Here is a 112,968-nt window from a genome sequence, read left to right as displayed (position 1 = left end):
GCAGGAGGAAGGTCGGCGCATGCGCCACCTCGCCGCCGCTGCGTCCGCCCTCGCCCTGGCCCTCGGGGTCACGACCGCGGCGAACGCGTCGCCGGGCGGTCCCCCTTCGCCGCCGGGTCCGAAGGGGTGGCAGACCCAGGTCGTCGACACCGACCAGAGCTTCCGCGGGCTCGACGCGGTCGACGGGCGGACCGCGTGGGTCACCGGCGGGAGCGTCAGCGCCGGGGGAGCCGGCTCGGTCTACCGGACCACCGACGCCGGCCGGACCTGGCAGGACGTGCGCCCTCCGGGGTCGGATGGGCTGGCCTTCCGCGACGTCGAGGCGCGCGACGCGCGGACCGCGTCGGTGCTCGCCATCGGCCCCGGCGAGGCGTCGCGCATCTACCGCACGACCGACGGCGGGCGGACCTGGCGCGAGACCTTCCGCAACCGCGAGGAGGCCGCCTTCTACAACTGCATCGCCTTCGCGCCGGGCGGGCGGGTCGGTCTCGGGGTGAGCGACCCGGTCGACGGGCGCTTCCGGATCATCCGCACGACGGACGGCGGGGCGAGCTGGCGGGTGCTGCCGTCACGGGGGATGCCGGACTCGACCGGCGAGGCGAACTTCGCCGCCAGCGGCGACTGCCTGACGATGTCGGGACGCACCGCCGTCTTCGGGTCCGGTGGAGAGCGCTCCCGGGTCTTCCGCTCCGACGACCTCGGCACGACGTGGCGGGCGAGCAGCTCCGGCATCCCCGCCGGCGAGGCCGCGGGGGTCTTCGCCCTCGCGCTGCGCACCCCGCGGCAGGGCGTCGCAGTCGGCGGCGACTTCTCCGACCCGGCGGACGGCTCGCGGGCGGGCTCGGCGACCCGTGACGGGCGCACGTGGCGCACGGCGGGCGACCTGCCCCACCTCGGCGAGGACGTCGAGTGGCTCTCGCGCCACCGCCTCATCGTCGTCGGTGAGGGCGGGGGCATCGGGGGCACCAGCGCGAGCGACGACGGCGGCCGCACCTGGCGTCTCGTCGACCCCACCGCCTGGCACACCCTCGACTGCGAGCGCGGCACGTGCTGGGCCGCCGGCGGAGGCGGTCGCGTCGGCCGCTGGTGACCCGCCGCTCCTCGCACCTCACGGGCGCTAGCTGGTCGAGGTGCGAGGGCCCCTGGGCCCGAGCCTCGAGACCACCGACCCGGGCCCAGGCGATGATGTCGCCATGCGCGTGACCGACATCCGTCTCTACCCGGTGAAGTCCCTCGCCGGGCAGGCCGTGACCTCGGCCGTCGTCGAGCCGTGGGGGCTGGCGGGGGACCGACGGTGGGGGCTCGTCGACGAGAGCGGCCACAAGGTCACCGCCCTCATGGACCCCCGCCTCCTCGCGCTCAGCTCCGAGCACCTCGCCGGCGGCGGCGTCCTCGTGCGTCATGCCGAGCAGAGCCGCCGGGTCCACCCACCCCACGGCGACACGGCCCGGCCGATCGGCGGCGCGGTCGGCGCGCACGCCGTCCCGGCCGACCCCGAGGTCGACGCCTGGCTCACCCGACGGGTGGGGCGCCCCCTTCGCCTCGTGTGGCAGCCCGACCCGGCCGACCGGGGCATCCCCGCAGAGCGGGGCGGGCAGCCGCAGGACTCGCTGAGCCTGGCCTGGTCCTCCCCGCTCGTGCTCACGACCCAGCGCTCGCTCGAGCGGCTGCAGGAGTGGGTCGACGAGACCGCCGACGAGCGCGGCGAGCGACGCGCCGAGCGCCTCGTGATGGAGCGCTTCCGGCCCAACGTCGTCGTCGACGGCGACGCCCCCTTCGCCGAGGACGGCTGGTCGCGGGTGCGCATCGGCGACGTGGACCACCGGGTGAGCGCGCTGTGCGACCGGTGCGTCGTCACGGGTGTCGACCCGCTCACCCTGCGCACCGGCGCGGAGCCGCTGCGCACCCTCGCCGCCCGTCGGCGGTGGGACGGAGCGCTGTGGTTCGGGGTGCGTCTCGTGCCGCTCGCGACGGGCGAGGTACGGGTGGGAGACCCCGTGCGTGCAGTGGCTGCACGACCGACGCCTACGCTGGATCAGGCCCCCACCACCGTCTGAAGAGGCACGCGCATGAGCACCGGTCCCGCCGACCTCGACCTGGGAGGCCCCGGCGGTCTGCGACCCTCACGACCTGCGGTCGTCTCGACCGCGGTCGTCCTCGTCGTCGTCGCCATCGGCCTCAGCTGGGCGAAGTGGTGGCCCTACGCGCACAAGATCGACGGTCTCGTCGGCACGGGCGCGTGGTCGGGCAGCAGCCCCCTCGACATCGCACGTGACGCGCCGTCGGTGTGGACGGGCGCGTGGGACTTCACCGTCGCCTACACCCAGGCGGTGTGGAAGGCGCTGCTCGTCGGTCTCGTCCTCGCCGCCGGGATCGACGCGCTGGTGCCCCGCCGCTGGGTGCAGCGTCTGCTCACCCGGCGCTCGACGACGTCGAGCGGTCTGCTCGCCGGAGCGCTGTCGCTGCCGAGCATGATGTGCACCTGCTGCGCCGCGCCGGTCGCGGTCTCCCTGCGCCGCAGCGGGGTGCCCGCCCCCTCCGTCGTCGCCTACTGGCTCGGCAACCCGGTGCTCAACCCGGCCGTCCTCGTCTTCCTCGCGCTCGTCGGCCCGTGGCAGTGGGTCGCGGCTCGGCTGCTCGTCGGGCTGGCCCTCGTCGTCGGCGCGGCGGTCCTCGCCGGTCGTCTGATGCCCGGCCGGGTCACGCCCCCTTCGGCTCTGGTCGAGGAGGCGAAGGGGGAGGACGACCGCCCTGGTGGTCCGGTCACCCGCTTCGCGCGCAGCCTCGGGCGGCTGTCGATCACGCTCGTGCCCGAGTACCTGCTGCTCGTGGCCCTCGTCGGCGCGGGCGCCCACCTCGCCCCGGCCGACCTCGACCTCGGCGCCGGTCCGCTCGCGCTCGTCGCGCTCGCCGTCGTCGCGCTGCTCGTCGTCATCCCGACGGCCGGCGAGATCCCCGTGCTCCTCGCCCTGGCCGCCGCCGGCGCCAGCCCGTGGGTCCTCGGGCTCGCGCTCCTGCTCCTGCCCTCGGTCAGCCTGCCCTCGCTCGCCATGGTCGGTCGCGCGCTCACCTGGCGGGTGACCGCCGCGGTGGCCGGGCTCACCGTCGCCTCGGGGGTCGCCGCCGGGGCTGTCATCGCGGTGCTGTGATGCCGATCTGGGCGCAGGCCGGGCTGTGGGGTCTCGTCGCCGGGGGTGCGCTCGTCGTCGGCGCGCTCGTCGCGTGGTTCGTCGACGTCCCCCGCCGGGTCGTCGCCTCGGTCATGGCCTTCGGTGCCGGGGTGCTCATCTCAGCGCTGTCCTTCGACCTCGTCGACGAGGCGGAGACGACCGGGGGCCTCGTGCCCACCGTCATCGGCTTCCTCGTCGGCGCCGTCCTCTACCTCCTGGCCAACATCGCGCTCGCCCGGCGCGGTGCGCGGCACCGCAAGCGCGCGGGCGACGAGCAGCCCGGCGAGGACGAGCAGGAGGGCAGCGGGTCGGCGATCGCCGTCGGCGCGCTCCTCGACGGCATCCCCGAGTCGGTCGTCCTCGGCCTGTCGCTGCTCGGCGGGGGAGGCGTCGGGGTGCCGGTGCTCGCCGCGATCTTCATCTCCAACCTGCCCGAGGGCCTGTCGAGCGCGGCGGGCATGAAGCGCAGCGGGCGCTCGGCGCGCTACGTCTTCGGGGTGTGGGGCGGGGTGGCCGTCGCGAGCGGCCTGGCCGGTCTGCTCGGCTGCCTGCTGCTCCAGGGTGCCTCGCCCGAGGTCGTCGCCGCGATCACGGCGCTCGCCGCCGGCGCGATCCTCACGATGGTCGCCGACACGATGATCCCCGAGGCCTTCGAGCGCACGCACATGTACGCAGGGCTCATCGCGACGCTCGGCTTCCTCACCGCCTTCGTCATCGGCCGGGCCGGCTGAGACGAGGGCGGTGAGGAGAGCCGGGTCTCGGCTCAGGCGCCGGCGCTCTTCTCCTGCGTTAGCAGCTCACGGACGCGGGGAGCGACGCTCGTGCCGAGGAGCTCGATCGAGCGCATCATGTGCTCGTGCGGCAGGCGGCCGTGCGAGTACTTGAGGTCGAAGCGCTGGACGCCGAGCAGGCGCACCGTCCGGGCGATCTTCTGGGCCACCGTCTCGGGGGAGCCGACGTAGAGGGCGCCGTGCTCGACCTCGCGCTCGAAGTCTCCCGGCTGGGCGGGCGGCCACCCGCGCTCGGCGCCGATCGTGTCGCGGTTCTTCGTCCAGTGCTCGCGCAGCTCGTCGCGCGCCTGCTCGTCGGTGTCGGCGACGTGGCCGGGGGAGTGCAGACCGACGGGCAGCGCCGGGTTGCCGAGCTGGGCGTTGGCCTGGTGGTAGAGCTGGACGAAGGGGGCGAAGCGCTCGGCGTCGCCGCCGATGACGGCGAGCATCAGGGGCAGGCGGTAGCGCGCGGCCCGCACGACCGACTCCAGCGAGCCGCCGACGGCGATCCACGCCGTGAGCCCGGCGGCGGTGCGGGGGAAGACCTCCTGGTCGACGAGCGGCGGTCGGGTCGAGCCCTGCCAGGTCACCGGGGTCTCCTCGAGCAGCCGGGTGAAGAGGTCGAGCTTGTCGCTGAAGAGCTCGTCGTACTGGCGCAGGTCGTGACCGAAGAGGGGGAAGGACTCGGTGAAGGAGCCACGCCCGAGGATCACCTCGGCCCGCCCGCTCGAGATGGCGTCGAGGGTGGCGAAGCGCTGGAAGACGCGGATCGGGTCGTCCGAGCTGAGCACGGTGACGGCGGTGCCGAGACGGATGCGCTGCGTGGCGGTGGCCAGACCGGCGAGCACGACGTCAGGGGCGGAGATGGCGTAGTCGGGCCGGTGGTGCTCGCCGACGCCGAAGAAGTGCAGCCCCACCCGGTCGGCGAGGACGCCCTGCTCGACGACGTGCCGGATCACGTCCGGGTAGGTCTCGGTGCGCCCCTGCGCGTCCTGCGTCACGTCACCGAAGGTGTCGATGCCGAGCTGCAGCCCGGCCCCCGTCTCGCTCGTCTCAGTCATGGCGGCCAGAACGGCGGCGGGGCGTCGCTCATTCCTCGGCAGACGGCTCCGCTGCGGCGGGGCCACCCCGGCCGGTCGTCCGCGGCCTCTCGTAGCCGCCCTCGGGCGGCACCATCTCGGCTCGCACGCCGAGGAGCCGGATGGGGCGGTCGTCGTCGAGCGCGCGGAGGAGCTCGGTCGCTGTCCGGGCGATGACGAAGGGGTCGTCCGTCGCCTCGGGCAGGGTGCGGATGCGCGTCGTCGTGAAGAAGGGGGCGAAGCGCACCTTAAGATGCACGCGCTGGCACGCCCGGCCCTCGGCGCGGATGTCCTCGACGACGTGCTCGGCGAGGGTGTGCAGGGCGGCCTCGACCTCGGCGGGGTCGGTGAGGTCGTGCTGGTAGGTCGTCTCGCGCCCGTGGGCGCGGGGGACCCACGGGGTGTCGTCGACGACGTCAGGTCCTTCGCCGCGACCGAGCCGCCCGTAGTGCGGGCCCATCCGGGGTCCGAACTCGCCGGCGAGCACCGCGTCGTCGGCTGCGGCGAGCTGGTCGACGGTCTCGTAGCCGTGGGTCGCCAGGCGAGAGCCGATCCGGCTGCCGACGCCCCACAGGGCGGTCGTGGGGCGGGCCCCCATGACCTGCGACCAGTTGCTGCGGGTGAGGAGGAAGACGCCGCGCGGTTTGCCGAGGTCGGTGGCGATCTTCGCGCGGACCGTCGTGTCGCCGACGCCGACCGAGCAGTGCAGCTGGGTGGCCTCGAGCACGGCGGCGCGGATCGCCTGGGCATAGGCGACCGCCTCTGCCTCGCCCTCCTCGACGTCCGCCCCCTTCGTCTCGATCCCGACGAAGGCCTCGTCCCATCCGAGGACCTGGACCGTCGCTCCCGGCTGGTCGCGCAGGATCTCCATGACGACGGCAGACGCGGCGTCGTAGGCGGGCGCGTCGACGGGGAGGAAGACGGCCTGCGGGCAGCGGCGGACGGCGATCTTCAGCGGTATGCCCGAGCGGATGCCGAACTCCCGTGCCTCGTACGACGCGGTCGAGACCACGGCCCGCTCGCTCGGGTCACCTCGCCCGCCGACGACGACCGGCAGCCCGGTGAGCTCCGGGCGCCGCAGCACCTCGACCGCCGCGATGAACTGGTCGAGGTCGACGTGGAGCACCCAGCGCGCCATGGGAGTCAGTGTGCCCCGAGCGCCCCGGCCCTACCCCCTCTCGCGAGGTATGGAGATCGGTCGTTAGATGGTCTGGATCTCGACCGATTGCCATACCTCGGCGAAGGGGGAGGGGCCGGAGCGCGGAGAAGGGCGGCGAAGGGGGGCGGGGGGCACGACGAAGGCCCGGCCCCTTGAACGGGGGCCGGGCCTTCGTCAGCACTGCTCAGACGCTCGACTCAGATGTCGAAGTACATCTCGAACTCGTGCGGGTGGGGACGCAGCTGGAGCGGAGCGACCTCGTTCTCCTTCTTCCAGGTGATCCAGGTCTCGATGAGGTCCTGGGTGAAGACGTCGCCCTCGAGCAGGAACTCGTGGTCCGCCTCGAGCGCGGCGAGGACGCCGGGGAGGGTCGTCGGGACCTGCTCGATGGCCTCGTGCTCCTCCGGGGGGAGCTCGTAGAGGTCCTTGTCGATCGGGTCCGGCGGCTCGATCCGGTTGCGGATCCCGTCCAGGCCGGCCATGAGCTGCGCGGCGAAGCACAGGTAGGGGTTGCTCGACGGGTCCGGCACGCGGAACTCGACGCGCTTGGCCTTGGGGTTGCTGCCCGTGATCGGGATGCGGATGCAGGCCGAGCGGTTGCGCGCGGAGTACACGAGGTTGACCGGGGCCTCGAAGCCGGGCACGAGGCGGTGGTAGGAGTTCGCCGTCGGGTTGGTGAAGGCGAGCAGCGCCGGGGCGTGCTTGAGCAGACCACCGATGTACCAGCGGGCGAGGTCGGACAGGCCGCCGTAGCCCTGCTCGTCGTAGAAGAGCGGCTCGCCGTCCTTCCACAGGGACTGGTGGGTGTGCATGCCCGAGCCGTTGTCGCCGAAGATCGGCTTCGGCATGAAGGTCACGGTCTTGCCGAGGTCCCAGGCGGTGTTCTTGATGACGTACTTGAACTTCATGACGTCGTCGCCCGCACGGAGCATCGTGTTGAAGCGGTAGTTGATCTCCTGCTGACCCGCGGTGCCGACCTCGTGGTGGCTGCGCTCGACCTCGATGCCGACCTTGGCGAGGTTGACGCACATCTTGTCGCGGATGTCGGCGAAGTGGTCGACCGGCGGGACGGGGAAGTAGCCGCCCTTGAAGCGGGTCTTGTACCCCTTGTTGCCGCCCTCCTCCTCACGACCGGAGTTCCACGCGGCCTCGATCGAGTCGAGGTGGTAGAAGCTGCTCTGCGCATCGGTCTTGAAGCGCACGTCGTCGAAGGCGTAGAACTCGGCCTCGGCGCCGAAGAAGGCGGTGTCGGCGATGCCGGTCGACTTCAGGTAGGCCTCGGCCTTGGCGGCGATGTTGCGCGGGTCGCGCGAGTACGGCTCACCGGTGAAGGGGTCGACGATGGAGAAGTTCATCACCAGCGTCTTCTCCTCGCGGAAGGGATCCACGAAGGCGGTCTTGACGTCGGGCACGAGCTTCATGTCGGACTCGTGGATCGCCTGGAAACCCCGGATGGAGCTGCCGTCGAACATCTGCCCCTCGGTGAAGAAGTCCTCGTCCACAGTCTCTGCCGGCACGTTGAAGTGCTGCATGATGCCCGGCAGGTCGCAGAAGCGGATGTCGACGAACTTGATGTCTTCGTCCTTGATGTACGACAGGACCTCGTCAGCGTTGCTGAACAATCCATCCTCCTGGTGATGTCGGCTGATCTGTCGGCCAGCCTCGCGTTGATGCGACCACCGTAGGTCGGGGCAGTTACCCGACCATGACTCGTGTGTTTCACAGGTGTTACGTGAGACGGCGGTCCCGATCCGTGAGACACACAGTACCGAGGAGGGGCCTGCGAAGGGGGAGCGGTCCCGTCATCCGGCACGGCTACCCTTCGTAGCCGTGACCTCCTCGACCTCCACGCCCCGGCCCGCGGGCCTCGGACGACGTCTCGTCGGCATCGTCATCGACTGGGCCGCATGCCTGGCCATCACCTTCGGGCTCATCGGGCAGGTCGTCGACATCACCCCGACCGGGCAGAGCTTCTACCCGCTGCTCGTACTCTTCGTCGAGCACGTGCTGCTCGTGACCTTCGCCGGTGGGTCGCTCGGGCACCGGGTGCTTGGCATGCAGGTCGTCCCGGTCGCCCGCCCCCGGATCTCGGTCGTCCAGGGGGTCGTGCGCGCCGCGCTGCTGTGCATCGTCATCCCCGCCGTCGTCACCGACCGCGACAACGTCGGCCTCCACGACCGCGCCGCCGGCACGAGGCTCGTCCGCGTCTGAGGGTTTGGTGGTCTCGAGGCTCGGGCCCTAGCGGGCCCGTCGCACCTCGACCAGCAGAAGGCCGCGCACCTCGACCGACGAACGACGAAGCCCCGAGACCAACGGTCTCGGGGCTTCGTCGACGTGCGGTGACGGTCAGCGGCCGCGGAGGGCCTTGCGGTTCATCCGGGCGGAGGTGGGGTCGACGCCGGCGGGGATGCCCTGGCGGATGCCGGGCAGCGACTTCAGACGCTTGTTGACGACGATGAGCTCCTGCTTGGACAGCGCCGGCTTGAGGCGGGTGAGGGTCCAGCGCATCTTCTGCACGGGGAGCTCACCCTCGCCGGTGCCCACGTGGTAGGTGTACACGGGCACGCCGGGGGCGACGCGCACGACCTTCTTGCGCTCCTTCTCGAGCAGCTTGGCCGCGCGCCCCTTCGGGCCCTCGGCGAGCAGGACGACGCCGGGACGACCGAGCGCCCGGAAGACGATGGCCGCGTTGTCGAGCTCCTGGGCGCGGGCCGCGTCGGCCGCGACCGGCTCCTGGTCGTAGTACCAGCCACGACGCAGCGCGGACAGGCCACCGAGCGCGGCGCCCTTCTGGCCCTCCATCTGGCGGAAGGCGGCACGCTCACCACGACGGGCGAGGACGATCATCGCCGCGAGCATCGCTGCCGGCACGGCGACGATCATCGTCAGCCACGGGTGGCCGAAGGCGAAGCCGATGAGCAGCCCGACCGCGATGACGAGGACGAAGGCCCCGAGCATCCACAGCGTGATCTTCGGGTCGATCGTGCGCACGGTGCGGTGCACCTGCGCGATGCGCTTGAAGGGGTTGCGGGTCTCGCTCGGAGCTGCCGGGGTGTCCTGTCGTGCCATAGTGCGCCCGATCCTACGCGGTGGCCGCGCCGGTCTTGCCCGCCGCGAGGAGAGACGAGGCCTCCTGGCGCGCGGACCCGGTGTCCTCGGCGAGGTGGCCGAGCTCGGCGGGGATCTCGCGACCCCAGCGACGCATGGCCCCCACGTAGAGACGGCCGGCGCGGTAGCTGCTGCGCACGAGCGGACCGGCCATGACGCCCTTGAAGCCGATCTCCTCGGCGAGCTCGCTCCAGTGGACGAACTCCTCGGGCTTGACCCACCGGTCGATCGGGTGGTGGGTCGGCGAGGGGCGCAGGTACTGCGTGATCGTGAGGATGTCGCAGCCGGCCTCGTGCAGGTCGCGGATCGCCTGCTCGATCTCGTGGTCCTCCTCGCCCATCCCGAGGATGAGGTTGGACTTCGTCACGAGCTCGGCCTCGCGGGCCATGGAGAGCACCTTGAGCGACTTGTCGTAGGTGAAGGCCGGCCGGATGCGCTTGAAGATGCGCGGCACGGTCTCGAGGTTGTGGGCGAAGACCTCGGGCCGGGCGTCGAAGACCTGGCCGACGAGCTCGGGCTTGGCGCCGAAGTCGGGCGGGAGGATCTCGACACCGGTGCCGGGGTTGAGCGCCTTGATCGCGCGGATCGTCTCGGCGTACAGGCGCGCGGCGCCGTCGGGCTGGTCGTCGCGGGCGACGCCGGTGACGGTGGAGTAGCGCAGACCCATCTGCTGGACGGACTCGGCGACGCGGCGCGGCTCGTCCATGTCGAGGCTCGTCGGGCGACCGGTCGCGATGTCGCAGAAGTCGCAACGTCGCGTGCACACGTCACCGCCGATGAGGAAGGTCGCCTCGCGGTCCTCCCAGCACTCGAAGATGTTGGGGCAGCCCGCCTCCTGGCAGACGGTGTGCAGGCCCTCGGACTTCACCATCGAGCTGAGCGCGGTGTACTCGGGGCCCATCTTCGCCGTCGTGCGGATCCAGCTCGGCTTGCGCTCGATCGGCGTCTCGGCGTTGCGCGCCTCGACGCGCAGCATGCGGCGGCCTTCGGGTGCGACGGTCAACGCAAACCCTCCTGGGTAGATCGGGTGTGGGCGGCGAAGGGGGTTCGTGGCCCAGATCACCAGGGTACGCCCGGTGGGGGACACCCCTTCGCCCCGCGGTCGCGGAGCAGCCCGACAGGTACAGCGTCGACGGGGTCGCAGATCTTCCCTCCTAGTACTACAGTACGTAGTACTAGGAGGGACCCAGTCGAGGAGGCACCTGAGATGACCGACGTCACCACGAGGCTGAGCAGCCAGGAGTGCTGGGGGCTGCTGCGCCGTCACGAGCTCGGCCGGCTCGCCTTCCACCTCGCCGGCGAGGTCCACATCACGCCTGTGAACTACGCCGTCGACGGCGAGACGATCCTCTTCCGCACCGCCGAGGGCAACAAGCTGCTCGGTGTCGTCATGGACAGCGACGTCGCCTTCGAGATCGACGGGATCGGCGCGCACGAGGCCTGGTCGGTCGTCGTGCGCGGCTCCGCCCGCGTCCTCGAGGGCCAGGAGGCCTACCGGGCGGAGTCGATCCCCCTTCGCCCGTGGGTCGGCAGCGACAAGCACACGGTCGTCGAGATCTCGGCCGACGAGGTCACCGGACGACGCTTCGCGCTCGACAAGCCGTGGGAGCACATCGGGCGCGGCTGACGGTGGTGCGGCATAGCGTGGCCGCGTGAGCGAGCCGATCCCGCTGAGCCGTGTCGTCGAGGTCTCCCGCGCCGTGGGGGCCACCCGGTCGCGCACCGCGAAGACCCAGCTCGTCGCTCAGGTGCTGCGCGAGACGCCGCCCGCCCAGGTGCGCACCGTCGCCTCCTGGCTCGCCGGTGCCCTCCCGCAGGGACGGGTCGGCGTCGGCTGGCGCAGCCTGGCCGACCTCCCCGCGCCCGCGGCCGCCCCCTCGCTCACGGTCGCCGAGGTCGACGACACCCTCTCCGCGCTCGCCGGCACGACGAGCCGCACCACGCGCACCCAGCTCCTCGCCGACCTCTTCGGCCGGGCGAGCGAGGACGAGCAGGACTACCTGCGCCGGCTGCTCCTCGGCGAGGTGCGGCAGGGCTCGCTCGAGGGGGTGCTCCTCGCCGCGGGTGCGCTCGCCGCCGACGTGCCCGAGCCGACGCTGCGCCGCGCGGCCATGCTCGCGGGCGACCTGCCGCACGCCGTCCAGCTCGCCCTGACGACCGGCGCGGAGGGGCTGGAGCAGGTGCGTCTCGAGCCCGGCCGGGCGATCCAGCCGATGCTCGCCGGGTCGGCCGCCGAGATCGAGGAGGTGCCCCAGCTCGTCGCCGGCACCCCCGTCGTCCTCGACACGAAGGTCGACGGCATCCGGGTGCAGGTGCACAAGGACCCCGCGGGCCGGGTGCGGGTCTACACGCGCAGCCTCGACGACATCACCGAGCGCGTCCCCGAGGTCGTCGAGGTCGCCGAGGCGCTCGACGCCACCACCCTCGTCCTCGACGGCGAGGCCATCGCGCTGCACCCCGACGGCCGGGCGCGTCCCTTCCAGGAGACCGGCGCACGGACCGCGTCGAGCCGCTCCGTCGAGGTGCTGCGCGAGGCGACCCCGCTGACGACCTTCGTCTTCGACGTCCTGCACGTCGACGGCCGCGACCTGCTCGACGAGCCGTACGCGACCCGGCGCGAGGTGCTGCTCGACCTCGTGCCGGAGTCGTCACGGGTGCCGGGGCTGCTCACCTCGGACCAGGGCGAGGCGCGGCGCTTCTTCGACGAGGCCGTCGCATCGGGCCACGAGGGCGTCGTCGTCAAGGACCTCGACGCCCCGTACGCCGCCGGGCGGCGCGGCAGCGCGTGGACGAAGGTCAAGCCCCGCCACACCCTCGACCTCGTCGTCCTCGCGGTCGAGTGGGGCAGCGGCCGTCGTCGTGGGCTGCTGTCGAACATCCACCTCGGGGCGAAGGGGGAGGACGGCGAGCTCGTCATGGTCGGCAAGACCTTCAAGGGGATGACCGACGAGACGCTGGCGTGGCAGACCGAGCGCTTCCTCGCGCTCGAGACCGGGCGCGAGGGCCACGTCGTGCACGTCGACCCGGTGCAGGTGGTCGAGATCGCCGTCGACGGGGTGCAGACCTCGCGGCGCTACCCGGGCGGGGTCGCGCTGCGCTTCGCGCGGGTGCTGCGATACCGCGAGGACAAGACCGCCGAGCAGGCGGACACGATCGAGACGGTCCGGGCGCTGGGGTAGCCCGTCGTCGAGGCGGGTGGTCTCGAGGCTCAGGCCTGGCGGCCCTCGCACCTCGACCAGCCAGGGCTGCGGGTGGTCTCGAGGCCCAGGCCTGGCGGCCCTCGCACCTCGACCAGCCAGGCCGCTCAGGACCGGCGGAGGACCGCGCAGGCGTCGGCGGGGACGACGAGGGTCGAGCCCTCGAGGCTCGCCTCCCACGCCGCGAGCAGCTCGACGTCACCGACCTCGAGACGCACTGCCTCGGTGCCGAGGTTGACGACGACGTCGCACGCACCGCGGTGCATCGTCACGACGTCCCCGTCGCGCTCGACCGACCCGCTCGTGAGGTCGGCGTCGGAGAGGTCCGGCACGCCGCGGCGCAGGCCGACGAGGGTGCGGTACCACTCGAGCACCCGGGCGTGCGGCTCCTGCGTCGTCTCCTCCCAGCGCAGCTGCGAGTCGCGGTAGGTCTGCGGCGACTGCGGGTCGGGCACGTCACCGCCCCAGCCGTGCGCGGAGAACTCGGCGGCCCGACCGCGCGACACGGCCTCGGCGAGCTCGGGCTCGGTGTGGTCGGTGAAGTACTGCCACGGGGTGGAGGCACCCCACTCCTCACCCATGAAGAGCATCGGCGTCCACGGCCCGGTGAGCAGCAGCGCGGCCCCGCAGGCCAGGCGACCGGTGCTCACGAGGTGGGTGAGGCGATCCCCCTTCGCGCGGTTGCCGACCTGGTCGTGGGTCTGCAGCGAGGCGACGAAGCGCCAGCCCGGCGTCCGCTCCGGGTCGACCGGGCGCCCGTGCGTGCGCCCGCGGAAGCTCGAGTAGGTCCCGGCGTGGAAGAAGGGGGTGGCGACGAGGGTGTCGAGAGCCTCGGGCGCGGCGAAGTCCTCGTAGTAGCCCTGGGTCTCGCCGGTGAGCAGGACGTGCAGGGTGTGGTGCACGTCGTCGGCCCACTGCCCGGCCAGGCCGAGCCCGCCGAAGCCCCCGGCCGACCGCGGCACGACCGTCGCGGGGTCGTTGCGGTCGGACTCGGCGACGAGCAGCAGCTCGCGCCCGAGCTCGTCGGCGAGGTCGTCGACGGCCTCGGCGAGCTGCTCGAGCACGTGCACCGCGCTCTCGTCGACGAGCGCATGGACGGCGTCGAGCCGCAGCGCGTCGACGTGGAAGTCGCGCAGCCACATGAGCGAGTGGTCGACGAGGTAGCGGCGGACCTCGTCGGCGCGGGGGCCGTCGAGGTTGAGCGCCGGCCCCCACGGGGTCATGTGGGTGTCGGTGAAGTACGGCCCGAAGCGGATGAGCGTGTTGCCGCTCGGCCCGAGGTGGTTGTGCACGACGTCGAGGCAGACGGCGAGCCCGCGCGCGTGCGCGGCGTCGACGAAGCGCGCCAGCGCCTGCGGACCGCCGAGGTCGGGGTGCACGGCCCAGATGTCGACGCCGTCGTAGCCCCAGCCGTGGTGGCCGGGGTAGGTCGCGACCGGCATGAGCTCGACGACGGTGACGCCGAGGTCGACGAGGTGGTCGAGCCGCTCCACCGCGGAGTCGAGCGTGCCCTCGGGCGTGAAGGTGCCGACGTGCAGCTCGTAGATCACCGCACCGCGAAGGGGGACCCCCTGCCAGTGCTCGTCGGTCCACGTGAAGGCGGAGGTGTCGACGACCTGGGACAGACCCATCGGCCCGTCCGGCTGGCCGAGCGAGCGCGGGTCGGGCGAGGTCTCGCCGCCGTCGAGCGAGAAGCCGTAGCGCTCGCCGTCGACCCGGTCGGCGTCGCTGCGCCACCAGCCGCCCTCCTCGCGGGCCATCGGCTCGCGGGTCTCGCCGTCGTCGCCCGCCCGCACGAGATCGACCTGCTCGGCGTCCGGCGCCCACACGCGGTGGGGGCCGAGGTCGGCCGGGGTCTGCTCCTGCGCGGCGGCGGTCTCGGTACCGGCGGCGGCGTCGTCCGCGTCGGTCTCCTCGAGCACCAGCAGCGCGACCGGTGCTTGCGCGAAGGCGTCGGCGCAGCGCACCGCGCCGCCGTGGTGCACGGCACCGCTCAGCACGTCGGTCCACCGACCGGGGGAGAGGTCGACCCCGTCGTCGCCCCACCCGCCGGCGTCCTGGAGCCGCCCGGGCGCCCGGGTCACGAGGACCGCGACGCGGCCCGAGCGCACGAAGCCGGTGACGTGCTCGGAGCCCGTCGTGACCGGCTCGTACGTCGCCTCGCCGCCGAAGAGCTCGGGGTGGTCGTGCCGCAGCCGCAGGGCGGTCGCGGTGAGGTGCAGCTTCTCGAGGTGCAGGCTCGCCTGCGGGTCGGTCTCGGAGGCGTCGAGGTCCGCGAGGTCGGCGAAGCGACCGGCGAAGTCGACGGGGCGACGGTTGTCGGGGTCGACGAGGGAGAGGTCGACACCGGCGCAGCCCTGGTAGACGTCGGGCATGCCCGGCAGGGTGAGCTGGAGGAGCTTGGCCGCGAGCACGTAGGCGCGCACGTCGTCGCTGAGCTGGTCCTCGGCCGCGTCGAGCGCCTCGCGCACCGGACCGCCGCGGTTGGCCCGGGTTGCGAAGTCGATGACCCGCGCCTCGTGCTCGGGGTCGCCGTCGACCCAGGCGGTGCGCTCCTTGCCCTCGCGCATCGCCTTCGTGAGGTACTCGCCGAGGCGCTCGTCGGTGAGACCGCGCGCGCCGAGGAGGGTCTGCCACACGAGGTGCGCGGTGGGCCGGTCGACGCCGGCCTCGTCGGCGGCGCTCGCCGCGACCTCGGAGAGCCGGCGCCACAGCTGCGGGCGCCCGGAGGCGGCGAGCACGCGGGCTCGCACGTCCTCGCTGCGCTTCGTGTCGTGGGTCGACAGCGTCGTCATCGTGCGCGGCCAGTGGGCCTGCGCGTGCCGGGCCCAGTCGTGCATGAGCTCGGGGGAGGCGTCGGCGACGACGTCGGGGTCGCTGCCCACCTCGTTGAGCGCGACGAGACGGTGCCAGCGGTAGAAGGTCGTGTCCTCGATCCCCTTCGCCATCACCGGGCCCCACGTCTGCTGCAGGCGCACGCCGAAGTCCGTCGCCGCGGCCTCGTCGTCGGAGAGCAGGGTGAGGGGGCGAAGGGAGTCGAGCTCGGCCGCGAGGTCGGGGCGGGCCGCGAGCGCCCGCTCGAAGGCCTCGTCGATGCGCTCCTGGTCGCTCGGCGCAGGGCGCTCGTCGGGCCGCACGTAGGCGCGGTAGACCTCGCCGGCGACGAGGATCTCGACGACGGCGGCGCGCAGCCGGTCCGGCGCGAGACCCGGCAGGGCCTCACGGGCGCGTCGGGTGAGCCGCTCGACCTCGGGGGCGAGCGAGCGGTCGACGACGTGCCGCTTCGCGGTCTCGACGGCGTCGTCGAGCGAGGCGGTGCCGCCGGTCGCGGCCCACGTCTCGTCGAGCGTCGGCGCCGAGGCGGGGTCGGTGAGCGCGGCCTGCACGACGCGCAGCGCGTCGTACCCGGTCGTGCCGGCGCAGCGCCAGTCGTCGGGGAGGCGCTCGGTGCCCTCGAGGATCTTCTCGACCCAGATGGGGGTGCCCGGGCGGCACGCGGCGGCGAGCTGGTCGAGGTACCCCGTGGGGTCGGCCAGGCCGTCCGGGTGGTCGACGCGGAAGCCGTCGATCGCCCCTTCGTGGTGGAGCTCGAGGAGCAGCGCGTGCGTCGCGTCGAAGACGTCGTCGAGCTCGACGCGCACGGCGATGAGCTGGTCGACCTCGAAGAAGCGGCGGTAGTTGAGCCACTCGTCCTTGTGCCGCCAGTGCTCGAGCCGGTAGTGCTGGCGCGAGAGCAGCTCGGGCAGGTCCTCGGTGTCCTCGCTGCCGAGCACGAGGGGCAGGACGTGGTCGCCGTAGCGGATGACGGGACGACCCTCGTGGACGTCGCGGGTGATCTGGCCGTCGGCGACGAGCTCCTCGAGCGGGGCGCCGAGGACGGGCAGGCCGAGACGACCGCCGCCGGCCTTCCAGTCGATGTCGAACCAGTGCGCGGTCGGGGCGTCGCGGCCCTCGGCGAGGACCTGCCACAGCGGCGCGTTGAGGTGCTCCGGCGAGGGCAGCGCCATGTGGTTGGGGACGACGTCGACGACGACACCGAGGTCGTGCTCGTGGGCGGTCGCGACGAGCGCGCGGAAGCCCTCGACGCCGCCGAGCTCGGCGCTGACCCGGGTGTGGTCGACGACGTCGTAGCCGTGGGCGCTGCCCGGTGCGGCCTGGAGGATCGGCGAGAGGTAGAGGTGGCTGACGCCGAGCGTCGCGAGCATCGGCACCTGGGTCGCCGCGTCGGCGAAGGTGAAGCCCGCGTGCAGCTGGAGTCGGTAGGTGCCGGTGACGGGCCGGCTCACGCGGCGCCCGTCGCGGAGGCGGTGGCGGTGGGGGCCGACGCGGTGGCGTCCGGCGCGGTGCTGATCTTGCTCGTCCAGTCGAGGACCTCGGCGAGGTGGCGCTCGACGAGCGGCAGCACCTCGGCGACGGTGATCTCGCGGCCGGCCTCGCGGGAGAGCGTGGAGACGTCGGCGTCGGGGATGCCGCACGGCACGATCGACTGCGCCCAGGACAGGTCGCAGTCGCAGTTGAGCGCGAAGCCGTGCATCGCGACGTCGCGGCTCACGCGGATGCCGATCTGCCCGACCTTGCGGTCACGGCCGCGCTCGTCGGCGAGCACCCAGATGCCCGAGCGACCCTCGACGCGGGTCGTCTCGACGCCCACGTCACGCGCGACGCGGATCATCATCTCCTCGAGCCGGCGCACGTAGGCGACGACGTCGACGGGGTCGGGCAGGTGGACGATCGGGTAGCCGACGACCTGGCCCGGCCCGTGCCAGGTGATCTTGCCGCCGCGGTCGACGTCGATGACCGGGGTCCCGTCGAGGGGACGCTCGTGCGAGACGGTCCGCTTGCCGGCGGTGTAGACCGCGGCGTGCTCGAGCAGGAGCACGGTGTCCTCGCGCTCGCCGGCGACGACCTGCGCGTGCACCTGCTTCTGACGCTCCCAGGCGTCCATGTAGTCGACGAGATCAGGGGCAAAACCGAGGTGCTCGAAGCGCATGCGTCGGAGCCTACGCCGCTACCGGGCGGTCATCTGCCGCCGTCTACCGGGCAAGCTCGACGGTCGGCAGCGCGACCTCGACGGCCGCGCCGTCGTCCCCCTTCGTCACGCGGTAGCAGCGCGCCCCGGGTCGCTCCGTGACGCACCCGACGAGCTCGGTGCCCTCGTAGTGCAGACCGGCGCCGTCGTCGGTGCAGTGAGTCTCGCCGAAGGTGCCGTCGGCGACGAGACGGTGGATCGTGGGGCGCCGGCGCGCCTCGGAGTCGTGGTGCACGCCGTTGTCGAAGGGGAGCAGGCCGAGACCGTCGCGCACGGCCCGCAGCTCGGGGCCGAAGGAGTCGGTCGTCCCGCCGCGGAACCAGCAGATCGAGCCCGCGCTCACCCCGGCGAGGACGACGCCCGCCTCCCACACCCGGCGGAAGGTCTGCTCGAGCCCGTGGACCCGCCACACCGCGAGGAGGTTGACGACCGACCCGCCGCCGACCCACACGACGTCCTGCGCGAGGAGGTGGGCCTCGACGTCGTCGAGTGTCGGCATGGGGAAGAGGTTGACGTGGGTGAGCTCGACACCCGCGCGGGAGGCGGCCTCGCCGAGCTGGGCGTTGAAGGAGCGCTGGTCCCCGCTCGCCGTGCCGAGGTGCGCGACCCGGGGGCGGCCCTGCGGGCGCGAGAGCCCGATGGCGTGGTGGACGAGCGGGCCGAGGGCGAGGTCACCGCGCTCGGGACGGGCGTAGCCGCCGGAGGTGGCGAGGATCGTCGGCTCGGCAGCGGTCATGCCCCTGTCCTACCAGGCCTGTGGATGACTCCGCGGCGAGGTCGGCCCCCTCGGGCAGCCTGGAGGCATGGACGAGTCGCCGCACCCCGTGAGCACGCTCGACCCCACCGCCGACCTGCCGCACGTGCCCGGCTACCGGGTCACCCGGCGGGTGGCGCGGGGCAGCACCTCGACCGTCTACCGCGCCCGGCGCGAGAGCGACGACTCCCTCGTCGCGCTCAAGGTGCTCGACGCGGACGCCGACGAGCGCGCCCTGCGCGAGCACGAGCTGCTCGCGCAGAGCGCCCTGGATCACTGCGTCGGGGTCCACGGGTGGGCGACGACGCAGGGCGAAGGGGGACCCCGCCCCGTCCTCGTCCTCGACTGGATGGCGGGCGGCAGCCTTCGAGACGTGGTCCGCGCCCGCGGCTTCCTCAGCGCGGGGGAGTGCGTGACCGTGCTCGTGCCGCTCGCGACCGCGCTGGGGCAGCTGCACCGGCTCGGCGTCGTGCACGGCGACGTCAGCCCCGGCAACGTCCTGCTCGACTCGACCGGGCGCCCGGTGTGGTCCGACCTCGGCTGGTCGCGGCTCGTCGGGGTCGACCCCGGCGAGGCCGACCTGTGGGGCACCGAGGGTCACGTCGCGCCCGAGGTGACCCTCGGCCGGCAGCCCTCGGCGGAGAGCGACGTCTTCGGGCTCGGCGCGATCGCCTGGGCCTGCCTCACCGGGGCGGCTCCGGGCCACCGGGCCACCCGACCGGTCCTCGCCGAGGTGGCGCCGCAGGCACCGCCGGAGCTGCGGGCCGTCGTCGAGGAGTGCCTCGAGCCCGACCCCGCCGCCCGGCCCGACGTCGACGACGTCGCCGCCCGGGTCTTCGCCGCCGCGGACGCGCAGCCGCTCGTCCTCGTCGTGCCCTGCGACGTCGACAGCTCGCTCACCCGGCGCATCCGCGAGGCGGCGGTGGCCGACACCCACCCCGACGACCTGCCCGTGTGGGAGCGCGACCTCACCCTCGAGGAGCCGCGCCGCTGGTGGCGGCCCTGGCGACGCGACGACGAGATCGATCTGCGCCGCGACGAGCCGGTGCCGACGTCGACGTCACGGACGGGTCGGCGGCCCGCTCCGGCCGGTCGGCGTCATGCCGCGCGGGAGCGGGGCGGGGGTGCGCACGCCGGTGCGGTGGACCGCTCGGCGGTGCGCTCGTGGGTGCTGCCCGGAGCGGCTCTCGCGCTCGCCGTCGTGCTCTCGGTGCTCGTGCCGTGGGAGCGGCTCGCCCAGGCCGAGCAGGCGCCGGGGGCGTCGACGTCGAGCACGTCGGGCTCCGGAGGCGGTGCCGCGGCGGGGGAGCCAGCAGAGGGCGAGGCCGCGCTCGACCCCCGTGCTGCGCGGGAGCGGCCGGCCCAGCTCATGGCGGAGCTGGCGAGGCTGCGTGCCCGGGTGCTCACCGAGCAGGACGGTGACCTGCTCGCCCGTCTCGTCGTGCCCGGCTCGCCGGCCGAGCGGGCCGACCGCGCAGTGCTGCGGCGGCTCGGCGAGGGCGGTCACCGCTACACCGGGCTGGCCCACCGCGTGAGCGGCGTGTCGCTCGTGCGCAGCTCGAGCAGCACCGACGTCGTGCTCCGCGCGAGCATCGCCACCTCGGCGTACTCCGTGAGCGGACCGGCGGCGCGACGACGCCCGGCGCAGCCGGCCGTCATCACCGACGTGCACCTGACCTACCGCGACGGGCGATGGCGGGTGGTCGACCTGCGCCAGCCCTGACCCGAGTGGTCATCAGCGGGTGGTCGTCAGCGGGTCGACGTCGCGTGGAGGAGGTTGACGACGAAGGCCGTGCCGGCGTCGTCGAGACTGGCACCGCCGTGCGCGAAGCCGGTCACCCAGCCGCGGGCGAGGAGGTCCTCGTCGGCAAGCCGGTGCAGGCCCGACGGGTCTGCGCGCCATGCCTCGTGGACGGCCGCTGCCCAGGTCCGGCTGACGGCCGAGGGCGCGCTGCGCCCGGCGAGGCGCTGGCGCGCCTTGCGGGCGACCCGACCGGCGAGCAGACGGGAGCGCTGCACCTGACGCGCCGGGCCCGTGCGCAGGTTGACGATCGGCGGCGGCCGTCCGTCGAGCGGCACGAGGGCGAGGTCGCGGTCGAGCTCGACGAGGACCCGGGTGAGGAAGGTCGAGGACGCCCGCTCGCGCGGTGGCAGGGCGAGAGCCTGCTCAGCGACAGCGGGGTGCATCATCGGGTTGACGACGAGCCGGCGGTCGAGCGTCGCCGAGCCGAGGACACCGGCCCACCGGCGCATCCGCTGGTGGAGGTAGAAGAGGTCCGTGGCCTGACGCCACCCCGGGTCCTCGTCGAGCACGAGCGGCGTGAGCCGGGCGATCGTGCTCTCCTCACGGCCGTCCAGACGGGGGCCGAGCACCTCGGGGGCGACGGACTCGTTGGGGAAGAGGCGCCACCGCGCGAGGCGCGCGACGGTGCGGGGGCCGGGGCGCGGCACCGGCTCCGCGTAGTAGAAGCCGCGCATCGTCTCCCCGCCCAGGCCGACGAGCCGCGGGCGCGAGGCCCACTCACCCTCCGTGGCGTGCAGGGAGGCCACGGAGACGGGGTCGGCCATCGCGTCGAGCCGGTGCGCTGCCGACATCACCTCGGGCATGACGTCGGGCCCGGGCGGTTGCGGCTCGAGGACCACGTGCCGCATCCCGTGGGCCGCGGCCAGCGAGGCAGCCATCGGTGCGTCCTGAGAGCCCGGCACGGCGATCGTCAGCGCGGTCACCTCGGGCCGGCGCGACGGCGGCACCGCCGCGAGCAGGATGCGGGAGTCGTGGCCGCCGGTGAGCTGGAGGGCGGCACCCGGCTCGGCGGTCAGGAAGGCGTCGACCTGCTCGCGGATGATGTCGGCGACCCGGACGGCAGCCTCACGCGGGTCGTCCGTCGGGGGAGGTGCGGGTGGGGCGTCCAGGGCGACGAGCTCGCTTCGTCCATCCCGCAGGCGCACCCCGTGCCCGTGGGGCGGCGTGCAGATGCCCTCCCACGGCGTGGCCTCTCCCGCCTGCCAGCCGAGCAGGCTCTGGGTCTGCAGAGCCCGGTCGTCGACGGGTGCTCGGGTGAGGTGGGCCAGTGCCGTCGCGGAGGTGGACACGGCCGCTGCACCCGATGTCGACGCGAGGTAGACCTGCCGGAAGCCGAGGACGTCCGTCGTCACGGTGAGGGTGCCGTCGGGATCGAGGCGGGCCTGCCCGAAGGGGGGGACCTCCGCCCCTGCGCCCGGCCAGGGCTGCGGGGAGAGGGGGACGACGAGGGTGTCGCCCTCGGTCCTCGGCTCGACGCCGGCGAGGAGGAGCGTCGTCGCGCCGCGGCGCACGACCTCGAGGCCTGGCCGGTGCGTGCGCAGACGGCTCAGGTCCCACCCGTCGTCGGGCCCGCGCTGCGTGAGACCGACGACGACGTGCGGACGGTCGGGCATGCCCATCGTCTCCCCCCAGGCCACGGCGACCGACGGTCGCCAGAAGTGTCTGGGCCCGAGGCTAGTGCGGGGTCAGCCCTGCTCGCGGAGCATCCAGCGAACCAGGGTGGGCAGATCAGGGTGCTCCCACGCGAAGCCGCCGTCGGACAGCCGGGTCGGTAGCACCCGGGTGGAGGAGAGGATCTCGCCGGCGAACTCGCCGAGGACGACCCGCAGGGCCGGCGAGGGGGCAGGAAGCAGGGCGGGGCGGTGCAGCTGGCGCCCGATCTCGCGCGCGACGTCACGCTGGCGGTAGGGCTGCGGCGGGGCGAGGTTGACCGGGCCCTCGACGTCGGAGTCGAGGAGCCACACGAGCGCCGCGACCTCGTCGTCGAGGGAGATGAGCGGCCACCACTGGCGGCCGCGGCCGAGCGGCCCGCCGAGACCGAGACGGCCCAGACGCAGCAGCGGTCCGGTCGCGCCGCCGTCGCGGGTGGCGACGAGCCCGGTGCGGGCGTGGGCGACCCGGACGCCGCCGTCACGCGCGGGGTCGGCGGCCTCCTCCCAGGCCCGGACGACCTCGGTGAGGAAGCCGTGGCCCGGTGCGGAGTCCTCGGTGAGCACCTCGTCGGCGCGGTCTCCGTAGATGCCGATGGCAGACCCGGCGACCATCCGGGGCACGCCGGCCGAGGCGGCGGCCCGGGCGAGGGTGCGGGTGGTCTCGACCCGCGAGGTGAGGATGAGCTGCTTGTACGACGGGGTCCACCGCTGGTCGCCGACCCCGGCGCCGGAGAGGCAGACGACCGCGTCGGCGCCCTCGAGCACGGCCGGGTCGAGCTCACCGCTCGAGGGGTCCCAGCGTCGCTCGTCGCCGGACCTCGGCTCGCGCCGCACGAGACGGACGACCTCGGTGCCGCGCTCGCGCAGAGACGCCGAGAGCGCGCTGCCGATCAGACCGGAGGACCCGGCGACGACGACGCGCTCTCGGACGTGCATGCTGCTCAGGCCTCGAAGCTGCCCTCCTCGAGACGCGCCTTGACGGTCCCGAGGAAACGAGCGGCGTCGGCGCCGTCGACGACACGGTGGTCGTACGACAGGGCCAGGTACATCATCGAGCGCACGGCGATCGTCTCGCCGCCGTCGGCGTCGGTGACGACGATCGGACGCTTGACGATCGCGCCGGTGCCGAGCATGGCCACCTGCGGCTGGTTGAGGATCGGGGTGTCGAAGAGCGCACCCCGGCTGCCGGTGTTGGTGATCGTGAAGGTGCCGCCGGACAGGTCGTCCGGGGTGATCTTGTTGGCGCGGGTGCGCTCGGCGACGTCGGCGATGGCGCGCGCCAGACCGGCGACGTTGAGGTCACCGGCGTTCTTCACGACCGGGGTGAGCAGACCGCGCTCGGTGTCCACGGCGATGGAGAGGTTCTCCGAGCCGTGGTAGACGATCTCCTCGCCCTCGACGCTGGAGTTGACGACCGGGTGCTGCTTGAGCGCCTCGGCCGTCGCGAGCGCGATGAAGGGCAGGAAGGACAGCTTCGTGCCCTCGCGGCGCTCGAAGTCGGCCTTGGTGCGGGCACGGACCCGGGCGATCTTGGTCATGTCGACCTCGACGACCGTCGTCAGCTGGGCCGAGACCTGCAGCGACTCGACCATCCGCTGGGCGATGACCTTGCGCAGGCGGGTCATCTTCTCGCGGGTGCCGCGCTTGCTCGGCGAGACGCTGCTCTCCATGCCGCGGGGCGGGGTGCTCGAGGACGCCGGGGCCTGCGCTGCCGGGGCCTGGGCCGCGGGAGCGCTCGGCTGCTCGGCGGGCGCGTTCTTCGCACGGGCCGCCTCGAGGACGTCCTCCTTGCGGATGCGGCCGCCGACGCCGGAGCCCTGGACGTCGGCGAGCTCGATGCCGTTGTCGGCCGCGAGCTTGCGCACGAGCGGGGTGACGTACTTCGACGCGTCCTGGGGGGCGCTGTCGCCGGAGGCGGGAGCCGAGGTGCTCGAGCCCGAGGCCGGGGCCTGCTGGGTCGCCGCGGACTCGCCACCGGTGGAGGGGGCGGACTGACCGGCCGGCTGGTCGGCGACGTCGCCGCCCTCGCCGTCCTCGGGGAGGGACTCGTCCTTCTGGGCGCTGTCGTCGGTGTCCTCGGAGGAGGCGCTCTCCTGCGCCGGCTGCTCCTTCGGGGCCTCCTGCTTCGGGGCCTCTTCCTTCGGGGCCTCCTGCTGGGGCTCCTCCGCGGAGGCGGAGCCGCCGCCGGACCCGCCGATGACCGCGAGGTCGGCGCCGACCTCGACCGTCTCGTCCTCCTGGACGAGGATCGAGGTGAGCGTGCCCGCGACGGGCGAGGGGATCTCGGTGTCGACCTTGTCGGTGGAGACCTCGAGGAGCGGCTCGTCGACCTCGACCTCGTCGCCCTCGGCCTTGAGCCAGCGGGTGACGGTGCCCTCGGTGACGGACTCGCCGAGCGCCGGCATCTGGACCTTCTGGCCCTCGTCGGTGCTCGCGGTCTCGGCCTGGGGCTTCTTGGCGGGCTCGTCCTCGGCGGTGCTCGGCGCGGTGGCCTCCTCCTCCGCCTCGGCCTGCTGCTCCTGCGTGTCGGCGGCGTCCTCGCTCGCGGCGGGGGACTCGGCCTGCTCGTCGGCGCTGTCGTCGGCGCCGCCCTCGTCGGAGCCGGAGCTCGCGGGGGCGTCGCCGTCACCGATGACGGCGAGGTCCGCGCCGACCTCGACGGTCTCGTCCTCCTCGACGAGGATCTCCTGCAGGGTGCCCGCGACGGGCGAGGGGATCTCGGTGTCGACCTTGTCGGTCGAGACCTCGAGGAGCGGCTCGTCCACCTCGACGCTGTCGCCGACGCTCTTGAGCCATCGAGTCACGGTGCCCTCGGTGACGGACTCCCCGAGGGCCGGCATGGTCACGCGCTCTGACATGGCGTTGTTTCTCCTTCGTCGACATCACGCTGGTCGCGGTCGTTGGGTCTCACACTCTCACGCGGACAGGCTCGATGGAGAGCCAGGTCACGTGCTGGCTGCCCATCTTGTCAGGGCGATCAGGCGTGGGCGTGGAGGGGTCGCCCGGCGGCGAGCATCGCCGCCTCGCCGAGGGCCTCGCCCTGCGTCGGGTGGGCGTGCACGAGCGAGGCGACCTCCTCGGGGTGGGCCTCCCAGCCGACCATGAGCTGGGCCTCGCCGACGAGCTCGCTGACCCCGGCGCCGATCATGTGGACGCCGAGCACCGGGCCGTCGACCTCGCGCACGACGGTGATCGACCCGCTCGTGCCGCGGATGATGCTGCGCCCGTTGCCGCCGAGCGGGTAGGTCGAGCTGGCCACCTCGTGACCGGCGGCCTGCGCCTGCGCCGAGGTGAGTCCGACCGAGGCGATCTCGGGGTCGCAGTACGTGACGCGCGGGATCTGCACGTCGACGACGGGCGCGGGCTCCAGGCCCGCGACGTCCTCGGCGACGAAGATGCCGTGCGCGAAGCCGCGGTGGGCCAGCTGCAGGCCGGGGACGAGGTCGCCGACGGCGCGCACGCCCTCGACGTCGGTGCGCAGCCGCTCGTCGGTCGGCACGAAGCCGCGCTCGGTGCGCACGCCGACCTCCTCCAGCCCGAGGTCCTGGGTGCGCGGACCGCGACCGACGGCGACGACGACGAGCTCGACCTCGAGCGGGTCGCCCTCCTCGAGACGCACGACGACGGTGTCCGCGCCGGCCTCGACCGAGGCCACGCGGGCTCCGGTGCGCGTCGTGATGCCGCGCTTCTTGAAGCTGCGCTCGAGCACCTTGCTGATCGCGGGCTCCTCGCCCGCGACGAGGCGGTCGAGCGCCTCGACGATCGTGACGCGCGACCCGAGGCCGGCGAAGACCGACGCGAGCTCGGACCCGATGACACCACCGCCGAGCACGGCGACGCGCTCGGGGATCTCCTCGATGCGCAGGACGCCGTCGCTCGTCATGACCCGCGGGCCGAGCTCGACGCCCGGGAGGGTGCGGGCCTGGCTCCCCGTGGCGAGGACGACGGTGCGGCCGGTGACCCGGCGGCCCTCGACCTCGACGGTCGTCGCGTCGACGAGCCGGCCGCGCCCGGGCACGACGTCGGTGCCCGACTGGGTGACGAGACCGACGAGACCCTTGTGCAGCTGCCCGACGACCTTGTCCTTGTACGCGTGCAGAGCCGGCACGTCGACCCCCTCGAAGGAGGTCCGCAGCCCCATCCCCGCCCCGTGGCGTGACGCCTCGGCGACCTCCGCCGCGTGGAGCATCGCCTTGGTCGGGATGCACCCGCGGTGCAGGCAGGTCCCGCCCACCTCGGCCTCCTCGACGAGGGCGACGGTGAGCCCGAGCTGGCGCGCGCGCAGCGCGCAGGCGTACCCGCCGCTGCCGGCTCCGAGGATCACGAGGTCGAAGGGGGTCGTGGGGTCTGCCACGGTGTGCTCCTTTGCATCAGTGGTGCCCGGGGTGACGGACGGGGCACAGCGTAGAGGCTGCGCCGAGAGCGCCCGACCACGGCCGGGACGCACGGAGCCGGACCACGGCCGGGACGCACGACGCCCCGCACCCGGAGCCGGGTGCGGGGCGTCGTGCTCGGCGGTGCCAGGTCAGGCGAGGTCCTCGAGGTAGCGCAGCATCGTCGCGACGCCGACACCGGTGCCGCCCTTGGGCAGGTGGTCGCGCGCACCGCCGTCGCGGAAGGACGGGCCGGCGATGTCGAGGTGCGCCCACGGGATGGTCTCGCCGTCCTTCGTGCGGGCGAACTCCTCGAGGAAGATGCCCGCCGTGAGGGCGCCGCCCATCCGGTCGGCCTTGTGCGCGATGTCGGCGACGAAGGAGTCCAGGCCCGGGCGCAGATCGCGCGGGAGCGGCAGCGGCCACGACGGCTCGTCGGTCGCGGCCGACGCGACGCCGACGGCGTCGCGCACGGACTCGTCGTTGCTCATGACGCCGTAGATGTCCGGTCCGAGGGCGACCATGCAGGCACCGGTGAGGGTCGCGATGTCGAGGATGACCTCCGCGCCCTGCTCGGCGGCCAGCGACATGCCGTCGGCGAGCACCATGCGGCCCTCGGCGTCGGTGTCGAGGATCTCGACGGTCATGCCGTTGCGCATCGTCACGACGTCGCCGGGCCGCTGGGCGTTGCCGCCCGGCATGTTCTCGGCGAGGCACAGGTAGCCCGAGACGGCGACGGGGACCTCGAGCTCGGCGGCGGCGACGACGGTCGCGGCGACGGCGGCGGCGCCGGCCATGTCGGACTTCATCGTCGCCATCGAGGCGGCCGGCTTGATGCAGACGCCGCCGGTGTCGAAGGTGATGCCCTTGCCGACGAGCCCGACGTGGGGGGCCTTGCGCGAGCGCGACGGGGTGTAGGTCATCTGCACGATGCGCGGCGGGCGAGAGGAGCCCTGGCCGACGCCGACGATGCCGCCGAAGCCCCCCTTCGCCAGGTCCTCGTCGTCGAGGACGGTGAGGCTGATCTTGCCCGGGCTGGCCTTGACGGTCTCCGCGACGCGGTCGGCGAAGGACTGGGGGTAGAGCAGGTTGGGCGCGGTGTTGACGAGGTCGCGCGCCCAGGCGACGGCGCGGCCGAGGACCTCGGCGCGGGCGAGGACGTCCTTGGGGGCGTGCTCCTTGCCCAGGGTCGTGCCGATCTCGACGGTCTCGAGCCCGCCCTCGGCGTCCGCGGACTTGTGCGCGGTGAAGGAGTAGGAGCCGCTGAGCGCGCCCTCGGCGATCGCGGCGAGCTGCGCGGGGCCGTCGTGGGGGAGGAGCAGGCGCACGGAGGTGGCCTTGGGCAGGGCGCGGGTGGCGGCGCCGGCGGCGCGACGCAGGGTCTCGGTGGTCGGCGCGTCGTCGCCGAGGCCGACGAGCAGGAGGGTGCGGGCACGCAGACCGGCGGGTGCGGCGGCGAGCGTCGTGCTGCCGAGCGCGGTCTTCGGGGCGAGCACCTCGACGAGCGAGGCGATCTCGTCGGCCAGTGCGGCGTCGAGCTCGACGCCGGCGGCGACCTGCGCGGCGGGTGCCGCGTCCTTGCGGCGGCGACCCCCCTTCGGGCTCTCCGCGGGGCGGAGGCCGACGACGACGGTGTCGCCGGAGTAGCCGGCCAGGGAGGTGTTGCCGAGGGCGAGACGGGGCACGGGTGTCCTTCCGATGGGGTGCGATCCGTCACCACGCTATCCCGGATCCTGAGACGAGTAGCCTTCGCCGCATGACGCAGACCCAGCGCACCTCACCGCTGCACCAGGCCCATGTCGACCTCGGTGCGAAGATGGCCGACTTCGGCGGCTGGCAGATGCCCATCGAGTACCCCGGCGGCGGTGTCGTCGCCGAGCACACGGCGGTGCGCGAGCGCGTCGGCGTCTTCGACGTCAGCCACCTCGGCAAGGCGAGCGTCACCGGCCCGGGCGCCGCAGCCTTCGTCAACCGCTGCCTCACCAACGACCTCGGCCGGATCGAGCCGGGCAAGGCGCAGTACACGCTGTGCTGCTCCGAGACCGGGGGTGTCGTCGACGACCTCATCGCCTACCTGCGCTCGGAGGACGACGTCTTCCTCATCCCCAACGCCGCCAACACCGCGACCGTCGTGCAGATGCTGCGCGACGAGGCGCCCGAGGGCGTGAGCGTCACCGACCAGCACGAGGACTACGCCGTGCTCGCCGTCCAGGGACCGCTGAGCGACGAGGTCCTCACCGCGCTCGGGCTGCCGGTCGACCACGAGTACATGTCCTTCGAGGAGGCCGACTTCGAGGGCACGCCGATCACCGTGTGCCGCACGGGCTACACCGGCGAGCGCGGTTACGAGCTCGTCGCCCCGAGCGCGGCGGCCCCGGCCCTGTGGGCGGCCCTCATGGAGCAGGTCACGCAGCGCGGCGGCCTGCCCGCCGGTCTCGGGGCGCGCGACACCCTGCGCACCGAGATGGGCTACCCGCTGCACGGCAACGACCTCAGCCTCGACATCACTCCCGTCATGGCCGGCTCCGCGTGGGCCGTCGGCTGGGAGAAGGAGAGCTTCTGGGGCAAGGAGGCGCTCGTCGCCCAGCGCGTCGCGAAGGAGTCGCGCGTGCTCAAGGGTCTCGTCGTCACCGGCCGCGGCATCCCCCGCGCGCACTGCGCGGTCAAGGACGCCGAGGGCACCGTCGTCGGCGAGGTCACCTCGGGCACCTTCAGCCCGACGCGCAAGGAGGGCATCGCCCTCGCGCTCCTCGACCGCTCGGTGAGCCTCGGTTCCCAGGTGGTCGTCGACGTCCGCGGCCGCGACCTGCCCGCCGAGGTCGTCAAGCCCCCCTTCGTCCAGGTGCAGGTGCGCGCGTCATGACCGAGCGCTGGCGCTTCCGCTACGAGGGCGGCGAGGGTGCGCCCTCGTCCTCGACCGACTTCCCGACGCAGGCCGACGCCGAGTCGTGGTTCGCGGGGGAGTGGTCCGAGCTCGCCGAGCAGGGCGTCACCGCGGTGACCCTGCTGCACGAGGACGCCGAGGTCTACGGCCCGATGCCGCTCGACCCCGCCTGACCGCACCGCACCCATGACGAAGGGGTGCCCCGGACCGAGCGGTCCGGGGCACCCCTTCGTCGTGCGGGCGAGAGGTCAGGACAGCGGCGCGCCGCGCTCGACCTGGGGCTTGGGCATCCGGGTCCGGCGCATCTGGAAGCTGCGCATCCCCGCGTACATCGGCAGGCCCTTGAGATCGGTGTCCTCGCCGAACTTCGCGAGGATGCCCTTCTTCGTGCGGCGCCACAGCAGGACCGCGTCGAGGACGGCGAGGGCGAAGAGGACGTAGACGCCGAGGAAGAAGAGCGTGGCGATGCTCGGGGCGATGACCGACATGACGAGCACGGCGAGCATGAGGAGCAGGAGCAACTCGCCGAGGTTGAAGCGGCGGTCGACGGCGTCGCGCACGTAGCGGCGCACCGGGCCCTTGTCGCGCGGGGGCAGGTTGCGGTCGTCGCCGGTCATCATCGCCTGGCGCATCTTCATGCTCTGCTCGCGGCGCGCGGCCCGGTCGGCGCTCTTCGCGGCCTTGGGGTCGTTCTGCACCAGCGGGCGCCGGCGGGCGGCCTCCTGGTCACGCCGCTTCGGGGTCGGTCGACCCTTCGCCCCGTCGCCCCGAGGGCGATCCGACAGCGCGGCCTGCTCCTGGAGCTCCTGCTCACTCTTGCTCTTGCGTCCGAACACGACGTGAAGTCTAGGTGCACGCACCACCCGCTCCCCGCCGCCCCGACGGCGCGGCCCGCCGCGGGGGCGCGCGCACGCCCTCGCGGTAGCGTCCCCCACGTGACTTCGCCCGACGTGCTCAGCCAGGACCAGATCCAGACCATCCGCGACCGCGTGCGTGACCTCATGCCCGGTGTGCGCGCCGACCTCGAGGCGCTCACCCGCATCCCGAGCGTCAGCCTCGACTCCTTCGACCAGGCCCAGGTGCAGCGCAGCGCCGAGGCGACCGCGGAGCTGCTGCGGGCGGAGGGCCTCGACGTCGAGATCGTCAGCGAAGGGGGACGCCCCGCCGTCATCGGCCACGTCGCCGGCCCCGAGGGCTCGCCGACCGTCCTGCTCTACGCGCACCACGACGTCCAGCCCCCCGGGGCCCTCGAGGACTGGGACACCGACCCCTTCGAGCCCACCGAGCGCGACGGGCGGCTCTACGGCCGCGGCGCCGCCGACGACAAGGCCGGCGTCATGGCCCACGTCGCCGCGCTGCGCGCTCACGCCGGCGAGCTGCCGTGCAGCGTGCGCATCTTCGTCGAGGGCGAGGAGGAGATCGCCTCGGAGTCGCTGCCGCGGATCCTCTCCGAGCACGGCGACAAGCTCGAGGCGGACGCCATCGTCCTGGCCGACTCGCTCAACTGGGCGATCGGCACCCCGGCGCTCACGACGACGCTGCGCGGCTCGATCCGCGCCGTCGTCACCGTGCGCACGCTCGACCACGGCGTGCACTCCGGCATGTTCGGCGGGGCCTGCCCCGACGCCCTGACGACCCTCGCCCGGCTGCTCGCCACCCTCCACGACGACCAGGGCGACGTCGCGATCGAGGGCCTCAAGGCCACCGACGCCCCCGAGCTCGACTACGACGAGGCGCGCCTGCGCGAGGAGTCCGGCCTGCTGCCGGGTACCGAGCTCATCGGCACCGGCTCGATCCTCTCGCGGCTGTGGACCAAGCCGGCCGCCGTCGTCATCGGCATCGACGCCCCGGCGGTCGACGAGGCGGGCAACGTGCTCAACGCGTCCGCGCGGGCGAAGATCAACCTGCGCCTGCACCCGCAGGAGGACCCGCAGGACGCGTGGGCCGCGCTGCAGCGTCACCTCGCCGACTACGCCCCGTGGGGTGCCACCGTCGAGGTGGAGCTCGACGAGCAGGGCTGGGGCTTCGCCGCCGACGCGCAGGGGCCGGTCTACGACCAGGCCCGCGCCGCCTTCGCCGACGCGTGGGGCACCGACCCGGTCGACGTCGGCATCGGCGGGTCCATCCCCTTCGTCCAGGCCTTCGCCGAGCGCTTCCCCGACGCGGCGATCCTCGTCACCGGCGTCGAGGACCCCGACACCCGCGCCCACGGCGCGAAAGAGTCGCTGCACCTCGGCGAGTTCGAGCGCACCTGCGCGGCCGAGGCGCTGCTCCTCGCCCGTCTCGGCGCGATGCCTCGCGGCTGAGCGCACTCGGCCCGCTCGCCCCTCCTCCGGGATCCCACGACATCCACCGGGATCCCACGAGACCCGGGCGCGCACCTCACCCGGCGCGGGGTTGTCCTCAGCCGGCGCGGGGGAGGATCGTCAGGGCGTGGTCGTAGGAGCCGGGGGTGAGGTCCCAGATCACGTGTGGTGGCCCGTTGTCGGGTGGCTGGGTGTCGAGGTGTCCGTGGAGGCGGCGGGTGTGGACGAGGGTGTGGTGGCGGGCGCAGAGCAGGGCGGCGTTGGTGAGGTCGGTGGGTCCGCCGTCGGCCCAGTGGATGAGGTGGTGGCGTCGGTCCATCGGGCGGGGGCGGTGCAGCCGGGGTAGGTGCAGCCGCCGTCGCGCAGCCACAGCTGGCGGGTCATCGCGGGGGTGACGAGGCGGACCGCGGTGCCTTGGTCGAGGACCTGGCTGCGGCTGCCCAGGACGACGGGGATGATCTCGGCGTCGCAGGCCAGGCGGCGGATGGTGTCGGGCGCGAGGAGGGTGCCGGTGTCGAGGCCGCCGAGGGTGCGGGCCGCGCCGGTGCGTGCACGGAGGTCCTCGAAGGTCATCGTCAGCAGCAGGGTGGCTTTGGCGCCGCGTCCGGCCCTGGTGTCCATGCCTGCCACCGCGGTGCGGACGAGGTCGAGGAGGGCGTCGGCGCGGCGCTGGTCGCTGGTGCGCAGGTCGGGCTCGCGGGTGCCGGTGTCGGGGTCGTGGGTGGGTGCTGGTGCGGACAGGGCTTCGATGGCGGCTTCGAGGACGGCGGCTCCCTCGGGGTCGAGGACGAGGCGGTACTCGTGCAGCCCGTCGTCGACGACGGGCCGGGACAGGGCTCGGGCGCGGCGGAGCCGGTCGTGCTCGGTGTCGAGCTCGCCGGGGATCCCGTGGCGGGCGAGGAGCTCGGGGCGTACGGATCGCACCCCGGGGGAGCCGTGCAGGTGGCCCATCTGGATCATCGCTGCGAGGACGCTGTCGCGGGCTCCGTCGACGAGGCGGGACTCGATCCGGGAGATCTCGGTGATGACGGTGCGGGCGACGGGCAGGGTCACGGTGCCGTCCTCGACGGCGTCGCGCAGCAGGGTGTTGGCGGGTCGGGACAGGTCGAGCACGGCCTGGGCGATGGTGCCGCTTCCTCCTTGGCGGGTGCTCGTGGCGTGCTGGCGCACCCAGGCGGGCAGGGACGGGGCGTCTGACTGGGCGACCTCACCGCGCTCGTGGGCTTGCGCGGTGACGACGTAGCGCCCAGCGGCGGCCAGGGTGGTCAGGTCGTCCAGGACGCCCATGACCTCCATGAGCTCGGGTCCGTTGGCCTGGTGGATCGCGCTGCTCAGACCGCGCAGGGCCCGCACCGCGGCGTCGAGGACGTCGCGGCGCTCGGCCCAGGTGATCGGGTCGTCGGGCGCGGTGCCGGCACCAGCAGCGGTCGCCTGTCGGATCGGGACGCCGGGAGCCGGACCAGCACAGGTCCAGTCGCCCGCGGCACTGCCCGTGGGCACGGACCACACACCCCTGATCGGGGTGGTCGGAGCCGGCGTCGGTGCCATGGACCAACGCTAGGGGCAACGACCGACAACGGGCGGCGCGCGACCGGCGAGGCGACCGGTCACGACATCTAGGGTGAGCGGCATGGCACAGGGCAGCTACGTCGAGCAGGACTTCACCCGGGACACCAACTACATCGGCGACCGCGTCCTCGCCGAGCCCGACCCCGCGAAGGGGCCCGGGAGCGACACCCCGGTGGGGGAGCAGGAGTGGCCGGTCGAGGCCGGTCGCTACCACCTCGTCGTGGCCCGCGCCTGCCCGTGGGCCAACCGCGCGATCATCGTGCGCCGCCTGCTGGGGCTCGAGGACGCCATCTCCATGGGGGTGGCCGGTCCGACCCACGACGCCGACAGCTGGACCTTCGACCTCGACGAGGGGCACCTCGACCCGGTGCTGCAGATCCCGCGGATCAAGGACGCGTACGAGGCGCGGGTGCCCGGCTACCCGCGCGGCATCACGGTCCCGGCCGTCGTCGACATCCCCTCCGGCCAGGTCGTGACCAACGACTTCCCGTGGATCACCTACGACATGTCTGGGCAGTGGCGTGAGCACCACCGCGAGGGAGCGCCCGACCTGTGGCCCGAGGAGCTGCGGGCCGAGATGGACGAGGTCAACAAGCGGGTCTACACCGAGGTCAACAACGGGGTGTACCGCTGCGGCTTCGCCGGCACGCAGGAGTCCTACGACGCCGCCTACGAGCGGCTGTGGACGGCCATGGACTGGCTCGAGGAGCGTCTGTCCACCCGGCGCTACCTCGTCGGCGAGCACATCACCGAGGCCGACGTGCGGCTCTTCACGACCCTCGCCCGCTTCGACGCCGCGTACCACGGTCACTTCAAGTGCAACCGCTCGAAGCTCACCGAGATGCCCGTCCTGTGGGCCTACGCGCGCGACCTCTTCACCACGCCCGGCTTCGGCGACACGACGGACTTCGTGCACATCAAGGCGCACTACTACGGCGTCCACCGCGACATCAACCCCACCGGCGTCGTGCCCCTCGGGCCGGACCTGTCGGGCTGGGCCGAGCCGCACGGACGCGAGGCGCTCGGGGGGTCCCCCTTCGCTCCGGGGGCGACCGCCCCCGGTCCGGTGCCCGAGCGCGAGCGGGTGCCGGTCGAGCACAACCCGCACGTCGACCCGGCGACCGGGCTCGTGCGCACCACCTGACGACTCGTTGTCAACGAGACGTTGACGCTCCGCCGTGCGTCAACTTAAGGTTGACGCATGACTCCTCGGCACGTCTCCCTCCTCACGCGGTCGGGCCTGACCTTCGTCGCCCTCGGGGCGCTCACCTTCGTCGGCAGCCTCGTCGTCGACTCGGGGTTCGTCCATGGCGCCTTCCAGGGGGCGACCGTCGCGCTCATGGTCGGCGGCGCCTACCTCCTCGGCCGTCGGCTGTGGTCCTCGGACGCAGACCCGGACGAGGACGGCATGTGGCTGCCCAGCCGTGACGGGGCGGACGAGCGGTGAGCGACCGGGTGCAGGTCGTCGACCCGGGGCTCGCCGACCGGGTCGGGCGGGCCGTCCTCGGCGAAGGGGTCGACCCCGAGCGGGCTGACGACCACCTCGCCATCGTCGGTCGGGCCGCCCAGGCCGACGAGGTGACCCGAGACCTGCTGCGCCAGGCGGTCGCCGCCGCCCGGGCCCACGGGCACAGCTGGGCGGCCATCGGGGGAGTGCTCGGCCTGAGCCGTCAGGCGGTGCAGCAGCGCTTCGGATCCGAGACCGACCCCGGTGGCGGCGCCGCAGAGCCCGGCGCGGGGACGACCGGGCAGCGACGCCGGCTCGGTCCGGTGACCGCGCTCGACGAGCTCGCCGAGCTCGAGATCGCCGGTCGGCAGGGCTGGCGCACCGTCGGCGCGGGCATGTTCTACCACCTCGTCGAGCGCACGGACACGCAGTGGGAGCACCGCCGCGTCGTGTGGAGCCGTCCCGCCGAGCACTACGCCAGGGACGGGTGGCAGGTCGGCTGCCGGGCCTTCCCGTGGCTCTACCTCGTCCGCGACACCGGACGACCTGCCGAGCGCGGCGGCGCCCTGGGGCCGGACGCAGGCTGAGCCCGCTCGGTACAGTCACCTCCCGTGCACGTCCTCATCGCCCCCGACGCCTTCACCGGCACGCTCACCGCGACCCAGGCGGCGGAGGCGATGGCACAGGGGTGGCGCCGCGCCGCCCCTGACGACCTGCTGACCCTGCTGCCCCTGTCCGACGGCGGTCCAGGATTCCTCGACGTCCTCGCCGGTGCCATCGGCGGCGAGAGCGTGCTCGTCACCGTCGGCGACCCGCTCGGCCGGCCGGTGCCCGCGACGGTCCTCGTGACGACCGACGGCGAGCGGCGCACGGCCTGGGTCGAGAGCGCCCAGGCCGTCGGGCTGCACCTCCTCGAGGCCAACGAGCGCGACCCCGCGGTGACGACCTCCGCCGGTCTGGGCGAGCTCGTCCTCGCCGCGGTCGAGACGGGCGCCGACCGGGTCGTCGTCGGGCTCGGCGGGTCGGCCACCAACGACGCCGGCGCCGGGATGCTCGCCGTCCTCGCCGGGCTCGAGGAGGGCACGCTCACCCGTGGGGGGCTGGCCCTCGGCGCGGTGGCGCCCGACGACCTCGTCGACGTCGTGCCCCGGGCCCGTGAGGCCCTGCGCGGCGTCGAGCTCGTCGCGGCGACCGACGTCGACGTGCCGCTGCTCGGTCTCGACGGGGCGAGCGCAAGCCACGCCGAGGACAAGGGCGCCAGTCCGCAGCTCGCCCAGGACCTCGAGGGCGCCCTCGGGCACCTCGTCGCCGCCGTGACCGCGGCGCACCCGGCGCCGACCGACCTGCTGACCGGCCGACCTCGCCGGCTCGACCGCGAGCCAGGGGCCGGCGCCGCCGGTGGGATCGGCTACGCGCTGCTCGTCCTCGGGGCCCGACGCGTGAGCGGCGTCGACGCCACGCTCGAGGCCGTCGGGGTCGACATGCTCGTCGGCGCGGCCGACCTCGTCCTCACCGGCGAGGGCTGCCTGGACTGGCAGTCGCGCCAGGGCACGGTCGTCAGCGGCGTGTGCACCGCGGCGAGCCGCCACGGCACGCCCGTCGTCGTCGTCGCCGGCCGGGTTCTCCTCGGTCGGCGCGAGGCGATGGCGATGGGGGCGAGCGGGGTCTACGCCGTCGCCGAGTCGCTCGCCGACCTCGACGCCTCGCTCGCCGACCCGGTGCCGAGGCTCACCGCCCGGGTCAGCCGCGTCGCGGCCACGTGGTCACCGGGTCGCTGACCGCGCGCTACGACCCCGGGGCTGCCGCCCTCGGCTCGCCCTGACGTACATTGGGGGTGCGGGAAGATCTCCGGCACCCCCGGTGTTCACCCCGCTGACGGGATCTACGCCCGCCCCCCGAGACACGTGAGGATCACCATGAGCGTCCAGGACGAGACGGTCACGACGACCACCGAGCAGGCCACCGCCGAGGAGACCCACGGCGTGCTGCTCACCGACCTCGCGGCTGGCAAGGTCAAGTCCCTCCTCGAGCAGGAGGGTCGCGACGACCTCCGCCTGCGCGTGGGTGTGCAGCCCGGTGGCTGCTCCGGCCTGATCTACCAGCTGTACTTCGACGAGCGCACCCTCGACGGCGACCTCGTCCGCGACTTCGACGGCGTCGGCGTCGTCGTCGACCGGATGTCGGCCCCGTACCTCACCGGTGCGACGATCGACTTCGCCGACACGATCGAGAAGCAGGGCTTCACGATCGACAACCCCAACGCGGGCAGCTCCTGCGCCTGCGGCGACTCCTTCAGCTGATCGAGCGCCGCTGGCGAGCGAGCACGAGCTCGCCACGCACGACGGGCCCCTCACCTCGCGGTGAGGGGCCCGTCGTCGTCTGCGGGGGCGGGGAGTGGCTCTCAGGCCCGGGGGCTCGAGGTCGTGGCGGCCGCGCGGTGGCCCCGTCGCAGCAGCCGCCACGGTTGGGCGACGAGCACGAAGGTGAGCAGCGGCAGGCCGAGGAGGTACCCGCCGATGCCCCCTGCGCCGGCGGAGTAGCTGCGGCCGGGGTCGACCTGGGCGGTGTAGTCGACCCCGAACCACGGGAAGACCGCGCCGTTCATCTCGCGCCCCGTCGCCCCGCTCGCCTCGACGCCCGAGGTGAAGGCGATCGCCGTGAGCACGCAGCCGAAGAGGACGACGGTGAAGACGCCGGCCGCCGCCATCGCGGCCTGCGACCACCGCGGGCGGGTCGGGTCGGTCTCCGTGGCGCCGAAGGCGAGCTCCTTGGGGGAGCCGATGCCGAAGAGCGCGCGGGTCGTGCCGACGTCGGTGCTCGCCTCGGCGAGGTTGGCGCGCAGCTCGCGTCGCAGGTCGCGGCGTCGCGACCCGCGCACGCCGCGCATCTCGAGCCAGAAGTCGTAGCGCAGGATCGCGGACTCGATCCGGGCCCGGTCGATGATCGTCATGCTCTCTCCCCTGAGGTGGGCGACACGGTGGTCGCGGTCTGGACGGACGAGACGAGGTGCTCCCAGGCGGAGCGCCGCGCGACGAGCTCGGCCCGGCCGGCCTCGGTGAGGCCGTAGTACTTGCGGGCCGGGCCGGACTCGCTGCGCACGAGGTGCGACGCGAGGAGACCGGCACCCTCGAGCCGGGTGAGGGCCGGGTAGACCGTGCCCTCGGCGAGGTCGTCGAAGCCGGCCTCGCGCAGCTGGGTGACGAGGCCGTAGCCGTAGCTGTCGCCGGTCGACAGCACGCTGAGCAGCAGCAGCCCGAGGACTCCCTTGAGCATCTGCGGGTCGTGAGTGGGCATGGCGCTACTGTCCACCCGCTACCTAGCGATGTCAAGTACCAAACGATGCACAGCATGGGACCGCGGCGGCGGGGGTCTCGACGACCCCGGGCGGTGGGCCGTGGACGTGGCGACCTGCCGGATACAGTGCGGCGGTGCGCATCGCCATCGCCGGATCCATCGCCACCGACCACCTCATGACCTTCTCGGGCCGTTTCGCCGACTCTCTCGTCGTCGACCAGCTCGACAAGATCTCGCTGAGCTTCCTCGCCCACAAGCTCGACATCCGACGAGGGGGCGTCGCCGCGAACATCTGCTTCGGCATGGCGCGCCTGGGCCAGCACCCCGTGCTCGTCGGGGCCGTGGGCGAGGACTTCGCCGACTACCGGTCGTGGCTGGAGCGCCATGGCGTCGACTGCGCCTCCGTGCGGGTCTCCCAGACGCAGCACACGGCTCGCTTCGTGTGCACGACCGACGACGACATGGCCCAGATCGCGACCTTCTACGCGGGCGCGATGTCCGAGGCCCGTGAGATCGAGCTTGGGCCCGTCGCCGACCGCCTCGGGGGACTCGACCTCGTGCTCGTCGGCCCCGACGACCCCGAGGCCATGCGCCGGCACACGGACGAGTGCCGCAAGCGCGGCATCCCCTTCGTCGCCGACCCGAGCCAGCAGCTCGCCTTCAGCGACGGCGCCTTCATCCGCGACCTCGTGGAGGGGGCCGAGTACCTCATCACCAACGAGTACGAGTCGCACCTCACCGAGCAGAAGACCGGCTGGAGCCAGGACGAGATCACCGCGCGGGTGCGCTTCCGGGTGACGACCCTGGGCAAGGACGGCGTGCGGATCACCGGCGCCGAGCTGCCCGAGCCGATCGTCGTGCCCGCTGCCCGCGAGGTGCGCAAGGCCGACCCGACCGGCGTCGGCGACGCCTTCCGCGCCGGCTTCATCACCGGCATCGCCATCGGCCTGCCGCTGCGCGAGTCGGCGGAGGTGGGCTCCATGCTCGCGACCTACGTCATCGAGACCGTCGGCACCCAGGAGTACGAGCTCGGGCGCGAGGACTTCGTCGCCCGCTTCCGCGAGGCCTACGGCGAGGCGAGCGCCGACCTGCTCGTCGACGCCCTGGCGGCCGCGGCCTGAGCGTCGTGACGTCCGGGGCGAGCGGCTCCGCGCCGCGGCCCCCGCACGTCCCGTACCCGCCGGTCGACCCGGGACCTGCCGGGGTCGACCTCGCCTCGGTCCGCGACACGCCGGGGGAGGACCTCGTGGCGATCGGCGCCGACCTGCGCCCCGGCACCGTGCTCGAGGCCTACCGGCACGGTCTCTTCCCCATGGGGGTGGGCGACCTCGGTGGCCCGCCCGTCGGCTGGTGGCGCCCCGAGGAGCGAGGGGTGCTGCTGCCCGGCGCGCTGCGGATGACCCGCTCGCTGCGCCGCTCCTGCCGGCGGCTGCGCGTGAGCGTCGACCTCGCCTTCGACGACGTCGTCGCCGCGTGCGCCGATCCCGACCGACCCGGTGCGTGGATCACCGACGACGTCCGCCTGTCCTACGGGGCCCTCCACCTGCTGGGGTGGGCCCACTCCGTCGAGGTGTGGGAGGGGGAGCCGGGCGAAGGGGATCTCGTCGGGGGTCTCTACGGCCTGGCGATCGGCGGCCTCTTCGCGGGGGAGTCGATGTTCCACCGGGTGAGCGACGCCTCGAAGGTCGCCCTCGTCGCCCTCGACGGGCTGGTGCTCACCCCTTCGCGTCCTGCTGCTCTCGTCGACACCCAGTGGCCCACCGAGCACCTCGAGTCGCTCGGCGTGACGACCCTGTCGCGGACCGCCTACGCGACGCGTCTGGCCGCCGCCCTGCGCGAGCCCCAGCCCGACCTCGCCCGGGCCGTCCTGCCGGCGCCGTGGGGGCCGTGAGGACACCGCCGGCGACCGCTCGGCGACAGGGGGCTCGACGGGGCTCGCCACACCCCTGCGGGCGGCGCCCCCGGTCCCGGACCTCCCAGCCGGCTGGGGTACCTTTGCTGGTGTTCCACTGTCCGTCCCGTCCCAGGTTGGTGTCCCTTGCCTCGTCCTGACCGCCACATCGGTCGAGCTCGTCGCCGGATCGGCGTCGTCGGTCTTGCCGTCGCCGCTCTCGCGCTCTCGGCCTGCAGCGCCGTCGGTATCCACACCGACCCTGCCAACGGCTACCTGCCCCAGGGGGCGACGGAGCAGTCCAAGCTCGTCGAGAACCTCTGGATCGGCTCCTGGATCGCCGCGCTGGCCGTCGGCGTCCTCGTGTGGGGCCTGACGATCTGGTGCATGGTGGCGTACCGCCGTCGCAAGGACGACGACGGCAGCCTGCCCGTCCAGCTCCAGTACAACGTCCCGCTCGAGATCCTCTACACGGTCGTCCCGATCCTCATGGTCGGCGCCCTCTTCTACTTCACCGAGGAGGCGCAGTCCGAGCTGCACGACGTCTCGCAGACGCCCGACGTGACGATCAACGTCGCCGCGAAGCAGTGGAGCTGGGACTTCAACTACGTCGACGCCGACGTCCACGAGAGCGGCCTCATGGCCGAGCTCGACGGCAAGCCGGGTGTCGAGGAGACGCTGCCGACGCTCTACGTGCCGGTCGACAAGCGCGTCGAGTTCCAGCTCACCTCGCGTGACGTCATCCACTCCTTCTGGGTGCCCGCCTTCCTCGAGAAGATGGACCTCAACCCCTCCCTGGTCAACCGGCTCCAGGTCACCCCGACCGAGACCGGCACCTTCCAGGGCAAGTGCGCCGAGCTGTGCGGCGCCTACCACAGCCAGATGCTCTTCAACGTCAAGGTCGTCAGCCAGGAGGAGTTCGACCAGCACATGGCCGACCTCGAGGCGAAGGGCCAGACCGGGCTGCTGCCCACCGACCTCAACCGCGAGAAGCTCGCGCCGGGCGAGGCCGAACTGCTCGAGGAAGGGGCACGCTGATGTCCGGCATCACCGGGATCGTCAACCGGACGACCGACGCCGAGGACCGCCGCGTCATGAGGCGCGAGCGGGCCGGCACGCAGGCCTACAAGTACCTGACGACGACCGACCACAAGGTCATCGGCAACCTCTACCTCATCACCTCCTTCCTGTGGTTCCTCATCGGTGGCGTGATGGCCCTCGTCATCCGCGCCGAGCTGTGGGCCCCCGGTCTGCAGGTGGTCGACAACCCCGAGCAGTTCAACCAGATGTTCACCATGCACGGCACGGTGATGCTCCTGCTCTTCGCGACCCCGGCCTTCGCCGGCTTCGCCAACGCGCTCATGCCGCTGCAGATCGGCGCGCCCGACGTCTCCTTCCCGCGGCTGAACATGTTCGCGTACTGGCTCTACCTCTTCGGCGGTCTCATCGCCGGTGCCGGTCTGCTCACCCCGGGCGGCGCCGCGAGCTTCGGCTGGACCGCGTACACCCCGCTGTCGAACCCCACCTACAGCCCCGGCCTCGGCGGAGACCTGTGGGTCTGGGGCCTCGCGCTCGGTGGCTTCGGCACGATCCTCGGTGCCGTCAACTTCATCACGACGATCCTGTGCATGCGCGCGCCCGGCATGACGATGTTCCGGATGCCGATCTTCACGTGGACCGTGCTCATCACCTCGATCCTCGTCCTCATGGCCTTCCCGGTCCTCGCGGCCGCGCTCATCGGCCTGGGCGTGGACCGGCGCTTCGGCGGGCACATCTTCCAGCCGGAGAGCGGGGGGACGTTGCTGTGGCAGCACCTCTTCTGGTTCTTCGGGCACCCAGAGGTCTACGTGCTCGCCCTGCCGTTCTTCGGCATCGTCTCCGAGATCATCCCGGTCTTCTCCCGCAAGCCGATCTTCGGCTACAAGACGCTCGTCTTCGCGACGATCGCCATCGCGGCGCTGTCGGTCTCGGTGTGGGCCCACCACATGTACGTCACCGGCCAGGTCTTCCTGCCGTTCTTCGCGATCATGACGATGCTCATCGCGGTGCCGACAGGCGTGAAGTTCTTCAACTGGATCGGCACGATGTGGGGCGGCAAGCTCGTCTTCGACACGCCGATGATCTGGACGATCGGCTTCCTCGTGACCTTCCTCTTCGGTGGTCTGACGGGCATCATCCTCGCCAGCCCCGCCCTGGACTTCCACGTGTCCGACACGTACTTCGTCGTCGCGCACTTCCACTACGTGCTCTTCGGCACCATCGTCTTCAGCTTCTTCGCGGCGATGTACTTCTGGTGGCCGAAGTTCACCGGCAAGATGCTCGACGAGGCCCTCGGCAAGTGGCACTTCTGGCTGCTCTTCATCGGCTTCCACATGACCTTCCTCATCCAGCACTGGCTGGGTGTGCAGAACATGCCGCGTCGTTACGCCGACTACATGCCCGAGGACAACATCCAGCTGGCCAACCAGATCTCCACGGTCGGAGCCTTCATCCTCGCGATCTCGTTCTTCCCCTTCTTCTACAACGTGTGGAAGACGCAGACGACCGCCCCGGACGTCAACCAGGACGACCCGTGGGGCTACGGCGCCTCGCTGGAGTGGGCCACCTCGTGCCCGCCCCCGCGGCACAACTTCACCTCGATCCCGCGGATCCGCTCCGAGCGCCCGGCCTTCGACCTGCACCACCCGGAGTACGCGCCCCGTGCGCTCACCCCGAGCGGTGCCGGCGACCCGGCGACGGCCACGGTCCGCTCGACCCGTGAGGACAACGCATGAAGCCCGAGTACAAGCTCTTCGGCATCCTCGCCGTCTTCTTCTTCCTCGTCGGGACGATCTACGGCCTGGTGACGCAGTGGGACGAGCCGGTGGGCTTCGTCGGGCTCTACCTCGCCGGTGGTCTCGGCCTGATGATCGCCTTCTACCTGGCCAAGACGGCCGCGAAGCTCCCCCTTCGCCCCGAGGACGACCTCGACGGCGAGATCGAGCAGCAGGCCGGCAGCTACGGCTCCTTCGCCCCGTACTCGTGGTGGCCGCTGTGGCTGGCGCTGTCCGGGTCGATCATCTTCCTCGGTGTCGCCGTCGGCATCTGGGTCGCGGTCCTGGGCGCGGTCTTCGGCGTCTTCGCCCTCGTCGGCTGGGTCTTCGAGTACTACAAGGGCGAGCACGCCCACTGAGCACGCAGGCCGGCTGACGCCGCGGCGACCACGACCACCGGTCGAGGTCGCCGCGGCGTCGTCGTCCGAGGACCGGGCCTGCAGGGGCCGCACGAGCAGGGGAGAGGGGCACCTCGATGAGCAGGGGAGCGAAGGGCGGCCGCTGGGCCGCGTACGGCGCGGCAGCAGCCCTGCTGCTGGCCGGGTGCACGTCGGGGGCCGAGGGCACCGAGTCGGCGGGCGCGACGGGCTCGGGCACGAGCGGGTCGGCCGACGGGCAGACGTCCAGCACGACGTCGGCACCCGCCCGGCCCGCCCGGCTGAAGCTCTCGCCTGCTGACGGGGCCCGTGACGTCATGCCCGACCAGCCGGTGACCGTCCAGGCGATGACCGGGCGGCTCGACGACGTGACGGTGCGCACCGCGGACGGGAGCGCCGTCGAGGGGCGCGTCACGGGCTCGCAGTGGACGAGCACGGGTCGTCTGGCACCGGGGTCGCGGTACTCCGTGACGACGCGCAGCACCGGCCCGGACGGCGTCGAGCGCACCTCGCGCTCGACCTTCCGCACCCACGAGCCAGCGGTCACCGCGACCTACGGGATGGTCTACGACGGGCAGACCGTCGGGGTCGCGATGCCGGTGAGCCTGCAGTTCGACTCCGCCGTGACCTCTGCCCGCTACCGCCGGTCGATCGAGAAGGCCGTCACGGTGACCACCTCTCCGCGCACTCAGGGGTCGTGGGGGTGGCTCGACGACCGCCAGCTCATGTGGCGCCCGAAGTCCTTCTGGAAGCCCGGCACGACGGTGACCCTCGACGCGCCGCTCACGGGCTTCCAGACCGGCGAGGACAAGTGGGTCGGCAGCGACGTCTCCGGCACGATGACCATCGGCCGGCAGCAGCTGACGACGGTCGACATCGCGCAGCACCGCCTGCGCGTCACGCGTGGCGGCGAGACGGTGCGCTCCTTCCCCGTCTCCAGCGGCAAGCCGGGCCCGCAGACCGAGACCCGGTCGGGGATGAAGGTCGTCATCGGCAAGCAGGCGGAGATGACGATGGACTCCGAGACGATCGGGATCGACAAGGGCGAGCCGGGCTACTACAAGATCGACACCGACTGGAACGTCCGGGTGACCTGGACGGGGGAGTTCTTGCACTCCGCGCCCTGGTCGGTCGGTGCGCAGGGCTCGAGCAACGTCTCGCACGGGTGCGTCAACCTCGCGCCCGCCGCCGCTCGCTGGATGTACGAGAACTCCATCCCGGGCGACCCGGTGGACTTCACCGGCTCCTCGCGGAAGTTCCAGCCCACCGAGGGCATCGGGGTGTGGCAGTACGACTACGCGGGGTGGCGGGAGCAGAGCGCCCTGCGCTGATCGGGGCTAGCCCCAGCCGAGCGCGTGGAGGCGGGCGTCGTCGATCCCGAAGTGGTGTGCGATCTCGTGCACGACGGTGATCGCGACCTCCTCGCGCAGCTCGTCGAGGTCCTCGCACATCCGGGTGAGCGGCCCCCGGAAGAGGACGACCCGGTCCGGCAGCGACCCGGCCGCCCACCAGGCGTCGCGCTCGGTGAGCGGGGTGCCGAGGTAGATGCCGAGCAGGTCGGCCTCCTCGTCGGGGGGCAGCGTGGGGTCGAGGTGCTCCTCGGTGGGCTCGTCCTCGACGAAGATCGCGAGGTTGTCGGCCATGCGCATGAGCTGCTCGGGCACGGCGTCGAGCGCCTCGTGCACGACCGTCTCGAAGGTCGCGTCGTCGACGGCCTCCACTATGCTGCCGCCTGCTCGGTCGCCGGCCGCGGCTGCGGACGCCGGTCGGGGTCGGCCCACCGGTGCAGCCACCACAGGGCCACGCCGAGGAGCAGCAGGCCGAGGCTGGTCGAGGTGAAGGCGAGCATCGACACCCCGGCCAGCGGCGCGACGAGACCGGCGAGCGCGGAGTTGAGCAGCAGCATGAGGAAGGTGCTCACGGACGCGGCGGTGCCCCGCGCGCGCGGGAAGGCGTCGAGCAGAGCGATCTGGTAGACGGGCAGCGACAGACCGGTCGCGAAGGAGACCATGACGAGACCGACGAGGGCGTAGGGCATCTGCGCCGACGTGCCCGGGGCGGCGGCGAGGACGGCGGCCACGACCGCACCGGTGACGGCGACGACCTGGGCGCTGGCGACGAGCCGGGGGCCGGGCACGCGCTCGGCGAGCCGTCCGCCGACGAAGGAGCCGCTCACCATCGCGACGACCATCGGCACGAAGAGCTGCCAGAAGTCCTGCTCCCCGAGCTTGAGGATCTCCACGACGACGATCGGTGCCCCGGCGATGTAGAGGAACTGCGCGGCGAAGGAGAAGGCGTTGGCCCCGCACAGGACGAGGAAGCGTCCGTCTCGGGCGGCCGCGGCGACGTTGCCCAGGACGCTCCCGACGCGAAGGGGGGTGCGCCGCTCGACGGGGTGGCTCTCGGGCAGGAGGAGCACGACCGCGGCAGCGATGAGGACACCGAAGAGCGCGAGGAACCAGAAGATCACCGGCCACGGGCCGAGGTGGAGCAACCAGCCGCCGAGCAGCGGGGCGATCGCCGGGCCGACGCCGAAGACCATGGCGATGACGCTCATCAGCTGCTGGGCCCGGGGTCCCTCGTAGAGGTCACGCACGACCGTGCGCGAGACGATGGTGCCCGCACCCGCCGAGGCGCCTTGGAGGGCGCGGCACAGCAGCAGGACGGGCAGCGAGGGGGAGAGGGCGGCGCCGACGGAGGCGAGGGCGTAGACGACCGCCCCGCCGACCATGACGGGCTTGCGCCCCACTGCGTCGCTCAGCGGGCCGTGGAAGAGGCTCATCGCGGCGAAGGAGAGCAGGTAGACGCTGACGACCTGCTGCAGCGCGGTGCTGCCGACACCGAGGTCGCGGCCCATCTGGGTGAAGGCGGGGAAGGGGGTGTCGATCGACAGCGGCCCGAACATGCCGAGCACCGCGAGGACGACGACCATGACCGCCACCGGCGCGCTCGAGGCCGCTTGGGCACGACGAAGGGGCCCGGAGGTGGTCACCTCCGGGCCCCCTGCGTCGGGATGGCCGCTCAGCGCTCGCCGGCCTCGACGGTGCGCCGCTCCTGCTCCTGCGCCGGCTCGATGGCCTCGTGGCTGCGACCGTCGTGGTGCGCCGCCTCGAGCTCGGCCGGGGTGACGGGGTTGACCCCACCGGAGTAGTAGAAGCGGGACAGCGCCGCACGGGCCTTGCGCTTGCCCGCACCCTTGCGCTCGACGCCGTTGGCGTCGACGCCGGACTCGAGCTCCAGCGGGGTGGCCGGGTCGTGCTGCACGAGCGTCCAGCGGGTGTACGGGTCGAGCGGCTCGTGCACCTCGTGGAAGTCGCCACCAGGGCCACGCACGATGCGACCGGTCTCGCGACCGTGGAGCACGGTCTCGCGATCGTGACGCTGCAGCGCCAGGCAGATCCGCTTCGTCGCCCAGAAGGCGATGATCGGGCCGACGAAGACGAGCACCCGCAGGATGTGGGTGATGTCGTTGATCGACATGTGGAACTTGATCGCCATGATGTCGTTGCTCGCGGCGAAGAGGAGCACGCCGTAGAAGGTCAGACCGGCCATGCCGATGCCCGTGCGCACCGGACGGTTGCGCGGGCGGTCGAGCAGGTGGTGCTCGCGCTTGTCACCGGTGACCCACGACTCGATGAAGGGGTAGGCGCCCATGACGCCGTACATCACCGGGATGAGCAGCAGCGCGCCGATGGCGACGTTGAGGCTCCACGTGTATCCGAAGGTCGTGAACTCCAGCCAGCCGGGCAGCAGACGCAGCGCGCCGTCGGCGAAGCCCATGTACCAGTCGGGCTGGGCACCGGCGGTCGTCGCGTTCGGGTCGTAGGGCCCGTGGACCCACACCGCGTTGATCTGCACGAGGGAGGACATCAGGGCCAGGGCACCGAAGACGATGAAGAAGAAGCCACCGGCCTTGGCCGCGTAGACCGGCATCACGGGGAAGCCGACGACGTTGTCGTTCGTGCGACCCGGACCGGGGTACTGGGTGTGCTTCTGCAGCGCGACGAGCACGATGTGCGCCGTGAAGAGCGCGACGAGGATCGCCGGGAGCAGCAGGATGTGCACCGAGTACAGGCGCGGGATGATGTCCTCGCCCGGGAAGCCACCGCCGAAGACCGCGTAGCTGAGGTAGCTGCCGATGACCGGCGCGCTGAGCATGAAGCCCTGCGCCGCACGAAGACCGGTGCCCGAGAGCAGGTCGTCGGGCAGGGAGTAGCCGGCGAAGCCCTCGATGAGGGCGAGCATCGACAGCAGGCAGCCGATGGTCCAGTTGATCTCGCGGGGCTTGCGGAAGGCGCCGGTGAAGAAGACGCGCAGCATGTGCACGGAGAGCGAGACGATGAAGAGCAGGGCCGCCCAGTGGTGGATCTGCCGGATGAGCAGACCGCCCTTGACGTCGAAGGAGATGTCGAGCGTCGAGGCGTAGGCCCGCGACATCTCGACACCCTGCAGCGGCACGTACGAGCCGTCGTAGATGACCTCGCCGTGGGTGGGGTCGTACCACAGGGTGAGGAAGACACCGGTCAGCAGGCAGATGATCATCGAGTACATCGCGATCTCGCCGAGCATGAAGGACCAGTGGTCGGGGAAGACCTTCTTCATGAGGTAGCCCACGCCCTTGGCGGAGCCGGTGCGGTCGTCGATCCAGCCGGCGACGCCGCCGACCTTCTTCAGACCGGGTGAGGTAGAGGTGCTGCGGGGGCTGTCGCCTGCGCGCAGGGCGTCGGCAGGTCGTGCTGTGGTGCTCATCAGGACTCACGCTCCCAGAAGCTCGGTCCGACCGGTTCCTGGAAGGGCTGGTCGGCGACGAGGTAGCCGTTCTCGACGGTGATCTTCAGCTGCGGCAGCGGACGCTTGGCCGGTCCGAAGATGACTTCGCAGTCATTGGTGACGTCGAAGGTGGACTGGTGGCACGGGCAGAGGAGGTGGTGCGTGGTCTGCTCGTACAACCCGACGGGGCACCCGACATGGGTGCAGATCTTGGAGTAGGCGACGATGCCCTGGTAACCCCACTCCTGTGCCTTGCGGCCCCCAGGGGTGTCCTGGAAGTCCTCCGGCTTGAGACGCATGAGCAAGACCGCGGCCTTGCCCTTCTCGGTGAGCTTGTGCGTCCCGTGCTCCTCCAGCAGGCCTTCCGGCATGACGTGGAAGACCGAGCCGATCGTCACCTCGCCGGGACGGATCGGCTTGTTCTCGGGGTCCGTCATCAGGCGGAGCTTCTTCTCCGGCTTGACGATGAGACCGGTCTGCTCGTCACGGCGGCCGTTCCACCACGTGACGGACAGGTCGTTCTTGGGCAGGGGCCCCAGGCTGCCGGCGACCTGGAGGACGAGCGGCAGCGGGAAGAGGGCCATGGAGCCCAGGAAGGCGCCCTTGAGGATCGGACGACGGGTCAGCTGGGCCTTCTCGCCGCCCTCCATCATCGTCTCGACGAAGCCGTCGCGAGCCTCCTGGCTGCTGCGCAGCGGGTGGCGCTCCTCGACGCTCTCCTCGTCGGGCATGAGCGTCTTGGCCCACTGGACGGCACCGAGACCGATGCCGAGCAGCGCGAGCGCCAGGCCCACGCCGAGCAGGACGTTCGACAGGCTCGTGCGGCCGACGACGGGCACGAAGGTCTGGGTCTCGACGTCGACGAGGAAGTAGGCGACGAGGAAGATCAGGGTGCCGACCATCGACAGGCCGAAGAGCCCGGCGACGATGCGCTCGGCGCGGCGAGCGGCTCGGTCGTCGAGGTCGGCGGCGCGGTGGACGTGCGGCGGCAGGCCGGGGTTCTCGAAGCGGTCCGGCACCCCGCCGGTGCCCTGCACGTGGCCCTGGTCCAGGCGCACCGCGGTCCCCGCGGTGTGCTCTGACTCGGGAGTGTGGTCGGTCATCGTCTTGGTCCTTCTCTGATCAGTCGTGGCGGGGGCTCAGGCGGACTTCTGCCCGAGCCAGACGGCGGCGGCGACGAGGCCGCCGAGGCCGATCGTCCAGATGAAGAGACCCTCGGGGACGGGACCGAGCGACCCGAGCGGGTTGCCGCCGGGGTTGCCCGCGTCCTGCTGGGCCTGGATGTAGGCGATGACGTCGCGCTTGTCCTCGGGGGTGAGGTTCGCGTCGTTGAAGACGGGCATCGACTGGGGGCCGGTGAGCATGGCCTCGTAGACGTGGCGACCCTCGACGCCCGCGACGGCGGGGGCGTACTTGCCACGGGTCAGCGCGCCACCGGCGCCGGCGGAGTTGTGGCACATGGCGCAGTTGACGCGGAAGATCTCGCCGCCCTTGCCGGCATCCCCCTTCGAGGCGTCGGTGTACTCCTCCTCGGGCACCGCGGGACCGGCGCCGAGGGAGGCGACGTAGGCCCCCATCTGGTCGATCTCCTCCTGGGTGAACTTCACCTGCTCCACGCGGGGGGCCTGCACACCGGGCTTGGCCAGGGGCATGCGACCGGTGGCGACCTGGAAGTCGACGGAGGCGGCGCCGACGCCGGCCAGGCTCGGGCCCTTCTCGTCGATGCCGAGGCCGTTCGTGCCGTGGCACGTGGCGCAGTTGGCGGTGAAGAGCTTCTTGCCCTCGGCGACGTCGTCGACCGAGCTGCGGCTCGTCGCGCTGGCGTCGGCCTGCGAGGGGGAGACCGCGGCGTACGCGGTGCCGGCGAAGAAGAGGCCGAAGAGGATCAGCAGCGCCAGGGCAGCGGGGTGGCGGCGGTTGATCGAGGGCATGCGTCGTCCTGTCCTGGTGGGGGAGTCGGTCGAGGTCATGGCGCTGCTCAGCCCAGCAGGTAGATCGCGGCGAAGAGCGCGATCCACACGACGTCGACGAAGTGCCAGTAGTACGAGGTGACGACCGCTCCCGTGGCCTGGGAGTGGCTGTAGTGCCTCGTCGTGAAGGTGCGGCCGATGATCAGCAGGAAGGCGATGAGCCCGCCCGTCACGTGGATGCCGTGCAGACCGGTCGTGAGGTAGAAGACCGAGCTCCACGCGTCGGCGGACATCGTCACCCCTTCGCTCACGAGCTTCGCGTACTCCGTCACCTGACCGGCGACGAAGACCGAGCCGAAGATGTAGGTGAGCACGTACCACTCACGCATGCCCCACTGGCCGACCTGCAGCAGGCTGCCGGTGCGCGAGGGGATGCCGTCCTCGGCCTTGAGCACGCCGAGCTGGCACCACACCGAGGAGACCACGAGGATCAGGGTGTTGATCGCGGCGTACTGGACGTCGAGGATCGGGACCCGCTCGGCCCAGAGGTCCGGTCGGGTCGCGCGCAGCGTGAAGAACATCGCGAAGAGACCCGCGAAGAACATCAGCTCGCTGGAGAGCCACACGATCGTCCCGACGGAGACCATGTTGGGCCGGCTGACCGGTCCCGTCATGGGGTCCGACGGCAGCGGCGCGGGCGCGGTCGGGGAGAGTGATTGAGCAGTGGCCACGTCGTCATTATGTCCGACGGGGCGGGCGATGTGCGCGCACCCCCCGTGTGACGTGCGGCGAACGGCTCGCGGGTACCATCTGGGCCCATGAGCGCTTCCTCTGCGACGCCCGGCAGCACCGTGGCGACCACCGGTCCCACCGCCGCGGCGCGGCAGGTCACCGTCCTGCTCCACAGCGACGACATCACGGTGCGCGACACCGTCCGCGCGGCGGTCGGCCGTCGACCGGCACGCGACGTCGAGGTCGTCTCCTGGCACGAGTGCGCGACGGCCCCCGCGGTGGTCGAGGCGGTCGACGCCGGCGGCTTCGACCTGCTGATCCTCGACGGCGAGGCGGCCAAGACCGGTGGCATGGGTCTGTGCCGCCAGCTGAAGTCCGAGGTCTACCGCTGCCCGCCCGTCCTCGTCCTCACCGGGCGCCCCCAGGACGGCTGGCTCGCGACGTGGTCGCTCGCCGACGCCGTCGTGCCGCACCCGCTCGACCCGATCGCCCTCGCCGACGCCGTGGCCGCCCTGGCCCGTGGCGGCTCGGACGACGTGGCCCGGCCGGTCGACGGCCCCGACGCGGGCTGACCGCGTGACCCAGGTCCCGGCGGCGTCCTCTACGAGCACCGTCCCGGACGAGAGCTGGCCCGACATCCTCACGACCCTCATCGAGGGCGAGGACCTCACGACCCAGCGCGCCCGCTGGGCGATGGACCAGGTGATGGCCGGCGAGGCCGACCCGATCGCCGTCGCCGGCTTCCTCGTGGCGCTGCGGGCGAAGGGGGAGAGCGTCGCCGAGCTCGAGGGTCTCGTCGACGCGATGCTCGCGCGCGCCGTGCGCATCGACGTGCCCGGTGAGACCGTCGACATCGTCGGCACCGGTGGTGACCGGCTCAACACGGTGAACATCTCGACGATGTCGGCCATCGCGCTCGCCGGCGCCGGGCTCACGGTCGTCAAGCACGGCAACCGTGCGGTGTCGTCCTCGTCCGGCTCCGCCGACGTCCTCGAGCGGCTCGGCGTCTCGCTCACGCTCTCGCACGACGCGGTCCGTGCGGTCGCGCTCGAGGCGGGCATCACCTTCTGCTTCGCCAACGCCTTCCACCCCTCGATGCGGCACGCCGCACCGGCCCGCGCCGGGCTCGCCGTGCCCACGGCCTTCAACCTGCTCGGCCCGATGACGAACCCGGCGCAGCCGCGCTACTCCGCCATCGGTGTCGCCAACGCGCGCTTCGCCCCGCTCATCGCTGGGGTCTTCGCGGCGCGCGGGCGCGAGGCCGTCGTCTTCCGCGGCGAGGACGGCCTCGACGAGCTGAGCCCCGCCGGGCCCTCCCAGCTGTGGTGGGTACACGACGGCGAGGTCACCCCCGGACGCGTCGAGCCGGAGGACGTCGGGGTGACCCGGCGCTCCCTGGCCGAGCTGCGCGGCGGTGACGGCGCCGCGAACGCCGAGGTGGCCCGGGCCGTCCTGCGCGGCGAGCAGGTGCCGGCGCGCGACGCGGTGCTGCTCAACGCCGGTGCGGCGCACGCCCTCGCGAGTGCCGGCGGCTCCGCGGTCGAGGACCCGGTCGCCGCCATCGCGCGCTCGGTCGAGACGATCGCCGAGGTCCTCGACGACGGGCGTGGCGAGGCCGCGCTCGGTCGGTGGGCCGAGGCGAGCCGCCGTCACGCGGGCTGACGGACCCGGCGGGCGCAGCGGGTGCCTCCGCGCCCGTGTGCTCAGCCCTCGAGGCCGAGGCTGAAGGCCGCGTCCAGGTCGTGACGGCTGTAGGTGCGGAATGCGATGTGCGTCGACGTGCCGATGATGCCCGTGACCTTGTTGAGCCGGTCGGCGATGACGTCGTTGAGCTCCTCGTGCTGGCTGACCCGCACCATCGCGATGAGGTCGGCGTCCCCGGCGACGGAGTAGACCTCGCTCACGCCGTCGATCTCGGCGATGCTCTGCGCGACCTCGGGGATGCGGTCGACGTCGGCGTTGATGAGGACGATGGCGGTGATCACGACGCCCAGCCTAGGGCAGGGGCCAGCTCGTCCTGCGCTGCCGCGGCGCCCCCCACGGGGCAGGTCCACGTGCCCTCGATGTCGACGACCCGGGTGCCCGGCTCCTCGAGCCAGCGCAGCAGCAGCTCGGTCTCGTCGGGCAGGGCGGAGTCGCCCGGGACGGCCGGCGGGGGCACGACCTCGGCGCTCGCGCGCAGGGCCTCGACGTAGGGCATCGGGTCGGCGCCGCGCGGGGCGCTCGTGCTGCCGGCCAGGCGCCCGTGCCGGATGCACACGAGGTCCCAGCCACCCACCGGCGAGCGCCGCGCGGCGACGAGCTCGGCGGTCGCGAGCAGCGGGCTGGCGCGCTGGCTGCGGGCGACGCCGCGCACGAGCGCCGCGAGCCGGTCGCGCACGGTGCCGGCGTCCTCGTAGCGCTCCTGCCCGGACAGCTCGCTCATCCGGGCCTGGAGCCCGGCGAGGACGGGACGGGCGTCGCCGCGCAGCGCGGTGCGGGCCTGGGCGACCGTGCGGCCGTATCCCTCGACGTCGACCCCGCCGATGCACGGCGCGGCGCAGCGGCCCATGTCGGCGAGCACGCACGGCGAGCTGCGCCGGGTCGGGCTGATCCGCACGAGGCACTGCCGCAGCGGGACGACCTCGTGCAGGGCCTGGACCGCCTCGTCGGCCGAGCTCTTCGAGCGGAAGGGGCCCATCCACTCCTCGTCGCCGGCGTGCACCCGCTTGACGACGGACAGACGGGGGAAGGGCTCGTCGGTGAGACGGACCCACCACGCCCGCTCGGGGTGCCGGGAGCGGCGGTTGTAGCGGGGCTTGGCCGAGGCGATGAGACGCAGCTCGCGCACCCGCGCCTCGAGGGTCGTCGCGCACGGGATCGGGGTCACGGACTCGGCGATGCGCACCATCTCCGACATCCGCGAGCGCTGCTCGGAGGCGGTGAAGTACGAGCCCACCCGGGTGCGGATGTCGACGGAGACGCCGACGTAGAGCGGGCGGCCCTGACCGTCCTTGAAGACGTAGACGCCGGGCACGTTGGGCAGGTCGCGGGCGAGATGGCGCTTGCGGCGCTGCTCGGGCGTGACCCGGCTCGTGTACGACGCGAGCTCCTCGAAGGTCGTCACGCCGAGCGACCCGAGCCGGCCGATGAGCCCGTGGAGCACGTCGACGGTCGCCCGCGCGTCGTGCAGCGCGCGGTGGTCGGGGGTCGTCGTCGCCCCGAAGGCGACCGCCAGCGTCGAGAGCTTGTGGTTGCGCACCTCGTCGCGGCGCATCACCTGACGGGCGAGGTGGACGGTGTCGAGGACGTCGTGGCGCGGCCACGGCATCTCGGCGGCGGCGCACGCCGCCTTGAGGAAGGAGATGTCGAAGCGCGCGTTGTGCGCGACGAGGACCGCCCCCTTCGCGAACTCGAGGAAGGAGGTGACGGCGGCCGCCGACCGGGGGGCGTCGCGCACCATCGCGTCGGTGATGCCGGTGAGGCTCTGGATGAAGGGCGGGATCGGCTCGCCGGGGTTGACGAAGGTCTGCAGCTCGCCGATCACCTCGCCGCCGCGCACCTTGACCGCGCCGATCTCGGTGATGCCGCAGTCGCGCGGCGAGCCCCCGGTGGTCTCGAGGTCGACGACGACGAAGGTGACGTCGCGCAGGTCGGTGCCCAGGCCGAGCGTCTCCTGCACGGCCAGGGCCGGTGCACGTGTCGCCTCGGTGGTCATGGGTCGAACCGTAGGCAGAGCCGGTGACAACGCCACGGACGACACACGGGACCTAGCCTGATCGGGTGCTGCCGACGAGCGACCTCACCCAGACCGCGGACTTCTACCGCTCCTTCGCCCGCGACCAGGCGGAGGGGGAGTCGGCCACCTACGTCGAGTGGGGCGAGGGGGTCGCGGCCGACGAGGAGCTCCTCGGCCGTCTCGCCGAGCTCGAGCCGCCGCGGCGCCAGCCCAACCTGCTCTTCGCCGCGGCCCGCTGGCACGGCGCGCCCGCGCCCGGCGGGTACCGCCCGATGCGCGACCTCGTGCTCCGGGAGTGGTCGCAGGTGAGCGCGACGATGCGCCGGCGCTCGACCCAGACCAACGAGCCGGGCCGGTGCGCGACGCTCCTGCCCGTGCTCGCCGAGATCGCCGACGGCGCGCCACTCGCCCTGCTCGAGGTCGGCGTGAGCGGCGGGCTGTGCCTCCACCCGGACCGCTACGCCTACCGCTACCTCGACGAGGACGGGCACGAGGTCGCCGAGGTCGGCGAGGGCAGCCCGACCTTCGAGTGCGTCGTCGACCCCGTCGCCGCCGCTCATCTGCCGGACGCGTCACCGCACGTGAGGTGGCGCGGCGGTCTCGACCTCTCGCCGCTCGACGTCACCGACCCGCAGACCCTTGACTGGCTGCGCGTGCTCGTCTGGCCCGAGGACGTCGCCCGGCGCGTGCGTCTCGACGAGGCGGTCGCCGTCGTCGGCCGTGAGCCCCGGACGACGGTGCAGGGGGACGCGGCCCGCGACCTCGGTCCGCTCATGGCCCGCGCCCGTGAGGAGGCGCCGGATGCCCGGCTCGTCGTCTTCCACACGGCGGTCGCGGCGTACTTCGACGATGCCCTGCGGGCGGCCTGGCCGGAGCAGGTGGCGAGGCTGTGCGCCGAGCACGACGCGGTGTGGGTGAGCAACGAGGGGCCGACGGTGCTCCCCGGGGTGGCCGCGTCGGCGGCCGCGCCGCCGCCGAGCGCCCGGCACTTCTGCCTGGGCGTCGACGGGCAGGCCCGGGCGTGGACACACGGCCACGGGCGCAGCCTCACCTGGGTCGAGCGGGTCTGACGCGTCCGTCCGGTCGCGGGCGGCGGGCGAAGGGGGGCGCCTCGCCCGCCCGGTGCGCCGGGGTCGCGCAGCGCTGTCGGTGCTCGCTCGTAGCGTGCGTCGTGCCTGGTCATCCGACCCGGCGAGCACGAGCACACCGGGTCGAAGCGACGCACAGGAGGACACGATGAAGCCAGACGTCATGCGTGTGGACTGCCGCACCTGCCCCGTCCAGGGGATCGGGTGCGACGACTGCATGGTCACCGCCCTGCTCGACCCCCGCTCCGCGGGCGTCGAGCCCGAGCTGGCCGCGCAGGTGCCGCTCGACCCGGCCGAGCGGGAGGCGGTGGGGCGCCTCGTCGCCGCGGGGCTCGTCTCGGCCGGCACCGCCGACCGCGCCGTCGCGCAGCGCGAGCCGTGGTCGCAGTGGGAGCTGCTGCACCGCGGGGTGGGCTGAGCCGCGGGGTGGGCTGAGCAGGGCCGGCCGCCCGACGCACCTCGACGGGCGAGGTGCGCCGTGACGGATCAGCCGTAGAGCGCCTCGACCTGGTCCTCGTAGTCGCGCATGACGACGTTGCGCTTGAGCTTCAGCGAGGGGGTGAGGGTGCCGTTCTCCTCGGTGAAGTCCTCCTCGAGGACCGCGAACTTGCGGATCGACTCGGCCTTCGAGACCGCCTTGTTCGCGTCGTCGACCGCACGCTGGATCTCGGCGAGCACCGTCTCGTCGGTGCGGGCCTGGGCGACGGTGATCGCGCCGAGACCGTTGTTCGCGGCCCAGCCGGGGAGCATCTCCTCGTCGATCGTCACGAGCGCGGCGATGAAGGGCTTGCCGTCGCCGACGACCATGCACTGGCTGACGAGCGGGTGGGCGCGCAGGCGGTCCTCGAGCACCGCCGGGGCGACGTTCTTGCCGCCCGCGGTCACGAGGATCTCCTTCTTGCGGCCGGTGATGCGCAGGTAGCCGTCCTCGTCGAGCTCGCCGAGGTCGCCGGTGTGGAACCAGCCGTCGACGACCGCCTCGGCGCTCGCCTGCTCGTTGCCGCGGTAGCCGCGCAGGACGTTGAGGCCCTGCACGAGGATCTCGCCGTCCTCCTCGATGCGTACCGAGACACCGGGCAGGGGCGGGCCGACCGTGCCGATCTTGACCTTCTCCGGGATGTTGACGCTCAGCGGTGCGGTCGTCTCGGTGAGCCCGTAGCCCTCGAGGATCGTCACGCCGACGCCGCGGAAGAAGTGACCCAGCCGGGTGCCCAAAGGGGCGCCGCCGGACACGGCGTACTGGACCCGACCACCCATCTTCGTGCGCAGCTTCGCGTAGACGAGCTTGTCGAAGACGGCGTGCTTGATCTTCAGACCCAGCGGCACCGAGCCCTTGTCGAGCGCCTCGGAGTACGCGACGGCCGTGTCGGCGGCGCGCTCGAAGATCGCGCCCTTGCCGTCGGCGGTCGCCGTCTCGTTGGCCTTGTTGTAGATCTTCTCGAAGACCCGGGGGACAGCGAGGATGAAGCTGGGCTGGAAGGCCTGGAAGTCGTCGAGGATGTTCGCGATGTCGGCGCTGTGGCCCATCTTCGCCTCCGCGGTGACGCACAGGACCTCGATGAAGCGGGCGAAGACGTGCGCGAGCGGGAGGAAGAGCAACGTCGAGGCGCCGTCACGGGCGACGACGTCGCCGAGCTTGGCAATGGCGTTCTCGGCCAGGCCGAGGAAGTTGTCGTGGGTGAGCTCGCACCCCTTCGGCCGACCGGTCGTGCCCGAGGTGTAGATGATCGTCGCGAGGCTGTCGCGCCCGGTCGCGTCGAGACGCGCCTCGAGCTCGGAGTCCTCGATCTCGGCACCGCGCTCGCTCACCGAGGTGAGGTCGCCGTTGTCGATGACCCACGTGTGCTGCAGCGTCGGCACGCCGTCGGCGACCTGGCGCACCGTCGCCGCGTGGGCGGCGGTCTCGACGACGAGGGCGCTCGCCCCGGAGTCGGCGATGATCCACTCGACCTGCTCGGCCGAGCTCGTCTCGTAGATCGGCACCGGCACCGCGGCGGCCATCCACGCGGCGAAGTCGACGAGGGTCCACTCGTAGCGGGTGCGCGCCATGATCGCGACACGGTCGCCCGGCTCGATCCCGGCGGCGACGAAACCCTTGGCCAGACCCCGGACGTCGTCGAGGAACTGCGACGTCGTGACGTCGCGCCACGACCCGTGCTCCTTGATCGCGAAGGCCACGCGCTGCGGCGCGTTGTCGGCGTTGCGCTGGGGCAGCCGGCCCAGGGAGTCACGAGGATCTCCCTCGACCAGCCGGGGCATCACGCTGTCTTGCACGGGATCTCCTTCGTCGACGACGGCGTCAGGGTGTGGGCCTCAACCTAGACCAGTGGGTAGCGTCCTCGACAGCAGACTCGGCAGATGGTGACGAGGTCCACCCCTGGCCGGGCACGTGGCGCACGAGGTGGGAGGACGCGATGCGGGTCGGCCGGGTCGACGTCGTCGACGACACCTTCGTGCGCGGCGCCGCCGAGGACGTCCGCGCTGCCCTGGACGCGCGGGGCCTGCCGGACCCGGGCGCGACGGGCTGGCCGCGGGGGTGCGGGGTCGGCGAGGTCGAGGACCGCGGGCCGAAGGGGGTGCGCTGGGTCTCGACCGGGAGGCTCGTCGGGAGCATGGAGATCTGGCTCGAGCCGGTGCTCGGCGGGACCCTCGTGCACCACTACGTCCGCGGCACGGGCAGGCACCCGTGGCGCTCGCCGGCGACCCTCGCCCGGGACCACACGGTGGGGTGGAAACGGCTCGTCCACGAGGTCAAGGACGAGATCGAGGGACGGGCGCAGAGCGCCGGGTAGTCTCGCCGCCATGGCAGACAGCACCCGCTCGACGATCGTCATCCAGGCCCCCGCGGGCGAGGTCCTCGACGTCATCGCCGACCTCGAGGCCTACCCGCAGTGGGCCAAGGAGATCAGGGAGGTCGAGATCCTCTCCGAGGACGGCGACGGGTGGCCCGACCGGGCTCGCTTCCGCCTCGACGCCAGCCCTATCAAGGACACCTACACGCTCGACTACTCGTGGGACGTCGACGAGGCAGGCCTGGGCGTCGCGTCGTGGACCCTCGTCGAGGCGACGATCCTCAAGGCGATGGACGGCTCCTACACGCTCGAGGACGAGGGCGAGGGCATGACCCGGGTGACCTACGACCTGCTCGTCGACGTCACCATCCCGATGCTCGGGATGATCAAGCGCAAGGCCGCGAAGGTCATCACCGACACCGCGCTCAAGGACCTCAAGAAGCGGTGCGAGGCCTGACCGGGGCCGACCGGGGGTGAGCGCGCTGCACCTCGTCACCGGTGGCGACGAGCCCCGACGACGGGTGCTCGTCGCCGACCTCGTGGCGCGCCGTCCGGGCGCCCGGGTCCTCACCTGGGGCGACGACAGCACCCACGAGGACGCCCGCGACCACGCGCCGGCAGCCCTCGCCGTGCTCACGACGAGCGCCGAGGACCTGCTGCTCGCCGCCGAGCTGCCCGGCGAGGTCGTCCGCGACCTCACCGCCGTGCTGCGCGACGGCGACCTGCTCGCCCTGCTCGGGGCCGCGGCGGTGCTCGCCAGCGCCCCGGGCGAGGACCTCGAGGACGTCGTGCTCCTCGTGCCCCCCGGCAGCGACCCGGCCCGTCTCGTCGCCCTGCCCGACCGCGCAGCCCGCCTCGCGCGCTCCCTCGTGCCCCTCGTCGCCCGCTGGGACGCCGTCGTCGCCCCGGCCGGCATCGGGCTGCCCCGCCCACCGGCCGCGACGATCGACGCGCTGCGCGCCGTCGCCCACCTCATGGACCTCCTCGACGCCCGGCTGTGCGGCGACGCGATCGTCCACCACCTGCCCGCCAACGGGCTCGTCGAGGCCGGCCGCACCGCCGAGCTCGCGCTGGCGCTCGCCCTCATGGGCCGCCGGGTCGCCGACCCCACCGCGGCCGTGGACCAGGCCATGGACCCGGCCCGGGACGGCTCGAGACACGACGGGTCGTCACCCGACGCCTCGGCGGCGGGCGCGCCGGACCCTGACGGTGCGGCGGCCGCCGCGCCGGATGCCGCCGGTGCCGCCGGTGCGGCGGGGGAGGCGTCCCCCTTCGTCCTGCGGCTGTCCCTGCCCGGGCTCACCGCGCGCGACATCACCCTCGAGCGAGAGGACGACGACCTCGTCGTCACGGCCGGCCGACGCAGCCGGTGCACCCGTCTGAGCCCGCTGCACCGTCGGTGCCGGGTCGTCGACGCGAGCATGCGCGCCGGTGTCCTCACCGTCGAGCTCGAGCCCGACGAGAGCGTGTGGCCGCGATGAGCGGGCCCGACCCGCTCGCCGGGATCCTCGAGGCGCTGCTCGACCAGGTGCGCGCGGCCGACGCCGACGACCTGCTCGACCGCCTGCGGCGCGTCGACCCGGCGAGCGCCGACCGCGTCCTCGCGGGCCTCGTCCTCGCCGGCGAGGGTGTCGCCCACCTCCTCGGCGAGGGCACCGAGCCCCCGCCCCGCCCCCCTCGCGCGCGCGTGGTCGTGCCCGTGCGTGACGAGGACCTCCCCGACCACGGCAGGATGACCTCGTGAGCGAGCACGCACCGACCATCGGCATCGACATCGGCGGCACGAAGATCGCCGGAGCGCTCGTCGCTCCCGACGGCGCCGTCCTCGCCCGGGCGAGGGTCGCGACCCCGGCCGACAGCACCGAGGACATCATCACGGCCACGAGCGGCGTCATCGCCGAGCTCGTCGCGGCCGCCGACGGGCCGGTCTCCGCGGTGGGCCTCGCGTGCGCCGCTTTCGTCGACGGCGCCCGCGGCCACGTGTGGTTCGCCCCGAACATCGCCTGGCGCGACGTCGACCTCGGCGAGCGGGTCGAGCGCCTCGTCGGGCTGCCGGTCGTCGTCGAGAACGACGCGAACGCCGCGGCCTGGGGCGAGCACGTCTTCGGCGCCGGGCGCGACGTCGACGACATGGTCCTGCTCACCCTCGGCACGGGGGTCGGCGGCGGCTGCGTCTCGCACGGGCGCCTGCTCACCGGGGCCTTCGGCATCGGTGGCGAGCTCGGCCACGTCGTCCTCGACCCGGACGGCCCGCGCTGCGGCTGCGGCAACCGCGGCTGCCTCGAGGTCTACGCCTCCGGCAGCGCGCTCACCCGCTCGGCCCGCGAGCTCGTCGAGTCGGCCTCGCCGATCGGCGAGGCGCTGCGCCGACGCTGCGGGGGAGACGCGTCACGGCTCAAGGGCACCGACGTCACCGAGCTGGCCGAAGGGGGAGACCTCGCCAGCGTCGAGCTCCTCGAGGAGGTCGGCACCCGGCTCGGCCACGGCATCGCGACCGTGTGCGCCGTGCTCGACCCCCGCCTCGTCGTCATCGGCGGCGGTCTGTCCGCCGCGGGCGACCTCGTCCTGGCCCCGGTGCGCACCGCCTTCGCCCGCCACCAGATCGGGCGGGGTCACCGCCCGTCGCCCTCGATCGTCCTCGCCGAGCTCGGTGACGACGCCGGGGTCGTCGGCGCGGCCCACCGAGCGCGCACCGTCCTCGCCGAGCGCACCGGGGGAGCGGCATGAGCGGCGGGCTCACCGTCGGCGTCGACATCGGCGGCACGAAGGTCTCCGGAGGGCTCGTCGACGAGACCGGCACGATCGTCGGGCGCACCCGGCGCGACACCCCGCACCGCTCGACCGCCCCGTCGGTCGTCGAGGACGCGATCGTCTCCGTCGTCGAGGAGCTGCTCGCCCAGACCGAGCGCGACGCCGTGCGTGCCGTGGGCATCGGCGCCGCGGGCTTCGTCTCGGCCGACCGCAGCCGGGTCGTCTTCGCCCCGCACCTGTCGTGGCGCGACGAGCCGCTGCGCGAGTCGCTCTCGCGCCGGGTCCACCTGCCGATCACCGTCGACAACGACGCCAACGCCGCCCTGTGGGCCGAGCACCGCTTCGGCGTGGCCCAGGACACCAGCCACGCCGTGATGATCACGCTCGGCACCGGCATCGGCGGGGCGCTGCTCGTCGACGGCGTGCTCATGCGCGGCCGCTACGGCATCGCCGGGGAGTTCGGGCACATGCAGGTCGTGCCGAGCGGTCTGCGCTGCGAGTGCGGCAACCGCGGCTGCTGGGAGCAGTACTCGTCGGGCAACGCGCTCGTGCGCGAGGCGCGTGGCCTCGTCGGTGCCCGCTCGCCGGTCGCGAGCGACCTGCTCGCCCGCGCCGACGGCGACCCCGCCAACCTCACCGGCCCGATGATCACCGAGGCCGCCCGCGCCGGCGACCGCACGTCGGTCGAGCTGCTCGCGGAGATCGGCACCTGGCTCGGCGTCGGCATGGCCAACCTCGCCGCGGCCATCGACCCCGAGGTCTTCGTCGTCGGCGGAGGGGTGAGCGCCGCCCAGGACCTGCTGCTCGGCCCGGCCCGCGAGGCCTTCGGCCGTCAGCTCACCGGGCGCGGCTACCGCCCGCAGGCACGCATCGAGGTCGCGACGCTCGGCCCCGACGCCGGTCTCATCGGCGCGGCCGCGCTCGCCTCGGACTCGCTCGACCACCCCGGCCCGGCGGGCCGGCCGGCATGAGCCTGCGCGTCGCGTCGTACAACCTGCGTGCGCTGCAGGACGACGTCGCGGCGCTGGCCCGCACCGTGCGGGCGGTCGACCCGGACGTCCTGTGCCTGCAGGAGGTGCCGTGGATCCCGCCGGTGGCCACGCGGGTCACCGACCTCGCGCGGCGCTGCGGCCTGGTGTGGTCGGGCCGCGACCACCGCAGCGGGCAGACCTCGGTGCTGACGAGCCTGCGCACGCAGGTCCTCTCGGTCACCCACCACCCCCTGCCCGCCCGCCGCGGGGACCGGCGCGGCTACGCGGTGACGCGGGTCGCCCCCTTCGGTGGTCCGGCGGTGAGCGTCGTCAGCGTCCACCTCTCGCTCGACGCCCCGGAGCGGGTGCGTCACGCGCGCCAGATCCTCGCCTCGCTCGACGCGCTCCCCGGCCCGGCGGTCCTCGCGGGCGACCTCAACGAGCAGGAGGACGGGCAGGCCTGGCAGCTCTTCGGCCAGCGGATGCGCGTGGTCAGCCCGCTCACGCCCACCTACCCGGCGAACCTGCCCGACCGCGTCCTCGACGTCGTCTTCGCGACCCCTGACCTCACGGTGCTGCCGCACCAGGAGGTGCCGTGGCTCTACGAGGACCTCGTCGCCGCGAGCGACCACCGACCCGTGTGGGTCGACCTCGAGGTGCCGGGCGCCCCGACCGCGTCCGGAGCCGGCTGAGCCGGCGCGACGTCAGAGCCGGGCGCCGTCGTCGCCGTCGTCGCGCTCGCGCGGCAGGCGGGTGACGAGCGCGCCGAAGCCGACCACCATGAGACCGATGCCGAGCCAGGCCCACCACGGAGAGACACCGTCGCGCCCGAGGACGGCGACGACGAGCATCACCGGGCCGAGGACGAGACCGACGACCGCGAGCCAGAAGGTGCGGTCGGTCGCCGGCGGCAGGGCCGCCGTCGGACCGGGCACGAAGGGCTCGGCGTCGTCGTCGCCGAGCACCGCGTCGACGACCGAGGTGGCGTCGGCACGCCACGGGGTCGGGGGCACGGCGGGCGCTGCCGGCCGGGGCGGGTCGACGTCGTCGTCCTCACGCGGCTCGCACGCCGGGGGAGGGCTGCGGAAGCTGCGCGGGTCGACGGCGCGGGGGTAGTCGAGAGGTCGCTGCGGGGTGCTGGGGGCGGGTCGTCCGGTCTCGTCGTGCTCGTCGGCAGGCCCGGGATCGGTGTCCTCATCGGCACGAGGGGCATCACGAGGACCACGCTCGGCCTCCAGCCGGGCGACGATGTCGGCGAAGGCGGCGTCGACCTCGTCGGGTTCCATCGAGGACGGGCTCACGCCTGTCATCGTCGCACGTCCGTCGCGCCGCGTCAGCGGCCGGTAGAGTGCGAGCCGCCGACGAGGAGGGAAGCACCGTTGCTCTACTGGATACTCAAGCGAGTCGTCCTCGGCCCGTTGCTCCGGGTGCTCTTCCGGCCCCAGGTCGAGGGGCTCGAGCACGTCCCCGCCGACGGCGCGGCCATCCTCGCGAGCAACCACCTGTCCTTCTCGGACTCGATCTTCCTGCCGCTCGTCGTCGACCGACGAGTGACCTTCCTCGCCAAGGCCGACTACTTCACCGGCACCGGGGTCAAGGGCCGGCTCACCGCCTTCTTCTTCCGGGCCGTCGGCCAGCTGCCCATCGACCGCTCCGGTGGCAAGGCGAGCGAGGCGGCGCTGCGCTCCGGCCTGCGGGTGCTCGAGCGCGGTGAGCTGCTCGGTCTCTACCCGGAGGGGACGCGCTCGCCGGACTCGCGCCTCTACCGCGGGCGCACGGGGGTCGCCCGCATGGCCCTCACCGCCGGGGTGCCCGTCATCCCGGTCGCGATGATCGACACCGACAAGGCCCAGCCCACGGGCCAGCTCGTCCCGAACATCATGAGGATCGGCGTGCGCATCGGGGCCCCGCTCGACTTCTCGCGCTACGAGGGCATGGAGGGCGACCGCTTCGTCCTGCGCTCGGTGACCGACGAGATCATGTACGAGCTCATGCAGCTCTCCGAGCAGGAGTACGTCGACATGTACGCGACGGCGATGAAGGAGCGCCTGCTCACCCGCGCCCGCAACCGGGCGCGCCAGCTGCAGGAGGCGGCCAAGCCCGGCCGGGCCGCCAAGGAGCTCGAGGAGGCCCTCGACGCGGCTGACCAGCCCCAGGGGACCCCGTCGCCCTGGGCCGAGGGCTCCTGAGGCAGGCAGAGGTGCCCCCCGCCGTGCCGGCCACCCGGTACGCCCCCTCGCCCCTCATCGACTCCGCCGCGGGCCGTGGCCTGGCGATCTACCGGCTGCTGTCCCTGGTCTACGCGAGCGTCGTCGTGTGGACCCACCGCGCCGACCTCGACGCCCCGTGGGTGGCGGTCGCCGTGCTCCTCGTGCTCCTCGCGTGGTCGCTCGTCGCGCCGCTGCTGCCCCGCCCCACCCGCCTGGCGATCGTCGTCGAGACCGCGATCGCCGTCGGCGCGGTCCTCGCGACGAACCTCGCCTACAGCCCCGACGCCGTGGCCGGCGGGGTGCCGACGATCCCCACGAACTGGTCGGCGAGCGCGGTCATGGCCGGTGCCCTGTACTCCGGCATCCGCGGCGGGCTGCTCGTCGCCGTCGTCGTCGCCGCCTCCAACCTCGTGCAGGCCGAGCCCGACAGCGCGCTGACCTACCACAACATCGTCCTGCTCCTCCTGCTCGGCGCCCTCGTGGGGCTGGCCGTCAACCTCGCCCGGGAGTCGCAGGTGCGCCTCGAGGCCGCGATCACCGCCTCGGAGCGGCTCGCCGAGCGCGAGCGGATCGGGCGCCAGGTGCACGACGGCGTCCTGCAGGCCCTCGCCCTCATCAACCGGCGGGGCCGCGAGATCGGGGGGGAGTCGCTCGCCCTCGCCGAGCTCGCCGCCGACCAGGAGCGGGCCCTGCGCACCCTCATCACGCGGGTCGAGCCCGCGCTCCTCGACGCGGCCCACCCGGACGTGCACGGCGGGCGGGGGCACGTCCCCTTCGCCACGTCCCCCGCGACCGTGTCCCGTGACGAGCACGACGACCGGGCCGATCTCGCCAGCCGGCTGGCCGAGCGACGCACCGCGGCCGTCGAGGTCGTCCTGCCGGCCCGCACGGTCGTGCTGCCGGCCCACCACGTCGACGAGATCGACGCCGCCGTCGCCGCCGCGCTCGACAACGTCGAGCGGCACGCGGGGGAGGGCGCGCGGGCCTGGGTCCTGCTCGACGACACGGGCGAGGAGGTCGTCGTCACCGTGCGCGACAACGGCGCCGGCATGACCGACGAGCGTCTCGCCGAGGCCGCCGACCAGGGCCGTCTGGGCTGCTCGTCCTCGATCGCAGGACGCGTGCGCGACCTCGGGGGCAGCGCGGGCTGGAGGTCACGACCCGGCTCCGGGTGCACCGTGACCCTGCGTGTGCCGCGTCCCGACGTGGCAGGCTCACGGCCATGAGCGAGCAGCCGACCACCGTCCTCGTCGCCGACGACCACCCGCTGTGGCGGGACGCCCTCGTCGCCGATCTCGAGGACCACGGGCTGCGCGTCGTCGGCACCGCCGGCGACGGGCCCTCCACGGTCGCCCGGACCCGGGCGACGACGCCGGACGTCCTCGTCCTCGACCTCAACCTGCCGGGCCTGCGCGGCGACGAGGTGTGCGCCGCCATCGCCGACCTGCCGACCCGGATCCTCATCCTCTCCGCGTCCGGCGAGGAGCGCGACGTCCTCGCGACGATCAAGGCGGGGGCGTCGGGCTACCTCGTGAAGTCCGCCTCCGGCGAGGAGATCCGCCGCGCCGTGCACGAGACGGCGCAGGGCCAGGCCGTCTTCACCCCCGGTCTGGCCGGGATGGTGCTCGGCGAGTTCCGCGACATGAAGGCCCGCTCGGGGCAGCCCGAGCCGGAGCCGAAGGGGCAGGGCAGCCCGGTCCCCGAGCTCACCGAGCGCGAGACCGAGATCCTGCGCTACGTCGCGATGGGCATGACCGCCAAGGAGATCGCCGCCGACCTCGTCCTCTCGCACCGCACGGTGCAGAACCACGTGCAGAACATCCTCGGCAAGCTCCACCTGCACAACCGGGTCGAGCTCACGCGCTTCGCGATCAGCCGCGGCTTGGACACCCCGGGCTGAGCTCTGCGGCGGTACCTAGACTGTGCCGGTGACCACCGCAGCACCTTCCGCTCAGATCCGCGCGGCCCTGTCCGCAGACCTGCCCGCCGCGCAGCAGCCGACCTGGCCCGACCAGGCCGCGCTCGCCGACGTCGTGGCGACCCTCGAGAGCTACCCCCCGCTCGTCTTCGCGGGGGAGTGCGACGACCTGCGCGACCGGCTCGCGTCCGCCGCCATCGGCGAGGCCTTCGTGCTCCAGGGCGGCGACTGCGCGGAGACCTTCGTCAACGCGACCGCCGACAACATCCGTGACCGCGTCAAGACGATCCTGCAGATGGCCGCCGTCCTCACCTACGGCGCCGGCATGCCCGTCGTGAAGATCGGGCGCATGGCCGGGCAGTACGCCAAGCCCCGCAGCAAGGACACCGAGACCCGCGAGGGCGTCGAGCTGCCGGCCTACCGCGGCGACATGGTCAACGACTTCGAGTTCACCCCGGAGGCCCGTCGCCCCGACCCCCAGCGCCTCCTGCGCGGCTACCACAGCAGCGCCGCGACGATGAACCTCGTGCGCGCCTTCACCCGCGGGGGCTTCGCCGACCTGCGCCACGTCCACGACTGGAACCGCGGCTTCGTCGCCAACGCCGCCAACGCCCGCTACGAGGGCCTGGCGCGCGACATCGACAAGGCGATGAAGTTCATGGCCGCGTGCGGCGTCGACTTCGACGCGCTCAAGGGCACCGAGTTCTGGTCTGCCCACGAGGCGCTCCTCCTCGACTACGAGCGCCCGATGACCCGGGTCGACTCGCGCACCGGCGACCTCTACAACACCTCCGGCCACTTCGTGTGGGTCGGCGAGCGCACGCGCCAGACCGACCACGCGCACCTCGACTTCGTCTCGCGCATCCGCAACCCCATCGGCCTCAAGGTCAGCGACAAGCTCGCCCCCGAGGACCTGCTCGGCATCATCGACCGGCTCGACCCGCGTCGCGAGCCCGGCCGCCTCACGCTCATCACCCGCATGGGCGCCGGCCGGATCCGCGAGGCGCTCCCGCCGCTGCTCGAGGCGGTCAAGACGAGCGGCTCGATGGTCACGTGGATCTGCGACCCGATGCACGGCAACACCTTCGAGTCGGCGTCGGGCTACAAGACCCGCGACTTCGACGACGTCGTCGACGAGGTCCGCGGCTTCTTCCACGCCCACCGCGAGGTCGGCACCGTGCCCGGCGGCATCCACGTCGAGCTCACCGGCAACGACGTCACCGAGTGCCTCGGCGGCGCCGAGCGGATCCTCGACGAGGACCTCAACAAGCGCTACGAGAGCGTGTGCGACCCGCGTCTGAACCACCAGCAGAGCCTCGAGCTGTCCTTCCTCGTCGCGGAGATGCTCAGCGCCCGCTGAGCACCCCCCGGGGGCTGAGCCCGCTCAGCCCCCGACGAGGCGGCGCAGCGCGCTGCCGGCCAGCGGCCGGTAGATCGCGACGACCGGCGCCGGGAGGTGCACGTCGGCCCAGGCCGTCGTGCCCTCCGGCCCCTCGTCGACGCCGTGGTCGAGGCGCACCCCGACCGGGCCGACCCCGACCCACCAGGACCACCGGCGCGCGACGTCGTCCCTCTTCAGGATCGTGTACGGCACGAAGCTGACGAGCGGCCCGAGGACGACCCCGCGGTCACCAGGGCGGATCTCGCCCTCAGGACGCACCCGGCGGATGTGCGGCGCCCACGTCGGCCAGGCCTCGCGGGTCACGTAGCGCGACCACGCCGTGCTCGCCGGGGCCGGCCCGGTGGCGCTGATCCGGCTCACCATCACGCACCCACCCGTCGCGAGGCCGCGTGGGCCGCGGCCGCGGTCGCGGCCGTGAGCACCCCGCCCCAGACCGTGTCGACGACGGCGAGCCGCACCGGCCACCCCTGCACGATCGCGAGGTCGGTGAAGCCGAAGGTCGCGTACGCGGCGACGCCGAGCACCGCCCCCTTCGCCGCGGCGGTCCCGGTCGTGCCGGTGTCGAGCTCGGGGCGCACGACGAGCACGGTGACCGCGACGGCGTAGACGACGTAGAAGACCCCGGCCGCCCAGCCGACGACCGGGTCGGCGAGGAGGTCGCCGAGCCCGTCCTCGTACAGGCCCCGCGCCACGAGCGAGATCCACAGCGCGTCGAGGACGCCGAGGACCACCGCGGTGGCCGCGAGGGGGACGAGCCAGCGGCGGGGCCGGCTCACGGGAGGGCGCGGGTCGGGCGTCATGACCCCAGTGTGGGGCCGGATCACACGACGAGGATGGTGACGGTGCTCCCCTTCGGCACGCTCGTCCCGGCGCGCGGGCTCGTCGCGCGCACCTGGTCCAGCGGGCTGCCGAAGAACCGCTGGACCTTGACCGCGAGCCCGGCGCCCTCGAGGGCGGTCGTCGCGTCGGTCTCGCTCTTGCCCTCGACGTCGGGGATCGTCACCATGACCGGTCCCTTGGACACCGCGAGCGTCACGGTGTCGCCACGCACGCCGGTGCCGCCGCTGGCGGGGTCCTGCGAGACGACCGACCCCTTCGGCACGGACTGGTCGTTGACGTCCGCCGCCCGCTCGACGACGAAGCCGGCCTCCTCCAGCGTGGTCTTCGCGCTCTCGTAGGGCTGACCGGTGACGGAGGGGATGGCGACGGGCTGCGGGCCCTTCGAGAGCACGAGGGCGACCTTCGCGTCGCGGCGCATCTTCGTGCCGGTCGTCGGGTCCGTGCGGATGACCTGGCCCTGCGGCACGGACTCGTGGTGCTCGCTCGTCGTCGAGCCGACGACGAGGTGGTCGCGGGCCAGGCGGGCGCTCGCCGCGTCCTTCGTCAGGCGGGTGAGGTAGGGCACCTCGTAGCGCTCCGGCCCCTTCGAGAAGGTCACGACGACCTCGTCGCCGCGCCGCCCCTCCTGGCCGGCGGCCGGGGTCGAGCCGATGGCGACGCCGGGGGCGACGTCCTCGTCGAAGGCCTGCTTCGTGCTCAGCCGCAGGTCGGCGCCCGTGAGGCGCGCCTCGACGGTGCTCGCGTCGGCGCCGGCGACCTCGGGCACCGTGGTGCGCTGGCCGAGCGTGCCCCACCACAGACCTCCGGCGAGCGCGGCGACGAGCAGGGCGAGACCGATGAGGGCGAAGGGGGAGCGGCGTCGCGCCGGCGGGTCCTGCGGCCCGGTCGCGAGGTCGGTCGCGGTGGTGGGGCTCGTGCGCGTCGCCTCGGTCGCCCCCGACCGCTCGGCCCGGGCGCCCACGACGTCGGGTCGGCGCGAGCCGCCGGCGGTCGCGTCGAGCAGCGCCGTCTCGTCGCTGCGGGTGCTGCGCTCGTGCGCGCTGCCCGGTGCCGGCCGCGCGTCGAGCTCGGCGTCGCCGAGCTGCCGACGCACGCGGGTCACGAGCCCGAGGTAGGTCGAGGCGTCCCGAGGACGCTCGTCGGGGTCCCGCGCGACCGCCGCGGCGACGAGCTCGTCGAGGGCGACGGGCACGTCGGGGCGGGTGGTGCGCAGGCTCGGGAGGTCGCCGTGCACGTGCTGGAAGGCGACGTGGATCGGGGTCTCGCCGTCGACGGCCTTGCGGCCGGTGAGCATCTCGAAGAGGAGCAGGCCGGCGGCGTAGACATCGCTGCGCGGGTCGGCGATGCCGCGCTCGACCTGCTCGGGCGACAGATAGCTCACCGTGCCGAGGAGCACCCCGGTCGTGCCGGTCGCGGTCTGCGAGGAGACGGCCCGGGCGAGCCCGAAGTCGGCGACCTTGACCGTGCCGTCGTCGCGGATGAGGACGTTCTCGGGCTTGACGTCGCGGTGGACGAGGCCGGCGTCGTGCGCGGCGGCCAGTCCGGCGAGGACCGGCTCGAGGAGGTCGAGCGCCGCGCGGGGGCTCAGCGCCCCCTCGGTGCGCAGCACCTCGCGCAGGGTCTGCCCGGGCACGTGCTCCATGACGAGGAAGACGAGGCCGTCGCTCTCGCCCTGGTCGTGGACGCCGACGACGTGCGGGTGCGCCAGGCGGGCCGCGCTGCGGGCCTCACGCCGGAAGCGGGAGACGAAGGTGTCGTCGGCCGCGAGGTCGGGGCGCATGACCTTGATCGCGACATCGCGCTCGAGACGGGTGTCGAGCCCGCGGTACACCGAGGCCATGCCGCCGTCGGCGAGGTGCTCGAGCACGCGGTAGCGCCCGTCGAGCGTGATGCCGACGAGGTCCTCGACGCCGCTGCGTGCCCCCATGACCTCACATTGTGGCGCGCAGTGCCTGCACGTTCTTCACGTACCCCCGCGTGTCGGCGTACATCCCGTGCTTCTGCACCGAGCCCAGCCCCTGGTAGTACCCGGCGATCGCCTGCGAGTCGCTCGACGCCATCCGGGTCAGCTGCTGCAGGAGCACGACGCCGGCGGTGATGTTGTCGTCGGTGTCGAGCAGGTCGAGGCGGCGCCCGACGAGGCCCGAGGTCCAGTCGCCCGAGGACGGGATGACCTGCATGACGCCGACGGCGTTGGCGACGGAGACCTGGCGCTGGTCCCACCCGGACTCCTGGTAGGAGATCGCGAGGGCGAGCGAGGGGTCGACGCCGTAGCGCTGGGCGGTCGCGACGATCTTCGCGCGGACCTGCGAGCGGCTCGGCACCGGGCGTCCGGCGAGGGTCTGACGGTTGCGGCTGGCCGCGGAGACGATCTCGCTGGGGTAGGTGCGCCCGGCGAAGGTGTTGTGGTCGAACCCAGCCCCGCCGGTCGTCGTCGCAGCGGGGCGGCTCGTGCCGGCGACGCGCAGGCGCTGACCGGGGTAGATGAAGGAGCGGGCGGACAGCCCGTTGATCTTGGCCAGGCGCGTCACCGACATGCCGTGCTGGGAGGCGATGCCCGACAGCGTCTGGCCGGCGGCCACGGTGTGGCGCGACCCGCTGGTGCGGGCGGCCGGACGCTTCGCGGGGCGTGCGGCGGTGCCGTGCACGCGCAGCGTCTGACCCGGGTGGATGAAGGACTCGCTGGAGACGCCGTTGAGGGAGGCGAGGCGCCCGACGGACATGCCGTGGCGCGCCGCGATGCCGTAGAGGGTGTCGCCGCTGCGCACGGTGTACCCGCGGGTCGCGGCGCTGCGGGCGGGCTTCGCCGCGGGGCTCGAGGCGCCGCCGGAGGGGATGCGCAGGTGCTGACCGGGGTAGATGAAGCCCGCGTCGAGCTGGTTGTGCCGGCGCAGCGCGCCGACGCTCGTGCCGTAGCGCTCGGCGATGTCGTAGAGGGTCTCGCCGCTGCGCACGGTGTGGGTGCGGCCGGCCCGCTCCTCGCTGTGCACGGAGGCCGGCAGCGCGGGCAGGTCGAGCGCGGGCGGGACGGTGGCAGGGGGGACGACGATCGGCAGGACCATGGTGCTCTCCTCGGTACCCGAGGTCACTCGCCGAGGGCGGTGGTCGCGACGTCGGTCGAAGGGGGTGGCGCGTCGCGTCCGCGAGCCGGTGGCGACCGTCGGGACTGTGTGTGGCGGGTGTGGCGTGTGCTGACTCGTGTGAATCGTTCGCGCGAGACGCTACCCCAGCTCGGCCGACCTCGCGCGGCGACGCGAGGCCCGGTGCGGCGTGCGGACGGGGGCCCGGGCTCTGGGAGACTGGTGCGATGAGCACCGAGCAGCCCCAGGACCTCGCCCAGCCGGGCGCCCCCGTCCCCGGTCACGACGCCCTCGAGGACCTCGTCGGGGAGTGGCTCGCGATCCCCGACGTCGCGCAGCGGCTCGGTGTCCGTCTCACCGACGTGCGCCGGATGATCGAGGAGGGCGACCTCGTCGCCGTCCGGGTCGGCGAGCGCCGCGTGCTGCAGGTGCCGGCGGTCTTCGTCGACGACGACGGCCCGCTCCCGGCGCTGCGCGGCACCTTCACCGTGCTGCGCGACGCCCGGATGAGCGACGACGAGGTCGTCGCCTGGCTCTTCGCCCGCGACGAGACGCTGCCCGGGGGCGCGACCACCCCGGTCGAGGCCATCCGCGCGGGCTTCAAGACCGAGGTGCGCCGCCGGGCGATGGAAGAGGCGCTCTAGCCGGTCGGTCCGCCCCGCGCCGTCACGGCGCGAGCGAGAGCGACCCGACGACGACCGTGGTCGCGTCGCCCATCAGCTGGTGACCGCCGCGGTCGTGCAGGACCCGCCGCGCGGCCGGGAGCCGTGCGCTCAGCAGGTCGAGGTGCCCGGCGGGCACCACCTCGTCGTCGGCGCAGTGGTGCAGGGTGACCCGCAGCGCGGGGTCGAGCCGCTCTGCGGCGTCGTCCGGCAGCGCGTAGTCGGCGACGTCCCACCCCTTCGGCCCCCAGTCCGGCGCGGCGAGCAGCACGAGGTGGTCGACGCCGAGGTCGGCCTGGGTCGCCATGCGCAGCACGGTCGACCCGCCGAAGGAGTGGCCGACGACCGTGCGCACCTGCGGGGTGATCGCGTCGCGGACGCACGCGGCCCACGCGTCGTGGCTCATGTCCTCGTCGGGCAGCCGCGGGGCGAGGACGGGCTCGGCGAGCCCCTCCCGCAGGGCGCGCACGAGGACCTGGTCCTCGTCGTGCCCGCCGGCCCCGTGGAGGAAGAGCAGCGCCACCCCCTCAGGGTAGGGGTCAGGCGGTGCGCGCGGTGGCGAGCTCGACGAGCTCGGCGAGGGCCTCGACCGCCTCGGGCCGCGACCCCGGCAGGCCCGCGACCTCGTCCAGAGCAGCGCGCGAGGCGTCGACGAGCCGGGTGATCTCGGCCTCGACCTCGGCCACCGCGCCGGTGCTCGTCAACAGCTCGCGGAAGCGCGCCACCTGCGTGTCGTCGAGCTCGGGGTCGCCGAGGTGCTCCTCGAGCCAGGCCCGCTGCGCGACGTCGGCGGCCAGCCAGGCCCGGGCGACGAGGACCGTGCGCTTGCCCTCGCGCAGGTCGTCGCCCGCCGGCTTGCCCGTCTCGTCGGGGTCGCCGAAGACGCCGAGGAGGTCGTCGCGCAGCTGGAAGGCCTCGCCGAGCGCGAGCCCGTGGCGCGAGAGCGCCTCGCGCGTCGCCGGCGAGGCTCCCGCGGCGGCCGCGCCGATGAGCAGGGGGTGCTCGACGGAGTACTTCGCGCTCTTGTAGCGCAGCACCCGCCGGGCCCGCTCGACGCGCTCTGCGCCGTCGGCGGCCGACCACGGCTGCATCGACTCGACGACGTCGATGAACTGGCCGGCCATGAGCTGGGTGCGCATCCGCTCGAGGACCTCCCACGCCGCGGCGAGACGGTCGGCCGGCAGGCCCGAGCGCACGACGAGGTCGTCGCACCAGTCGAGGCAGAGGTTGCCGGCGAGGATCGCCCCGGACAGGCCGAAGCGGTCGGCGTCGCCGCGCCACCCGCGCTGCGCGTGCGCGGCGGCGAGCGCCCGGTGCGCCGCGGGGGCGCCGCGGCGGGTGTCGGAGTCGTCCATGACGTCGTCGTGGAGGAGGGCCGCGGCCTGGAAGAGCTCCATCGCCGAGGCGAGGGCCACCGGCACGTGCCCGTCCTCGCCGCCCCCCGCGCGCCAGCCCCAGTAGGCGAAGGCGGCGCGCAGCCGCTTGCCGCCGCGCACGAGCGAGCTGATCGCGTCGATGAGGTCGGCGACGTCCGGACCCATCTCGTCGAGATGACGTTGCTGACGGGCGATCTCGGCGTCGAGCTGGGCCTGGACCCGGCCCCGCAGATCGGCGGCGAAGGGGTCGGGCACGTCGGCTCCTCGAGGGTGGGGTCGGGCGGTGCGGTCGGTGCTGCGAGCGGCGACGTCGGCGGCGGTCTCAGCAGCAGGTACGCGCCAGCCTACGGGCAGGCCCGCGGGCTATGGTCGCCGCCATGACGTCGCCCAGCGCACCCGGCGGGACCATCCCGCAGCGGCTCTCCTCGACGCGTCCCTCGATCAGCTTCGAGTTCATGCCGCCCAAGGACGACGCGGGCGAGGCGGTGCTGTGGGAGGCGATCGCACGCCTCGAGCCCTTCGGCCCCGACTTCGTGTCGGTGACCTACGGCGCGGGCGGCTCGAGCCAGGACCGCACGCTGCGCGTCACCGAGCAGATCGGCCAGCGCACCTCGCTCACCGCGATGGCGCACCTCACGTGCGTCAGCCAGAGCGTCGACGACCTGCGCGAGGTGCTCGCCGGGTACGCCGCCGCCGGCATCGACCACGTCCTCGCCCTGCGCGGAGACCCGCCCGGTGACCCCGGCGGCGAGTGGACCGCGCACCCGCAGGGGCTCGACCACGCCGAGGACCTCGTCGCCCTGGTGCGCGAGGTCGGCGGCTTCGAGGTCGGCGTCGCGGCCTTCCCCGACGTGCACCCGAGCTCGGCCTCGTTGCGCGACGACGTCGAGACCCTCGTGCGCAAGGCCGACGCCGGCGCGAGCTTCGCCGTGACCCAGATGGTCTTCGACGCCGAGTCCTACCTGCGGCTGCGCGACGAGGTCGCCGCCCGCCGCGACCTGCCGATCACCCCCGGTCTCATGCCGGTGACGAGCGTCAAGCAGATCCGGCGGATGGCCCAGCTCATGGGCACGCCCCTGCCCGCGGCCGTCGTCGACCGCCTCCAGGCCGTCGACGGCGATCCCGCGGCGGTGCGGGCCGTGGGCGTCGAGATCGCCACCGAGCTCGCCGACCGGATGCTCGGGGAGGGCGCCCCGGGCCTGCACCTCATCACGATGAACCGCTCGACGGCGAGCCTCGAGGTGCTGCAGAACCTCTCGCACCTGCGCGCCTGAGCGACCGCTCGGCGCACGCCCCGCCCCCGTGCCCCGGCGGGCTTGACCACCTCGACGTCACCCGCGCTAGTGTGGCCACCAGTTCGAACAGGTGTTCGATCACGGGTGACGGCGACGAGCGGAGGACGCGGTGACGACGCGGGTGGCGGGCGAGAGGTGCGAGGTGCGAGGGGCTCCGGGCGGTGACTCATCGGGTGACGGGGGAGCGCCCCGGGCCTTCCTGTGGAGGGGGCGCCTCCACCGGGTGAGCCGGGTCGTCGACCGCTGGCAGGAGGACTGCCGCGGCGAGGTCTGGCGGGTCTGCGCGAGCTCGGGCCGAGGCGCCGACGAGGTCTTCGACCTGCGGGCGGACCGCGAGGACGGCGGGGCGGCCGTCGCCTGGTCGCTCGTGGCGGCGCGGGGCTGAGGGTGGTCGTGCACGGCATGGCGGACATCGAGCAGGTCGGCCGGCTCCTCGCCGACGCCGCCGACGCCCTCACCGAGGCGCACTGGGTGCGCGAGGCCCCCGAGCGGCTCGCCGCTACCCGGCTCGGCACGCTGCGGGTGGCCGCCGCGGTCCTCGCGGCACGCGGGCGCCCTGGCCAGGCGGCGGGCAGCCCGAGCAGCACCTGGCAGGTCCTCGCCCGGGTCGCCCCCGAGCTCTCGGAGTGGGCGGCGCACCTCGAGCGGGCCGAGCGTCGTCCTCCCGTCGACGTCCGCGGGGTCGACGACCTGCTGCGGGCGGGCGAGGACTTCCTCCTCGTCGCCGCGGCGACGCTCGGGCTGCCGGCTCCGAGCCTGCCGGCCACCCTCGTGCCCGTCAGCCTGAGCAGCACAGGTCTGCCCCCGTCGGGTCTGGGCGGCACCGGGCGCAACGAGGCCGAGGCGTCGTGACCCCGCCTGCGGGGTGGTCGCACCCGTGGGCCGGGCCGAACTAGGGTTGGGGCATCCACGTGCCGCACCCGTGGCGCACGAAGGGAGCACCGTGAGCGACGAACGCCGACCCGCCCGCCGCCGGGGGGTCGAGAGCAACCTGCGGACCGCCGCCGTGTGGTCCGAGGTCTCCACGCTGACCGCCGAGCGGCAGCGCGAGCTCGGCCGTGCCCTGCGCGTCCTCGACCTCGGAGGTGGCACCGGAGGGCTGGCCGTGCCGCTCGCCGAGCAGGGGCACACCGTGACCGTCGTCGACCCGAGCGCCGACGCCCTCGCCTCGCTGCGACGGCGGAGCGCCGAGTCGAGCGCCTCGGCCCGCATCAGCGCCGTCCAGGGCGACGCCGACACCCTCTCGGAGGTGCTCGCCGCCGGCAGCGTCGACCTCGTGTGCTGCCACGGGACCCTCGAGGTCGTCGACGACCCGGACACCACGCTGTGCCGGATCGCCGACGTCCTCGCGCCCGGTGGCTACCTCAGCCTCGTCACGGCGCAGCGCCTGGCCGCCGTCGTCGCCCGGGCGCTCGCCGGTCGCTTCGACCAGGCCCGGGCTGCGCTCGCCAGCCCGGACGGGCGCTGGGGGAGCGGCGACCCGATGCCGCGTCGCTTCGACCAGGGCGACGTCGTGGCCCGGCTCGGTCGGGCCGGCTTCACCGTCGAGGCGATCCACGGCGTGCGCATCTTCAGCGACCTCGTGCCCGGGGCGCTGCTCGACTCCGAGGCTGACCGCGCCGACGTGCTCGCGCTCGAGCAGGCGAGCGTCGCCGACGAGGAGCGCTCGGTGCTCAGCCACCTCGGCTCGCAGCTGCACGCCCTCGCCCGCAAGGACTGACGGCGTGATCCGGGGTGCGCGGCGATGAGCCGGCGGCAGTTCCGGGTCCCCGAGCGCCCGCACGACCGCCCGCTCGACGAGACCGGCTGCGGCGTCATGCACGTCGACATGGACGCCTTCTACGCCTCCGTCACCCTGCGCCACCACCCCGAGCTCGTCGGGACCCCGGTGATCATCGGCGGGGGAGAGCGCGGCGTCGTGCTGTCGGCGACCTACGAGGCCCGCGCCTTCGGCGTGACCTCGGCGATGCCCATGGTCCGGGCCCGACGGCTGTGCCCCCGGGCGACCGTCCTCGCCCCCGACCACCAGGAGTACTCCGCGGTCTCGAAGGGGGTCATGCGGATCTTCGAGGGGATCACCCCCTTCGTCGAGCCGATCAGCCTCGACGAGGCCTTCCTCGACGTCTCGGGGGCCACGCGCCTGCTCGGGGCACCGACGGCGATCGCGGAGCGGATCCGCGCCCAGGTGCGGGCCGAGCAGGGGATCACCTGCTCCGTCGGCATCGCGAGCACGAAGTTCGTCGCCAAGCTCGCGTCGGGCCTGGCCAAGCCCGACGGGGTCCTGCTCGTGCCGGCCGACGAGGTCGTCGACTTCGTCCAGCAGCTCCCGGTCGGCGCGCTGTGGGGCGTGGGCGACCGCACGGAGGAGACGCTGGCCCGGCTCGGGCTGCGCACCGTCGCCGACATCGCCCGGACCCCGCGTGAGCAGCTCGTGCGCGACCTCGGCGCCGCGACCGGCGCCCACCTGCACGACCTCGCGTGGGGCCGGGACCCGCGCCACGTCCAGCCCGTGCACCGCGAGCGCAGCATCGGCCACGAGCGCACCTTCTCCAGCGACGTCGGGGACCCGGAGGTCGTGCGCCGGGTGCTCCTCGGCCTGGCCGAGAAGGCTGCCGCACGACTGCGTGCGCAGGCTCTCGTCGGGCGCACGGTGAGCATCAAGGTGCGCTTCTCGGACTTCACGACGATCACCCGGTCGCGCTCGCTGTCCACCCCGACCGACGTCAGCCGCGACATCTACGCCGTCGCCCGCGAGCTCTACGACGGCCAGGGGGTGCAGAAGGCGCGGATCCGGCTCGTCGGGGTCCGGGTCGAGGGGCTGAGCGACTCTGCGAGCACCCCTGTCCAGGGTCTGCTCGACGAGCCCGAGCACGGCTGGCGCGACGCGGACCGCGCGGTGGACCGGGCCTCCGCGCGCTTCGGCACGGGCAGCGTGCAGCCCGCCAGCCTGATCAGGGGTGGCCGGTCTACCACGAGCGGCGAGCGCGACCTAGACTGATCGGTACCGACCAAGGTCGTGGGTCGCAGACGTGCAGGAGGATCAGTGGCTCTGTCAGAGCGCGAGCAGCAGATGCTCGAGGAGATGGAACAGGCCCTCTACGCGGAGGACCCACGCTTCGCGACGAGCATGAAGGGCGGGCCCCTCGGGGGTGACCTGCGCCGCCGTCGCATCATCGGCGCCGTCGGCGTCGTCGCCGGTCTCGGTCTCGTCCTCCTTGGGGTCTCGACCTCGGTGTGGGTCGGCGTCGTCGGCTTCGTCGTCATCGTCGCCTCTCTCGCCGTGGCCCTCGCGCCGCGCCGCGAGGGCGGGCTCCAGGCCGTGCAGGCCGACGGCTCGCTCGGCGCCCCGCGCACGCCCGGCGGTCGCGTCCCCCGGGGCGCGCGTGCCGGACGACCGGCGAAGGGGGCCGCACGACCCGGTCGGGCCGCCCGCCCCCAGAAGTCCGGGACCTTCATGCAGCGTCTCGAGCAGCGCTGGGAGCAGCGCCGTCACGGCGGCAGCGGGTACTGATCTTCAGGAGGTGCTGATCACCAGGGGGTGCTGATCGCCTCGGCAGCCTCGACTGCTGCACACGCACGACGAGCCGGGCCCTGTCGGGCCCGGCTCGTGCGCGTCGTGCGACCGGTCTGCCGTGCGGGTCAGGTGGGCGGACCGCCGTCCGGGTCAGGCGGACGGGACGCCCTGCGGCTCAGACGGAGTGGCTCACGATGCCGACGCCCCAGGTGATCGCGATGAGCATCGCGGCGCTCAGCTCGACACCCATGCTGCGCAGCACGCCCTTGAGGGCAGAGCGGGTCGCGGCCCACGCCCGCTGGCCGTCGCGGTAGCGCGAGAGCTCGACGAGGTAGATCCCGGCGACGAAGAAGAGCGGCGCCCCGACGACCGGGACGACGAAGAAGCCGACGACCGCGGCCGCGAGGCCGAGGAGGATGGTGGCCCCGCCCACCCCTTCGGCCTTCATCTTGCGGCCGGGGATGGTGATCTGGAGCACGACGGCGAGCAGGTAGATCGCGGCGGCGACGCCGAAGGTCACCCAGGCGCGGGTGCCGCCGACCTCGAGGGCCCAGACGAGCACCGTGCCGAGGCAGATGATGAGGCCGGGCAGGATCGGGAAGACGATCCCGAAAACCCCCACGGCGAAGAGGGGGACGAGCAGCCACAGAGCGGCCGGCGTGGCATCAGGTGCCACGCCGGCCAGGTCGAGCAGACCGGTCACGCTCAGCGCTCGTCGTCAGCGGCGAGAGCCGGCGTCACCTCGAGTCGCTCGCTCTGGTCGTCGATGTCGGCCAGGTCGCGCAGCTTGGGCAGGTGCTCACGTCCGTGGTGGGCGCAGAAGAAGAGCTCACCGCCGGCGTGGAGCCGGGCGCGGACGTAGGCCTGAGCCCCGCAGCGGTCGCAGCGGTCGGCCGCGGTCAGGGGGGAGACCAGGGTCGCGTTCACGTCGTTCCTTCTTTCGGTGACACTTGCTCGAGACCGGGGGGTCTCGAGGTGTCCAACAGTCAAGCACGCCAATCCCTTCCCGAGGGGCATCGGCCGCGTGAGGCGCGTCCCTTGTCCAGGCTCCGGGACGGCTCCGCGCCGTCGAGGGGCCGGCCGAGGTGACCGCCGAGGGGTGGCCGGGGGTCCCCCTTCGCGCGCCTGCTCGGGTTGTCAGAGGGGCCGGACTACCCTGCCTGTGGCGGGTGCATCCACCCCGCCGACCGAGCCGAAGGACGTACCGACCCCGTGCCAGCCGCGACCAGGACCGCCGCCAAGAGGGCGAGCAGCAAGACCGCCCAGGACTACACCGCGCACCACCTCCAGGTGCTCGAGGGGCTCGAGGCGGTCCGCAAGCGGCCCGGCATGTACATCGGCAGCACCGACAGCCGCGGTCTCATGCACTGCCTGTGGGAGATCATCGACAACGCCGTCGACGAGGCCCTGGGCGGCCACGGCGACCGGATCGACGTCGTCCTGCACCGTGACGGCTCCGTCGAGGTCCGCGACCAGGCGCGCGGCATCCCCGTCGACATCGAGCCGCGCACGGGGCTCACCGGTGTCGAGGTCGTCTTCACCAAGCTGCACGCGGGCGGCAAGTTCGGCGGGGGCAGCTACACCGCGTCCGGCGGGCTGCACGGCGTCGGAGCCTCCGTCGTCAACGCGCTCTCGGCGCGGCTCGACGTCGAGGTCGACCGGGCGGGCAAGACCTACGCGATGTCCTTCCGCCGCGGAGAGCCCGGTGTCTTCTCCGACGTCGCGGGCTCGGAGGGCGCGAAGGACCCCGAGCACGACTTCACGCCGTACGAGAAGGGCAGCGAGCTCGCCGTCGTCGGCAAGGCGAAGCGGGGCGCCACCGGCACCCGGATCCGCTACTGGGCCGACCCCCACATCTTCCCCACCGAGTCCGGCTTCGACTACGACGCGCTCGTCGCCCGGGCCCGGCAGACCTCCTTCCTCGTGCCCGGGCTCACCCTCGTCATCCGTGACGAGCGCCGCCTGCCCGGGACGAAGGGGGAGGACGGCCCGGTCGAGGAGGTCTTCGTCCACGACGGCGGCATCGCCGAGTTCGTCGACTTCCTCGCCCCCGACCCCGCGGTCACGGACGTGTGGCGGCTCCAGGGCAGCGGCACCTTCACCGAGACCGTCCCCGTGCTCGACGCCTCGGGGCACATGTCCCCGACCGAGGTCGAGCGCGAGTGCGGTGTCGACATCGCGCTGCGGTGGGGCACCGGCTACGACACCCGGGTGTCGAGCTTCGTCAACATCATCGCGACGCCGAAGGGCGGTACGCACCTCACCGGCTTCGACCAGGCGCTGCTCAAGGTCTTCCGCAAGCAGCTCGAGGTCAACGCGCGCAAGCTCAAGGTCGGCTCGGACAAGGTCGAGAAGGACGACGTGCTCGCCGGCATGACGGCCGTCGTCACCGTCCGCCTCGCCGAGCCGCAGTTCGAGGGCCAGACCAAGGAGGTGCTCGGCACGTCGGCGGTGCGCACCATCGTCGCCAAGGTCGTCGAGACCGAGCTCACGGCGCAGCTGACGAGCACGAAGCGGGGCGAGAAGCAGCAGTCCGCCCAGCTGCTCGAGAAGGTCGTCGCCGAGATGAAGTCGCGCATCAGCGCGCGGGTGCACAAGGAGACGCAGCGCCGCAAGAACGCGCTCGAGAGCTCGACCCTGCCGCCGAAGCTGCGCGACTGCCGCAGCAACGACGTCGAGGCGACCGAGCTCTTCATCGTCGAGGGCGACTCGGCGATGGGCACGGCCAAGGAGGCCCGCAACAGCGAGTTCCAGGCGCTGCTGCCGATCCGGGGCAAGATCCTCAACGTCCAGAAGGCCGCGATCGGCGACATGCTCAAGAACGCCGAGTGCGCCTCGATCATCCAGGTCATCGGCGCGGGCTCGGGGCGCTCCTTCGACCTCGACGCGGCCCGCTACGGCAAGGTCGTCATCATGACCGACGCCGACGTCGACGGCGCCCACATCCGCACGCTGCTGCTCACCCTCTTCTTCAACCACATGCGGCCGCTCGTCGCGGCCGGGCGGGTCTACGCCGCGGTGCCCCCGCTGCACCGCATCGAGGTCGTGCACCCCGGGTCGAAGAAGAACGAGCTCATCTACACCTACTCCGAGGCCGAGATGCGCTCGACGCTCGCCGGCCTGCAGAAGAAGGGCCGCTCGATCAAGCAGCCCATCCAGCGCTACAAGGGCCTGGGCGAGATGGACGCAGACCAGCTCGCCGAGACGACGATGGACCCCGCCTACCGCACGCTGCGCCGGGTCACGCTCGCCGACGTCGACGCGGTCGCCGAGGTCTTCGAGCTGCTCATGGGCAAGGACGTCGACCCGCGTCGTGAGTTCATCGTCTCCTCGGCCAGCGAGCTCGACCGCGAGCGCATCGACGCCTAGGCCATGACGGACCCGGGGCCCGCGGCGGTCGCGCTGCTCGAGCAGCTCGTCGCCGTCGACAGCGTCAACCCGGGGCTCGTGCCCGGAGCTGCGGGTGAGGGGCCCGCGGTCGCGCACCTGCGCGACCGGCTCGAGGCCGCCGGTCTGGTGACGACCGTCGTCCCGGCACCGGGGCCGGACGACCGGCCGAGCCTCGTCGCCATGCCCCGCGGGGGCGAGGACCTGCCCACCGTTGTGCTCAACGGACATCTCGACACCGTGGGGGTGGGCGGGATGGACGCGCCCTTCGAGCCACGCGTCGAGGGCGACCGCCTGCTCGGCCGCGGTGCTGCGGACATGAAGGGCGGCATCGCCGCGGTCGTGGCGGTGGCCGAGCACCTCGTCGCCTCCGGGGCGCCGGTGCGACCCGTCCTCGCGCTCGTCGCCGACGAGGAGGACGCGAGTCTCGGCAGCCGGGCCGTCATCGACGCCCTGCGGCAGTGGGGCGTCCGGCCGGACGTGTGCCTCGTCGCCGAGCCCACGCACCTCGCCCTGTGCCGCTCGCTGCGCGGCTTCGCCGTCGTCAGGGTCGAGCTGCCCGGGCGCGCCGCGCACAGCTCGCAGGCCGAGCTGGGCGTCAACGCCGTGACCCACCTCGGTCGTCTCCTGCACGCCGTGGACGCACGCGCCGACGCCGTACGTGCGGCCGGCGGCGACCTCATGGTGACCGTCGTCAGCGGGGGGTCGTCCCCCTTCGTCGTCCCGGACCGGGCGTCGTGCGTCGTCGAGATGCGGCTGCCCCCGGACCGGGGGAGCGAGGAGGCGCTCGACGAGGTCCGGGCGCTCCTCGACCCCGCGTGGGGCGCGACCGTCGAGCTCGTCGCGCACCGCGACGGCTGGCGGCTCGACGCCGACGGGCCGGCCGCCGAGCTCGCGCGACGGCTGGGCGGGGCGCTCGGCACGGACGCGACCTTCGACGCGCCGTACTGGATGGAGGCGCCGATGTGGCAGCAGCTGTGCCCGACGCTCGTGTGCGGGCCGTCGGGCGGCGGGCTCCACGCCGTCGACGAGTGGGTCGACCTGCGTCAGGTGCGAGCGCTCGCCAGGACCCTCGGCGACGTCCTCGTCGGGTGGGCGCGCGATGCCGGCTGACCCCCGCGGCCTGCGCGCCGACGCGCCCCTGCTCGACGCGTGGCTGCGCCAGCGCGAGCACCCGCCCACGCCCTTCACCATCCCCGGCCACAAGCAGCGCACCGATCTCGTCGGCGACGTCGTCGCCGGTGACGTGCCGCTCTACGCCGGCCTCGACACGATGAAGCTCACGACGGGTGTGCTCGTCGAAGCCGAGCGGCGGGCCGCCCGGCTGTGGGGGGCCGACGTGTGCCGCTTCTCCACCGGTGGCGCGACGCACGCCAACCAGGCGGCGGTGCTCGCCGTGGCCGGGGACGGCGACGAGGTCGTCGTCAGCCGGACGCTGCACCGCTCCGTGCTCGTCGGGCTCGTCCTCGCAGGTCTCACGCCCGTGTGGGTGCGGCCCGACGTCGACGCGACCACAGGACTGCCGGCCGGGGTCTCGCCGTCCAGCGTGCGCCGGGCGCTCGCCGAGCACCCCCGGGCTCGCGCAGTCCTCGTCGGCGACCCGTCGTACGTGGGCACGACCGGCGACGTGGCCGGGCTGGCCGCGGTCGCCCACGAGCACGACGTGCCCCTCGTCGTCGACGCGGCGTGGGCCGCGCACTTCGGCTTCCACCCCGACCTGCCGCAGCACGCCCTGCAGCTGGGGGCCGACCTCGTCGTGACGAGCGCCCACAAGACCCTGCCCGCGTGGAGCCAGGCCGCCCTCGTTCTCGCCCGCACCGAGCGCGTCGACCCGGCCCGGCTCGATGCCGCGGTCGAGGCCGGGGCGACGACGAGCCCCGCGGGCGCGGTGCTCGCGAGCACCGATGCCGCCCGGGCGCTGCTGGAGCGCGACGGCGAGGAGCTGCTCGGTCGCGCGATCGAGGCCACCGCGCGGGTGCGCGACCGGCTCCGGGGGGTCGAGGGGCTCGTCGTGCTCGACGGGCCCGGCGTCGACCCGCTCAAGCTCACCCTCGTCCTCTCCGGTGCCGGGGTCGACGGCAACGCGGTCGAGGCCGACCTCATCGCCCGGGGCATGCCCGTCGAGTCCGCCGACCGCGACGTGCTCGTCGCGGTCGTCTCGCTCGCCGACGACGCCTCGACGCTCGAGCCGCTGGGCGACGCGCTCCTCGCGTCGGTGGGCCGGCACCGGGGCGCGCCGCGCGCCGTCACCGGGCCGGCGATGTACCGCGTCGAGCCGGTCGTCGCGATGTCTCCTCGGGCGGCGTGGTTCGCCCCGCACGAGGCGGTGCCGCTCGCCGCGGCGGTCGGCCGGGTGTGCGCCGAGCTCGTCGCGCCCTACCCGCCCGGCATCCCGGTGCTCGCCCCCGGCGAGCTCGTGACGCAGGACAGCCTCGACGCGCTCGACCAGGCGCGGCGGGCGGGGGTCCGCATCGCCTACGCCGCCGACCCCACCCTCGCCACCCTGCGCGTCGTCTCCCGCTGAGCCGCGGCGAAGGGGGCCTCGAGACCCCTTCGTCAGACCGGTGAGCGCGAATCGCCGCTACGCCTACGTCGTAGCGGCGATTCGCGCTCACCCGCGGCGGTACGTGGTCTCGAGACCGGGGGTCACGAGTGCGACACGCCGGGCGCGACGTTGTTGCCCCGACCGGTGATCTGGGCCACGGTTAGCCACACTCCGGACGTCCGTCTGCGAGCACGCACACCTGGGAGGCCACATGTCCGAGACCGCCACGTCGGACCCCGGTACCGGGGAGGAGCGCACCGAGCTGCGCCGGGTGATGGGGCCCAAGCTCCTCCTGCTCTTCATCGTCGGCGACATCCTCGGCACCGGCGTCTACGCGCTGACCGGACAGGTCGCGGCAGAGATCGGCGGCGCCGCCTGGGCGCCCTTCCTCGCGGCCTTCGTCGTGGCGACGATCACCGCCTTCTCCTACCTCGAGCTCGTGACGAAGTACCCGCAGGCCGGTGGAGCCGCCACCTTCATCCACAAGGCCTTCGGCATCCACTTCGTCACCTTCATCGTCGCCTTCGCCGTCATGTGTTCCGGCATCACCTCGGCCTCCACCGCGTCGAACGCCTTCGCCGGCTTCCTGCGCGACGGCATCGGTGCCGACTGGGCGGCCGGCTCGACGCCGCTGCTGCTCATCGCGCTCGGCTTCATGGCCCTCGTCGCGGCGATCAACTTCCGCGGCGTCGGCGAGAGCGTCAAGGCCAACGTCGTGCTCACGCTCGTCGAGCTCTCCGGCCTGCTCCTCATCATCTTCATCGGTCTCTACGCCGTCACCCAGGGCAAGGCCGACTTCAGCCGGGTCGTCGTCTTCGAGAGCCCGAGCGACAAGTCGACCTTCTTCGCCGTCACCGCGGCCACGTCGCTGGCCTTCTTCGCGATGGTCGGCTTCGAGGACTCGGTCAACATGGCCGAGGAGACCCAGGACCCCGTGCGGATCTTCCCGAAGGTCATGCTCACCGGCCTGGGCATCACCGGCCTGATCTACGTGCTCGTCGCGATCACCGCGGTCGCGCTCGTGCCGGTCGGCTCGCTCATCGACCCTGACAAGCCCTCGGCGCTCACCCAGGTCGTCGCCGCGGGTGCCCCGGGCATCCCCTTCGACAAGATCTTCCCGTGGATCGGCATGTTCGCCGTGGCGAACTCGGCGCTGATCAACATGCTCATGGCCAGCCGGCTCGTCTACGGCATGGCGCGCCAGGAGGTGCTGCCGCGTCCGCTCGGCATGGTCCACCGCGGCCGCCAGACCCCGTGGCTGGCGATCGTCTTCACGACCGTCCTCGCCTTCGGCCTCATCACCTACGTCGTGCGGGCCAACGGCAGCGAGGAGGGCGCCAGCACGGTCTCGCTGCTCGGCGGCACCACCGCGCTGCTCCTGCTGTGCGTCTTCACCGTCGTCAACATCGCCGTCCTCGTGCTGCGGCGCGACCACGTCGGCCGCGCGCACTTCAACGCGCCGACGGTCCTGCCCGTCATCGGCGCCGTGCTCTGCGCCTTCCTCGCCGGTCCGTGGGCCCGTAGCGAGGAGCAGCAGCAGCAGTACGAGATCGCCGGCGGCCTGCTCGCCGTCGGTGTCGTCCTCTGGGCGATCACCTGGGTGGTCAACCGGGCGGTCTACGGCAAGCGCACCTTCATGCGCGACCCGGAGCACATCGACCACGACTGATCCACCGATCGCACGACGACGGGCCGGGGCATCTGCCCCGGCCCGTCGTCATGTCCGCCCGTCGGGCGCGGCCGTCACCAGCCCCCGGCGCTCACCAACCTCCGATGCCCCCGATGGCGCGCTGGGCAGGCGCGCCCGAGCCGTCGCGGCGGCCGTCGGCCTCGGGCAGGTCGACGGCGACGCCGTTCGACGCGCTCGCGCGCGCGTCGGCCCGACCGGCCCAGGCGAGGAGCAGCGTGTCCTCGCCGCCGCGGAAGCGGTGCGCCCGCACGCCCGCGGTCGCGCGGCCCTTGCCCGGGTACTCGGCGAAGGGGGTGACCTTGATCGCGCCCGGGTCGGTCCCGGGCAGCGCGTCGGAGGACCCGCTCACGGTGACGACGACGTTGTCACGCGCGGGGTCGACCGCCCCGAAGTGGATCACCCGAGCGCCGGACGAGAGGCGGATGCCGGCCATGCCGCCGGCGCCGCGACCCTGCGGTCGGACGGCCGAGGCGGAGAAGTGGAGCAGCTGGGCGTCGCTCGTCACGAAGACGAGCTCCTCCTCGCCGGTGCGCAGCTCGACGGCCCCGACGACCTCGTCGCCGTCCTTGAGCGACACGACCTCCCACAGCGCCCCCTTCGGCACCTCCGGGGAGACCCGCTTGACGACACCGCTCGCGGTGCCCAGAGCCAGGCCGGGGGAGTCCTCGGCGAGGGAGAGCAGCGCGAGCACCCGCTCGTCGGCGCCGAGGTCGACATAGGCGCCGACCGGCGCGCCGCCGGAGAGGGAGGGGGCGTCGTTCGTCGGGGGCAGCGTCGGCAGCTCCAGGGCGCTCACCCGGGCGACGCGACCCGCGCTCGTCACGACCCCGATCTCACCGCGGGCGGTGCTGCGCACCGCGGAGACGACGGCGTCGTGGCGCGAGCGCGAGCCCTCTCGGGACGGCTCCTGCTCGCTCGTCGTGCGGGCGAGCAGCCCGGTGCTCGACAGGAGCACCCAGCACGGGTCGTCGCTCACCTCGAGCGGGGTGCTCGTCGCCGCGGGCGCACCTGCGGACTCGAGGAGCACCGTGCGGCGCGGGGTGCCGTGCTGCTTGGCGACCTCGGCGAGCTCGGAGGACACGAGGCGGGTGAGCACGCGCTCGTCGCCGAGGATCTCCTCGAGCTCGGCGATCTGGCGGCGCAGGTCCTCCTGCTCCTGCTCGAGCTCGATCCGGGAGAACTTCGTCAGGCGGCGCAGCTGGAGGTCGAGGATGTAGCTCGCCTGGACCTCGCTGAGGTCGAAGACCTCCTGGAGGCGCTGGCGGGCCGTGCCCGCGTCGTCGCTGCCGCGGATGAGCTGGATGACCTCGTCGATGTCGAGGATCGCGACGAGCAGGCCGTCGACGAGGTGCAGGCGGTCGCGCTTCTTGCCCAGCCGGTGCTCGGTGCGGCGGCGCACGACGTCGACCCGGAAGTCGACGTAGACGGTGAGCAGCTCCTTGAGGCCCATCGTGCGGGGCGTGCCGTCGACGAGGGCGACGTTGTTGATGGAGAAGCTCTCCTCCATCGGCGTCAGCTTGTAGAGCTTCTCGAGGACGGCCTCGGGGTTGAAGCCGTTCTTGATCTCGATGACGAGCTCGAGGCCCTTCGTGCGGTCCGAGAGGTCCTTGACGTCGGCGATGCCCTCGAGCTTCTTGCCCTGGACGCCGTCCTTGATCTTCTCGATGACCTTCTCGGGGCCGACGAGGTAGGGCAGCTCGGTGACGACGATGCCCTGCCGGCGCGGCGAGACCTTCTCGACCCGCACGGTGGCCCGGGTGCGGAAGCTGCCGCGACCACGCAGGTAGGCGTCGCGGATGCCGTCGAGACCGACGATGCGCCCGCCGCCGGGCAGGTCGGGACCGGGCACGAAGCGCATGAGGTCGTCGAGCGAGCACTGCGGGTGGGTGAGCAGGTGCCGGGCCGCGCCGATGACCTCGACGAGGTTGTGAGGCGGCATCTGGGTGGCCATGCCGACGGCGATGCCGGTCGTGCCGTTGACGAGGAGGTTCGGGTAGGCCGCCGGCAGGACCTCGGGCTGGGTGAGCTGGTCGTCGTAGTTGGGGACGAAGGGGACGGTGGACTCGTCGAGGCTGGCGACCATGAGCAGCGCCGCGGGTGCCATCCGCGCCTCGGTGTAGCGCGAGGCCGCGGGGCCGTCGTCGAGCGAGCCGAAGTTGCCGTGCCCGTCGACGAGCGGCAGCCGCATGGCGAACGGCTGGGCGAGACGCACGAGGGCGTCGTAGATCGCGGTGTCGCCGTGCGGGTGGTACTTGCCCATGACCTCGCCGACGACGCGGCTGGACTTCACGTGGCCGCGCTCGGGGCGCAGCCCCATCTCGCTCATCGAGTACAGGATCCGGCGGTGCACCGGCTTGAGCCCGTCCCGGGCGTCCGGCAGCGCGCGTGCGTGGATCACCGAGACTGCGTACTCGAGGAACGCGCCGCGCATCTCGTCCGCGACGTCGATGTCGACGATCCGCTCCGGGACGGGGGGCGGCGCGGGGGTGGTGGTGCGGCGGGCCATGCGTGCGGGTGCTCCTTCGTCGGGCAGGGGAGGACCCCATCTTCGCCGATCGCACCGTCAGCCCCGTGATGACACCCCGACGGCGGGTCGCGGGGTGCCCGCCTGCGCCGCCGGGGGGACTCTGCCAAGATCACCCCGAACCACGCAGGGGGCTGCGGCGTCTCACAGGCATGACCGCCATGAGCATCGTCCTCCCGAGGAGCGAAGGGGTGACGATGGCGCGAGCCCGCACGGACGTCGATGCGGAGCTGCGGGAGGTCTACGACGCGCACTACGGGCGTCTGGCGGGCTGGACCAACCGTCTCGTCGGCGACCCCGATCTCGCCCACGACCTCGCGACGGAGGCCTTCGTCAAGCTCGTGCGCGAGTGGGGCCGGGTCGACGAGCCCAAGGCGTGGCTCTACGCGGTGACCGCCAACCTCGTGCGCGACCACTGGCGCAAGCGCGGGCGGGAGCACTCCGCCTACCTGCGTCACGAAGGGGGAGCCCCGGCCGAGGGGCGGGACGACCCCGACGTCGCGACCCAGGTCTCCGTGCGCACCGCCGTCCAGTCGCTGCCCGACCGGCTGCGCGTGGCGGTTCTGCTCTACTACTTCGCCGACCTGTCCGTCGGCTCCGTCGCCACCCAGCTCGGCAAGTCCGAGGGCGCGGTCAAGCGCGACCTCTTCGAGGCCCGCAAGTCCCTGGCTGCCATGCTGGAGGGCGCCCGATGATCCCCCGTGACGAGCACGACGACCTCGAGACGTTCGGCAGGCTGATGGACGACCCCACCCGGCGCGACGACCCCGTCGACGCCTTCTTCGCCCGTGAGCGCGAGCTCGTCGAGGAGCTCCCCGGGCACGACGTGCACCTCCAGGGGGTGCTGCGTGCCGGTCGGACCGGTCGGCGGCGCTCCACCGGCTGGCTCGTCGCCGGGGCCGCCGCCGTCGCCGCCGTGGCGACGGCCGTCGGCGTGGGGGCGCTCGGGACCGGTCAGGAGGAGCTGCGACCGGCCGGTGACCCGACGACGGTGAGCCTGCCCGAGCCGAGCGAGGCGACGACCCCGGCCCCGACCGCCTCACGCGCCGAGCCGGCCGACGGCCAGCTCCTCGCCCGCTCGGTGAGCGCCGGCGACGACCGCACCCGCGCGGTGCTCGGCGAGGCGCGGTGCAGCGCCGAGACCACCTGCCCGCTGCTGCTGCGCACGACCGACGACGGCCAGAGCTGGATCAACACCGCCGCCCTGCCCGACCTCTCCGTCGCCCCGCCCGGCGGGATCGCCGTCGAGCCCGACCAGGTGGGCATCCTGCGCTGGGCGAGCGCCGACACCGGCTACCTCGCCGGGTCGGTGCTGCGACGCACGACCGACGGCGGCACGACGTGGGCCGACATGCCCTACCCGGGGGGCACGATCGTCGCCACCGAGGTCGGCGACGGCGTCGTGCACCTCGTGAGCGCGGGGGAGTGCACCGAGCAGGGGTGCGCCGGCCCCCTTCGCGTCTACCGGGCCGGCACCGGTGACAGCAGCGCCGACGTCGTCGTCCTCGACGAGGACGTCTCGGGCATCACCGGGGCACAGCTCGTCGTGCGCGGGCCGCGCGCCTACCTCTCCGTCGGCACCGCCGACGGCAGCCGCACCTACCGGATCGGCGAGCAGGCCGAGCACCTCGAGCCGTGCGACGAGGGCGACAGCGTCCTCTTCGGCACCCCGGCCGACGGCGAGGGCCCGCTGAGCGCGCTGTGCGGCACGCCCGGGGACGACGGCGGCACCTCGATCCGGGTGCGCACCTCCACCGACGACGGGGTCACCTGGTCGCCGGCGAGCCCCTCGGTCGCCGTCGGCGGCACGGTCGCCGGGTACGCGCAGACCCAGCCCGGGACGGCGGTCGTCGTCACCCGGGGCGAGGCCGGAGGCCGGGCCCTGCGCACGACCGACGGCGGCGCGAGCTGGCGGGTGGCGAAGGCCGACTCCGTCCAGTGGTCGTGGGTCGCCGCGGGCGGGGACGACCGCGTCTACGGCCTGGCCGACGACTCCGAGGGCTTGCTCGAGAGCACCGACGGCGGCCAGTCCTGGCGGGTCGAGGTCCTCGCGCCCTGAGCGTCGCGCTCGACGGGCGAGGGGCATGGCAGGATCGGACGCATGAGCGAGGCGCTCCCACCGGGGTACCCCCATCTGGCCGAGGCTGACGTCGTGCTGCGCGATGGCACCGTCGCCCGGCTGCGACCCATCCGTCCGAGCGACGCCGAGGGCATCCACCGCTTCCACGCGGGGCAGTCCGAGGAGTCGATCTACCTGCGCTTCTTCGCGCCGATCCGGCGGCTGAGCGAGCGCGACGTCGAGCGCTTCACGAATGTCGACTACGTCGACCGGATGGCGCTCGTCGCGCTCATCCGCGACGAGATCATCGGGATCGGCCGCTACGACCGGATCGCGCCCACGAGCGCCGAGGTCGCCTTCAACATCAGCGACCACTACCAGGGCAAGGGCATCGGCTCGGTGCTCCTCGAGCACCTCGCGGCGATCGCCCAGGAGCACGACATCACCCGCTTCGAGGCGGAGGTGCTCCCGCAGAACCGCAAGATGCTCTCCGTCTTCTCCGACGCCGGCTACGAGGTGAGCCGGCGCTTCGAGGACGGCGTCGTCATGCTCCACTTCGACATCGAGCCGACCGCGCAGTCCTTGTCGGTGCGCTTCGCCCGCGAGCACCGCGCCGAGGCCGAGAGCGTGTCGGCCCTGCTCCACCCGCGCAGCATCGCCGTCGTCGGCGTGAGCCGGCGCGAGCGCGCGATCGGCCACCAGGTGATGCGTCATGTCCTCGACGGCGGCTTCACCGGCGAGGTCTACCCCGTCAACCCCGAGGCCGACCGTCTGCTCGGGGTGCCCGCCTACCCGAGCATCACCGACCTGCCCGAGGCCGTCGACCTCGCCGTCGTCGCCGTGCCGGCGAGCGCCGTGCCCGGGGTCGTCGAGGAGTGCGCGGCGAAGGGGGTCCGCGGCCTCCTCGTGATCTCCTCGGGCTTCGCGGAGGAGGGCGAGGAGGGCACGGCGCTGCAGCAGCGGGTCCTGCGCGTGGCGCGCGACAACGGCATGCGGGTCATCGGGCCGAACTCCTTCGGGATCCTCAACAACGACGAGGGGGTCCGGCTCAACGCCAGCCTCAGCCCGACGACCCCGCCCGCCGGCCACCTCGGGCTGTACTCGCAGAGCGGTGCCCTCGCGGTCGCGAACCTCGACTCGGCCGCCCGACGCAACCTCGGGGTCTCGGTCTTCGTCTCCGCGGGCAACCGCGTCGACGTCTCCGGCAACGACGTCATGCAGTACTGGGTCGACGACGACAGCACGCACGCCGTCGGTCTCTACCTCGAGTCGATGGGCAACCCGCGCAAGTTCTCCCGGATCGCCCGGGCGCTCGCGATGACCAAGCCGGTCATCGTCGTGAAGTCCCCGATGGAGGAGGTGCCGGGCCACCGGGTGCGCTCGACGACCGTGCGCCCCCACGCCTTCCGCGCGATCATGGCGCAGGCCGGTGTCATCCACGTCGAGAACGTCCACCAGATGTTCGACGCGGCCCAGCTGCTCCTGCACCAGCCGCTGCCCGAGGGCAACCGCGTGGCCATCGTCTCCAACTCCCACCAGCTCGGCACGATCAGCGCCGGCAGCGCCGCGGCGTGGGGGCTCGAGGTCACCCACGGGCCGGTGTCGGTGCGCACGGAGGCCACGCCCTCGGAGTTCCGGGCCGCGGTCGACGCCGCCTTCGCCGACGAGCAGGTCGACAGCGTCGTCGTGTCCTTCATCCCTCCGATCGGCGCCGTCGAGCACGACGTCGTCGAGGCCGTGCGCTACGCGGCGAAGCGCTCGAGCAAGCCCTGCGTCGGCAACCTCCTCGGCATGCGGGGCGTCGACACCGGGTCGCTCGTCGCCGAGGACCCCGGCGCGAGCTCGGGGGACGTGCCGCGCGAGGCGGTGCCGCTCTACGCGATGCCCGAGGACGCCATCCGCGCGCTCGGCCTGGCCACGCAGTACGGCCGGTGGCGCACGAAGGACAAGGGCGAGCCCGTCGTGCGCGACGGGGTGCGCCGCACCGCCGCCCGAGAGCTCGTCGACTCGGTGCTCGCCGAGTACCCGGAGGGGCGCGCCCTCACCGACGACGAGTCGCACGACCTGCTCGCCGCCTACGGCATCGACCTGTGGCGTCGCATCGAGGTCGCGAGCGCCGACGAGGCGGTCGCCGCCGCCGCGGAGGTCGGCCACCCGGTCGTGCTCAAGTCGCTCTCGCCCCTGGTGCGCGGGCACTCGCTGCTCGACGCCGTGCGCGTCGACCTCACCGAGCCGGAGCACGTGCGGGCGGCCTTCGAGGCGATGGACGCCCGGCTCGCCCCGCTCGACGCGAACTACTTCGTCGTCCAGCGGATGGCGCCGCAGGGCACGTCGTGCGTCCTCGGGACCGTGGAGGACCCGCTCTTCGGCCCGGTCATCTCCTTCAGCCTCGCCGGTGCGCCGACCGAGCTGCTCGACGACATCGCCTACCGCATCCCGCCGCTCACCGACGTCGACGTGCGCGAGATCGTCGACGACATCAAGCTCGCGCCCCTCCTGCACGGTCACAAGGGCGCGACCCCGGTCGACCGGGCCGCGCTCGAGGACGTCCTCGGGCGGCTGTCGCTCATGTCCGAGGACTTCGTCGAGATCGCCTCCGTCGTCCTCGACCCGGTGATGGCCCACGGCAAGGGGGCGAGCGTCCTCGGGGCCCAGATCCACCTCGCCCCGCCGCTGCGCCGCAAGGACCCCGGTCGCCGGGCGATGACCTGAGCCCTGCGGGTGGTCCGGGGTGTCGTCGCCCTGCGGCAGAATGGGGGTCATGTCCCAGGTGCCCACCGATCTCACCCGGATCGTCCTGCCGTCCTCCCTGCTCGAGGCGATCGCGCGTGCCGGGTACTACCCCGACCTCGTCGCCGACATCATCCGCGCCGCCGTCGGCGAGGAGGAGGTCATCTCCCACCTCGTGCACCAGGAGACGACCTTCGACCAGGAGTCGGTGCGCCGGCACATCACCGCGCTGGTGACGACGAGCACCCGCCTCGTCATCGCCCACGCCGACGACTTCCCCGACGACGAGACCTCGCGCGAGGACGTCGCGACCGCGACGACCGAGTGCATCCCCCTTCGCGCCGTGCGCGGGGTCATGCTCACGCACGTCGTGCCCAAGCCGAGCGAGTACGTGCCCGGGTCCCTCGGGCGCGAGCTCACCCTCACCGTCGGGTGGGGCACCGTGAGCCGGGTCGACCTGCTCCCCGCCGTGTGCGCGGACCCCTCGTGCGACGCCGACCACGGCTACGAGGGCACGATCGCCGCTGACGACATCTCGCTGCGCATCAGCGCCGAGGCCGAGGGCAGCGGCGCGCTCGACGCCGCGGTGACCTTCGCCCGGGACCTCTCGGCCCGCGTCGGCGTCTGAGCGTGCCCCCCGCCCCGGCCCTGCCGGTCGTCGGCGACGGTCTGCTCGACCGCCTGCTGCCCAGCGTCGCGACGAGCCTCGGGGTCGCCGGTCTCGCCCGCCCCGGTGACCGGGTGCTCGAGCCCGCACGGCGCGCCGTGGTCGTGCTCGTCGACGGGCTCGGCGCCGAGCTCCTCGCCCGGCGGGGCGGTCATGCTCCCTACCTGCGCGGGCTCGCCGCGGCGCCCGGCTCGCGCTCGGTGGCCTGCGGCTTCCCCTCGACGACCGCGACGTCGATGGCGACCTTCGGCACCGGACGGCTCGCCGGGGAGCACGGCCTCGTCGGCTACGAGGCGTACGACCCGGCGACCGGGCGCGCCTTCAACGAGCTGTCCTGGGAGGACGGCCCGGCCCCTCGCGCCTGGCAGCCGCACCCGACCGTCTTCGAGGCCGCGTCGGCGGCCGGTGTCGAGACGGTCCGCGTCGGCCCGGGCTTCTTCGACGGCTCCGGCCTCACCGAGGCCGCCCTGCGCGGCGGCCGCTTCGTCGCCGCCTCCAGCCTCGCGCAACGGGTCGACGCGACCCTCGCCGCGCTGCGCACCCGCCCGCGATCCCTCGTCTACCTCTACTGGGGCGACCTCGACAAGGTCGGTCACGTGCACGGCTGCAGCTCGTGGCAGTGGGGCGAGGAGCTCGAGGCGGTCGACGCCGAGCTGCGGCGGCTCGCCGCCTCGCTGCCGCCCGACTGCGCGCTGCACGTCACCGCCGACCACGGCATGGTCGACGTCGCGATGGACCGCCGTCTCGACGTCGCCCACGAGCCCGATCTCGCGGCCGGGGTGGCCGAGGTGTCCGGCGAGCCGCGCTCGGTGCAGCTGCACTGCCTGCCCGGCGCCGTCGACGACGTGCTCGCCGCGTGGCGGGAGCGGCTGGGCGAGGACGCCGTCGTCGTCACCCGCGACGAGGCCGTCTCGGCCGGGTGGTTCGGCCCCGTCGAGGAGCGCGTGCGGCCCCGGATCGGCGAGGTGGTCGCGACGATGACCGGCGAGCTCGCCGTGGGGGACTCGCGCCGTCACCGTCCCGAGCTGCTGGCGCTCGTCGGCCTGCACGGGTCGGTCACCCTCGACGAGGTCGCCGTGCCGTGGCTCTGCGCGCCGGCGCGACGGGCCTAGGCTGTCCGACCGTGGCTGAGCTCGTCTTCTTCTCCGGCACCATGGACTGCGGCAAGTCCACCCTCGCCCTCCAGATGGACCACAACCACCGCGCCCGCGGCCGCGAGGGTCTGATCTTCACCCGGCTCGACCGGGCCGGCGACTCGGTGCTGTCCTCGCGCCTCGGCCTGTCGACGGGCGCCGTCGAGGTCCACGAGGAGCTCGACTTCTGGGAGGTCGTCGTCGCTCAGCTGACGAGCGGGGGCAAGGTCGACTACCTCATCTGCGACGAGGCGCAGTTCTACTCACCGGCCCAGGTCGAGCAGCTCGCGCGCGTCGTCGACGAGCTCGACATCGAGGTCTACGCCTTCGGCATCATGGCCGACTTCCGCACCCAGCTCTTCCCGGGGTCGCAACGGCTCGTCGAGCTCGCCGACCGCACCCAGGTCCTCCAGGTCGCCGCGCTGTGCTGGTGCGGTGCCCGGGCCACCCACAACGCCCGCGTCGTCGACGGCTCGATGGTCGTCGAGGGCGAGCAGGTCGTCGTCGGTGACACGACCGACGGGACCCAGGAGGTCGAGTACGAGGTGCTCTGCCGTCGTCACCACATGCGCCGGATGAGCTCGCACGCGGCCCACGCCGCCGCGCTCTCGGCCGACGTCCTCCCCTTCGACCTCGACGCCTGCCCGGTGCCGCCGCGCGCCTGAGGGCCCCCGAGGTCGCCGCAGAGGCGGTGCCGGCCCGGGGCGGGGTCGCTCAGATCCAGACGGCGACGACGAGCCTCATGAAGCTGACGAAGCCGTAGAGGCCTCCGCCGACGAGGACGACGGCGGAGACGACCCACCACCCCCACCGCGCGACGAGCCCCGCGGTGGTGCGACTGGCGGGGGCGCGCATGAGCGCCCAGTGGCGGTTCTCCGCCAGCGGTCCGTAGCGGCCCGCCTCGTCCGGCGCGAAGGGGGCCCACGGGTCGCCGAGGGCTCGAGCGCGCAGCAGCTCGGTGAGGACCGGGCGGGAGAAGACGACGGGCACGCCGACGAGCACGAGCGCGAGGCCCAGGCTGACGACGACGAGCATGATGCGCACGCCCCAGACGAGCGCGGTGAGATCGGTCTCGAGGACAAGCGCAGCCGTCGTGGCTGCGGCGGTCACCGGGTCACTCGCCGCGCTTGGCGCCGAACATCACGTCGTCCCAGCTCGGGACGCTGGCGCGACCCTTGCGGCGACCGCCGGAGCTCTTGGGCCCGGCAGCAGGGGCCGCGGGGGCGGGCTCGGGGTCCGGGTCGGGCTCGGCCGCAGTCTCATCATCCTCCGGGGCGCTCACCTCGGCGTCTGCCTCGTCCGGACCGGCGGCCGCCGGGGCCTCGGGCTGCGGTGCCCCGGCCTCCGGGGTCTCGGGCTCCTCGTCGGCGTCCTCGCCGACCGGCTCAGTCGTCGTGTCCTCGAGGGCGCCGGCCTGCGCCGTCGCGTCGGCGGGAGGTGCCCCGCCGTCCTCGACCGGCTCGACCGGCTCGACCGGCTCGGCCGGCTCGGCCGGCTCGACGACCGGCTCGACCTCGAGCAGCTGCTCGCTCTGCTGGGGGCCGGTGGCGTCCTGCGGCTCCACGGCCTCGACCGGCTCGGCGGCCGCGGCCGCACGATCCTCGTCACGGGGGTGGACCCCCTTCGCCCCGGGCGGGAGCTCGCTCGGCAGCGGGGTGCCGGCCTCGTCGCCCTCGAGGGGGAGCGGGGGCTCGACGTGGTTCGGGCGGCGGCGGCCACGGCGGCGGCCGCGGGCCGCCTCGCGCATCGAGGCCATGAGCTCGTCGGGCTCGCGCCGCTCCTGGGCCTCGACGTCGAAGACCGCGGTCGGCCGGTGGGGGGTCGGCACGGCGCTCTCGGCGGCGTCGGCCTCGGAGAGCCAGCGCGCCTCGTCGTTGGCGGCGACGACGCTCATGCCGGCCCGGTCGAACCACCAGCGCGCGGTGCGCTCCTTGCCCCCTGCCGCGAAGGTCACGGTGACGCTCCACTGCCCCTCGGCGTCGCGCGAGGAGTCCCACAGGACGGCCTCCTCCGGCACGCCGCGCGAGGCCAGCCGCGAGGCGGCCCGGCCGCCGAGGGTCTCGTCGGACCCCGAGCCCTGGCCGCGCACGCGCACTCGCTGGGCGGCGCTCGCGACGTGCTGGCGCTCGTCGAGCACCGGCCCCTCGAAGCGGGCGATCTTCTCCATGCTCCAGCCCGTGCGGGCCGCGACCTCCTCGCTGGAGGCCCCGGCGCGGATCATCGCCTGCACCTCGCGCGGGCGCACGGTGCTGTCCATCTCGATCTGCAGCTGCCCGAGACGCGGACGGTCGCGGCGCACGGCGGCGCGCAGCTGGTCGTCGATGCGGACGCGGTACTCCTGGCCGTCGCCGTCGGCGACGACGAGGTGCTCACCGTCGCCGTGCACGCCGATCAGTCGAAGGTCTCGCATGACTGTCCTCTCAGCTCTTCGGGGGTCGGGTGCGACTCTGCCACCCCCGTCCCGTGCGGCGGGGCCACCACGCCGCGCGACTACGGTTGGCTCCATGCCGCACGACGCCATCGCCCCGTACGACGCGATCATCCTCCACTCCTTCGGCGGGCCCGAGGGGCCCGACGAGGTCCTGCCCTTCCTGCGCCGTGTCACCGGGGGCAAGGGCATCCCCGACGAGCGCCTCCGGGAGGTCGGCGCGCACTACGACCTCTTCGGCGGCCGATCGCCGATCAACGACCACGGTCGCCGTCTCGTCGCCGAGCTCACCGAGGAGCTGCGCCGCCGCGAGATCGACGTGCCGGTCCGCCTCGGCAACCGGCACAGCCCGCCCTTCACCGCCGACGTCCTCGCCGAGCTCGCCGACGAGGGCGCCCGACACGTGCTCGCGATCCGCACGAGCGCCTGGCAGTCCTACTCCTCGTGCCGCTCCTACCGCGAGGATCTCGCCGCGGCCCTCGCCGACGTGCGCGTCGACGGGCTCGACGTCGACCTCGAGTTCGTCCGCCCCTACGGCCAGCACCCCGGCTTCGCTCAGACCAACGCCGAGCTCGTCACGGCCGCCCTGCGCGAGGTGCTCGAGGACGACGAGGCGCCCGCCCTGCTCTTCGTCACCCACTCGATCCCCGAGACCATGGACATCACCTCCGGCCCCGGCGACGCCGAGGAGCGGGCCTACTCGCGCGGCCACGCCGACCTCGGCGCCGCGATCTGCGACCACGCGAGCGAGCAGCTCGGCCGGGAGATCACCGGCGAGCTGACCTTCTGCTCCCGCTCGGGCCCGCCGAGCATGCCCTGGCTCGAGCCCGACGTCGGCGACCGCATCGAGGAGCTCGCGGCCGAGGGCGTGCGGACCGTCGTCGTCGTGCCGATCGGCTTCGTCAGCGACCACATGGAGGTCATCTACGACCTCGACACCGAGGCCGCCGCGACGGCGAAGGAGCACGGCGTGCGCCTCGTGCGGGTGCCGACCGTGGGCACCCACCCCGCCTTCGTCGAGGGCCTGGCCGACCTCGCACAGGAGCGCGCGGCGATGCGCCGCGGCGAGGACGTCGAGCCGCGGGCGTGGGCAGGCCTCGTGCCGGCGGCCACGCCGTGCCGGCCGGGCTGCTGCCCGAACCTGCGCGAGGCGCTGCCCGCCGTGGGCGAGCACGCATGAGCACCGCGCCCGCGCTGCCCGAGGGCACCGATGTCCGCGCCCTCGCCGAGGTGGCCCGCGAGGTCGCCGAGGAGGCCGCGACGATGATCGTCCAGCGCCGGCCGGCCGATCTCGGTGTCGCGACGACCAAGTCCTCGCTCACCGACGTCGTCACGGTCATGGACCAGGCCAGCCAGGACCTCCTGCGCTCGCTCCTCGGCGAGCGTCGGCCGCAGGACGCCTTCGCCGGTGAGGAGGAGGGCGGGAGCGCCGGCACCTCCGGGCTCACCTGGGTCGTCGACCCCATCGACGGCACCGTCAACTACCTCTACGGCCTCGCCGCCTACGCGGTCTCCGTCGCGGTCGTCGTCGGCGACCCCTCCCGGCCGGGTGCGTGGCGACCCGTCGCGGGCGCCGTCGTCGACCCGGTCGCCGGCCGCACCTACGTCGCCGCCCTCGGCGAGGGCGCGACCGTGAGCGAAGGGGGAGGCGCGCCGCGCCCCCTTCGCGTCGCCGAGGCGGAGGGGCTGGGTCTGGCCCTGTGCGCCACGGGCTTCGGGTACGAGGCCGACCGACGCGCCTGGCAGGGGCAGGTGCTCGCCCGTCTGCTCCCGCAGGTGCGCGACATCCGCCGCCTGGGCAGCGCCGCGCTCGACCTGTGCCGGGTCGCCGACGGCACCGTCGACGTGTACTACGAGCGCGGGCTCAACCCCTGGGACCTCGCTGCCGGGTGGCTCGTCGCCACCGAGGCCGGGGCTGCGGTCACCGATCTCGACGGCGGCGACCCGAGCAGCACGATGACGCTCGCAGGCGCCCCGCGGACCCAGGCCGCCCTGCGGTCCGCCGTCCTCGAGGCGGTCGACGCCGTGGGCGAGGAGCACGACCGGTCATGAGCGAGGTCGGCGCCCGCGCCTGGTTCGAGCTCGCGAGCACGGGCGTGCTCGCGGTCGTCGACGCGATCTCGTCCGAGCAGCTCGACCGACCGGGGCTGGGGGAGTGGGACGTGCGCTCCTTGCTCGGCCACACCTCACGGGCCTTCGTCACGCTCGTCGACTACGTGGGCCGCGAGGCCGGGCCGGACGCCGAGCTCGTGGGCACCGCGGGCTACTACACCGCGGCGCGCGCGCTGCCGTCCGGTGACGCGGCCGTCGCCGAGCGCGGCCGTGCGGCCGGCCGCGCCCTCGGGGACGACCCCTGGGCGGCCGTGCACGCGGCTGCCGACCGCGCCCTGCGTGTCGTGCGCGAGAGCGCCGACGACACCCCGGCGGTCACCCCCTTCGGCACCCTCGCGCTCGCCGACTACCTGCCGACGCGGGCCCTCGAGCTCACCGTCCACGGGCTCGACCTCGCCCGGGCGACCGAGCAGGACCCGCCCCCCGGGCTCGTGGAGGCGTGTGTGCCCGCGGTCGCGCTCTGCGCGCGCATCGCGCCGGGGCAGGCCCCGCAGGTGCTGCTCGCCCTCACCGGGCGTACTGTCCTTCCTCCAGGTTTCACCCTCCTGTGAGGGCCCACGGTCTCCCCCTGCGAACCCAGGTGGCGCTCGTGCCCCCCGCTCAGGCACAATCCGCCCCGCCGGGCACAAAACTGCGGGGTCGTGCGTTGCACGACCCGACCACGATCCATCACGCGCGCTGAGGGGAATGACCACCACAATGGCAACCGACTACGACGCTCCACGCAAGACCGACGACGACATCTCCGAGGACTCCATCGAGGAGCTGAAGTCTCGACGGGCCGACCAGCAGTCGAGCAACGTCGACGTCGACGAGACCGAGGCGGCCGAGGGCTTCGAGCTGCCCGGGGCCGACCTCTCCGGTGAGGAGATGTCGGTGCGGGTCCTGCCTCGTCAGGCCGACGAGTTCACCTGCACCAGCTGCTTCCTCGTCCACCACCGCAGCCAGCTCGCCAGCGAGGGCACGTCCGGCCCGATCTGCCGGGAGTGCGCCGCCTGAGCATGGCTGCCCGACCCGAGGTCCTCGTCCGTCGGCTCCACGCCGACGCGGTGCTGCCGACGTACGCCAAGGACGGCGACGCCGGCGCGGACCTCACCAGCGTCGCCGAGGTCACCCTCGCGCCCGGCGAGCGTGCGCTCGTCCCCACCGGGGTCGCGATCGCGCTGCCGCCGGGCTGGGTGGGTCTGGTGCACCCCCGCTCCGGGCTCGCCGCCCGGCACGGGGTCTCGGTCGTCAACGCCCCCGGCACGGTCGACTCGGGGTACCGGGGAGAGATCCTCGTCAACCTCGTCAACCTCGACCGTGAGCGCGCGGTGACCCTCGCCGCCGGCGACCGCATCGCGCAGCTCGTGCTCCAGGAGGTCGGCACCGGCGACTTCGTCGAGGTCGATTCGCTCCCCGGGTCGCTCCGGGGCGAGACTGGTCACGGCTCCAGCGGGGGCTTCACCATCGAGGAAGGTCCAGGACACGATGTTCGGTCGTAAGAAGAAGGCGTCGGAGCAGGGCGACGCCCCGCAGACCCAGGACGCCGACGGCTCGACGACGGCCGACGAGACGTCGGACGGCACCGCTGTCGCGGCGGGCGAAAGCGGTCCCTTCGACCAGTCCCAGGTCGGCGAGGCCGACGGCCGCGTCGACTTCGGCGGGCTGTGGCTGCGCCCTGGCCCCGGCATGGAGCTGCGGCTCGAGGTCGACCCGACGTCCGACGCTGTCTCCGCCGTGCAGGTCGGCGTCGACGACGCCACCGTCCAGCTTCAGGCCTTCGCCGCGCCCCGCTCCAGCGGCATCTGGGACGAGATCCGCGGCGAGATCGCCGAGATGATCGAGAAGAACCGCGGCACCGTCGAGGAGGGCACCGGTCCCTTCGGCACCGAGCTGCGCACCCGGCTGCCCCAGCCCGGCGGCGACGGCCGCACCGTCTTCGCCCCCGCGATCTTCGCCGGGGTCGACGGCCCCCGGTGGTTCCTGCGTGCCGTGTACTCCGGCCGCGCCGCGGTCGACGACGCGGCCCGCGCCCGCCTCGACGACGTCGTCCGCGACCTCGTCGTCGTCCGTGGCGCCGACCCGATGGCGCCGCGCGAGATGCTCGAGCTGAAGATGCCGGCGACCGAGCAGTCATGAGCACCGTCCTGCGCCGCCTGCGCGACATCGTGCGCTCCGACGACGACCTCGTCGACGACGAGCTGCGCACGGGTGCGAAGGACCTCGGCTGCACCGCGCTCGACGAGGCCCCCGACCGCGAGGTCGTCACCGTCGCCGGCACGATCCGCAGCGTCACCCTGCGCCCGCGGGTCACGGTGCCCGCGCTCGTCGCCGAGCTCTACGACGGCACGTGCCCCGTCGACCTCGTCTGGCTGGGCCGGCGAGAGATCGGCGGCATCCGCCCCGGCACCTACGTGCGTGCCCACGGCCGGCTGTGCCAGGGGACGCGCAACCGCACGATCTACAACCCGTCCTACGACATCGTCCCCCCGCCCTCATGAGCCGCGACGCGGACGCGCCGGCCGGCACGCCCGAGGCCCTGCGCCCAGTGCCGACGACGGTCGAGGGGCTCATCCGCCAGCGTCTGTCCGACGCCCTCGGCGGCATCCGGGGCTCGCTCGAGACGACGCTGCCGATGCTCGCCTTCGTCATCTCCTGGTCGATCACGCAGGACCGCATGATCTCCCTCGGTGCCGCCGGGGTGCTCGTCGTCGTCCTGCTGCTCGCCCGTCTGGCCTCGCGCTCGAGCGTGCAGTTCGTCGTCTCCGGCGTCTTCGCCGCGGCGATCGCCGCCTTCTTCGCGCTGCGCTCCGGCAACGCCGAGGACGCCTTCCTGCCCGGGATCCTCACGAGCCTGGCCTACGGCGTCGCGGCGGCCCTGTCGGTCGTGCTGCGCTGGCCCCTCGTCGGCCTGATGATCGGCGCCACCGACCCGGCGGCTCGCGAGGGCGACTTCACCCGCTGGCGGCGCAACCCCGCCGCCGTGCGGGTGTGCAGCCGGCTCACCCTCGTGCTCGTCGCGGTCTACGCGATCCGCGTCGCGATCATGGGTCCGCTCTACCTCGCCGAGAACGTCGCGGGTCTCACCGTGAGCAAGGTCGTCCTCGGCTGGCCGCTGTGGGCGGCCGCCGTCGCCCTCATGGGCGCGATGCTCCTGCGGGGCCAGACCCCGATCGAGCCCGGCGACGAGCTCCTCCAGGAGCCGGCCGGCCCGTACCCGCCGCGCTGAGCGCTCCGGCGGCCCCGGTGCTCGGGGAGTCGGGGGGTCGAGAGGGCGTGACGCCCCGGTCGGTCAGGCGGTCGCGCCGCGCCGCGGGCTCATCATGTGCGCCAGCTGGGGCTCGGCCTCGGCCGTGGTGAGGAAGAGCAGCTCGTCGAGCGCCTCGAGGGCGTCGTCGACCGAGGGGTGGATCGGGCGGGCGTCGCGGATGATCCCGGTGAGGACGGTGTCGACGGGGAAGGTGATGTCGCCGACTCGGCGCCCGACATAGGGGTTGTCCGCGGGCAGGGTGATCTCGACCATCGTCGCGCTGCCCTGCTGGAACTCGAAGATCCGCACGAGGTCGCCGACGCTCACGGCCTCCTCGACGAGTGCGGTCATGATGCGCGGGGTCGACACGGCGACGTCGACGCCCCACGACTCGTCGAACATCCACTCGTTCTTGGGGTTGTTGACCCGGCCCACGGTGCGCGGCACGCCGAACTCGGTCTTGGCGAGCAGCGAGACGACGAGGTTGACCTTGTCGTCGCCCGTGGCGGCGACGACGACGTCGCAGTCGGCCAGGCCCGCCTCGAGCAGCGTGGAGATCTCGCACGCGTCGCCGGCCAGCCAGCTGGCCTCGGGCAGCTTGGCCACCCGGGCCTCGTCGGCGTGCTTGTCGACGAGGAGGATCTCGTGCTCGTTGTCGAGCAGCTCACGGGCGATGGAGCGGCCCACGCTGCCGGCCCCGGCGATGACGACTCGCATGGTGTCCTCTCAGTCCTGGGCCGGAGGGGCCTTGTCGAGGACGCGCTCGACGTCTCCGACGCGCGCGCGCGGGATGGTCAGGTGGACGAGGTCGCCCTCCTGGTAGACCGTGTCCGGCCCGGGGATCGTGCCCTCGCCGAGCCGGGTGAGGTAGGCGACGCGGGTGCCCGTCGCCGACTCGATCTGCGAGAGACGACGACCGACCCACGACGGGTCGACCTGCACCTCGGCGATGATGACGGCGCCGGAGGCGTCGGTGTGCTCGGGGGCGTGGCCCTGCGGCAGGAGCCGGCGGATCACCTGGTCGGCGGTCCACCGCACCGTCGCGACCGTGGGGATGCCCAGGCGCTGGTAGATCTCGGCGCGGTCCGGGTCGTAGATGCGGGCGACGACGTGCTCGACGCCGAAGGTCTCGCGCGCCACCCGGGCGGCGAGGATGTTGGAGTTGTCACCGCTGGAGACGGCGGCGAAGGCGTAGGCCTGCTCGATGCCGGCCTGCAGCAGGGTGTCCCGGTCGAAGCCGACCCCTTCGACACGTCGCCCGGCGAACTCCGGGCCGAGCCGGCGGAAGGCCGCCGGGTCCTGGTCGACGACGGCGACGTCGTGGCCGCCGCGCTCCAGCGACCGGGCGAGCGAGGCCCCCACGCGACCGCACCCCATGATGACGAAATGCACGGTGCGACGGTACACGCCAGCACGTGCGGCGGCCGGGGGCGACGGGGTGACGCGGCACCTCGTCGTCGCGCAGCGGCGGGCCCGGTGCCCGCGTACAGTTCTGCCTCGTGTCCAGGGGTCGTCTGCTCAAGCGGGTGCTCGTCGGCCGAGCGATGCGCAGCGACCGTCTCGGCGAGACGCTGCTGCCCAAGAAGATCGCGCTGCCGGTCTTCGCCAGCGACGCGCTGTCCTCCGTGGCCTACGCCCCGGACGAGATCCTGCTGACCCTCGGTCTGGCCGGCGGCGCGCTCGCCCTCACCCACTCGTGGGAGATCGCGCTGGCGGTCGTCGTCGTCATGGTCGTCGTCGTCCTCAGCTATCGCCAGAACGTCCACGCCTACCCCTCCGGCGGCGGTGACTACGAGGTCGCGAGCGTCAACCTCGGGCCGCGCGCCGGTCTGACCGTCGCGAGCGCGCTGCTCGTCGACTACGTCCTCACGGTCGCCGTGTCGGTGAGCTCGGGGGTGCAGAACGCCGCGTCCGCCTTCTCCTTCCTGCGCGGGCACGAGGCCCTCGTCGCCGTCGGCATCGTCGTCGCCCTCACCGCGATGAACCTGCGCGGGGTGCGCGAGTCGGGCTCCGCCTTCGCGATCCCCACCTACCTCTTCATGGCCGCCGTGCTCGGCATGGCGCTCGTCGGCTTCGCCCGGCGGACCTTCGGCGAGCTGCCGCAGGCCGAGTCGGCCGACCTCACCCTCGCGCCCGAGGCCGGGTACGAGCAGCTCGGCACGCTGGCGATGGCCTTCCTGCTCCTGCGCGCCTTCTCCTCCGGGTGTGCGGCGCTCACCGGTGTCGAGGCGATCAGCAACGGCGTGCCGGCCTTCAAGAAGCCCAAGTCGACGAACGCCGCGACGACGCTGCTCCTCATGGGCGCGGTCTCGACGACGATGCTCCTGTCGATGATGAGCCTCGCGACGTGGACCGGGGTCCACTTCGCCGACGACCCGCAGCGCCAGCTGCTGCGCGACGGGGTGCCCGTCGGCGACTCCTACGTCCAGGACACCGTCATGGGCCAGGTCGCGAAGTCGGTCTTCTCCGGCTTCCACCCCGGCGTCGTCCTCGTCTCGGTCGTCACCGGGCTCATCCTCGTGCTCGCGGCGAACACCGCCTTCAACGGCTTCCCCGTCCTGGGGTCGATCCTCGCCAAGGACGGCTACCTGCCGCGCCAGCTGCACACCCGCGGCGACCGCCTCGCCTTCAGCAACGGCATCGTCATCCTCGCGGCCGCCGCAGCGGCGCTCATCGTCGCCTACGACGCCGAGGTCACGGCCCTCATCCAGCTCTACATCGTCGGGGTCTTCATCTCCTTCACGCTGAGCCAGACCGGCATGGTGCGCCACTGGAACCGCCACCTCGCGGTCGAGAAGGACGAGCGGGCCCGCCGCCGCATGCGCCGCTCACGGGCGATCAACGCCGTCGGCGCGGCGATGTCGGGCACGGTTCTCGTCGTCGTCCTGCTGACGAAGTTCACCCACGGCGCGGGCTACGCGCTCGCGGCGATGGGCGTGCTCTTCGCCCTGATGATCGCGATCCGACGGCACTACGACCACGTGCGCGAGGAGCTCGCGGTCCGCGAGGACGACACGCAGCAGCAGCTGCTCCCCTCGCGGGTCCACGCCATCGTCCTCGTGAGCAAGATCCACAAGCCGACGCTGCGAGCCGTCGCCTACGCCGCCGCGACCCGGCCATCGCGCCTCGAGGCGATCACCGTCGACGTCGACCCGGACGAGACCGCCCAGATCCAGGCCGAGTGGCTGCGCCGGGGGATCCCCGTGCCGCTGAAGTCGCTCGACTCGCCCTACCGCGAGATCACGCGGCCGGTCGTCGACTACGTGAAGTCGATCCGCTCGGGCAACCCGCGCGACCTCGTCGTCGTCTACATCCCGCAGTACGTCCTCGGGCACTGGTGGGAGCAGCTGCTGCACAACCAGAGCGCGCTGCGGCTGAGGTCGCGCCTGCTCTTCACCCCAGGGGTCATGGTGAGCTCGGTGCCGTGGCAGCTCGCGAGCTCGCAGGGTGCCGAGGAGCGCTTCGACGGACCCGTCGCGGGCGACGTGCGACGAGGAGAGAAGTGAGCATGACGACACCTGCAGGAGACGAGCTGGCCGTCGGCGACGAGATCGAGGTCGTCGTCGGCCCGGTCGCGCACGGCGGGCACTGCGTGGCTCGCCACGACGGGCGCGTGGTCTTCGTGCGCCACACCATCCCGGGGGAGCGGGTGGTCGTGAGGATCACCGAAGGGGGACCCGGCGACCGCTTCGTGCGCGGCGACGCGGTCGAGGTCCTCGAGGCCTCCGAGCACCGCGTGCCGCGGCGCTGCCCCGTCTCCGGGCCCGGGGGCTGCGGCGGCTGCGACCTCCAGCACGTGAGCACCGAGCACCAGCGCACCCTCAAGGCGCAGGTCGTCGTCGAGCAGCTCCAGCGCCTCGGCGGGGTCGAGCGCGAGGTGGTCGTCGAGGCGCTGGCCGACGCCGACGGGCTGGGCTACCGCACCCGGGTCGAGGTGGCGGTCGGTCGAGAGGGCGGGGGGACCCCCTTCGTCGGGCTGCGCAAGCACCGCTCGCACGACCTCGTGCCGGTCACCGGGTGCCCCATCGCGCACCCGAGGGTCGACGAGGGCATCGCCGCGGCCGCGCAGGAGGCCGCCGAGGGCGGGCTCGAGGACGCGGTGGCCGTCGACGTCGTCGCCGCCTCCGGCGAGGAGGACGTCGCGCTCGTCGAGGTCGGCCCGCAGGGCCGGGCGCAGCGCATCACCCTCACCGAGCGGGTGGCCACGCCCACGGGGGAGCGCGAGATGAGCGTCGACGCGCGCGGCTTCTGGCAGGTCCACGCCGATGCGCCGCGTGCCTTCGTCGAGGCCGTCCTCGAGGCGGCGCAGGTGCAACCGGGGGAGCGGGTGCTCGACCTCTACAGCGGGGTCGGCCTGCTCTCGCTGCCGCTGGCCGAGGCGACCGGGCCGGAGGGCCAGCTGCTCGCCGTCGAGTCGGACCCGCTCGCCCTGGACCACCTCGCCGAGAACCTCGCCGAGCAGCGGCACGCCGTCGTCGTGCCCGGCCGGGTCGACGACCTGCTGGGGGTGCCCCGGCAGGGGCGTCGCCGCGGACAGCGCGGGGGACGCGCTCCTGCCCGCTCCCAGCTGCTGCCGCCGAGCGCCGACGTCGTCGTCCTCGACCCGCCGCGCACCGGCGCCGGTCGCGGGGTCGTCGAGGCGCTGCTCGCGATGCGCCCTCGGCGCCTCGTCTACGTCGCCTGCGACCCCGCCGCGCTGGGGCGCGACACCGCCACCCTGCGGGCAGGCGGGTACGAGCTCGACGCGCTGCGCTCGCTCGACGCCTTCCCGATGACGCACCACGTCGAGTGCGTCGCGACCTTCGTCCCGGCGGGCTGAGAGCGCCCTGTCCGCCCGCCGACGAGGGCTGCTGCTCGGCGCGCCGAGCGGCCCCGTGTGCGAGACAGTGGGAGCAGAACCGGACCCCGTGACGAACGGGGGCTGTGATAGGTTTATCTTGACGTCAAGATAAAAACCACGACAGAGGAGTCGACAGTGCCCAGTGCGAACACCTTCGGTGCGAAGGGCGAGCTCAGCGTCGGTGACGCGTCCTACGAGATCTTCCGGCTGGCGCAGGTTGAGGGCTCGCAGACGCTGCCCTACAGCCTCAAGGTCCTGCTCGAGAACCTCCTGCGGACCGAGGACGGCGCGAACGTCACGGCGGACCACATCAACGCCCTCGGGCAGTGGGACGAGACCGCGGAGCCCGACACCGAGATCCAGTTCACCCCTGCTCGCGTCATCATGCAGGACTTCACCGGCGTCCCCTGCGTCGTCGACCTCGCGACGATGCGCGAGGCCGTCGCCGACCTCGGCGGCGACCCCTCGAAGATCAACCCGCTCGCCCCGGCTGAGCTCGTCATCGACCACTCGGTAATCATCGACGTCTTCGGCCAGCGCGACGCCTTCGAGCGCAACGTCGACTTCGAGTACGAGCGCAACGAGGAGCGCTACCAGTTCCTGCGCTGGGGCCAGACCGCCTTCGAGGACTTCAAGGTCGTCCCCCCGGGCACCGGGATCGTCCACCAGGTCAACATCGAGCACCTGGCCCGCGTGACGATGACCCGTGAGGTCGAGGGCACGCTCCAGGCCTACCCCGACACCTGCGTCGGTACCGACAGCCACACGACGATGGAGAACGGCCTCGGCGTGCTCGGCTGGGGCGTCGGCGGGATCGAGGCCGAGGCCGCGATGCTCGGCCAGCCCATCTCGATGCTCATCCCGCGCGTCGTCGGCTTCAAGCTGACCGGCGAGATCCCCCAGGGTGCGACGGCGACCGACGTCGTCCTCACGATCACCGAGATGCTGCGCGACCACGGCGTCGTCGGCAAGTTCGTCGAGTTCTACGGCGAGGGTGTCACCGCGGTGCCGCTGGCCAACCGCGCGACGATCGGCAACATGAGCCCCGAGTTCGGCTCCACCTGCGCGATCTTCCCCGTCGACGACGTGACGCTCGACTACATGCGTCTCACCGGCCGCCCCCAGGAGCAGCTCGACCTCGTCGAGGCCTATGCCAAGGAGCAGGGCCTGTGGCACGACCCGAGCGTCGAGGCCCGCTACTCCGAGCGCCTCGAGCTCGACCTGTCCAGTGTCGTCCCCTCGATCGCCGGCCCGAAGCGTCCGCAGGACCGCATCTCGCTCACCGACGCGAAGTCGCAGTTCCGCAAGGACCTGCGCAACTACGTCGTGGACGGCAACGGCATCGACAAGAGCGCCGTCGACGCCGAGCTGGCCGACACCTTCCCCGCCTCCGACTCGCCGTCGCACGACGCCCACGAGGAGTCGCAGGAGGCCGGTCGTCCGAGCCACTCCGGTGGTGAGGCCAACGGGCTGGCGAGCAACGCCGTCCAGGTGAGCATCGACGGTCACGAGGTGAGCATCGACCACGGCCACGTCGCCATCGCCTCGATCACGAGCTGCACCAACACCTCGAACCCCTCGGTGATGATGGCCGCGGCCATGCTCGCCAAGAACGCCGTCGAGCGTGGTCTGAGCGTCAAGCCGTGGGTCAAGACCTCGATGGCACCGGGCAGCAAGGTCGTCACCGAGTACTACGAGAAGGCCGGCATGTGGCCCTACCTCGAGAAGCTCGGCTACCACCTCGTCGGCTACGGCTGCACGACGTGCATCGGCAACTCCGGCCCGATCATCCCGGAGGTGTCCGAGGCCGTGGCCCAGGGCGACCTCGCGGTGACCGCGGTCCTGTCCGGCAACCGCAACTTCGAGGGCCGGATCAACCCCGACGTCAAGATGAACTACCTCGCCTCGCCGCCGCTCGTCATCGCGTACGCGCTCGCCGGGACGATGGACTTCGACTTCGACGCGGACCCGATCGGTCAGGACGGCGAGGGCCAGGACGTCTACCTCAAGGACATCTGGCCGAACCCCTCCGACGTGCAGCGCACGATCGACGAGGCCGTGAGCACCGAGATGTTCGCCGACAAGTACTCAGACGTCTTCGCCGGTGATGAGCGCTGGACGGGCCTGCCGACCCCCGAGGGCAACACCTTCGACTGGGCCGCCGACTCGACCTACGTGCGCAAGGCGCCGTACTTCGACGGGATGGGCCGCGAGCCCGAGCCGGTCGAGGACATCTCCGGGGCCCGCGTCCTGGCCTGGCTCGGTGACTCGGTGACCACCGACCACATCAGCCCGGCCGGCTCGATCAAGGCCGACAGCCCGGCGGGCCGCTACCTCGCCGAGCACGGCGTTGACAAGAAGGACTTCAACTCCTACGGCTCGCGTCGTGGCAACCACGAGGTGATGATCCGCGGCACCTTCGCCAACATCCGGCTGCGCAACCTGCTGCTGGACGGCGTCGAGGGCAGCTTCACCCGCGACTTCACCAACGGCGGCGAGCAGACCTCGATCTTCGAGGCCTCGGAGTCCTACGCCGAGCAGGGCACCCCGCTCGTCGTCCTCGCCGGCAAGGAGTACGGCTCGGGCAGCTCGCGCGACTGGGCCGCGAAGGGCACGCGCCTGCTCGGCGTCCGCGCCGTCATCGCCCAGTCATACGAGCGGATCCACCGCAGCAACCTCATCGGCATGGGGGTCATCCCGCTGCAGTTCCCGCAGGGCGAGAGCGCCGAGAGCCTCGGCCTCGACGGCACGGAGACCTTCGACGTCGAGGGGATCACCGCGCTCAACGAGGGCACGACGCCCAAGACCGTCAAGGTCACGGCGACGAAGGACGGCGGCGAGCCGATCTCCTTCGACGCGGTCGTGCGCATCGACACCCCCGGCGAGGCGGAGTACTACCGCAACGGCGGCATCCTGCAGTACGTCCTGCGCTCGCTCGTCGCCTGACGAGACCCGCGCACGACGCCCGACGGCCCGGTCCCCCTTCGTGGGGGCCGGGCCGCCGGCGTCCCTAGGGTGGGGCCATGACCACCGAGCCCACCAGACGTCCCCTCGCCCTCGTCACCGGGGGCACCCGCGGCATCGGCCGCGCGATCTGCGAGGTCCTCGCCCCGACGCACGACCTGCTCGTCGGCGGCCGTGACGAGGCCGCTGTCGCCGAGGCGGTCGCCGCCCTGTCGACGAAGGGGTGCACGGCTCACCCCTTCGTCGCCGAGCTGAGCGACGACGCGCAGACCGCCGCCGCGGTCGAGCGCGCCGCCGAGGTCCTCGACGGTCGGCTCGACGTGCTCGTCCACAGCGCGGGCATCGCCCGCGGCGGGCCGCTCGCCGAGCTCACCCGTGAGGACTGGCGCGTGCAGCTCGAGGTCAACGTCGTCGCGGTCGCCGACCTCACGCGCCGGCTGCTCCCGGCGCTGCGCGAGGCGCGCGGCCAGGTCGTCGTCATCAACTCCGGGTCCGGCTTCTCCTCGCGCGCCGGGGGTGGGTCGTACTCCGCCTCGAAGTTCGCCGTCCGCGCGCTCACCGACGCCCTGCGCGAGGAGGAGCGCGGCCAGGTGCGGGTGTGCTCGATCCACCCGGGGCGGGTCGACACCGACATGCAGGTCGACCTCCAGCGCTCGAAGGGGCGCGCCTACGACCCGGACGAGCACCTGCGGGCCGACTCCGTCGCCGCGACCGTCCGTCTGGCCGTCGACGCCAGCCCCGAGGCGATGGTCGAGGAGCTGAGCATCCGCCCCGTCCACCCCTGACCCCGCGAGGTATGGAGATCGGTCGCCACGGACCCCGTCCGGGCGACCGATCTCCATACCTCGGCGAAGGGGGGAGGGGCGAAGGGGGAGGGGCGGGCGTCGTCGGGGGCGGGTAGCATCGAACGCATGTTCGAGCACGTGCCTCCGGGGTGGCCACCAGGCGTGCGCCCGCCGGGCACGACGGGCTGGCAGGGCGATGTCGCCGGCTGGCTGCTCGACCAGTGCCCGCCGGACTACCGCGCGCACGACGTGCTGCGCCGCCACCCCGTCGCGCTCGCCTGGCTCGCCCGGCTGCACGTGCGCGCGCAGGTCGACGCGACGCGGCAGGCCTACCGCGAGGCCCGGGTCGCCATGGTCGCCGAGCTGCCAGCGGGCACCCTCGAGCCGCTGCTCGCCGCGCTCGAGGCGGAGGGGCGTCGGCTGCGCACCGCCGAGCACGGGGTCGAGCTGGTCCGCGACGCCCTCGCCGGACGCACCTACGTGCCGCGGATGTGACGTCGGCGGCACCCGCCACGCCGAGCCCTCCTCGCAGGGAGCGCCCAGCCGGGGGCACCTAGACTGGCTGCTCGTGTGCACGCACCCGTGCGCCCATCCCTCGGAAGGACACAGCCGGTGACGGACCTGGAGCGCATCAGCGGTCCTCGCGACCTCGACGAGATGACGCCGGAGGAGCTCGACGCGCTCGCCGCCGACATCCGGGCCTTCCTCGTGCGCGAGGTGTCGCGCACCGGGGGTCACCTCGGGCCGAACCTCGGGGTCGTCGAGCTGACCATGGCGCTGCACCGCGTCTTCGACAGCCCGAGCGACACGCTCGTCTTCGACACCGGGCACCAGTCCTACGTGCACAAGATCCTCACCGGCCGCAGCGACTTCTCCGCCCTGCGCGTCAAGGACGGCCTCTCGGGGTACCCGAGCCGCGCCGAGTCCCCGCACGACGTCGTGGAGAACAGCCATGCCTCGACCTCGCTCTCGTGGGCCGAGGGCATCGCGTCCGGCTACCGGCTGCGCGGCGAGGACCGTCACGTCGTCGCCGTCATCGGCGACGGGGCCCTCACCGGCGGCATGGCCTGGGAGGCGCTGAACAACATCGCCTCCGAGAAGGACCTGCCCCTCGTCATCGTCGTCAACGACAACGAGCGCAGCTACGCCCCGACGATCGGCGGGCTCGCCGACCACCTCGCGATGCTGCGCACCAACCGCCAGTACGAGCAGGTCCTCGACTGGGGCAAGGACAAGCTGACCCGCACCCCCGTCGTCGGGCGGACCGCCTACCAGGCCTTCCACTCGATGAAGAAGGGCGCGAAGGACTTCTGGGCGCCGCAGGGGATGTTCGAGGACCTCGGCATCAAGTACCTCGGCCCGGTCGACGGGCACGACCTCGGTGCGCTCGAGCAGGCGCTGCGCCGCGCCAAGGCCTTCGGCGGACCGGTGCTCGTCCACTGCATCACGCAGAAGGGACGTGGCTACGACCACGCCGTCGACGACGTCGCCGACCAGTTCCACGCCGTCGGCAAGATCAACCCCGAGACGGGCCTGCCGCTGGAGATCGCCGGGCGGAGCTGGACCGACGAGTTCAGCGACGAGATGGTCGCCCTCGGCGCCGAGCGCGAGGACGTCGTCGCGATCACCGCGGCGATGATGATGCCGGTCGGCCTGCAGCCCTTCGCCGACGCCTACCCCGACCGCATCTTCGACGTCGGCATCGCCGAGCAGCACGCGACGACGATGGCCGCGGGCCTCGCGTACGCAGGCCTGCACCCCGTCGTCGCGATCTACGCGACCTTCTTGAACCGCGCCTTCGACCAGCTCCTCATGGACTGCGCGATGCACCGCGCCGGCGTCACCTTCGTGCTCGACCGCTCCGGCGTCACCGGACCGGACGGCGCGAGCCACCACGGCATGTGGGACATGTCGCTCGCCGCGATCGTCCCCGGGCTGCGCCTCGCCGCTCCCCGCGACGGCCAGCAGATCCGCCGAGCCGTCCGCGAGGCGGTCGACGTCACCGACGGCCCGACCGTCGTGCGCTTCCCCAAGGGCAGCGTCGCCGACCCGATCGAGGCGGTGGCGACGCACGAGGGTCTCGACGTCCTGCTCGGCGACCCCCAGGTCGACCCCGACGTCCTCGTCGTCTCGGTGGGCGCGATGGCGGGCACCTCGACGACCGTCG

General features: G+C 73.3%; 108 protein-coding genes and 1 pseudogene (1 of these 109 only partly in view). 68 read left to right on the top strand and 41 right to left on the bottom strand.

Annotated features, from left to right (window positions below; all coding sequences use genetic code 11):
* The first annotated feature begins 19 nt into the window (after positions 1-19).
* The 4 genes from ABIB53_RS00820 (at position 20) to ABIB53_RS00805 (ending at position 3,901) form a co-directional block, all read left to right on the top strand.
* Complete coding sequence (locus tag ABIB53_RS00820) at positions 20-1,090, top strand: beta propeller repeat protein (protein WP_354586732.1); 1,071 nt, start codon at positions 20-22, stop codon at positions 1,088-1,090.
* Between the two features lie 103 nt (positions 1,091-1,193).
* The gene (locus ABIB53_RS00815; protein WP_354586731.1) at positions 1,194-2,057 is read left to right on the top strand and encodes an MOSC domain-containing protein; all 864 of its coding nucleotides are present in this window, start codon (positions 1,194-1,196) and stop codon (positions 2,055-2,057) included.
* Positions 2,058-2,069: 12 nt separating this feature from the next.
* A complete protein-coding gene (locus tag ABIB53_RS00810) occupies positions 2,070-3,149 on the top strand; it encodes a permease (RefSeq protein ID WP_354586730.1) in 1,080 nt (359 codons plus the stop codon).
* Positions 3,149-3,901: a ZIP family metal transporter gene (locus tag ABIB53_RS00805; RefSeq protein ID WP_123093362.1), complete on the top strand. Its 753-nt coding sequence runs from the start codon at positions 3,149-3,151 to the stop codon at positions 3,899-3,901. Before ABIB53_RS00810 ends, ABIB53_RS00805 begins: the two co-directional genes overlap by 1 nt.
* Before the next feature lie 32 nt (positions 3,902-3,933).
* Here ABIB53_RS00805 and ABIB53_RS00800 read toward each other — a convergent pair whose 3' ends face one another.
* The 3 genes from ABIB53_RS00800 to glnA all read right to left on the bottom strand — a co-directional run bounded on the left by ABIB53_RS00800 (position 3,934) and on the right by glnA (position 7,800).
* The gene (locus tag ABIB53_RS00800; RefSeq protein ID WP_354586729.1) at positions 3,934-5,001 is read right to left on the bottom strand and encodes an LLM class flavin-dependent oxidoreductase; all 1,068 of its coding nucleotides are present in this window, start codon (positions 4,999-5,001) and stop codon (positions 3,934-3,936) included.
* Positions 5,002-5,029: 28 nt separating this feature from the next.
* Positions 5,030-6,157 carry a DNA polymerase IV gene (locus ABIB53_RS00795; RefSeq protein ID WP_354586728.1) on the bottom strand — a complete coding sequence of 376 codons (1,128 nt, stop codon included), beginning with the start codon at positions 6,155-6,157 and terminating at the stop codon, positions 5,030-5,032.
* A gap of 218 nt (positions 6,158-6,375) precedes the next feature.
* A complete protein-coding gene (gene glnA / locus ABIB53_RS00790; protein WP_068275163.1) occupies positions 6,376-7,800 on the bottom strand; it encodes a type I glutamate--ammonia ligase in 1,425 nt (474 codons plus the stop codon).
* A 208-nt stretch (positions 7,801-8,008) separates the two neighbouring features.
* Here glnA and ABIB53_RS00785 point away from each other — a divergent pair, with 208 nt between their 5' ends.
* A complete protein-coding gene (locus tag ABIB53_RS00785; protein WP_068275166.1) occupies positions 8,009-8,389 on the top strand; it encodes an RDD family protein in 381 nt (126 codons plus the stop codon).
* 135 nt (positions 8,390-8,524) lie between these two features.
* Here ABIB53_RS00785 and ABIB53_RS00780 read toward each other — a convergent pair whose 3' ends face one another.
* Positions 8,525-9,247, bottom strand: a complete 723-nt coding sequence (locus ABIB53_RS00780; RefSeq protein WP_068275170.1) for a DUF4191 domain-containing protein — start codon at positions 9,245-9,247, stop codon at positions 8,525-8,527.
* Positions 9,248-9,260: 13 nt separating this feature from the next.
* Entirely contained in the window at positions 9,261-10,289 is a 1,029-nt protein-coding gene (gene lipA, locus ABIB53_RS00775) for a lipoyl synthase (RefSeq protein WP_201467192.1), read from the bottom strand.
* Positions 10,290-10,493: 204 nt separating this feature from the next.
* Between lipA and ABIB53_RS00770 the strand changes: the two genes are divergently transcribed.
* Positions 10,494-10,913, top strand: a complete 420-nt coding sequence (locus tag ABIB53_RS00770; protein ID WP_201467191.1) for a pyridoxamine 5'-phosphate oxidase family protein — start codon at positions 10,494-10,496, stop codon at positions 10,911-10,913.
* A 25-nt stretch (positions 10,914-10,938) separates the two neighbouring features.
* Complete coding sequence (locus ABIB53_RS00765; protein WP_354586727.1) at positions 10,939-12,465, top strand: ATP-dependent DNA ligase; 1,527 nt, start codon at positions 10,939-10,941, stop codon at positions 12,463-12,465.
* A gap of 125 nt (positions 12,466-12,590) precedes the next feature.
* On the opposite strand, the gene treY is transcribed toward ABIB53_RS00765, so the two are convergent.
* The 3 genes from treY to ABIB53_RS00750 are packed head-to-tail and all read right to left on the bottom strand — an operon-like array spanning position 12,591 to position 18,248.
* A complete protein-coding gene (treY, locus tag ABIB53_RS00760) occupies positions 12,591-16,769 on the bottom strand; it encodes a malto-oligosyltrehalose synthase (protein WP_354586726.1) in 4,179 nt (1,392 codons plus the stop codon).
* The gene (gene lipB / locus ABIB53_RS00755) at positions 16,766-17,473 is read right to left on the bottom strand and encodes a lipoyl(octanoyl) transferase LipB (RefSeq protein ID WP_354586725.1); all 708 of its coding nucleotides are present in this window, start codon (positions 17,471-17,473) and stop codon (positions 16,766-16,768) included. Before lipB ends, treY begins: the two co-directional genes overlap by 4 nt.
* A gap of 43 nt (positions 17,474-17,516) precedes the next feature.
* On the bottom strand, positions 17,517-18,248 hold the full coding sequence (locus ABIB53_RS00750) for a Type 1 glutamine amidotransferase-like domain-containing protein (RefSeq protein WP_354586724.1): 732 nt from the start codon (positions 18,246-18,248) through the stop codon (positions 17,517-17,519).
* Positions 18,249-18,315: 67 nt separating this feature from the next.
* Between ABIB53_RS00750 and ABIB53_RS00745 the strand changes: the two genes are divergently transcribed.
* On the top strand, positions 18,316-19,989 hold the full coding sequence (locus ABIB53_RS00745; protein WP_354586723.1) for a protein kinase domain-containing protein: 1,674 nt from the start codon (positions 18,316-18,318) through the stop codon (positions 19,987-19,989).
* Between the two features lie 26 nt (positions 19,990-20,015).
* On the opposite strand, the gene ABIB53_RS00740 is transcribed toward ABIB53_RS00745, so the two are convergent.
* From ABIB53_RS00740 to ABIB53_RS00720, 5 genes are all read right to left on the bottom strand, one after another.
* Positions 20,016-21,707, bottom strand: a complete 1,692-nt coding sequence (locus ABIB53_RS00740; RefSeq protein WP_354586722.1) for an asparagine synthase-related protein — start codon at positions 21,705-21,707, stop codon at positions 20,016-20,018.
* A gap of 48 nt (positions 21,708-21,755) precedes the next feature.
* On the bottom strand, positions 21,756-22,658 hold the full coding sequence (locus ABIB53_RS00735; RefSeq protein WP_354586721.1) for a TIGR01777 family oxidoreductase: 903 nt from the start codon (positions 22,656-22,658) through the stop codon (positions 21,756-21,758).
* A gap of 5 nt (positions 22,659-22,663) precedes the next feature.
* Positions 22,664-24,580, bottom strand: a complete 1,917-nt coding sequence (sucB, locus tag ABIB53_RS00730) for a 2-oxoglutarate dehydrogenase, E2 component, dihydrolipoamide succinyltransferase (protein ID WP_354586720.1) — start codon at positions 24,578-24,580, stop codon at positions 22,664-22,666.
* Between the two features lie 119 nt (positions 24,581-24,699).
* Entirely contained in the window at positions 24,700-26,076 is a 1,377-nt protein-coding gene (gene lpdA / locus ABIB53_RS00725) for a dihydrolipoyl dehydrogenase (protein WP_354586718.1), read from the bottom strand.
* Between the two features lie 171 nt (positions 26,077-26,247).
* Positions 26,248-27,780, bottom strand: a complete 1,533-nt coding sequence (locus ABIB53_RS00720; RefSeq protein ID WP_354586716.1) for a leucyl aminopeptidase — start codon at positions 27,778-27,780, stop codon at positions 26,248-26,250.
* A gap of 71 nt (positions 27,781-27,851) precedes the next feature.
* Between ABIB53_RS00720 and gcvT the strand changes: the two genes are divergently transcribed.
* Together gcvT and ABIB53_RS00710 are read left to right on the top strand one after the other, a co-directional pair.
* On the top strand, positions 27,852-28,958 hold the full coding sequence (gcvT, locus tag ABIB53_RS00715) for a glycine cleavage system aminomethyltransferase GcvT (RefSeq protein ID WP_354586714.1): 1,107 nt from the start codon (positions 27,852-27,854) through the stop codon (positions 28,956-28,958).
* On the top strand, positions 28,955-29,152 hold the full coding sequence (locus tag ABIB53_RS00710) for a hypothetical protein (protein WP_201467182.1): 198 nt from the start codon (positions 28,955-28,957) through the stop codon (positions 29,150-29,152). The genes gcvT and ABIB53_RS00710 overlap by 4 nt, the downstream gene beginning before the upstream one ends.
* A gap of 75 nt (positions 29,153-29,227) precedes the next feature.
* Here ABIB53_RS00710 and ABIB53_RS00705 read toward each other — a convergent pair whose 3' ends face one another.
* Positions 29,228-29,815 carry a DUF3043 domain-containing protein gene (locus tag ABIB53_RS00705; RefSeq protein WP_354586712.1) on the bottom strand — a complete coding sequence of 196 codons (588 nt, stop codon included), beginning with the start codon at positions 29,813-29,815 and terminating at the stop codon, positions 29,228-29,230.
* A gap of 99 nt (positions 29,816-29,914) precedes the next feature.
* On the opposite strand from ABIB53_RS00705, the gene ABIB53_RS00700 reads away from it, so the two are divergent.
* The gene (locus ABIB53_RS00700; protein ID WP_354586710.1) at positions 29,915-31,285 is read left to right on the top strand and encodes a dipeptidase; all 1,371 of its coding nucleotides are present in this window, start codon (positions 29,915-29,917) and stop codon (positions 31,283-31,285) included.
* 97 nt (positions 31,286-31,382) lie between these two features.
* On the opposite strand, the gene ABIB53_RS00695 is transcribed toward ABIB53_RS00700, so the two are convergent.
* Together ABIB53_RS00695 and ABIB53_RS00690 are read right to left on the bottom strand one after the other, a co-directional pair.
* Entirely contained in the window at positions 31,383-31,604 is a 222-nt protein-coding gene (locus ABIB53_RS00695; RefSeq protein ID WP_354586708.1) for an HNH endonuclease, read from the bottom strand.
* 50 nt (positions 31,605-31,654) lie between these two features.
* Positions 31,655-32,572, bottom strand: a pseudogene (locus tag ABIB53_RS00690) (DUF222 domain-containing protein); the annotation flags it as partial.
* Positions 32,573-32,915: 343 nt separating this feature from the next.
* On the opposite strand from ABIB53_RS00690, the gene ABIB53_RS00685 reads away from it, so the two are divergent.
* The 5 genes from ABIB53_RS00685 (at position 32,916) to ABIB53_RS00665 (ending at position 36,601) form a co-directional block, all read left to right on the top strand.
* Positions 32,916-33,998, top strand: coding sequence for a glutathione S-transferase family protein (locus tag ABIB53_RS00685; RefSeq protein ID WP_354586706.1), 1,083 nt, complete (start codon positions 32,916-32,918; stop codon positions 33,996-33,998).
* Positions 33,999-34,055: 57 nt separating this feature from the next.
* The gene (locus tag ABIB53_RS00680; RefSeq protein WP_229299057.1) at positions 34,056-34,301 is read left to right on the top strand and encodes a hypothetical protein; all 246 of its coding nucleotides are present in this window, start codon (positions 34,056-34,058) and stop codon (positions 34,299-34,301) included.
* A complete protein-coding gene (locus ABIB53_RS00675) occupies positions 34,298-34,888 on the top strand; it encodes a hypothetical protein (RefSeq protein ID WP_225985031.1) in 591 nt (196 codons plus the stop codon). Before ABIB53_RS00680 ends, ABIB53_RS00675 begins: the two co-directional genes overlap by 4 nt.
* Before the next feature lie 24 nt (positions 34,889-34,912).
* Complete coding sequence (locus ABIB53_RS00670) at positions 34,913-36,079, top strand: glycerate kinase family protein (protein WP_354586704.1); 1,167 nt, start codon at positions 34,913-34,915, stop codon at positions 36,077-36,079.
* A 138-nt stretch (positions 36,080-36,217) separates the two neighbouring features.
* Positions 36,218-36,601 (top strand): HesB/IscA family protein, encoded by a 384-nt coding sequence (locus ABIB53_RS00665; RefSeq protein ID WP_068275223.1) that lies wholly within the window; start codon positions 36,218-36,220, stop codon positions 36,599-36,601.
* A gap of 101 nt (positions 36,602-36,702) precedes the next feature.
* Here ABIB53_RS00665 and ABIB53_RS00660 read toward each other — a convergent pair whose 3' ends face one another.
* Both ABIB53_RS00660 and ABIB53_RS00655 read right to left on the bottom strand, forming a co-directional pair.
* Positions 36,703-37,251, bottom strand: coding sequence for a hypothetical protein (locus ABIB53_RS00660; protein ID WP_354586703.1), 549 nt, complete (start codon positions 37,249-37,251; stop codon positions 36,703-36,705).
* Positions 37,248-37,595, bottom strand: a complete 348-nt coding sequence (locus tag ABIB53_RS00655; RefSeq protein WP_123091947.1) for a PadR family transcriptional regulator — start codon at positions 37,593-37,595, stop codon at positions 37,248-37,250. The genes ABIB53_RS00660 and ABIB53_RS00655 overlap by 4 nt, the downstream gene beginning before the upstream one ends.
* A gap of 134 nt (positions 37,596-37,729) precedes the next feature.
* Between ABIB53_RS00655 and ABIB53_RS00650 the strand changes: the two genes are divergently transcribed.
* From ABIB53_RS00650 to ABIB53_RS00625, 6 genes are all read left to right on the top strand, one after another.
* Positions 37,730-38,716, top strand: a complete 987-nt coding sequence (locus ABIB53_RS00650; protein WP_354586702.1) for a carbohydrate kinase family protein — start codon at positions 37,730-37,732, stop codon at positions 38,714-38,716.
* Positions 38,717-38,721: 5 nt separating this feature from the next.
* On the top strand, positions 38,722-39,486 hold the full coding sequence (gene aat / locus ABIB53_RS00645) for a leucyl/phenylalanyl-tRNA--protein transferase (RefSeq protein WP_354586701.1): 765 nt from the start codon (positions 38,722-38,724) through the stop codon (positions 39,484-39,486).
* 147 nt (positions 39,487-39,633) lie between these two features.
* On the top strand, positions 39,634-40,524 hold the full coding sequence (gene ctaC, locus ABIB53_RS00640) for an aa3-type cytochrome oxidase subunit II (RefSeq protein WP_068275237.1): 891 nt from the start codon (positions 39,634-39,636) through the stop codon (positions 40,522-40,524).
* A gap of 56 nt (positions 40,525-40,580) precedes the next feature.
* Positions 40,581-42,260, top strand: a complete 1,680-nt coding sequence (ctaD, locus tag ABIB53_RS00635) for an aa3-type cytochrome oxidase subunit I (RefSeq protein ID WP_068276496.1) — start codon at positions 40,581-40,583, stop codon at positions 42,258-42,260.
* On the top strand, positions 42,257-42,658 hold the full coding sequence (locus ABIB53_RS00630) for a cytochrome c oxidase subunit 4 (protein ID WP_201467174.1): 402 nt from the start codon (positions 42,257-42,259) through the stop codon (positions 42,656-42,658). The genes ctaD and ABIB53_RS00630 overlap by 4 nt, the downstream gene beginning before the upstream one ends.
* A 116-nt stretch (positions 42,659-42,774) precedes the next feature.
* Positions 42,775-44,007 (top strand): L,D-transpeptidase, encoded by a 1,233-nt coding sequence (locus ABIB53_RS00625; RefSeq protein ID WP_354586699.1) that lies wholly within the window; start codon positions 42,775-42,777, stop codon positions 44,005-44,007.
* 6 nt (positions 44,008-44,013) lie between these two features.
* On the opposite strand, the gene ABIB53_RS00620 is transcribed toward ABIB53_RS00625, so the two are convergent.
* From ABIB53_RS00620 to ctaE, 6 genes are read right to left on the bottom strand one after another with little or no spacing between them, the layout of a single operon-like run.
* The gene (locus ABIB53_RS00620) at positions 44,014-44,397 is read right to left on the bottom strand and encodes a metallopeptidase family protein (protein ID WP_354586698.1); all 384 of its coding nucleotides are present in this window, start codon (positions 44,395-44,397) and stop codon (positions 44,014-44,016) included.
* Positions 44,397-45,668: a multidrug effflux MFS transporter gene (locus ABIB53_RS00615; RefSeq protein ID WP_354586697.1), complete on the bottom strand. Its 1,272-nt coding sequence runs from the start codon at positions 45,666-45,668 to the stop codon at positions 44,397-44,399. The genes ABIB53_RS00620 and ABIB53_RS00615 overlap by 1 nt, the downstream gene beginning before the upstream one ends.
* Positions 45,669-45,697: 29 nt before the next feature.
* Positions 45,698-47,425, bottom strand: a complete 1,728-nt coding sequence (gene qcrB, locus ABIB53_RS00610; protein WP_354586695.1) for a cytochrome bc1 complex cytochrome b subunit — start codon at positions 47,423-47,425, stop codon at positions 45,698-45,700.
* Entirely contained in the window at positions 47,425-48,549 is a 1,125-nt protein-coding gene (gene qcrA / locus ABIB53_RS00605) for a cytochrome bc1 complex Rieske iron-sulfur subunit (RefSeq protein WP_068275250.1), read from the bottom strand. Before qcrA ends, qcrB begins: the two co-directional genes overlap by 1 nt.
* A gap of 36 nt (positions 48,550-48,585) precedes the next feature.
* A complete protein-coding gene (gene qcrC, locus ABIB53_RS00600) occupies positions 48,586-49,377 on the bottom strand; it encodes a cytochrome bc1 complex diheme cytochrome c subunit (protein WP_068275252.1) in 792 nt (263 codons plus the stop codon).
* A gap of 47 nt (positions 49,378-49,424) precedes the next feature.
* The gene (ctaE, locus tag ABIB53_RS00595) at positions 49,425-50,030 is read right to left on the bottom strand and encodes an aa3-type cytochrome oxidase subunit III (protein ID WP_068275255.1); all 606 of its coding nucleotides are present in this window, start codon (positions 50,028-50,030) and stop codon (positions 49,425-49,427) included.
* Between the two features lie 144 nt (positions 50,031-50,174).
* Between ctaE and ABIB53_RS00590 the strand changes: the two genes are divergently transcribed.
* Complete coding sequence (locus tag ABIB53_RS00590) at positions 50,175-50,660, top strand: response regulator (RefSeq protein WP_068275258.1); 486 nt, start codon at positions 50,175-50,177, stop codon at positions 50,658-50,660.
* A 4-nt stretch (positions 50,661-50,664) separates the two neighbouring features.
* Positions 50,665-51,750, top strand: a complete 1,086-nt coding sequence (trpD, locus tag ABIB53_RS00585; protein ID WP_354586693.1) for an anthranilate phosphoribosyltransferase — start codon at positions 50,665-50,667, stop codon at positions 51,748-51,750.
* A 41-nt stretch (positions 51,751-51,791) separates the two neighbouring features.
* Here the strand turns inward: trpD and ABIB53_RS00580 are convergent, their stop codons facing one another.
* Positions 51,792-52,073, bottom strand: coding sequence for an Lrp/AsnC family transcriptional regulator (locus tag ABIB53_RS00580; RefSeq protein WP_068275261.1), 282 nt, complete (start codon positions 52,071-52,073; stop codon positions 51,792-51,794).
* Complete coding sequence (locus ABIB53_RS00575) at positions 52,070-53,785, bottom strand: DEDD exonuclease domain-containing protein (RefSeq protein WP_123091939.1); 1,716 nt, start codon at positions 53,783-53,785, stop codon at positions 52,070-52,072. Before ABIB53_RS00575 ends, ABIB53_RS00580 begins: the two co-directional genes overlap by 4 nt.
* 65 nt (positions 53,786-53,850) lie before the next feature.
* On the opposite strand from ABIB53_RS00575, the gene ABIB53_RS00570 reads away from it, so the two are divergent.
* Both ABIB53_RS00570 and ABIB53_RS00565 read left to right on the top strand, forming a co-directional pair.
* Complete coding sequence (locus ABIB53_RS00570) at positions 53,851-54,876, top strand: DUF2332 domain-containing protein (protein WP_354586692.1); 1,026 nt, start codon at positions 53,851-53,853, stop codon at positions 54,874-54,876.
* Positions 54,877-55,042: 166 nt separating this feature from the next.
* Positions 55,043-55,312: a hypothetical protein gene (locus ABIB53_RS00565; RefSeq protein WP_354586691.1), complete on the top strand. Its 270-nt coding sequence runs from the start codon at positions 55,043-55,045 to the stop codon at positions 55,310-55,312.
* Between the two features lie 68 nt (positions 55,313-55,380).
* On the opposite strand, the gene ABIB53_RS00560 is transcribed toward ABIB53_RS00565, so the two are convergent.
* A complete protein-coding gene (locus tag ABIB53_RS00560; protein ID WP_372456484.1) occupies positions 55,381-57,168 on the bottom strand; it encodes an AMP-dependent synthetase/ligase in 1,788 nt (595 codons plus the stop codon).
* Positions 57,169-57,200: 32 nt separating this feature from the next.
* Here ABIB53_RS00560 and ABIB53_RS00555 point away from each other — a divergent pair, with 32 nt between their 5' ends.
* The 7 genes from ABIB53_RS00555 to ABIB53_RS00525 are packed head-to-tail and all read left to right on the top strand — an operon-like array spanning position 57,201 to position 62,100.
* Positions 57,201-57,686 (top strand): hypothetical protein, encoded by a 486-nt coding sequence (locus ABIB53_RS00555; RefSeq protein ID WP_354586690.1) that lies wholly within the window; start codon positions 57,201-57,203, stop codon positions 57,684-57,686.
* A 10-nt stretch (positions 57,687-57,696) separates the two neighbouring features.
* A complete protein-coding gene (locus ABIB53_RS00550; protein ID WP_123091936.1) occupies positions 57,697-58,143 on the top strand; it encodes an SRPBCC family protein in 447 nt (148 codons plus the stop codon).
* 16 nt (positions 58,144-58,159) lie between these two features.
* Positions 58,160-59,167 (top strand): hypothetical protein, encoded by a 1,008-nt coding sequence (locus ABIB53_RS00545; RefSeq protein ID WP_354586688.1) that lies wholly within the window; start codon positions 58,160-58,162, stop codon positions 59,165-59,167.
* Entirely contained in the window at positions 59,164-59,430 is a 267-nt protein-coding gene (locus tag ABIB53_RS00540) for a hypothetical protein (RefSeq protein WP_354586687.1), read from the top strand. Before ABIB53_RS00545 ends, ABIB53_RS00540 begins: the two co-directional genes overlap by 4 nt.
* Positions 59,427-60,413 carry an ROK family glucokinase gene (locus tag ABIB53_RS00535; RefSeq protein WP_198150366.1) on the top strand — a complete coding sequence of 329 codons (987 nt, stop codon included), beginning with the start codon at positions 59,427-59,429 and terminating at the stop codon, positions 60,411-60,413. The genes ABIB53_RS00540 and ABIB53_RS00535 overlap by 4 nt, the downstream gene beginning before the upstream one ends.
* Entirely contained in the window at positions 60,410-61,408 is a 999-nt protein-coding gene (locus ABIB53_RS00530) for an ROK family glucokinase (protein WP_123091932.1), read from the top strand. The genes ABIB53_RS00535 and ABIB53_RS00530 overlap by 4 nt, the downstream gene beginning before the upstream one ends.
* Positions 61,405-62,100: an endonuclease/exonuclease/phosphatase family protein gene (locus ABIB53_RS00525; RefSeq protein ID WP_068275294.1), complete on the top strand. Its 696-nt coding sequence runs from the start codon at positions 61,405-61,407 to the stop codon at positions 62,098-62,100. The genes ABIB53_RS00530 and ABIB53_RS00525 overlap by 4 nt, the downstream gene beginning before the upstream one ends.
* A 12-nt stretch (positions 62,101-62,112) precedes the next feature.
* Here ABIB53_RS00525 and ABIB53_RS00520 read toward each other — a convergent pair whose 3' ends face one another.
* Positions 62,113-62,718 (bottom strand): hypothetical protein, encoded by a 606-nt coding sequence (locus ABIB53_RS00520; RefSeq protein ID WP_354586686.1) that lies wholly within the window; start codon positions 62,716-62,718, stop codon positions 62,113-62,115.
* 69 nt (positions 62,719-62,787) lie between these two features.
* Between ABIB53_RS00520 and ABIB53_RS00515 the strand changes: the two genes are divergently transcribed.
* From ABIB53_RS00515 to ABIB53_RS00500, 4 genes are read left to right on the top strand one after another with little or no spacing between them, the layout of a single operon-like run.
* Entirely contained in the window at positions 62,788-63,597 is an 810-nt protein-coding gene (locus tag ABIB53_RS00515) for a lysophospholipid acyltransferase family protein (RefSeq protein ID WP_068275300.1), read from the top strand.
* Between the two features lie 11 nt (positions 63,598-63,608).
* The gene (gene macS / locus ABIB53_RS00510; RefSeq protein ID WP_354586685.1) at positions 63,609-64,844 is read left to right on the top strand and encodes a MacS family sensor histidine kinase; all 1,236 of its coding nucleotides are present in this window, start codon (positions 63,609-63,611) and stop codon (positions 64,842-64,844) included.
* Positions 64,841-65,518 (top strand): response regulator, encoded by a 678-nt coding sequence (locus ABIB53_RS00505; protein WP_201467158.1) that lies wholly within the window; start codon positions 64,841-64,843, stop codon positions 65,516-65,518. The genes macS and ABIB53_RS00505 overlap by 4 nt, the downstream gene beginning before the upstream one ends.
* Positions 65,519-65,546: 28 nt before the next feature.
* Entirely contained in the window at positions 65,547-66,896 is a 1,350-nt protein-coding gene (locus tag ABIB53_RS00500; RefSeq protein ID WP_372456483.1) for a class II 3-deoxy-7-phosphoheptulonate synthase, read from the top strand.
* Between the two features lie 24 nt (positions 66,897-66,920).
* Here the strand turns inward: ABIB53_RS00500 and ABIB53_RS00495 are convergent, their stop codons facing one another.
* Genes ABIB53_RS00495 through ABIB53_RS00480 form a run of 4 tightly spaced genes read right to left on the bottom strand, consistent with a single transcriptional unit; the run spans position 66,921 to position 70,840 of the window.
* Positions 66,921-67,298 (bottom strand): SRPBCC family protein, encoded by a 378-nt coding sequence (locus ABIB53_RS00495; protein WP_354586683.1) that lies wholly within the window; start codon positions 67,296-67,298, stop codon positions 66,921-66,923.
* 2 nt (positions 67,299-67,300) lie between these two features.
* Entirely contained in the window at positions 67,301-67,738 is a 438-nt protein-coding gene (locus tag ABIB53_RS00490) for a DUF2177 family protein (RefSeq protein WP_354586682.1), read from the bottom strand.
* A 20-nt stretch (positions 67,739-67,758) separates the two neighbouring features.
* Entirely contained in the window at positions 67,759-69,705 is a 1,947-nt protein-coding gene (gene pknB / locus ABIB53_RS00485; RefSeq protein ID WP_354586681.1) for a Stk1 family PASTA domain-containing Ser/Thr kinase, read from the bottom strand.
* Positions 69,706-69,709: 4 nt separating this feature from the next.
* Positions 69,710-70,840: a LysM peptidoglycan-binding domain-containing protein gene (locus ABIB53_RS00480; RefSeq protein ID WP_354586680.1), complete on the bottom strand. Its 1,131-nt coding sequence runs from the start codon at positions 70,838-70,840 to the stop codon at positions 69,710-69,712.
* 245 nt (positions 70,841-71,085) lie between these two features.
* Here ABIB53_RS00480 and ABIB53_RS00475 point away from each other — a divergent pair, with 245 nt between their 5' ends.
* Positions 71,086-71,502, top strand: coding sequence for an Rv2175c family DNA-binding protein (locus tag ABIB53_RS00475; RefSeq protein ID WP_354586679.1), 417 nt, complete (start codon positions 71,086-71,088; stop codon positions 71,500-71,502).
* 22 nt (positions 71,503-71,524) lie between these two features.
* Here the strand turns inward: ABIB53_RS00475 and ABIB53_RS00470 are convergent, their stop codons facing one another.
* The gene (locus tag ABIB53_RS00470; protein ID WP_354586678.1) at positions 71,525-72,043 is read right to left on the bottom strand and encodes an alpha/beta fold hydrolase; all 519 of its coding nucleotides are present in this window, start codon (positions 72,041-72,043) and stop codon (positions 71,525-71,527) included.
* Between the two features lie 16 nt (positions 72,044-72,059).
* On the bottom strand, positions 72,060-73,151 hold the full coding sequence (locus ABIB53_RS00465; protein WP_354586677.1) for a polyprenyl synthetase family protein: 1,092 nt from the start codon (positions 73,149-73,151) through the stop codon (positions 72,060-72,062).
* A gap of 122 nt (positions 73,152-73,273) precedes the next feature.
* Here ABIB53_RS00465 and metF point away from each other — a divergent pair, with 122 nt between their 5' ends.
* The 6 genes from metF to ABIB53_RS00435 all read left to right on the top strand — a co-directional run bounded on the left by metF (position 73,274) and on the right by ABIB53_RS00435 (position 77,702).
* Positions 73,274-74,170 (top strand): methylenetetrahydrofolate reductase [NAD(P)H], encoded by an 897-nt coding sequence (metF, locus tag ABIB53_RS00460; protein WP_354586676.1) that lies wholly within the window; start codon positions 73,274-73,276, stop codon positions 74,168-74,170.
* Between the two features lie 130 nt (positions 74,171-74,300).
* Positions 74,301-74,576: a DUF6504 family protein gene (locus ABIB53_RS00455; RefSeq protein WP_354586675.1), complete on the top strand. Its 276-nt coding sequence runs from the start codon at positions 74,301-74,303 to the stop codon at positions 74,574-74,576.
* A gap of 17 nt (positions 74,577-74,593) precedes the next feature.
* The gene (locus tag ABIB53_RS00450; RefSeq protein WP_354586674.1) at positions 74,594-75,043 is read left to right on the top strand and encodes an SAV_6107 family HEPN domain-containing protein; all 450 of its coding nucleotides are present in this window, start codon (positions 74,594-74,596) and stop codon (positions 75,041-75,043) included.
* 91 nt (positions 75,044-75,134) lie between these two features.
* Positions 75,135-75,911, top strand: a complete 777-nt coding sequence (locus tag ABIB53_RS00445) for a methyltransferase domain-containing protein (protein WP_123092002.1) — start codon at positions 75,135-75,137, stop codon at positions 75,909-75,911.
* 24 nt (positions 75,912-75,935) lie between these two features.
* Positions 75,936-77,189, top strand: coding sequence for a DNA polymerase IV (locus ABIB53_RS00440; RefSeq protein WP_354586673.1), 1,254 nt, complete (start codon positions 75,936-75,938; stop codon positions 77,187-77,189).
* 45 nt (positions 77,190-77,234) lie between these two features.
* Positions 77,235-77,702, top strand: coding sequence for an SCO2097 family morphological protein (locus tag ABIB53_RS00435; RefSeq protein ID WP_354586672.1), 468 nt, complete (start codon positions 77,235-77,237; stop codon positions 77,700-77,702).
* A gap of 178 nt (positions 77,703-77,880) precedes the next feature.
* Here the strand turns inward: ABIB53_RS00435 and ABIB53_RS00430 are convergent, their stop codons facing one another.
* Positions 77,881-78,408, bottom strand: coding sequence for a DUF456 domain-containing protein (locus ABIB53_RS00430; RefSeq protein WP_229299039.1), 528 nt, complete (start codon positions 78,406-78,408; stop codon positions 77,881-77,883).
* Between the two features lie 2 nt (positions 78,409-78,410).
* Complete coding sequence (locus ABIB53_RS00425; protein WP_123091918.1) at positions 78,411-78,632, bottom strand: DUF7455 domain-containing protein; 222 nt, start codon at positions 78,630-78,632, stop codon at positions 78,411-78,413.
* Positions 78,633-78,917: 285 nt separating this feature from the next.
* On the opposite strand from ABIB53_RS00425, the gene ABIB53_RS00420 reads away from it, so the two are divergent.
* The 4 genes from ABIB53_RS00420 (at position 78,918) to ABIB53_RS00405 (ending at position 85,306) form a co-directional block, all read left to right on the top strand.
* Positions 78,918-81,074: a DNA gyrase/topoisomerase IV subunit B gene (locus ABIB53_RS00420; protein ID WP_191564013.1), complete on the top strand. Its 2,157-nt coding sequence runs from the start codon at positions 78,918-78,920 to the stop codon at positions 81,072-81,074.
* Between the two features lie 3 nt (positions 81,075-81,077).
* A complete protein-coding gene (locus tag ABIB53_RS00415) occupies positions 81,078-82,205 on the top strand; it encodes a M20 family metallopeptidase (protein ID WP_354586671.1) in 1,128 nt (375 codons plus the stop codon).
* Positions 82,195-83,616, top strand: coding sequence for an aminotransferase class I/II-fold pyridoxal phosphate-dependent enzyme (locus ABIB53_RS00410; protein ID WP_354586670.1), 1,422 nt, complete (start codon positions 82,195-82,197; stop codon positions 83,614-83,616). The genes ABIB53_RS00415 and ABIB53_RS00410 overlap by 11 nt, the downstream gene beginning before the upstream one ends.
* Before the next feature lie 232 nt (positions 83,617-83,848).
* A complete protein-coding gene (locus tag ABIB53_RS00405) occupies positions 83,849-85,306 on the top strand; it encodes an APC family permease (protein ID WP_201467147.1) in 1,458 nt (485 codons plus the stop codon).
* Positions 85,307-85,397: 91 nt separating this feature from the next.
* Here the strand turns inward: ABIB53_RS00405 and ABIB53_RS00400 are convergent, their stop codons facing one another.
* Positions 85,398-87,833: a DNA gyrase/topoisomerase IV subunit A gene (locus ABIB53_RS00400; protein ID WP_354586669.1), complete on the bottom strand. Its 2,436-nt coding sequence runs from the start codon at positions 87,831-87,833 to the stop codon at positions 85,398-85,400.
* Between the two features lie 179 nt (positions 87,834-88,012).
* Between ABIB53_RS00400 and ABIB53_RS00395 the strand changes: the two genes are divergently transcribed.
* The 6 genes from ABIB53_RS00395 to ABIB53_RS00370 are packed head-to-tail and all read left to right on the top strand — an operon-like array spanning position 88,013 to position 95,105.
* Positions 88,013-88,546 (top strand): RNA polymerase sigma factor, encoded by a 534-nt coding sequence (locus ABIB53_RS00395; protein WP_205473773.1) that lies wholly within the window; start codon positions 88,013-88,015, stop codon positions 88,544-88,546.
* Positions 88,543-89,910, top strand: a complete 1,368-nt coding sequence (locus ABIB53_RS00390) for a sialidase family protein (protein WP_354586667.1) — start codon at positions 88,543-88,545, stop codon at positions 89,908-89,910. Before ABIB53_RS00395 ends, ABIB53_RS00390 begins: the two co-directional genes overlap by 4 nt.
* Before the next feature lie 42 nt (positions 89,911-89,952).
* Positions 89,953-92,622 (top strand): bifunctional acetate--CoA ligase family protein/GNAT family N-acetyltransferase, encoded by a 2,670-nt coding sequence (locus ABIB53_RS00385; RefSeq protein WP_354586666.1) that lies wholly within the window; start codon positions 89,953-89,955, stop codon positions 92,620-92,622.
* A gap of 49 nt (positions 92,623-92,671) precedes the next feature.
* Positions 92,672-93,268 (top strand): DUF5998 family protein, encoded by a 597-nt coding sequence (locus tag ABIB53_RS00380; RefSeq protein WP_201467142.1) that lies wholly within the window; start codon positions 92,672-92,674, stop codon positions 93,266-93,268.
* A 2-nt stretch (positions 93,269-93,270) separates the two neighbouring features.
* Positions 93,271-94,419, top strand: a complete 1,149-nt coding sequence (locus ABIB53_RS00375; RefSeq protein WP_354586665.1) for an alkaline phosphatase family protein — start codon at positions 93,271-93,273, stop codon at positions 94,417-94,419.
* Between the two features lie 11 nt (positions 94,420-94,430).
* Entirely contained in the window at positions 94,431-95,105 is a 675-nt protein-coding gene (locus ABIB53_RS00370; protein WP_191681544.1) for a thymidine kinase, read from the top strand.
* A 49-nt stretch (positions 95,106-95,154) separates the two neighbouring features.
* On the opposite strand, the gene ABIB53_RS00365 is transcribed toward ABIB53_RS00370, so the two are convergent.
* Positions 95,155-95,550, bottom strand: coding sequence for a hypothetical protein (locus ABIB53_RS00365; protein ID WP_354586664.1), 396 nt, complete (start codon positions 95,548-95,550; stop codon positions 95,155-95,157).
* 4 nt (positions 95,551-95,554) lie between these two features.
* Positions 95,555-96,850: a septation protein SepH gene (gene sepH, locus ABIB53_RS00360; protein ID WP_354586663.1), complete on the bottom strand. Its 1,296-nt coding sequence runs from the start codon at positions 96,848-96,850 to the stop codon at positions 95,555-95,557.
* A gap of 94 nt (positions 96,851-96,944) precedes the next feature.
* On the opposite strand from sepH, the gene hemH reads away from it, so the two are divergent.
* From hemH to ABIB53_RS00320, 8 genes are all read left to right on the top strand, one after another.
* The gene (gene hemH / locus ABIB53_RS00355; RefSeq protein ID WP_068275384.1) at positions 96,945-98,048 is read left to right on the top strand and encodes a ferrochelatase; all 1,104 of its coding nucleotides are present in this window, start codon (positions 96,945-96,947) and stop codon (positions 98,046-98,048) included.
* Positions 98,045-98,920, top strand: a complete 876-nt coding sequence (locus ABIB53_RS00350) for an inositol monophosphatase family protein (protein ID WP_201467138.1) — start codon at positions 98,045-98,047, stop codon at positions 98,918-98,920. Before hemH ends, ABIB53_RS00350 begins: the two co-directional genes overlap by 4 nt.
* Complete coding sequence (locus ABIB53_RS00345; RefSeq protein ID WP_354586662.1) at positions 98,917-99,531, top strand: maleylpyruvate isomerase N-terminal domain-containing protein; 615 nt, start codon at positions 98,917-98,919, stop codon at positions 99,529-99,531. Before ABIB53_RS00350 ends, ABIB53_RS00345 begins: the two co-directional genes overlap by 4 nt.
* A 148-nt stretch (positions 99,532-99,679) precedes the next feature.
* Complete coding sequence (locus ABIB53_RS00340) at positions 99,680-99,979, top strand: DUF4193 domain-containing protein (RefSeq protein ID WP_068275393.1); 300 nt, start codon at positions 99,680-99,682, stop codon at positions 99,977-99,979.
* A gap of 2 nt (positions 99,980-99,981) precedes the next feature.
* A complete protein-coding gene (gene dut, locus ABIB53_RS00335) occupies positions 99,982-100,464 on the top strand; it encodes a dUTP diphosphatase (protein ID WP_123091997.1) in 483 nt (160 codons plus the stop codon).
* Positions 100,451-101,101 carry a DUF3710 domain-containing protein gene (locus tag ABIB53_RS00330; RefSeq protein ID WP_123091906.1) on the top strand — a complete coding sequence of 217 codons (651 nt, stop codon included), beginning with the start codon at positions 100,451-100,453 and terminating at the stop codon, positions 101,099-101,101. Before dut ends, ABIB53_RS00330 begins: the two co-directional genes overlap by 14 nt.
* Entirely contained in the window at positions 101,098-101,463 is a 366-nt protein-coding gene (locus ABIB53_RS00325; RefSeq protein ID WP_068275402.1) for an OB-fold nucleic acid binding domain-containing protein, read from the top strand. The genes ABIB53_RS00330 and ABIB53_RS00325 overlap by 4 nt, the downstream gene beginning before the upstream one ends.
* Positions 101,460-102,191, top strand: a complete 732-nt coding sequence (locus tag ABIB53_RS00320; protein ID WP_354586661.1) for a DUF3159 domain-containing protein — start codon at positions 101,460-101,462, stop codon at positions 102,189-102,191. The genes ABIB53_RS00325 and ABIB53_RS00320 overlap by 4 nt, the downstream gene beginning before the upstream one ends.
* A gap of 63 nt (positions 102,192-102,254) precedes the next feature.
* On the opposite strand, the gene ABIB53_RS00315 is transcribed toward ABIB53_RS00320, so the two are convergent.
* Positions 102,255-102,929, bottom strand: a complete 675-nt coding sequence (locus ABIB53_RS00315; protein WP_068275405.1) for a potassium channel family protein — start codon at positions 102,927-102,929, stop codon at positions 102,255-102,257.
* A 9-nt stretch (positions 102,930-102,938) separates the two neighbouring features.
* Positions 102,939-103,604 carry a potassium channel family protein gene (locus ABIB53_RS00310; protein WP_354586660.1) on the bottom strand — a complete coding sequence of 222 codons (666 nt, stop codon included), beginning with the start codon at positions 103,602-103,604 and terminating at the stop codon, positions 102,939-102,941.
* A gap of 152 nt (positions 103,605-103,756) precedes the next feature.
* On the opposite strand from ABIB53_RS00310, the gene ABIB53_RS00305 reads away from it, so the two are divergent.
* The 6 genes from ABIB53_RS00305 to dxs form a co-directional block, all read left to right on the top strand.
* Complete coding sequence (locus tag ABIB53_RS00305) at positions 103,757-105,718, top strand: APC family permease (RefSeq protein WP_068276534.1); 1,962 nt, start codon at positions 103,757-103,759, stop codon at positions 105,716-105,718.
* 2 nt (positions 105,719-105,720) lie between these two features.
* Positions 105,721-107,031 carry a class I SAM-dependent RNA methyltransferase gene (locus ABIB53_RS00300; RefSeq protein ID WP_354586659.1) on the top strand — a complete coding sequence of 437 codons (1,311 nt, stop codon included), beginning with the start codon at positions 105,721-105,723 and terminating at the stop codon, positions 107,029-107,031.
* A 156-nt stretch (positions 107,032-107,187) separates the two neighbouring features.
* Positions 107,188-109,998, top strand: a complete 2,811-nt coding sequence (locus ABIB53_RS00295; RefSeq protein WP_229299025.1) for an aconitate hydratase — start codon at positions 107,188-107,190, stop codon at positions 109,996-109,998.
* A gap of 77 nt (positions 109,999-110,075) precedes the next feature.
* The gene (locus tag ABIB53_RS00290) at positions 110,076-110,801 is read left to right on the top strand and encodes an SDR family oxidoreductase (RefSeq protein ID WP_354586658.1); all 726 of its coding nucleotides are present in this window, start codon (positions 110,076-110,078) and stop codon (positions 110,799-110,801) included.
* Between the two features lie 126 nt (positions 110,802-110,927).
* Complete coding sequence (locus ABIB53_RS00285) at positions 110,928-111,296, top strand: hypothetical protein (RefSeq protein ID WP_229299023.1); 369 nt, start codon at positions 110,928-110,930, stop codon at positions 111,294-111,296.
* Between the two features lie 117 nt (positions 111,297-111,413).
* Positions 111,414-112,968 carry the 5' portion of a 1-deoxy-D-xylulose-5-phosphate synthase gene (gene dxs, locus ABIB53_RS00280; RefSeq protein ID WP_229299022.1) on the top strand. Its footprint extends 308 nt past the window's final position, so the window shows 1,555 of its 1,863 coding nt (coding positions 1-1,555); the start codon lies at positions 111,414-111,416; the stop codon falls past the right edge of the window.

Source organism: Janibacter sp. UYMM211, assembly GCF_040547045.1.
Lineage (GTDB): Bacteria > Actinomycetota > Actinomycetes > Actinomycetales > Dermatophilaceae > Marihabitans > Marihabitans melonis.
This window is presented reverse-complemented; position numbering and strand designations above follow the sequence as displayed.

Coding starts and splice junctions, on each gene's coding strand:
- lipB (WP_354586725.1), bottom strand. CDS start 17,473: ATGCGCTTCGAGCACCTCGGTTTTGCCCCTGATCTCGTCGACTACATG.
- ABIB53_RS00520 (WP_354586686.1), bottom strand. CDS start 62,718: ATGACAGGCGTGAGCCCGTCCTCGATGGAACCCGACGAGGTCGACGCC.
- ABIB53_RS00525 (WP_068275294.1), top strand. CDS start 61,405: ATGAGCCTGCGCGTCGCGTCGTACAACCTGCGTGCGCTGCAGGACGAC.
- ABIB53_RS00350 (WP_201467138.1), top strand. CDS start 98,045: ATGAGCACCGCGCCCGCGCTGCCCGAGGGCACCGATGTCCGCGCCCTC.
- gcvT (WP_354586714.1), top strand. CDS start 27,852: ATGACGCAGACCCAGCGCACCTCACCGCTGCACCAGGCCCATGTCGAC.
- ABIB53_RS00530 (WP_123091932.1), top strand. CDS start 60,410: ATGAGCGGCGGGCTCACCGTCGGCGTCGACATCGGCGGCACGAAGGTC.
- ABIB53_RS00440 (WP_354586673.1), top strand. CDS start 75,936: ATGAGCCGGCGGCAGTTCCGGGTCCCCGAGCGCCCGCACGACCGCCCG.
- metF (WP_354586676.1), top strand. CDS start 73,274: ATGACGTCGCCCAGCGCACCCGGCGGGACCATCCCGCAGCGGCTCTCC.
- dut (WP_123091997.1), top strand. CDS start 99,982: ATGGCTGCCCGACCCGAGGTCCTCGTCCGTCGGCTCCACGCCGACGCG.
- ABIB53_RS00330 (WP_123091906.1), top strand. CDS start 100,451: ATGTTCGGTCGTAAGAAGAAGGCGTCGGAGCAGGGCGACGCCCCGCAG.
- ABIB53_RS00820 (WP_354586732.1), top strand. CDS start 20: ATGCGCCACCTCGCCGCCGCTGCGTCCGCCCTCGCCCTGGCCCTCGGG.
- ABIB53_RS00810 (WP_354586730.1), top strand. CDS start 2,070: ATGAGCACCGGTCCCGCCGACCTCGACCTGGGAGGCCCCGGCGGTCTG.
- ABIB53_RS00590 (WP_068275258.1), top strand. CDS start 50,175: ATGAGCGCTTCCTCTGCGACGCCCGGCAGCACCGTGGCGACCACCGGT.
- ABIB53_RS00780 (WP_068275170.1), bottom strand. CDS start 9,247: ATGGCACGACAGGACACCCCGGCAGCTCCGAGCGAGACCCGCAACCCC.
- ABIB53_RS00805 (WP_123093362.1), top strand. CDS start 3,149: ATGCCGATCTGGGCGCAGGCCGGGCTGTGGGGTCTCGTCGCCGGGGGT.
- ABIB53_RS00410 (WP_354586670.1), top strand. CDS start 82,195: ATGCCGGCTGACCCCCGCGGCCTGCGCGCCGACGCGCCCCTGCTCGAC.
- ABIB53_RS00655 (WP_123091947.1), bottom strand. CDS start 37,595: ATGCCCACTCACGACCCGCAGATGCTCAAGGGAGTCCTCGGGCTGCTG.
- ctaD (WP_068276496.1), top strand. CDS start 40,581: ATGAGGCGCGAGCGGGCCGGCACGCAGGCCTACAAGTACCTGACGACG.
- ABIB53_RS00450 (WP_354586674.1), top strand. CDS start 74,594: ATGGCGGACATCGAGCAGGTCGGCCGGCTCCTCGCCGACGCCGCCGAC.
- ABIB53_RS00630 (WP_201467174.1), top strand. CDS start 42,257: ATGAAGCCCGAGTACAAGCTCTTCGGCATCCTCGCCGTCTTCTTCTTC.
- ABIB53_RS00815 (WP_354586731.1), top strand. CDS start 1,194: ATGCGCGTGACCGACATCCGTCTCTACCCGGTGAAGTCCCTCGCCGGG.
- hemH (WP_068275384.1), top strand. CDS start 96,945: ATGCCGCACGACGCCATCGCCCCGTACGACGCGATCATCCTCCACTCC.
- qcrA (WP_068275250.1), bottom strand. CDS start 48,549: ATGACCGACCACACTCCCGAGTCAGAGCACACCGCGGGGACCGCGGTG.
- ABIB53_RS00575 (WP_123091939.1), bottom strand. CDS start 53,785: ATGACCACCGAGGCGACACGTGCACCGGCCCTGGCCGTGCAGGAGACG.
- qcrC (WP_068275252.1), bottom strand. CDS start 49,377: ATGCCCTCGATCAACCGCCGCCACCCCGCTGCCCTGGCGCTGCTGATC.
- pknB (WP_354586681.1), bottom strand. CDS start 69,705: ATGGGGGCACGCAGCGGCGTCGAGGACCTCGTCGGCATCACGCTCGAC.
- qcrB (WP_354586695.1), bottom strand. CDS start 47,425: ATGAGCACCACAGCACGACCTGCCGACGCCCTGCGCGCAGGCGACAGC.
- ABIB53_RS00505 (WP_201467158.1), top strand. CDS start 64,841: ATGAGCGAGCAGCCGACCACCGTCCTCGTCGCCGACGACCACCCGCTG.
- ABIB53_RS00480 (WP_354586680.1), bottom strand. CDS start 70,840: ATGGTCCTGCCGATCGTCGTCCCCCCTGCCACCGTCCCGCCCGCGCTC.
- ABIB53_RS00745 (WP_354586723.1), top strand. CDS start 18,316: ATGGACGAGTCGCCGCACCCCGTGAGCACGCTCGACCCCACCGCCGAC.
- sucB (WP_354586720.1), bottom strand. CDS start 24,580: ATGTCAGAGCGCGTGACCATGCCGGCCCTCGGGGAGTCCGTCACCGAG.
- ABIB53_RS00415 (WP_354586671.1), top strand. CDS start 81,078: ATGACGGACCCGGGGCCCGCGGCGGTCGCGCTGCTCGAGCAGCTCGTC.
- ABIB53_RS00625 (WP_354586699.1), top strand. CDS start 42,775: ATGAGCAGGGGAGCGAAGGGCGGCCGCTGGGCCGCGTACGGCGCGGCA.
- ABIB53_RS00540 (WP_354586687.1), top strand. CDS start 59,164: ATGAGCGGGCCCGACCCGCTCGCCGGGATCCTCGAGGCGCTGCTCGAC.
- ABIB53_RS00710 (WP_201467182.1), top strand. CDS start 28,955: ATGACCGAGCGCTGGCGCTTCCGCTACGAGGGCGGCGAGGGTGCGCCC.
- ABIB53_RS00695 (WP_354586708.1), bottom strand. CDS start 31,604: ATGGACCGACGCCACCACCTCATCCACTGGGCCGACGGCGGACCCACC.
- ABIB53_RS00345 (WP_354586662.1), top strand. CDS start 98,917: ATGAGCGAGGTCGGCGCCCGCGCCTGGTTCGAGCTCGCGAGCACGGGC.
- ABIB53_RS00300 (WP_354586659.1), top strand. CDS start 105,721: ATGACGACACCTGCAGGAGACGAGCTGGCCGTCGGCGACGAGATCGAG.
- ABIB53_RS00800 (WP_354586729.1), bottom strand. CDS start 5,001: ATGACTGAGACGAGCGAGACGGGGGCCGGGCTGCAGCTCGGCATCGAC.
- ABIB53_RS00795 (WP_354586728.1), bottom strand. CDS start 6,157: ATGGCGCGCTGGGTGCTCCACGTCGACCTCGACCAGTTCATCGCGGCG.
- ABIB53_RS00285 (WP_229299023.1), top strand. CDS start 110,928: ATGTTCGAGCACGTGCCTCCGGGGTGGCCACCAGGCGTGCGCCCGCCG.
- ABIB53_RS00685 (WP_354586706.1), top strand. CDS start 32,916: ATGGCACAGGGCAGCTACGTCGAGCAGGACTTCACCCGGGACACCAAC.
- ABIB53_RS00550 (WP_123091936.1), top strand. CDS start 57,697: ATGGCAGACAGCACCCGCTCGACGATCGTCATCCAGGCCCCCGCGGGC.
- ABIB53_RS00660 (WP_354586703.1), bottom strand. CDS start 37,251: ATGACGATCATCGACCGGGCCCGGATCGAGTCCGCGATCCTGCGCTAC.
- ABIB53_RS00290 (WP_354586658.1), top strand. CDS start 110,076: ATGACCACCGAGCCCACCAGACGTCCCCTCGCCCTCGTCACCGGGGGC.
- ABIB53_RS00490 (WP_354586682.1), bottom strand. CDS start 67,738: ATGACGCCCGACCCGCGCCCTCCCGTGAGCCGGCCCCGCCGCTGGCTC.
- ABIB53_RS00475 (WP_354586679.1), top strand. CDS start 71,086: ATGAGCACCGAGCAGCCCCAGGACCTCGCCCAGCCGGGCGCCCCCGTC.
- ABIB53_RS00315 (WP_068275405.1), bottom strand. CDS start 102,929: ATGCGAGTCGTCATCGCCGGGGCCGGCAGCGTGGGCCGCTCCATCGCC.
- ABIB53_RS00320 (WP_354586661.1), top strand. CDS start 101,460: ATGAGCCGCGACGCGGACGCGCCGGCCGGCACGCCCGAGGCCCTGCGC.
- ABIB53_RS00395 (WP_205473773.1), top strand. CDS start 88,013: ATGAGCATCGTCCTCCCGAGGAGCGAAGGGGTGACGATGGCGCGAGCC.
- ABIB53_RS00340 (WP_068275393.1), top strand. CDS start 99,680: ATGGCAACCGACTACGACGCTCCACGCAAGACCGACGACGACATCTCC.
- ABIB53_RS00305 (WP_068276534.1), top strand. CDS start 103,757: ATGCGCAGCGACCGTCTCGGCGAGACGCTGCTGCCCAAGAAGATCGCG.
- ctaE (WP_068275255.1), bottom strand. CDS start 50,030: ATGACGGGACCGGTCAGCCGGCCCAACATGGTCTCCGTCGGGACGATC.
- ABIB53_RS00735 (WP_354586721.1), bottom strand. CDS start 22,658: ATGCACGTCCGAGAGCGCGTCGTCGTCGCCGGGTCCTCCGGTCTGATC.
- ABIB53_RS00380 (WP_201467142.1), top strand. CDS start 92,672: ATGTCCCAGGTGCCCACCGATCTCACCCGGATCGTCCTGCCGTCCTCC.
- ABIB53_RS00680 (WP_229299057.1), top strand. CDS start 34,056: ATGACTCCTCGGCACGTCTCCCTCCTCACGCGGTCGGGCCTGACCTTC.
- sepH (WP_354586663.1), bottom strand. CDS start 96,850: ATGCGAGACCTTCGACTGATCGGCGTGCACGGCGACGGTGAGCACCTC.
- ABIB53_RS00385 (WP_354586666.1), top strand. CDS start 89,953: ATGAGCGAGGCGCTCCCACCGGGGTACCCCCATCTGGCCGAGGCTGAC.
- ABIB53_RS00770 (WP_201467191.1), top strand. CDS start 10,494: ATGACCGACGTCACCACGAGGCTGAGCAGCCAGGAGTGCTGGGGGCTG.
- ABIB53_RS00665 (WP_068275223.1), top strand. CDS start 36,218: ATGAGCGTCCAGGACGAGACGGTCACGACGACCACCGAGCAGGCCACC.
- ABIB53_RS00405 (WP_201467147.1), top strand. CDS start 83,849: ATGTCCGAGACCGCCACGTCGGACCCCGGTACCGGGGAGGAGCGCACC.
- ABIB53_RS00325 (WP_068275402.1), top strand. CDS start 101,098: ATGAGCACCGTCCTGCGCCGCCTGCGCGACATCGTGCGCTCCGACGAC.
- ABIB53_RS00390 (WP_354586667.1), top strand. CDS start 88,543: ATGATCCCCCGTGACGAGCACGACGACCTCGAGACGTTCGGCAGGCTG.
- ABIB53_RS00400 (WP_354586669.1), bottom strand. CDS start 87,833: ATGGCCCGCCGCACCACCACCCCCGCGCCGCCCCCCGTCCCGGAGCGG.
- ABIB53_RS00750 (WP_354586724.1), bottom strand. CDS start 18,248: ATGACCGCTGCCGAGCCGACGATCCTCGCCACCTCCGGCGGCTACGCC.
- ABIB53_RS00565 (WP_354586691.1), top strand. CDS start 55,043: ATGAAGCCAGACGTCATGCGTGTGGACTGCCGCACCTGCCCCGTCCAG.